The organism is Bacillus sp. MC1252, from assembly GCF_056838025.1.
Window position 1 is genome coordinate 747,371 of sequence record NZ_CM166369.1, and the last position, 115,068, is coordinate 862,438.

The following is a 115,068-nucleotide window of genomic DNA, read 5'->3' on the forward strand; positions in this document are numbered from 1 at the left end:
GAAGCCTCAGAAAAAGGTGAAATTATTCGAGGCTGTCGGAGCTTTGAAATATAAAGGACTTTTAACGATGGCATCTGCTGCTTTTTTATATAATTTCGGTTTCTTTGTTCTTCTAGCATATTCGCCATTTGTGCTCCATCTTGATGAGCATGGTCTTGGCTATGTCTTTTTTGGATGGGGATTATTTTTGGCTGTGACATCTGTCTTTTCAGCTCCGGTCATTCATCGCAAACTTGGTACATTGACTGCCCTTGTTGTTCTGTTTGCTTCGTTTGCAGTGATTTTATTCGGCATTGGGGTATGGACGTCACATGTTGTCGTAGTCATCTGCGGGATTGTCATGGCTGGGGGAATTCTCGGCATGATCAATACAGTGCTCACGACGGCTGTAATGGGTTCGGCACCTGTTGAGCGTTCGATTGCTTCATCTTCATACAGTGCCGTACGATTTATTGGTGGTGCGATTGCTCCTTGGGTTGCCGGAGTACTCGCTGAAGCCTTTACAGCAAGCACACCTTACTATGTAGGGGCGGCTGTTGTTCTGCTAGGAATGATCATCCTGCTCCTTGGCCGAAAGCATTTGGTGAATATTCAAGCAGGGCATTAATTAGAAAAAATCCTTATATCTGCATAAGATATAAGGATTTTTTGTCGTTATAATACTTTTGTCGTCCAAGATTCGCAATTCCATGTTTCGGTTGCAACATCTTGATAAAATTCAGGTTCGTGAGAAATCAATAAGACGCTGCCTTTATATTCTTTTAGAGCGCGTTTTAGTTCTTCTTTGGCATCGACATCCAAGTGGTTTGTCGGCTCATCGAGAACAAGTAAATTGGTTTCTTCGTTGATCAGCTTGCAAAGACGAACCTTTGCTTTCTCTCCTCCGCTTAAAACAGATACGCGGCTTTCAATATGTTTTGTCGTTAATCCGCATTTGGCAAGGGCAGCTCTTACTTCATATTGTGTGTAAGAAGGGAAGGTGCTCCACACCTCTTCAATACAGGTGTTGCTGTTTTGCTCTTTTACTTCCTGCTCAAAGTAGCCAATGTGCAGGAATTCTCCGCGTTCAACCTCACCAAAAATTGGCGTGATCTCTCCTAGAAGACTTCGCAGCAACGTCGTTTTTCCGATTCCATTTGCGCCGTATAACGCAATTTTTTGCCCGCGTTCCATTTTCAGATTCAAAGGGCGAGAGAGCGGCTCCTCATAACCGATCACTAAATCCTTCGTTTCAAAAATCAATTTCCCGGAAGTACGTGCAGGCTTAAAGTGAAATTCTGGTTTTGGTTTTTCTGCGGCCAATTCAATCATGTCCATCTTATCCAGCTTCTTTTGACGAGACATGGCCATATTTCTTGTGCTGACACGTGCTTTGTTTCTGGCGACAAAATCCTTTAATTCAGCGACTTCTTGCTGCTGCCTTTTATAGGCTGCTTCCAGCTGCTGCTTTTTGACTTCGTACACTTGTTTGAATTGATCATAATCACCGACGTAGCGTGTCAATTCTTGATTTTCGACATGATAAATCAAGTTAATGACACTGTTTAAAAACGGAATGTCATGTGAGATGAGGATAAACGCATTTTCATACTCCTGTAAATAGCGCTTCAGCCACTCAATATGCTGCTCATCCAAATAGTTGGTCGGCTCATCGAGAAGGAGAATTTCTGGCTTCTCTAACAGCAATTTCGCAAGCAGCACTTTCGTACGCTGACCACCGCTCAGCTCTGTCACATCACGGTCTAGCCCAAGATCCGTTAACCCAAGACCTCTTGCAATTTCTTCTACCTTGGAATCAATGATATAGAAATCATTGTTTGTCAGTGCATCCTGAATGATGCCAACTTCTTCTAGCAGCTTTTCTAGCTCATCAGGGTCAGCTTCACCCATTTTTCCATAAATGTCATTCATTTCTGCTTCCATGGAAAATAAATAATGGAAGGCATCCTGAAGGACCTCACGAATGGTTCTTCCCTTTTCTAGTACCGTATGCTGATCAAGGTAGCCGACGCGGACATTTTTAGCCCATTCGACTTTTCCTGCATCTGGCTCTAGCTTACCAGTAATAATATTCATAAACGTTGACTTTCCTTCACCGTTGGCGCCGATTAAGCCGACATGCTCGCCTTTTAATAAACGGAAGGAGACTTCGTGGAAAATGGCTCTGTCACCAAAGCCATGGCTTAAATCTTTAACAGATAATATCATTTTTTACACCTCAAATAGATTCAAAACGGCTAGTGCCTCTCATGATTATATCGAACTGTCCGGCTCGATAAAAGCATCAAAAGAAAAATTGCGTTTCAAAGCTGATTTTGAGATACTTAAGGATAGATTGAATGAGGATAAAGGAGATCGACATGACGGAAACTTGGGCATTTTTTAAAGAAGCAAAGCCATTTATTCAAGAGAACTTTGAAGCGGCTGGCTTCGGGCAACCAACAGCTATACAAGAAAAAACAGCAGAGTGGATTACGAAGAAGCGTGATGTGATTGCAGAATCACCAACTGGAACAGGGAAGACACTTGCGTATGTTCTGCCGCTCTTAAATAAAATTGATGTGAATATCAAACACCCGCAAGTCTTAATCTTGGCACCTTCAAGAGAGCTTGTGATGCAAATTTTTGATGTCGTGCAAGAGTTCAAACAAGGATCAGACATCAAAGCTGTCTCCTTGATTGGCGGAGCGAACATCAAGAAGCAGCAGGAAAAGCTAAAGAAACACCCGAACATCGTTGTGGCCACACCTGGCCGTGTACAAGAATTAATCAAAATCAAGAAACTGAAAATGCATGAAGTCAAAACGATCGTATTAGACGAAGCAGATCAGCTTCTTGTGCCAGAGCATATGAAAACGATCCAAGCGATCATTAAATCCACATTAAAAGAAAGACAAATCCTTTGTTTTTCTGCGACTTTGAAAAAGGAAACTATTCAACTAATCAAAGAAATGACATCTGAACCAGAGGTGTTGAAAATCGGCAGAAGCCAAGAAGAAGCGCAGAAGGTAGGTCACTATTATCTGTTATGTGATCAGCGGGATAAAGTGAAATTACTGCAAAAGCTATCGCGGCTTGAGGACATGCACGCGCTCGTCTTTGTCCGTGATATCACGAACTTAAGCATTTATGCAGAGAAATTAGCGTATCACCATGTGGACCTTGGTGTGCTTCATAGTGAAGCGAAAAAAGCGGAACGTGCTGTGATCTTGAAGTCATTCGAACAGCGTGAATTCCCACTTCTTTTAGCAACAGATATTGCAGCAAGAGGCATTGATATTGATGATTTGCCGTACGTGATTCATGCAGATCTGCCAAATGAAGAAGGCTATATCCACCGTTCAGGCAGAACAGGCCGTGCAGGCAAAGAAGGGGCTGTCATCAGCCTTGTCACACATCAAGAGCATGCGATGCTGAAAAAAATGGCGAAAAAGCTGAATATCTCGCTTGAGGAAATTGTGTATAAGCAAGGCCAGCTGCATCTTGCGCCTCAACAGGCATAAAAAAAGGACCCGCCAGAAGGCAGGGTCCTTTTCTTGTTATGAAATTTTGACAAGCTGTTTCCCGACATTTTCGCCTTTGAACAGTCCAATGAATGCATCAGGAATGTTGTCAAAGCCTTCGGTAATGGTTTCTTTGTAAGTGAGTTGATCTTCTTTCACCCATTGTGCAAGATCCTTTGCCGCCTCTTCAAAACGATCTGCGTAGTTGGCGACAATAAACCCTTGCATCAATGCGCTTGTTTTAATGAGCTTTGTTTGCACACGCGGTCCAATGTCCTCGCTTGCGCTAATGTTATAAGAAGAAATAGCCCCGCACACTGGAATGCGTGCAAAACGGTTCAAATGATTCATCACTGCGTCAGAAATCTCACCGCCTACATTGTCAAAATACACATCGACACCGTTTGGACAGGCTTTTGCAATAGCATCATCTAAATCATTTGTTGTTTTATAATTAATGGTTTCATCAAAGCCCAGCTCTTTTAAATAAGCAAGTTTATCATCAGATCCGGCAATTCCAACGACGTGTGCGCCTTTGATTTTAGCGATTTGTCCGACAACGGAACCAACGGCACCTGCGGCTCCTGAAATCACAACCGTCTCGCCTTCTTTTGGCTGACCAATTGAAAGAAGTCCAAAATAGGCTGTTTGCCCAGGCATGCCCAAAATCCCTAAGTAATAGGATAATGGCGCAATGGATGGATCAATTTTTGTCAGCGACTCAGCTTTGGCAGTCGAATATTCCTGCCAGCCGAGGAATCCAAGGACAAAATCACCTTTTTCAAATTGAGGAGATGTTGACTCGACGACTTCTCCGACAACACCACCTTGAATCACTTCATTTAGTTTGAACGGAGGTGTATAGGATTTTGTATCCTGCATTCGTCCTCTCATATAAGGATCTACAGAAACATATTTCGTTTGAATCAAGACTTCGCCATCTTGCGGCACGGGTATATCAACTGTTTCAAAACGAAAAACATCTTTTGTAGGTAATCCTTTTGGACGTTTTGCTAATTGAATTTGCTTTTGTTGACTCATGTCAAATCCTTCCTTTCACTTGCATCCTAGTTTTACATTAACATGATGCTTCTTTTCATTCAAAACATACGGTCTTTTCAAAACACATACAAAAAAGCAGCCACCATCCAAAAGAATGGGACTACTTTTTTTGAAAAGAGACAGAGAAGAGCGGCGGGAGACAACCAAACAGCTGATATACGTCCGCATCACGTTCTTTTAACAAATATTCATTTGCATTTTGCATGGAGGCTTTTATCATATCGCGCGTCACAAAAGGAAAAAGGATATTCAAGTATGAGGACAACAGGTCTTGTGGATCTTGATCAATCGACTCGATATCTCCAATGTTCATAATGATAGAAAAGAGATAATCAATGGAGATGTGAAAGTGCTGTTCAGCAAACAATGTAAGCGACTTTGCTTTTGCTTCTTCAGGATTCCACTTTTGAAAAAGCTGTTTCACCAAATCACTGACAACCCAAGCATTAAACTGCTGCTCCACTGAAAAATAATACATCAGCTCTACCTCATTTCTAGCCTCCAGTATAAGAATTGTACAACAAATCAACAGGAATGAACACGATATTTCAGAAAATTTAGTCACTTTCACAGGGTTTTTGTCAAAAATAAGTCAATAGGCACGGTAAATACATGCAGCAAAATGGATGTGCTCGTGGAAGGTTTAATGACAAAAGTGACGGGTAAAAGATTCGTAAGACGTTAAAGGAGGAATATAAAATGAAACCTGTTGTAAGAGAGTATTCAAATGATGAAACACTTCAACGAGATGTAGAGCAATTAAAAGAACTCGGTGTTGCAAGAGAGGACATTTATGTTCTGTCCCATGACGATGACCGAACAGAGCGTATTGCAAGTCATGCAGATGCCAATACGATAGGTCCAAGAGAAGTTGGACTTAAACATGCTGTTGGGAATATCTTTAGTAAAAAGGGCGATGAGCTCCGCAATAAAATTCAAGAGATTGGATTCACTAAAGAAGAAGCTGAAACATTTGAAGAACACTTAGACGAGGGAAAAGTCCTTCTATTTGTAACAGATCATGAAAAAGTGAAAACCTGGGCCTAAACGCAAACTTTAAAAAGCCTCTTGACAAAGGGCTGAAATTTTTATTTTAGCCCTTTGTCTTCTTTTGAAGTCAAGGAAGGACGAGCACTGGAACGAAGCGAATTTGACATTCGTGAGCACCAGAGCGCAGACCTGACAAAGAATGCGAGAGTTGTCTACACGCTAAGCCTCTTACTTTTGTAAGGGGCTTTTTTTCATGTCTTCATGTTTAGATCAGACATCCATCTTTTTTACTGTAATAAGAAAGTTGAATGGATTGGAATAAACAGTAAATCATCTAATTGAAAATGTAGAAATACCAAAGAAAATCATCAAAAAACAGAAAAAATAGTCGAAATATCACAAATAACCACTCGGGAAATAATTATGATATATTTCATTTTTGTCTCAAAATGAAATAAAAATCTTGTGTAATTTAGTAGATAAATTTCTTAGTTCTATAGATTTAAATTGTATTTTTGTGTAGAAATTAGTGTTTTAAGGTCAAGAAACCACGAAAAATACCTGTATTTTCAATTAGAAAATTCATTCTAATATTTAGGAAATAATCTATTGACAAAATAATCTAAAAACAATATATTGGGCTTAATCCAGTCGTTATGGAATTAGTTGTTAAAAAATCTGGTAGGTTTACTCGAAGCATATTCTAGTGAAAGGTGGTGCATGCAACCAAAGGACAAGTGATTCTGAGGGATATACATGTTCTACTAGACTAGAGAAAATGATTTTTTATTTGAAGAAGAAACGGAAGAATGATAGTCGTTTTAAACAATAGTTTGAACTTTCTACTACGATCAATTTGCAAGATGTATCAAAAAGATGTCAGTTCTTGTATAAGCCGATTAGAGGAATACAAAAGAGAAAGCGCTTTCAATTATACCTTGATCAAGCAGTGAAGGAGGTGAACTCATATGAAAAAAAGAGACAACAAGCTGAGGCGCCGTATCTTGCGAATGGCTGCATGTGAGGATGAGTGCTGAAAAAGAAGAATGAACATGTGGGATGCTTCTCTTTTTTTAGAAAACAGATTTTTCTAGAAAATCCATCTTTCATTCTATCATAAGGCTTTTTGCTTGAAGACCATCATTGTCAGAAAAGGTGATTGTGAATTGAAGGAGGTCCCGTGATGAAAAAGGCTTTGTACCATGAAGACAGTGGGTTGTATTTAGAAAAAATGCGCATGGCATTTCAAGAACACTATGAGCAAAGAACAGATATGTGGTCTACTGATCCGTCATTAACGGACGCAGCTGTGATGTCATTAAAGGCATGGCGTTCAAGGGAAAAGGATGCACTTGCTTCTGTGCTGGATATCGGGTGCGGGAACGGCCGGGCACTTGAACATTTAAGCGGGCTTTCAGCATATGTCGGCATTGATCTGTATGAGCATGAGGAGTGGGAAGGGTTAAAGAAAAAAGACACGATTCCTGTCCATTTCGTTCATCAGGATTTTATGTCATGGTCGAGTGATCAGGGGCGCGAGATGCAGTTTGATTTAATTTTAGATCATGGCTGTTTTCACCATCAACATCCTGATGATCACGAACGTTACTTAAAGCAGGTCTCTTCTTTACTTCATGAAGGTGGCGTCTTTTCACTTGTTGTATGGGGAGAAGAGTGGAAAACAGGATTAATCGGAGAAGATGGCCGATTTCATTTTTCGTTTTCAGATTCTCAGCTTGGAGAAAGAATTTGTACATCAGGTCTTGAGCTTGTATCGATTGCACCATTAAAAGCAAAGGCCGGAATCAGCCAGCATCATGTCATTGCCGTCAAAATCTAGTACAAAGGAGGATAAACACGATGTATGAAGTGATGGTTCTTGGTGCAGGTTCAAGTCCAAGTGGCTTAAGTGCTGCAATCATTATAGCTGAAAAGAAGTATCATCTATTCATCAATGGTGAGTGGCGAGCCCAGCTGATACGCACTTATGTGACCAATAGCATATAAAGAACCAGATCTTCTAGTAAAAGGTAGAAAGCAGCTCGAAGCTTACGGAGGTGTTCTTTTAAGAAAGGGCGTGCAATTACCGGATGGTGTCGCTGCTCTTACAGAGAATACAGCGTATGAAGCTCGATTTCTGCTCCTTTGTACTGGACAAAGGCCAGGTCGAAGAGTCGTCGTTCTTCAGGCATTTCTTTTACGAAAATAAAGGGACTTAAACGATGAGAGGCATCGCGCATCCATGGAGCGAATGTATGCACCCGGCATTTGTACAGGCATTTCCTCACAAGCCATGATTGCAGCTGGAAACGCGTGCCCAGGCTGAGGGAGTGTGCATATTCATCACTCCATCACTGCGCTGTCAAAATCGAATTGAGTGCAGTGATGAATAGGGGGGAGACAAATGAACAAGTTTGTAGCTGAATTACAATCAATGATTCATCATTTTTCATTTCAAGAAAAAAACTATTTGCTCGTGGGGCCAGTGAATCTGCCAATCTCTATTCAACATGAGGAGGTGCAGTTTAAATGGTATGCCTTTTCACCTGTTGAACCAGATACAAAGCCAACGATCGAATCCATTGTACAAATGAGTACCACGCAGCAAACATTTTCCTCTTGTCTCCTATTTGGCGACTTTGAAAATGAGGTACCTCCGCTTGTGCGAATTCATAGTGTCTGCCAAACAGGGGATGTGTTTGGGTCACTGAAATGTGATTGCGGTCCACAGCTTGCGTTATCGCTGAAGAAAATCACAGAACACGGAAAAGGCATGCTTGTGTATATGGCCAACCAAGAAGGGCGTTCCATTGGGCTGATGGCGAAAGCATTCACGTATAAATTACAGGAAATGAAACTGGATACGTTTGAGGCCAATCGCCTGATCGGCTGCGGAGATGATGATCGGCATTACGAGGAAGCTGCGGCTGTATTGCACTACTTAAACAAAGGGAAACCATTGCACCTGTTAACAAACAATCCAGATAAAGTCGACTCCATTGCTGCTTACGGGCTTCCAGTTTTACGATTTGATCATACGGTAGAAGCCTCTCTCTATAACGAAGCGTATTTAAAGGCAAAAGCAGCCTCAGGGCATATGGTCGATGAGAAGAAATTAATTAATCAGTAGATGAGTTTATTTAAAGAAGGCGGGAGAAAAGCGTGAAACCTGATATCAATTGGATTCAAATCCCAAGCGGCTATGCAACGATTGGAAGTAATGAAGAAGATATGAAAAAGGCATCAGAATTTTGGAAGGACAAGCTTCTCAATCCAGCCTATGGACGTGAGAAAAAATTTCAAAAATGGCTGTACAAAGAATTTCCATCCTATCAGCCGTATATCAATGAATTTTTTATCTCAGATACGGTCGTACCAAATGAATTGTATCAAAGCTATTGTGATGAAACAGGCCAGACTTATCCGGAAAGCTTAACGAACCCAGAGCTTGGCGGAGGAAAAGACCATCCAGCTTGGGGCATGGATATCGAGGAAGCCTTCTCGTTCTGTCAGTGGCTGAGCGGGAAGCTCGGATATGACGTTTCAATCCCTACTGAAGAAGAATGGGAGTATGCTGCCCGGGGTAACACGAGAAATCAATACCCGTGGGGAGATGAGTTCGATCCTTCTTGCTGCAATACGCACGAATCCAATATCGAAAAAACGACGCCTGTCCGTCATTACGAAAAGGGCAGATCCCTATTTGGACTTTATGATATGGGAGGCAATGTCGAGGAATGGGTCAACACCAAATATCACGTATATGAAGGCGGGATCGAGGTCGTAGATGATTTAACGGAAACAATCGGCAGCGATTACTACATTCTAAAAGGCGGCTCCTTCGCAAGAGGCGGAGATTTATGCAGAGTCGCAAGAAGACACGGGAAGCACCCAGACCCCGTTTTTCGATTTACTGGTTTTCGTCTAGTTACTCGTCAAAAAAACATATAAAGATAGGAGTGTAAAACCATGCATAGAGGACCAATTACATCTGTTTTATCTACTGAGCATGACCAAATTGTCTACACTGGCGGCTATGACCGCTGTATTTATAAGTGGGACCGGGAAACAGGAGAAGGAACGTTTATCGGGAGTCACGAGCATATCATTAACTCTTTATCTCTTTCTGAAAGTGGAAAGTATCTAGCGAGTGCATCGTCAGACTATACCATTCAATTGTATGATACAGGCACACAGACACGAATTCGTACGCTGTTTGGTCATGCGGATGATGTGGAAGCCGTCGCCTTTGCCAAGCAGGATACCTTGCTAGTATCGGTATCTAGAGATAGAAGATGCTTAGTATGGGATATCGAAACAGGAGCCATCTTACGAGAATTCCATGGACATAGCAAAGATGTATTAGCTGTATGGATACATGGGGATAAAGCTTATACAACAGGTGATGATGGCTATGTCCTTGTTTGGCTGTATGATACAGGAGAAATTGTGGGGGAAATTGGCCCATTTGATTATGAGCTGGACACAATCAGCGGCAGCAATCAAAAAGAAGTGTTTGCACTTGGCAGAGATGATGGCACCGTCATCATATATGATGCGAACACTTTACAGGAGAAAAAAATCATCAAAGCCCATTTACAGGGTGTAAAGCGTGTGAATTTTTCTCCGAGCGGAGATTACTTGCTGACAGCAGGCTATGACCATTTAATTAAGCTGTGGAATTATGAAACGGGAGATTTAATCGATACGCTGCTGCCTCATAAATATCAATGGGAGCGCTCGCTTGTCTGGACAGAGGATGAGAAGGCCATCCTAGGAGCCAGCTTTGGGAAAACGTATTGTGAATGGTCGATTGAAGAGGGAAAAGTCATATCTGATGAGATTGAACTGGCGACACCGTCTATTAATGATATTGCGTTGACTGATACGGGTGACATCATCACCGCATCAGATGACGGAAAATTCAGAAAAAACGGGATCGAAATCGCAAAATCGACAGGCGTTTTAACAAATGGGGTGGCTGTCGCACGGGATGGAAGCTATTATGCTTGGGGAGATCATGCAAGTCAAGTGCACATTGTACACGAATCATTACAGCAAATGGTCTCTTTTGATCTCAACACAGGCCCAGTCAACAGTGTGTATTTCCACGAGGAGGACCGACAATTCTATATTGGAACTTACGGCGGTTATGTGCATGTCATTTCGACGGAACACTTAAAGGAAATCGGCCGTTCCAAAGCACATGATTGTGCGGTCAAAGCATTAAAGGTAGAAGGAGATCATATCATCACCGCTGCGGTTGAAGGGACCATCTGTCTTCTAGATAAAAAGAGTTTGTCCTTAAAAGCGGAATATATCGGTGCGACAGAGCTATTAAATGATGTATTTATTGACAGCAAAAGAGACCGCATTGCCATTGTCAGCCGTGACAAGAATGTCAGATTGTTTGATTTGCATACAGGTAGAATTTTAGACCAGCACAATGAGCATCAATATTCCATTAAATCAGTCACTGTCACAGATTCTGGCTATATTGTGAGCGGAGATTATTGGGGATACATCGTTGTGTGGAATCCAGAGTTACATGTGAATACTGGTCCAATCAGAATTGCCAAGAATGGGATTAGTGCAATCAGACAATTAGGTAATGATGTATATGCAAGCTCATATGACGGCGGTATTTATCACATTAGAGAAGATGGTACGCATACGGAAGTACTGCGCTTATTTGAACAATTTCCGAAAGAAGTAATCTCTCATTAAGAAAAAGAATGTAAGCGGGGGATTCTCATGATAAGTGTTTGCAAGGAACATATGAAAAAGGGTCTGACTGTACTCAATTGTCCGCATGTGCTCCTCATTAATAAATATGAATTACGCAAATGCTGTTTCTGTAAACAACGAGCATCGTATAAACTGTTTTATTCCTTGCCTTACTATGATCGATCTGAAAAGAAACGGATGGAAAAAATTTAGCACATGAGAATAGAACTCCTTCATTTTCCTGAAGGAGTTCTTTCCCTTGAAAGAGAAGAAAGGAGCCACAGATGAAAGACGATGTTTTTTATATGAAGCTGGCCATTGCCAACGCAAAGGCAATGAAAGGACAAACCTCACCCAATCCGCTTGTCGGTGCAGTGATTGTTCTACGCGGGGAGATCGTTGGGATTGGTGCTCACTTGAAGGCAGGTGAGCCGCATGCTGAAATTCATGCGCTGCAAATGGCAGGAGAAAAGGCGAAGGGGGCTGACATGTATGTGACACTCGAACCTTGTACGCATCAAGGAAAAACGGGTCCTTGCACACAAGCCATCATCAAGAGCGGTGTGAAACGTGTGGTCATTGGCACTCAAGATCCGAATCCGCTTGTAGCAGGTAAAGGGATGACCATGTTGAAAGAAGCAGGGTTAGAAGTAGAAGAAGGAATATGTAAACAGGAAGCAGACCGCTTAAATTTGCCTTTTTTTCATTTGATTCAATCAGACCTTCCGTATGTCATATTAAAATCAGCTATTTCAATAGATGGGAAAATTGCAACGGCTTATCAAGAAAGCAAATGGATCACCGGAACAGAAGCGAGAACGGAAGTGCAGCTTTTACGTCAAGAAGCAGATGCGGTGATTACAGGAGTTGAAACGATTATTCAAGATGATGCAGGTTTAATTGTGAAGGATTCATTCATCACTCAGCCCATTCGTGTCATTTTAGATTCAACATTAAGGATCCCGCTTCATGCAAAATGTTTAACAGATCATATGGCAGAAACCATTATTTGTACCTCACGAATGTACGATCAAAAAAAGTATGATCAGCTTGTGCAAAAAGGGTATGAAGTATTTGTCACAAACGGGGAACGACGGACAGATCTTCAAGATGTGTTACACATGTTAAAGAAGCGCTCTGTGATGTCAGTACTTGTTGAGGCAGGAGGCAGTGTGAGTGCGTCATTTTTAGAAGCGTCACTTGTGAATGAAGCTGTTATTTATGTGGCACCTTTATTGATTGGCGGGAAAGATGCACCTACTATGTTTGAAGGAAAAGGAATAAAAAAACTAAAAGAGGCGATCCGTCCAGCGGATATTGACTATAGTATGGTAGGAAAGGATTTAAAAATGACGATGAGATTTCAATGAAGAAAAGACCTTGTGCATGGAGTGCAAGGTCTTTTCAATATTTCTAAATAAAATGAAAAGTGTACATACACCTTTCCCCATATGGATGAATACGATGGATTGGGGGGATTCTATGAGAAGATGTAGACAGTGCAGAAAAACATATCCAGCTCATTCGGCCGACCACTACCAAAATGGAAGCTGGTATGATGCGTATAAGGATAATGGATGGGTATGTGATAGTTGTAAGAGTGGAAAACCTGAAAAGTCAGTGGAAAATCTTTGTTGCGGACAGGATCCATGTGTTTGTGGAATACAAGGTTTGCCAGGAAGGGGGGATGGAAAAGGCTCAGCAGGCCCAGTAGATGTAGGGTTAACACGAATTGTGAATTTTGATCCAGCGGTAGCAGCGACCTATCCACTAGATCAAGTTGTGACATACAATGGCAGTACATATAAAGTGAATAAAGCTCTGCCATCAGGAACACCAAGTACATCGGCCGATTACACGTTATTAGCTGCTGCAGGTTCAGCGGGAGTAAAGGGAGACAAAGGTTCAACTGGTGCAACCGGAATAGGGTTAATTGGAATAGTGGATTTTGATCTAGAGACGGTTTCGACACATACATTAGGTCAAATTGTGACATACAAGGGTAGTACGTATATGGTGAATACAGCATCGCCAATGGGTACCCCAGATACATCTCCAGATTATACGTTATTAGCAGGCGCTGGCAACACGGGAGTAACGGGAGCGACAGGAGTAACGGGAGCGACAGGAGTAACGGGAGCGGCAGGAGATACCGGAGCGACAGGAGTAACGGGAGCGACAGGGGTAACTGGTGCGGCAGGAGATACCGGAGCGACAGGAGTAACGGGAGCGGCAGGAGATACCGGAGCGACAGGAGTAACGGGAGCGACAGGGGTAACTGGTGCGGCAGGAGATACCGGAGCGACAGGGATAACGGGTGCGGCAGGAGTAACGGGAGCGACAGGGATAACGGGAGCGGCAGGAGATACCGGAGCGACAGGGGTAACTGGTGCGACAGGAGATACCGGAGCGACAGGAGTAACGGGAGCGACAGGGGTAACGGGTGCGGCAGGAGATACCGGAGCGACAGGAGTAACGGGAGCGACAGGGGTAACGGGTGCGGCAGGAGATACCGGAGCGACAGGGATAACGGGTGCGGCAGGAGTAACGGGAGCGGCAGGAGTAACGGGAGCGACAGGGATAACGGGAGCGGCAGGAGATACCGGAGCGACAGGGGTAACTGGTGCGACAGGAGATACCGGAGCGACAGGGGTAACTGGTGCGGCAGGAGATACCGGAGCGACAGGAGTAACGGGAGCGGCAGGGGTAACGGGTGCGACAGGAGTAACGGGTGAAAGAGGAGTAACCGGCGCTACCGGAAAAACAGGAAAAGCAGGGAAAACAGGAGCCACCGGAGCCACTGGTTCAACAGGTGTCACAGGATCGAGTGCGATTATCCCATTTGCATCAGGAACTCCTGCTGTTTTGACGACAATCGGAGGCGGTCTAGTCGGGACATCTAGCTTGGTTGGATTTGGTAACTCAGCGACAGGTGTCAGCATTGTAGGTGGGATCATTGATTTAACAGGAGCCGCAGGAACTTTATTAAACATGGCATTTTCTGTACCGAGAGCTGGTACCATTACTTCATTTGCCGGCTATTTTAGTACGACAGCAGCACTTTCTTTAGTCGGCACAAACATCACAGTGACAGCTAGCTTATTTGCTTCACCGACACCAGATAACAGCTTCACTCAAGTAGCGAGCGTCACATTGGCTCCAGACTTAACAGGGATTTTATCGATAGGTGCTATTTCAAACGGCATCGCTACCGGCCTGAATGTGCCAGTTACACCGGAAACAAGATTACTGGTTGTATTCTCTGCGACTGCAACAGGCTTATCTTTAATTAACACCGTAGCAGGCTATGCGAGTGCTGGTTTATCCATCACGTAATCAACAAACAGGGATGACTTGATTTGAGTCGTCCTTTTTTGTTTGAATGAATTTTCTCTCAACTTCGTAAGAAAAAATGATATGATTTTCTTAGAGTTTATTCGATGAATCTATTTGAATTAGGGGTTGTGGCGGTGAGGATGGGCAAAAGGAAAGTCACTTTACAAACGAAAATATTGGGATTAATTATCGGGCTTTTGCTTGTTGTCATTGCTTTATTGACCATTTGTTTTGGTTTTTTGCAGACAGCAGAAAGGCAGGGACAAGCTGAACAGCTGGCAGTGCAAACCGCTAGAACGATATCATATATGCCGCCAATTAAAGCATCGGTAGCCGCATCAGCATCTCAGAATGAAGAACAGGCAGTGCTCGAGCAAATGAAGGAGCAAGTAAGAGCACATGCCATCTTAATCACCAATCAAAAAGGAAAGGTCCTTTTTCATACGAATCATGAGCATGTTGGAAAAACCATCAGTGTATCTGAAGGAAGGAGTACCCTGCTATTTGGAGGAACCTCCATATCGACTGGTGATTCTGCTGGTGAAATCGTTGTCAGGGGCAGTGCCCCGATTATGAAAGAAACAGGACAGCATGAAGAAATTATTGGGACAGTCACTGTTGAATTTTTAAAAAGAGAAATCGATCAAGCGACAGCCCATCAACTATTCAAATTGAGTTATATCGCCCTTCTTGTTTTGCTGCCTGGCATATTCGGTGCCATTTTTTTAACAAAGAGTATTCGCAAAGATACATTAGGGCTTGAACCGCATGAAATTGCTTCATTATATCGAGAAAGAGAAGCGATGCTGCATGCCATCAAAGAAGGAATCATTGCGTTTGACCGTAAAGGTGCGATTACGATGATGAATACGTCAGCTGAACACATGCTGCGTGCTTCTTCAGCGCTGCCGCATCATATTGACCAAGTCTTGCCAAATACCAATCTTCTTTCCTATTTAAAGGCAGAGACGATTGAACCTAACATCGAAACCGTCGTCAATGATAAAACCTTTGTGTTAAATGTGAAAAAAGTGGTGCAGGACCATAGAGTATTCGGGGGAATTGTGAGCTTTCGAGAGAAAACAGAGCTGACAAAGCTGCTGGATACATTGACAGAGGTAAGCCAATATTCAGAAGACCTTAGAGCACAAACACACGAGTTCTCAAATAAGCTGTACGCCATTTTAGGCTTGCTTGAGCTGAAACAAGTGGATGAAGCCATCGACTTAATTAAGGAAGAATATACGCTTCAAAATCGTCAGCACGATTTACTCATGAAGCAAATTCGCTCTCCGAAGATACAAGCCATTTTACTCGGAAAGTTAGGCAAGGCATCTGAGAAGAAGGTCCATTTCCATATTGATGAAAATAGTTCATTGGAGCCGCTTCCAGCTCATTTGAGTTTATCTCACTTTATCACCATTATTGGCAATCTCGTAGACAATGCCTTTGAGGCCGTATTGAATAAGGAAAAGCGAGAGGTAGGCCTGTTCATCACAGATATTGGATTTGATATTATCATAGAGGTTTCTGATTCAGGTGATGGGGTGAATGAAAAAGAACTGTCACATCTTTTCACAAGAGGTCATTCATCAAAGGGAGAAGGGCGAGGCTACGGACTAGCTAATGTGAAAGAAGTATTAGATGAACTTGGGGGCTGGATTGAAGTAACGAACCAAAAAGAAGGCGGTGCCATCTTCACTGTATACATACCGAAAGGCACAAAGGGGGAATAGATTGTGATAAAGGTACTCATTGCGGAGGATGATTTTCGAATCGCTGCCATTCATGAAACCTATATACAAAAGATACAAGGCTTTCAAGTCGCTGGAAAGGCAAAGAGTGCAAATGATATGTGGGAGGCACTCCAAAAAGAACAGGTCGATCTCATTTTGCTTGACGTGTATATGCCTGATGAGCTCGGCACAAACCTTTTGCCGCTTTTAAGAGAACGTTATCCTGAAGTAGATGTCATCATTATTACTGCTGCAACGGAAACAATGCTTCTAAGAGATGCCCTTCATTATGGAGTGGTTCATTATTTAATTAAACCGGTGACAGCCCAAAAATTCACGCAAGTCTTAACCGAATATAAAGAAAAGAAGGACTTGATCAATTCAAAGGATGAAGTCAATCAAACAATGATTGATCTGTTTTTTGGCCATATGCAGGAAGAACCAAAACAAAAGGGTGACCGAGACCTGCCAACAGGCATTAATTCACTGACCTTGGACAAAGTGAAAACACTGATGGCATCAGAGAATAGCGGGATTACAGCGGAAGAACTCGGAGAAAAAATGGGCGTATCACGTACAACAGCGAGACGTTACGTAGAATATCTCGTTACAACGGGAGAATGCCGGGCAGAGCTTGCGTACGGGATCATTGGCAGACCAGAACGAAGATATTATTCTGCCAAAAAGCAAGCGGAGTCATAAAAGATGAAAAAAGGAATACTTCTTGTCATCATGATCTGCCTTTGTATGTCGCTCACCTTTAATGAAAAAACAGCAGAACATTCTTTCCAGCAGCGCAGTCCATTATATATTGTGGTGTCAGGTGTGCCTGACGGTGGATTTGACCAAACGGCTCAGGTGATGAAATCAGTGCTTGAACAAGAGAAGCTGGTGAAACGGCCTGTGAATATCCTTTATCAAAGAGACGGGACGGTGGATAAAGGATGGACGTATATGATGGAGCAAGATGCCAATTATATTAGTTTAAATTCAAGCTTATTATTGAGCCGTAATTTGCTTGGCAGCAGTAACGTAACAATGAATGATGTAACACCACTCGCCATTCTTGCTGAAGAGTGGCAGGTCGTCGCAGTCCCTGTAAATTCTCCTTTCTCAAATGGAAAGGAACTGTTAAACACACTAAAGAAAAAACCAGATTCTTTAAAGATTGGTTTTGCCCCTGACTTTGGGAATGACGATCAAATCTCGTTCGCCCGGGCAGCAGAAATGGCAGGGATTGACCCTTACCGCATTCAATTTTTGAAATTTGACAGTGCAGATGATTTATTTCAGGCGCTCATTGACCATGAGGTGGATGCAGCAACGACTACTATTACAGAGGTTCGTCATGATTATGAAAAGAAGAGGCTAAAACTCATAGCGACCACAACCAATAAGCGATTAGAGGGCTTTGAAGATGTGCCTACATGGAAAGAGCAAGGAATCCCGCTCATCTTTTCTCATTGGCGCGGTGTCATGGGACCTAAGCAAATGAATCAGCACGAGATTCGTGAATGGGATCAGCTTCTTCAAAAAATGACGCAAACCGAGTCCTGGAAAAAGCAGTTAAAACAAAAAGGCTGGACAAGTCGTTATATGAACAGTAAAGAGGCAAAGGTCTTTATGGAAGATCAATTAAGGCGTTATGAGCAATTCATACAAGGAGAAAAAGCGGTCGAGTGAGGCCGCTTTTTTATATGGCATCAAAAAGAACAACGGTTGCACAAAATGAACAAAAAGCATTTATCGACCGAAAAAGAATTAAAATTCATAATATTTACTTCAATTTCAACGTCAGATATGATGACAGAAAGGGTTGGAAATGGGATACCAATAATTAATGAAAGCGTATACAACATAAGGGGTGAATAAAGTGTTAGCAATCTTAGGATTTCTTATGATGATTGTATTTATGGTTTTGATTATGACGAAACGTATGTCTGTTCTAACGGCATTGGTATTAACACCAATTGCATTTGCTCTTATTGCAGGTTTTCATTTTACTGAAATTTCAGACATGATTGTCAAAGGTGTGCAGCAAGTCGCTCCGACAGCTGTCATGATTATGTTTGCCATTTTGTACTTCGGCATTATGATTGATGCGGGTTTATTTGATCCGATGGTGGCGAAAATCTTAAAAATCGTCAAAGGCGACCCATTAAAAATTATTGTCGGAACAGCTGTCCTGACCATGCTTGTCGCACTTGATGGTGACGGGACAACGACGTACATGATTACAACAACAGCGATGCTTCCGTTATTTACGCTGCTTGGCATCCGGCCGATTATTTTAGCAGGTATTGCGGGTGTTGGCATGGGGATTATGAATACGATTCCATGGGGCGGTGCAACACCTAGAGCGGCAAGTGCACTTGGCGTTGATCCATCACTTTTATTTGGCCCGATGATTCCAGTCATTGGCGCAGGGGTTTTGAGTATGATGATTGTCTCTTATTTTCTTGGAAAAGCCGAAAGAAAACGCCTTGGTGTGATTGAACTTGACCAGCCGATCCATGCAAATGAAATGGCAGCGGCACTGCAAGATGACATCAAACGCCCGAAACTTTGGTGGTTTAACCTGGCGCTTACTTTGTTATTGGTGCTATTGCTTGTGTCAGGAAAAGTCAGCCTAACCGTTCTATTTGTTCTTGCTTTCTGTGTGGCGATTATCGTGAACTATCCAAATTTAGATCAGCAGCGTGAGCGGATTGCGGCTCATTCAACAAACGTGTTAGCGATTGCTTCTATGATTTTTGCGGCAGGTGTTTTTACAGGTATTTTAACTGGGACGAAAATGGTCGATGAAATGGCGATTTCGATTGTATCTGCTATTCCAGAGCAGCTTGGCGGATTTATTCCAGTCATTGTCGCGTTAACAAGCGGGATATTTACTTTCTTTATGCCGAATGATGCATACTTTTATGGGGTACTGCCGATCCTATCAGAAACAGCGGCAGCATACGGTGTCGATAAAATTGAGATTGCCAGAGCGTCTATTATTGGTCAGCCGATTCATATGTTAAGTCCACTTGTTCCATCGACTCATTTACTTGTTGGACTTGTTGGGGTATCACTGGATCGTCATCAGAAATTTGGGATGAAATGGGCTGTGCTTGCGGTCGTCGCCATGACCGTCATGGCGGTTCTCATTGGAGCCATTTCCATTTGGTGAATAAAAGAGTGTCCTGCTGTATAGAGCAGGCACTTTTTTTTAGGTCATATTGCCGAGCGAGCTCCATTCATTTGCCCTATACAAAGAAATGCCTGTTCCTCCAAAAGATATATTTTTGAAAAATACTGACACTTTGTCTGTTTTTTTCTTTATAATGCAAATCAACGAAGGGAGAGGATAGCATGTCCAAACGAAAAGGAACAATTCTTTTTGCTGCTGTATGCCTCATAACAGGCAGTTTGTCGATGATGACTCCAGCCTCAGCAAACGCAGACACCCCTTATTATGGAAAAAGTTATGAACAGCCAGCCTCAGTCAAAAAGCTATACCCTGAGCCTGACGAGACGTTCGACACACCTGCCTTTCAGAAAAAAGGAGACACATTTACGACTCAAGAAGAGCTTCAACATTTCTTACGTGACATTGTCCGCAAAAGTCCTTACGCCACGCAGAAACAGATTGGAACATCCATTGATGGCCGGTCTATTCCAGCTCTCTACTTTACAAAGGATCGTCACATCTCTCCACTTTCAAAAAAGCCAACGATCTGGCTTCAAGCACAAATACACGGAAATGAGCCAGCCTCCGGCGAATCTGCTCTTGTTATCGCGAAACGACTAGCAGGTGAAGAAGGAGAGCGTGTACTCAATCATGTCAATATCATCATCGTCCCAAGGATCAACCCAGATGGTTCATATGCCTTTGACCGCAGGCTTGCAAACGGAATGGACGGGAATCGTGATCATATGACATTAGAATCTCCAGAGCTCACAGCCTTGCATCAAGAATTTAATCGTTATGGGCCAGAGGTGGTCATTGATGCCCATGAATACGATGTAGGCCAAAAGCAGTTTGAAGATGTTGGCTCATCAGGCGCCCTCAAATATCATGATTTACTCATTTTATCGGGTAAGAATTTGAACATTCCTGAAAGCATTCGTCTGACATCAAATGAGTTGTATGTGAACGGAGTTCGGGAAACGCTGACGAACAAAGGATTTTCTAATGACCTATATTATACAAACACAAGAGGGAAGGATGGAAAGATCGATCTCTATGAAGGCGGAACGGATGCACGAATTGGCCGAAATGCCCTTGCACTCTCGCCAGCTATATCATTTCTTGTAGAAAGCAGGGGGATTGGAATTGGAAGGGAGGACTTTGCCCGCCGCGTCGCAGCACAAGTCACCACTCATGAAAAAATCATTGAGACAACGGTGAAGCATGCCAAACAAGTCAAGCAGCAAATGGTGACGGAGCGGCTGAAACTGGTGAAAAAGGGTCTTCAAACAAACGATGACGATCAAGTGGTCATTCAAGATGATTTCAAAGCACCTGTGAACGATTCACTCGAAATGGTGGATATTGAGAAAGGACAGACCATCGATGTCCCTGTGCGTTTTCATAGTGCGAGCGATGCAGTTCCCGTATTGACAAGAGAGCGACCGACAGCTTATCTCATTCTCCCAGGTCATGAAGGGGTAGAGAGGAAGCTCAGAACATTAGGATTAAAAAGTGTCACATTGCCTGTTGGCGTGAAAGTGCCAGTACAAGCCTATCAGGTGACACAGCGAGAGGAAAAGAGCAAAACAGACATTCAGCTTGAAACAAGACTCGTTGAAAAGAAACGTCAGCTGCCAAAAGGAACCAAGGTGTATTTGACAGCACAGCCACAAACCAATTTGCTGTCACTTGCCCTTGAACCAGAATCAAAAGATAGCTATATGTCATCAGGGTTTATTGCTTCGAAAGCAGGCGATGAACTGCCAGTCTATCGTTTCTTGCTTCATCAGAAGACGTTAGGGATCAAATAAAAAAGCGGCACGCATTGTGCCGCTTTCAGATTGTTGACAAAGGGCTAAAATGATTTTTATTTTAGCCCTTTGTCTTCTTTTCAGCGTGATAGAAAACCTTTGAAGTCTAGGAAGGACGAGCATCGGAGCGGAGCGAATTTGACATTCGTGAGCACCGGCGCGCAGACCTGACAACGAATGCGAGGGTTTGTCTACACGCTGAAGCGGCACGCATTGTGCCGCTTTTACTATTTTCGCCCAGCTCTTATTTCATCTGTCATGCCTTCGTACGGTGCTTCTGCGATAATCGTTTCGTCATTTACACCTGCATGGTTCATATACGTAATGTCAGCGAATTCTGGAACAACATATTTCGGATATGTTTCGTATTTTTCACGAGATTGTTTCATGAGATCGATGTAGTCATTTTGATAGCAAACCGTGATATCTGGACGTTCATGCACCCATTTTGGGAAGAAGATGACGCCATGCATACGTTTTTCCTCAGGCATAAAGTTCAGAGAAACGTCTGTCCCCGTTGGTTCTGTCCAGGAGACTTTGTAGACGCCTTTTGTCAGCTTCACAATATTCACTTCTTGATCACGGACCCAGCGGCCTCCGACCATTCCGCTATGAATGCGGTAATCAATGGTGTGATCGTTTTTAATGTAAATCTCATATTCCCAGCCATTTTCATACGTATAAATCATATGAAGTCCAACGAATTGTTCCATGTTTATTCCTTCTTTCATTAGAATGATGTTGTTTCAAACATGTCATGATTTACATGTTTATTTTAGAGTGTATGGTATACTATTGTCAAAGAATATGCGTTGGAGGCCCATCATGAGAGTACTGAAATATGCCATTCTTGGCTTACTAGATCAGCGTGAGCTGACGGGATATGATATCACAAAACACTTTAAGGATTCCCTTGGACAGTTTTGGAGTGCCAAGCACAGCCAAATCTACCCCGAGCTGAAGCGTTTAACGGAAGAAGGGTTTATTGAATTTGATATTCACATACAAGGAAAGAAGCTAGAGAAGAAGGTCTATCAAATCACAGAAGCAGGAAAAACGGACTTGCATAAGTGGCTAAGGACAAAAGACCCGATTCCAGAAACATCAAAGGATGAATTTATGCTAAAAACATTCTTTATCTCCTCCATGGATAAAAAGGAAGCGGCTGATCTGTTTTCATATCAACTACTAGAGCGGACCAAAAAAGTAGACATGCTTAAACAGAAGCTGAATGCTTTAACGGAGGAAGATCCTTCCGCCCAATCGCTGCATTCAGCGCAATTTGGGCATTACTTAGTGCTGACAAGGGCAATTGAAAGAGAAAAAGGGTATGTTCACTGGCTCCAAAAGACCCTTGAGCTCATTAATTCATCCACTGTCTAAGGACAATAGTCGGATGACATGATAAAAAATGGTTTGAAACAAGTGAATTTATTAATAGAAACCGCTACAATGGATATATTCGTATTAAAGTGAGGCGAGTATGTTTGAGTAACCAAGAAGCGTTGTGGAATGAAGCAGAAGCTTTTGTTTCTTTATGCTATGAAGAATTAAACAAATCAAATGAAGAGAAAGCAGCACGTCTGCATGAAATAAAAAAAGAAATAGAGTCTGAAGGTATATACACCCATACACCAGAAGAGCTAGCTCACGGGGCGAAAATGGCTTGGCGCAACAGCAACCGCTGCATTGGCCGTTTGTTTTGGTCAACGCTGCATGTTCATGACTGCCGGCATGTGAAGACAAAAGATGAGGTGAAAGAGGCGCTCTTTCATCATATTGAGTATGCAACAAATGGCGGGAAAATCAAACCGTCCATTACGATCTTTCCGCCAGAGCACGAGGGACAGAAGGAAGTGGTCATTTATAATCATCAGCTTGTTCGTTATGCAGGCTATGAAACGGAATATGGCATCATCGGCGACGAGGCATCCCTTGAATTAACAAAGTTGTGTGAAGCCTATGGCTGGAAAGGGGAGGGCACGCATTTTGATATTCTCCCTCTCATGTTTCAGCTGAAAGGTCAGCCGCCGGTTCTGTATGATCTTCCGAAAGAGATCGTCCAAGAAGTCGAGATTACCCATCCTGAATATGAAGGCTTTCATGATTTAGGGCTGAAATGGTACGCTGTTCCGATTATTGCGGATATGAAATTAGAGATTGGCGGTATACATTACAATGCAGCACCGTTCAATGGCTGGTATATGGGCACAGAAATTGGCGCACGTAATCTAGCCGATGAAAATCGCTACAATATGCTGAAAAAAGTCGCTTCGATTTTAGGACTGGACACGACAAAGAATGCGTCGCTTTGGAAGGACAAAGCCATTGTTGAGTTGAATGTGGCGGTTCTTCATTCTTACCGAGAAGCAGGGGTGACCATTGTTGATCACCATACAGCAGCACATCAATTCAAACAATTTGAAAAGCAGGAAGAAAAGGCTGACCGCAAGCTGACTGGGGACTGGACATGGCTGATTCCACCGGTATCACCAGCTGCTACCCACATCTTCCACAAGCATTACGACAATACCATTGTGAAGCCGAATTATTTTTATCAGGAAAAGCCCTATCATGGAACAGAAAAAGCCTAGCGAGAGCTAGGTTTTTTATGAAAAATTCATCCTTTGATGCGAAAATCCTTATAATGAGCTAATTCGGTGAGCGGCTCCATCTGCATATCTGTGACTTTTGAAAAAGGGCTTCCTTTTCGAACGGTCTTTAAGAAATCAAGCACTTCCTGCTGCTCACCTTCTACCTTTAACTCGACATGACCTTCATCTGTGTTGCGTACCCAGCCTTTCATCCCACGATTGACGGCTTCTCCTTGGACAAAATAACGAAATCCGACCCCTTGCACTCGTCCTTTTACAATGGCGTGATAATGAACCAATATCATCTCTCCTTTTTTCTCATCGTACCATAGCCAGCATCGTTCCTTCACACATCGACTTTGATTTGGCTGTCAAACGATGTAAAATAAAAGCAATGAGACAACCAAAGGAGATGGTCATCGCGGGACAGAAAAGGTACGACATAGAAGGAATTCAAGTAGGACAACCTATCACCACTAATGCAAATGGAAAAGAAATCAAAACAGCCATCAACAAAAGGCGTATTGATCATGTTAATTCTCTGCTAGTTGAGTTTGAATAAGTTAATAAGTAAGAATGATGATACAGTAGAGTAAAAATAGAGGAGGTGCAGTTTTGAAGTTAACTTTATCATTTTTATCATTTTTTATGTCAATAGTAATTTTGTCTTCCTGTGAAAAAGAGTATAGTAGTGATTATGTACGATGGGGAGAGAAAATTGACAGAGGAAATTCTATAGAGTTGCTAGAAAAGCATAACATTCCTTATAAGTTAAAAAAGGGGATAATTTACATTCCTGAAGATGCTGTGAATAAAGCTGTATATTGTTGTTCGTAAGTTTTAATTCTATATAGTACGGCTAGTTAAGAAACATTGTATTTCTTAACTAGCCGTAAATATTTATAGGATTTATTTACCTGTAACTCCATTTGTAGCAGTTAATTGACCTTTTACAATTCTCACCAAGGAACCTTGCTTAACCATAGTTCTAATTGATTTGCTAAATTGGGTATTGGTATTGTAATATTTTGTAACTCCTAATTGTCTTCCTTGCTCATTATTATATAAATCCATTTCTCTATCAGCACCTTTGCTGTTTTGCTCATGAGCAGTTGTCCATACTTTTGCTCTATTATAACCATGATTTGGGCCTTTCATTGTTCCTCCAAAATTAGGCACCAAGATAGCATTCCAATATGTGTGTCTAAAAGCATCTCCATTTCCTTGCCAAAGTTGAGATTTCCCAAAATATTTATTTGTTTCATCACTTGCATTCTTTGCTGTGGATGCGTAAGTAACAAATTCTACAGGGTGTTGCCTAGCTAACTCAACTTCTTTTTCTGTTAAATCACTAAAGCCAGGAATATAAGAATAACCTGTTTTCATCGTAGTCATTATAAATTCTCTTGTTTTATTTGTGAGGGTACTTTTTATTTCTTGTGTCGCAAATCTATTCATTTCTTCTTCAGTATATTCATTGTCTTTATTCTTTATATCTAATTTTTTTCTAATCTGATCCAGTTCAGCAAAGTCGATTTTGATAACTTCATCTTTTGTTAAAAAATTTGTTGCTTCTTCCTCATTACTTTCAATAGCAGATACAGAAGTGGGGATAAATACTAAACAAAATAGTGCAAATGAAAGTATCATAATTTTTTTCATGCCATATCATCCTTTTTAATTGTATTTTACTTAAATAATAGTACCATTTAATAGAGTGATTTAACCTTAAAATCACATTAAATATAATTCTAAGTATATTTTCTTTTTATTATTGCTTTTTGTATGTTTTACAGGAAATATCAAAAATTACTGAGAAATAAAGTATTTTGAAGCCTATTATGCTACTAAATTTATAAAATAGATGATTCATCTTTGTTTTTTAGAATTCGCTTGGTCCTTTTTTCTCATCGTACCATAGCCAGCATCGTTCCTTCACGCATCGACTTTGATTTGGCTGTCAAACGATGTAAAATAAAAGCAATGAGACAACCAAAGGAGATGGCCATAGTGGGACAGAAAAGCTACGACATAGAAGGGATTCAAGTAGGACAACCTATCACCACTAATGCAAATGGAAAAGAAATCAAAACAGCCATCAACAAAAGGCGTATTCATGAACCTGTGTATTTGAGCAAGCTCAATTTTGAGGGAGATGGCCAAGGTGATTTGGTTCATCACGGGGGCTATGATAAAGCGATCTGCGTCTTTCCATATGATCATTATGATTACTTTGAGCAATTTTTAGGTGTTTCGTTACAGGAGGCGGCCTTCGGCGAGAACTTGACAGTGCATCAACTTGTGGAGACAGAGGTGTGCATTGGAGATGTGTTTCAGCTTGGAGAAGCGCTTGTTGAGGTTAGTCAGCCAAGACAGCCATGTGTGAAGCTATCCCTTAAGCACGGCAACATGAAGCTTGTGAAGGAAGTGCAGCAAACTGGGTATACAGGCTTTTATTTGCGTGTGTTAAAAGAAGGAATGGTGTCGCCTGATGAACCTCTTGTGTTAGTAGAGAAAGCGTTCCATCAGATTACGGTTCATGAGGTCAACGAAGTAAAATACCATCAAGCAGATCCACAGAGGCTGAAAGCCGTTCTTGAAGTAGATGCCTTGGCAGATGCAGTGAGGAATTCTTTAGAAAAACGAATCCGGCATATTTAAAAAAAGCCGTACATCAGCACAAGATGTACGGCTTTTCAGCGTTTATGAGCTTGGTTTCTTTTGCTCAAGAAGATTTGCAAGGAAATAAGTTTTTAAGCTTTGAAGCTTTCTTCCTTCATGCTTGGTCACACCAAGCTTCTTTAATTCTTCGACATACCAGCCTTTGCTACCATAATGCATGATAGAAAACTCCTTTCAATTGGAACTGCCTGCATTGTAACATCTCAAAAAAGGACGTGAAAAGTGTGCAGGTGTTAAGAAATGAAAACTGATTCTATCTGCCTATGGTGCATGTATATGCTGGAAATGATGAATTATGAATTGGGTGGATTGAGGGTGACAATGATCATCCCGATCGTCATAATCATGATGACAACACCAAGATATGTCATCATGGATTGTTTTTTCTTGAGACCCACAACCGTTAAGATAATACTTTCGATGAAAAAGATGACACCAATGATGATGAACCACATATCAAATAAGACCCCTTTCGCATATCTTTGCCTATTTTACCACAGGCATTTTTGTTTAGTCGTGACAGATTCGTGAAAGGGATACGAAAAAAACCCCTCCATTGAAAGGAGAGGATGGATTGACTTACAGCTTTGTTAAAATAATCGGTTCATCTTTTGTGATCACAATGGTATGTTCAATCTGTGCCACCAGGCTTTTATCTGGCGTTTTAAATGTCCAGCCATCATCAGCCTGATAAATGGATTCAGCATTTGTTGAAATAAAAGGTTCAAAGGCAATGACTGTGCCATTCTTAAACAAAGCATTATCGAATGGATCATAATAATTCAAAATATGGTTTGGTGCTTCGTGTAGACTTTTCCCAATGCCGTGTCCTGTCAGGTTTTTAATCACTGTAAAACCTTGTTCTTTGGCGGTATTGTAAACCGCACGGCCAATTTGGTTTTGTCTTTTACCGGCTTTTGCATGCTTTAACCCTTCAAGGAATGCATCCTCCGCACACTGGCATAATGCTTTAAGCCGAGCATCACCTGTGCCTAGTACGAATGAAATTCCAGTATCGGAATAATATCCATCAAGCTCTGCTGAGATATCAATATTAATGAGGTCTCCCTCTTGTAAAATGGTTTTTTCACTTGGAATACCGTGTGCGACTTCATCGTTCACGCTAATACAAGTGGTACCAGGAAAGTCATATTCCTTTTCAGGCGCTGAATTGGCCCCATGCTCTTCTAATATTTTTTTCCCAATCAAATCTAATTCCTTTGTAGACATGCCTGGCTTCGCTTGGCTTTTCATTTCTTCTCTTGCCAAAGCGACAATTCGGCCGACTTTTTTTAAGGCTTCTAACTCATGATCATGTTTGACAATCACTGTTCATTCCCGCTTTCTATAACTTCATTCTATTCAATAGCTTACCACATTTTATGCTAAAAGAGTAAAGGGCGGGATTTCTAGTAGATATGGACAAATTGGTATAGATAACTAGACGTGCATATGATATATTTTTTATGAACATCATGAGTGATTTGGTCATGATGATGACAAAGGGGGGAAATTCAGATGGTGTTTCAGTTTTTTCAAAAGTTAGGAAAATCATTTATGCTTCCAATCGCTGTGCTTCCTGCAGCAGGCATTATTTTGGCCATTGGACGGGAGGATGTATTCAATATCCCGTTTATTCATGCGGCAGGGAATGCAATTTTTGCGAATTTGGCTTTGATTTTTGCAATAGGTATAGCGATCGGCATTTCAAAGGATGGTAACGGAGCAGCGGCGTTATCAGGGGCCATTTCTTATTTCATTTTGTCAGCTGGTACAACGTCGATTAACTCGACCAACAATATGGGGGTATTGGGCGGTATTTTATGCGGGCTCTTAGCAGGTTACGTTTACAATCAATTTAAGGATACGAAACTGCCGGAATACTTAGGTTTCTTTAGCGGAAGACGGCTTGTGCCAATTATGACAGCACTTTTCACCATTCTATTAGCAGCCGTTTTCGGTTATGTATGGCCTCCGATTCAAAGTGTGATCAATGATTTAGGGGAATGGATTTTAAGTCTTGGTGCCACGGGTGCGGGGCTGTTTGGTTTCTTTAACCGATTGCTCATTCCACTAGGACTTCACCATGTGCTTAATAACTTATTCTGGTTTCAATTTGGGGACTTCAACGGGGCAACAGGGGACTTAGCGCGATTCTTTAAAGGAGATCCAAGTGCAGGCGTCTTTATGACCGGGTTCTTCCCAGTGATGATGTTTGGTCTGCCAGCGGCATGTCTAGCCATGATTGTAACAGCAAAGCCAGAAAAGAGAAAAGCAACAGCTGGTCTGATGATTGGAATGGCGCTAACGTCATTTATTACAGGGATCACAGAACCAATTGAATTTTCATTTATGTTTTTATCTCCACTTTTATATGGTGTCCATGCTATATTAACTGGTCTGTCACTCTTTATCGTGAACACCCTGGGGATTCATAGCGGCTTCGCCTTTTCAGCAGGTGCGATTGATTACGTCTTAAGCTTTGGCATTGCTCAAAAACCAATCATGCTGCTTGTGGTTGGGGTGATTTATGGCGTTATCTACTTTGTTGTCTTCTATTTCCTCATTAAACTGTTAAAGCTGAAAACACCGGGCAGAGAAGATGATGACATTGAAGATATCCCATCAGATGATGCAAATACTGCCGGAGCGAGTATGCTCGTAGAGGGGCTTGGCGGCAAAGACAATATCACCACCATTGATCATTGTGCCACCCGCCTTCGCTTAACAGTAGAGGATACGAATTTATTGAACGAAGGCACATTGAAAAAAGCAGGTGCTAAAGGGGTACTGACTTCAGGGAAAACATCCGTACAAATCATCATTGGAACGAATGTGGAATTTGTCGCAGATGATCTCCGCAAGGAAGTCGATCGAGATTAAAAAAAGCGTTCAGCCAGGTCAAATGGGCTGAACGTTTTTTTGTTTGCGTTGTTCGATCACCAGAACAATACTGATGACAACAAGTAAAAACCATGAACTGATTTTCCCTAGATGTACGAGAGACCAAGCGTGCTGTTGATTTGGATATTGCCATGCCCCTAAAAAGGTAGTGACATTTTCAGCAATCCAAATGAAAAAACCAATCAAGAGAAATGAAACAACAAGCGGCATTCGATAGGCAGATGAACCGACCTGAAAGGAAACCGTCGTTTTTCGAAACACTACAACAAGGAGCAATGTCAGCCACCAGCGGAGATCATAGATCCAGTGATGAGTAAAGAAATTTAGATAAATACACATACTGATTCCAATCGAAAAAAACGGATGAGGCCAGGCCGTCACCTCTACGCGAAGTCGTGAAAGTGCCTGATAAATATAGCTTGCCACGCTCGCATACATAAAGCCGCTATAGAGAGGTACCCCAAAGATTTTCGTATAAGCATCCTCAGGATAGGACCAAGAACCCATATGTACTTTATAAATTTCTAAACCTATTCCAATGAGATGAAATAAACAAATGACCTTCAGTTCAGTCAACGTCTCTAGCCGAAGCGTCAGCATGAGAATCTGTGCCATGAGACAAAGCAGAAGAATGAAATCATAGCGATGAAGAAAAGGAATAGTTACCGTTTTCGATAGTGCAAGTGCTGCAAAGATCATGACAGGGAATAGACACGATATGGCCTGTAAATAAGCGAAATGGAATAATGTTTTCATACATGTTCAAACCCCTTTTATTTATCTGAAATGACTTAGACGGTTAAAGGAAGGGAAAAGTTTACCTCGACTAGATATTCATGAACAATTTGTGAATATATATGTGAAAAAGATCACAAATTAGATGTTACATAGTATAATAAGATCATAAAGAAAATGTGAAATATTTCACATAAATTAAAAGGGGGCATCATCATGTTTACAAAATTCTTACAAACGAATGTGTGGGCAGCCGTTATACTTTTGGCAGCAAGACTTTATATCGGATGGACTTGGCTGACATCTGGTATTGGAAAACTAACAGGCGGATTCGATGCATCAGGATATTTGCAATTTGCGATATCTGAACCCGTTGTCAAAGATGGCCATCTTGTTTATCCGTTCTATGTATGGTTTTTAGAAAATGTCGCCTTGCCAAATGCTGGACTATTCAGTGCGATGGTCATGTGGGGAGAAATCTTAGTTGGTCTAGGGTTAATTGTTGGATTGTTCACAACAACGGCAGCCTTTTTCGGTAGCGTGATGAATGTCTCTTTCTTACTTGCTGGTACCGTCTCTGTCAACCCACTCCTTCTTCTGATTGCTGTCATCATTATGGCAGCGAAAGGAAACGCAGGGAAATTTGGTCTTGATTATGTAGCAAGTCCAGTCTTCAAACGAACAATAAAAAGAAAGCCGCATTTAGAAGTGGCATCATCATAAAGAAAAGCATCCTCAGCTTATGCTCAGGATGCTTCAGCGTGTAGACAAACCCTCGCATTCGGTGTCAGTCCTGCGTGCCGGTGCTCATGAATGTCAAATTCACTCCGCTCCGGTACTCGTCCTTCCTAGACTGCAAAGGTTTTCTATCACGCTGACAAGAAGACAAAGGGCTAAAATAAAGATCATTTTAGCCCTTTGTCAACATTCTAAAGCATCCTCAGCTTATGCTCAGGATGCCTTTTTATTTAAGAATCGGCTTTGATGAGATTGATATGCAGGACAGTGAGCTCGTGCTGGCTGATATCTGGATCATGTCCGACGATAAATTCGAGCTCATAATCACCGGTTCGGTAAACGTATTTCTTCTCTTTTGTTTGTGGGATGGTGCTCACTGAATCGGCCGGTCCAAGCTGTTTCTTTAATAGGGAAGGGGTCATTCCGCCGATATTCGTTTCTTTTTCTACATTTGTTCCGAAATAACGTATTTCGTCAATTTTGCCTTTTTTGTCATAGTGAAAAGCAAATCCTGGATTCCCCATTTCAGCATGATACAAATCAAAGCTACTTTGACCTGTTTCTGGATAAGGCTGTCCGAGCTTATGATGAACGTCTTTTTTTGTTTGAACGCCTATTTTGAGCCCTTCTGCATAGTAGGGCATTTGTCCTTTATTCGCCAGCTTATAAATGCTGTTTAGTGAGGCTTGAGGACCTTGGGGAATGGATTGTTCTGCCGCCGTTTTGGTTATGGCGTGTGCTGTGATCGCAGGGCTGAAACCGAATAGGGCGGAAGAAGCAAGTGAGGCAGTCACGATAAAAGCTGCTGTTTTTTTCATGATAAATCCCTCCTTGATCTCCTATACCCGGTGCAATCAGGATCAAACGTCAAAAGAACCAGCTGATCAGGATCGGCTGGTTCTTTGATTGAGAAAGTTACTTTGAAGAAGTGCTGGATTCATCTTTGGCGGAAGAGGAATCTTCTTCATCCTGTACTTTCTTTGTATAGTCATACTCATTGCGGTCAATCGGTGTAAAGCCTTTAGGCTTGTAGAAACGGAGTAAATCTTCTGTGACGATCTTATCAGATGTCTCTAGCATCTTTTTCACCGTTTCATTTTCTTGCGATGCTTTTTCAGTTGGCTCGATTTTCTCGCCTGTTTTGTTGCTGTAATAGTTATTGCCTACTTTCGTGTAGTCCTTGGACACGAAGTCTCCATTTCTAAATGGCACAAGCTCTTTGAAGTTCTTCGATAAGATATCAGAACCAGACATTAAATAGTTCTTCGTATCATCGCCGAGCAGGTGCAGAAGGGTTGGAGCGATATCGACTTCACCAGAGTATTTATGAATCTGTCCGCCTTTTACGCCTGGCACATGAATAAAGAGCGGCACACGCATGAGCTGGGCATTTTCATAATCTCCAATTTTTTGTCCAGTCACTTTTTCCATCGCTTCATTATGATTTTCCGAAATGCCGTAATGGTCTCCGTACATAATGACCACTGTATTGTCATATAGACCTGATTTTTTCAAGTCTTTGAAGAACTGTTCAATGGCTTCATCTAAATAATGAGCAGATTGGAAGTAGTTATCGACGACAGAGTCTCCGAAATCACCAGGTTCGAAATCGGTATCACCTTCATCCATGCCAAATGGGAAGTGGTTCGATAACGTAATGAATTTCGAATAAAACGGCTGCTTCAGATTTTCAAGCATTGGCATTGATTCTTTGAAGAACGGTTTGTCTTTCAAACCATAGTTCTTCGTATCTTGCTCGTTCATATCGTAGTACTCAGAATCGTAAAATCTGTCATATCCAAAGGACTTAAACATTTCATTACGGTTCCAGAAGGTTTTCGTATTCCCGTGGAATTCTGCTGACGTGTATTGATCCTTCTTCAAAATGCCGGGAAGTGCCTGATACGTATTTTGCGCTTTGTTAATAAAAACAGAGCCTTGTGATAATGGGAATAGCCCAGTATCCATCATAAATTCGGCATCAGATGTCTTACCTTGTCCAGTTTGATGGAAGAAGTTATCAAAATAAAACGTTTTGTTGTCATGTGCCAATGAATTAAGGAATGGAGTGACTTCTTTTCCGTTCACCTTATAATCAATGACAAAGTTTTGCAGAGATTCAAGAGAAATCGTAATCACGTTCATGCCCTTCGCTTTCCCGTAATAAGCCGGGTTTGGATCAGCACTGTTCGCCTTTAAATAATTCTCTACATCTGTCACATCATTTGAATTTGCCAGTGCACGCTGGCTGTTTGATTTCACATTTTGAATGGCATCAAACACGGTAAAGTTATAAGCACCCAAATATTTGACTAAATAATTGCGGTCGAACGATCTTGACAAAAGCTCTGGACGATCAATCTCTGCAGCGACTAAGTTGAGAACAAAGATCACAACAGAGGACGCAAGAACGAGTCTAAACGATTTTGACTTTTGAACAGGTACAGTTGCTGTACTTGTTTGCTGCTGCCTTTTCATGCGGACTGCGAGTACGATCAAGATGATTGTATCGATAAAGTAAAACACATCAGTCCAACGCATGAGTGAAAATGCACTATCACCTAATTGTCCGCCATTCGTTCCTGCCTGCATTACAACAGGCAGCGTGATAAAGTCATTGAAGAATCGATAGTACACGATGTTTGCGTAAAGTAAAAAAGACATGAAAAAGTGAATCACAATGATAGCGGCAGGCTGCCATTTTTTCTTGAACAATAAAGCAAAGCCAAGAAAGAACAAGCTGGAGCTAATAGGATTCACGAAAAGCAAAATATGCTGAAGCATATTTGATATACCAAGTTTGAATTCGATTAAATAAGCTGTATACGTTTTGAGCCAAAGTAGGATGGCCGCAATCACAAAGAAACCGAGGCCTCTTTTTTGAATAAATGTTTTCATATAAACACTCCTTTTCTCCGTTATACGGAAGAGGCGGAACGAAAGAAAACGAACCATTAGAATATACCACGAAATCCGCAAATAGAAAAGTCATAACCGATGAACTACGTGTTCAGCCTGTCCGAGCAATATAAGGAAAGAAATCGAAAATATTCGATCTTCGAAAAACTTTTTGTGAAATTTATCCTAATATTAACAGAAAATTCAGTAATTTTCCTGTTGTTATATCAATAAAACAGGTAAAAAGACACAAGTCTAAAGAATTAATTTGATTTCTACAATGGTGATTTCGAGAGAATTTCCAGTGTTTATTAATGTTTATGCAAGTTAAGTAAAAAAAATGAGTCAATGAACAGTGAATGATGGTGGATAAAAATTCCTGCTAGATAATATATTGATATATTTTGTTGTTTCACAAAAAAATGGTTTTTATTTGTTTTGTAAGGGTTTTGTTAATTTTGATGAGTGAACAAATTATCTGAATATACTTAAGTGGACATTTTGAGACTATAAACTTTTCAATTGAAGTCGATATAGAGATTGACAGGAAATCTTCCATTGAAAGGATTGATAGTATATGACTGTACGAGCTGAGAACCTCGTTCAGAACTGGTTTCCGAGTGAGGACGGAAATGCAGAAGAGCGTAAAGAATTCATCAAATTAATGGAACAAATCATTTCAGGGGTCGATCACCTGAAGGATCCGAACCGTGCTCACCTAAAAGGTGAAAAGAATCGTGGGGAGGATTTTTATCAAAAGCTCACTGAAACAAGTCAAATTCCGGTGAACGGACAACAAGCGGAACTTGTGAATGAAGAATTACTTAAGCTTTTACATAACCATCCATACCACACAAAGTATTTCTTCACGAACATTTTGCCAATGGCAAGTACGCCAGGAATTCTAGGCATGCTGACGGCGATGCTGGTAAATGGAAACAACCTATGGGATGTTTATGGACCAGCAGGTGCGGAAGCTGAGGTCAGAGTGGTCTCAATGATGTCTAAGCTCATCGGATATGATCCAAATGTGAGCGGGGGATACACAACATGGGGAGGTCAGGGGGCTATTTTCTCAGGGCTTCGTTTAGCGATTGCGAAAGTCGCACCGGAGTCATTACGAAAAGGTGTCCCGCAAAATCTTTATGCGTTTTGTTCTGATGCAGCACATTACAGCCTATTTAAGTCAATGGAAGCAACCGGACTTGGCACAGACAATTTAATCAGAATTAAGACAAATAAAGATCATTCAATGGATATGGAAGATTTGCGTTGTCAAATGGAATGTGTTGCGCAAAATGGGGGAATTCCCGTTTATATTGTGGCAACAACCGGAACAACAGATGCCATCGCAATTGATGATGTAAAAGGGGTACGTGAAACAGCAGAAGCCATTGCTGAGAAGTATGGTCTAAAGGTGCCGCATATTCATGCAGATTCGGCGCTTGGCGGATTCTTTGCTTTCTTTAATGAGTATGATGTATCTAAAAACCCGCTGCAATTCTCAGACGGTGTTCTTCGTATGCTAAAAGAAATCAAAGTGAAATTCCAGCATCTCTCTCTTGCAGACACGATGTGCTTTGATTTTCAAAAGCTCGGTCAAACACCTTACACATCCAGTTTATTCTTAGTGAAAAACGCTGCTGACTTAAAGCGTTTGGACCTAGAAGAACAAGAGACACCATATGTTGGACATAGAGGCTACGGGGAATACCATACGGGTTATACACTTGAATGCTCAAGAATGGGAAGCTCTATCAGCATGCTGAGCGTGCTATTAACGTTTGGGATTGAAGGATACCAGCGCTTGCTCGGTCAATTTTTAGAGGTGAACCTTGCATTCAGAGAAGCACTCAGTCAGGAAATTCCGCAAGCAGAAGTCGTAAACGATGGCAACGTCGGAATGGCTACATTGTTTAGAATTTACCTAGACGGATCTCCGCGCTTTAAAGAAGAGATTTCCGGAGAGGCGACTTCAATGGAAATTGAGCGGAACAATCAATTGAACAAAATGCTGTTTGAAAAGCTTGGAGAGAAAAGAGACGAAATGTTCTTTGGCGATACAACAAAGTTTTTACTTGTGAATGCGAAAGAAGGTCAAGAATTTTATCTAAGTGTAAGTAAGTTTTTTGTGATCTCACCTTATACGTTACCGGAGCATATCCCTCATATCGTATCTTATTTAAAAGACGTGATTGCATCTGTTTGTGGACAATTTGAAAGTGTACATGCTTAAATCAAATCTGAGAGTGGAGATGTAGAAAAAAATGGCGAAACAAAGGAAATTTGGAGGACTCACGATATCCTCCAAAATCATGTCAGTCGTTGTCGGCACATTACTCGCAACCGTTGCACTATTCGTTCTAACATTTTATTTAGTCAGCCAGGATTTATCATCCCAGTTATTAAAGCAATTTGATTATCGGTTAACGACAGATATCGATACAGCTAAAAAAGAGATCGACAGTATCGATGGAAACGTCCTAAGCATTAGCGGGAAGGACGATCCTCTTTATATCGAGATTAAAAAGAAAATCACAGAGCTTCAAGAAGATCATACGCTTGAGAACTTATACGTATTATCAAATAAAGGCGGCAAGGAAAGAATCATTGTGTTAACTGGGGAAGACAATGATTTTGATCAAGATTATGTATTCTCAGATGAGATGAAACAAGCTCTTTCTGAAGATAAAATGGTCAAAAGTGATATTTACAAAGATTCATTTGGAACACATAAATCAGTCTTTTTACCAATCAAAGATTCAGGCGGTGAGCTTACTGGTATTCTAGGAATTGATTTAGATGCGTCTGTTGTGCCAGAAACAACGAAGAAGCTGACGATCTATATCACGATTGCATCTGCTATTGTGCTCATCGGCGGATTACTCTTCTCATTCTTCATGGGAAGAAGAATTGCGAAGCCAGCACGTTCATTGATGGAATCAGCGAACCGTATTGCAGATGGCGATTTAACTGGAATGGTAGAGGTTGAAAGTAAAGACGAGATCGGTCAATTAGCCGCTTCTTTCCAAAAGATGCAGGGACGGATCAAAGAGCTCATTGGGAAGATCTCAAACTCATCAAGCGAAGTATCGAAAATGTCTTCACAGCTTCGCACCGTGACGAACGAATCGAGTCAAAGTGCGCAGCAAGTGTCAGAAGCGATGACGAATATGAGTGAAGGAATTAATGATTCTGTAGCAAATATTACAGACTGTACGACCTCTGTTGCGGAAATCGATACTCAAATTGAAGGCGTAACGAAAGAAGTAGATGAAATGAAATCTGTTTCATCAGAAGTACAAAAGCAGTCAGAATCTGGTCAAAAACTGGTGCAGCATGTCCTTGAGCATCTCAATATGTTACACGACAAGATGACAAACTCAAAGCAGGCAGCAGAAGAATTACAATCACATTCAACTGAGATTGAAAGTGTCATCTCCATTATTACCGACATTTCAGCGCAAACGAATTTGCTTGCACTGAATGCTTCAATTGAAGCAGCGCGTGTTGGAGAAGAAGGAAAAGGGTTTGCTGTTGTGGCTGACGAGGTGCGTAAGTTAGCTGAGCAGTCAGCTGATGCGGCTAAAACCGTTTCAGATTTAGTCATCGGTACACAGGAAAACAGTCAGCGTGTTCTTGAAAGTGTAGAGGAAAGCAGTAAGGCAGTGGAAGAAGGACGTGAGCAAATGGAAGGCACGTCACAGAACTTCGCTGTTATTTATGATGGAGTGTCTCAGTTTGCAAGCAGAACGAACAATTTGCTTCAATCCATCAAGCAGGTAGAACGAGCATATCAAACGATTTCTACATCGATTGAACAAATTTCGGTTGTGTCAGAAGAACATGCTGCGAGCTCTCAAGAAGTAGCGGCAGCAACAGAACAGCAAAGTGCTGGCATGCAGCAAATTTCAAGTGCGATTGAACAGCTCTCTGATATGTCAGAGGACTTGGCCCAGATGGTATCCACCTTTAAAATCGACAAAAAATAAGCAGAAAGCTGGCTCTTGTGAGAGAGTCAGCTTTTTTGCTATGCTTAATCAAATACATGCGGCCGAAAGGAGAAGCGCCATGGATTTTGCGCAGAGATTGTCAGAAGAACGGATCAAAAAGGCGATGGACAATGGAGCTTTTGAAGGATTATCAGGCTTTGGGAAACCTCTGCCAAAGGATGACGCTGCTCATGTACCTGAAGAACTGAGGATGGGCTACCGCATCATGAAAAATGCCGGCTTTGCTGGGGAAGAAACGGCACTTAAAAAAGAACTCATGACCGTCAAAGAATTACTCAAAACCAGTATAGATGGAGAAGAAAGAAAAAAACTTTCTCTCATATGTGAAGAAAAACAAAAACGTCTGGATGAACTCACATCAAAGCGCCAAACGTTTGCCCGTCCAGCCTCCTCCTTTTATAAAAACAGGGTCTACGAAAAATTAACGGAGCATAAAAAAAGATGATGACACGTCGCTGCCTCTAGCACATTGAGGGAGCTTTTTTTATGAAAGCGCTACATTTTATTGTTGACTACATGTATATACAAATATAAAATATGAAGTAAACATGTATATACAAGTTTTTGATTCTTTTTTCTTATAAAAAAACGGTCTCGGAGGGGATAGCATGGCTGATTATCAGGCAGCAGCAGATCAGATTGTGAAAGCCATCGGCGGCAAAGAAAACATTGATCAAGCGACACATTGTGTGACAAGACTGCGCTTTGTGCTGAAAGACGAAGGAAAAGTTGATGAGAAAGCACTTGAACAAATTGAAGAAGTGAAGGGATCTTTCTCAGCGAATGGACAATACCAAGTCGTCATTGGCCAAGGGGTCGTGAATCGGGTATATGCTGAAATGGTCAAACAGACGGGAATTGGGGAAGCAACGAAAGAGGACGTCAAACGAGCCTCTGATCAGAAATTAAATCCATTGCAGCGTGCTGTGAAAACGCTTGCGGATATCTTTATTCCGATCCTTCCTGCTATCGTCACAGCCGGTTTATTAATGGGGATTCATAATATTTTAACAGCTCCTGATATTTTCTTTGATCAAAAATCGATTGTGGATGTGTATCCGGCATGGGCTGATTTAGCGAATATGATCAACCTGATTGCAGGAACTGCCTTTACCTTCTTGCCGGCATTAATTGGCTGGTCGGCTGTGAAGCGATTTGGAGGAAATCCGCTTTTAGGGATGGTTCTTGGACTGATGCTCGTACATCCTGACCTGTTAAATGCGTGGGGCTATGGAGCGGCTGAAAAGTCTGGAGACATTCCTGTCTGGAATTTGTTTGGACTTGAAGTGCAGAAGGTAGGATACCAGGGACAGGTTCTTCCGATACTCGTCGCCTCCTATTTACTTGCAAAGCTCGAATTATTTATGACAAAGCGGACACCTGAAAGTATTCAGCTGTTAGTCGTTGCACCGATTACGTTATTACTCATTGGGTTTTTATCGTTTATCGTCATTGGACCTATTACATTTGCGATCGGAAACGTTTTAACCTCTGGACTTGTGACCGTATTCCAGCAATTCGCAGCACTTGGCGGTCTTTTATACGGCGGATTGTATGCAGCGTTAGTTATTACAGGTATGCACCATACATTCCTAGCTGTCGATATTCAATTGATTAACTCAAAATTGCATGGCACGTTCCTATGGCCGATGCTCGCACTGTCCAATATCGCACAAGGATCAGCTGCGCTTGCGATGATGTTTGTCTTAAAAGATGAAAAGCAAAAAGGACTTTCGCTGACTTCAAGTATTTCCGCTTACTTAGGGATTACCGAGCCAGCGATGTTTGGGGTCAACCTGCGCTATCGATTCCCGTTTATTTTTGCACTGATCAGCTCAGGGTTAGCTGGTATGTTTATCGCCTCTCAAGGTGTACTGGCAAGCTCGGTCGGAGTTGGAGGCATTCCGGGGATCTTCTCGATCATTCCGAAATATTGGGGCGCATTTGCAATAGGCATGGTGATTGTGCTGATTGTTCCGTTCATTGGTACCCTTTTATATGCAAAATTAAAAAAGAAGAAGGATTTTTCACAAGAACTTAACTAGTGGTGGTGAAGGAATTTGAATCAACAAACAAACGAACCGTGGTGGAAAAAAGCGGTGGTCTATCAAATTTATCCGAAGAGTTTTTTAGATACAACAGGCTCTGGTACAGGTGATATCAATGGTGTGACGAAAAAGCTCGATTATATAAAAGAACTGGGGGCAGATTGTATTTGGCTGACCCCTATGTATGAGTCACCGCAGTATGACAATGGCTATGATATTAGTGATTATACAAAAATCCATGATATGTACGGCACAATGGCTGATTTTGAGCACATGCTGAAGGAAGCACATGAACGAGGAATTCGTGTCATCATGGATTTAGCAGTCAATCATACATCGATTTTCCATGAGTGGTTTCAAGCCTCGCGTGAGTCAAAGGATAACCCTTATCGAGATTATTATATCTGGAAGGAGCCAAAAGCGGACGGATCTCCGCCGAATGATTGGCAGTCAAAATTTGGCGGTCCAGCTTGGGAGCTAGATGAAGCGACAGGTGACTATTATCTTCATTTATACGATGTCACCCAAGCGGATCTCAATTGGGAAAATAATGAGGTGCGCAGGAAAGTATATGACATCATGCACTTTTGGTTTGAAAAAGGAATTGATGGATTCAGGCTGGATGTCATCAATAACATTTCAAAGGATCAACGTTTTCTGGATGATGCCGGACAATCTGTGCAGGGGGACGGCCGTATGTACTATACAGATGGTCCGAGAATTCATGAGTTCCTGCATGAAATGAACGAGGTGGTTTTTTCAAAATACGATAGCATGACAGTTGGAGAAATGTCTTCAACGAATATCGCAGACTGCATTCGGTATACAAGACCAGATCGGCAGGAGCTCGATATGACGTTTAACTTCCATCATTTAAAAGTAGATTATCCAAACGGTGAAAAATGGGCCATCGCGCCATTTGATTTTCAAAAATTGAAGTCGATTCTGGCTGAGTGGCAGACGAAAATGCATGAGGGAGGCGGATGGAATGCACTCTTCTGGTGCAATCATGATCAGCCGCGTATCGTCTCAAGATACGGTGATGATGGTACGTATCATCAGCAATCAGCGAAGATGCTGGCGACCACGATTCATCTGATGCAAGGAACTCCGTATATTTATCAAGGTGAGGAAATTGGCATGAAGAATCCTCGCTTTGAGAACATTTCGTCCTATCGAGATATTGAGTCTCTCAATATGTACGAAGCCATGCTTGAAAAAGGGAAATCAGAGGAAGAAGCACTGGCGATTTTACAGGTCAAATCAAGAGACAATGCCCGTACACCAATGCAATGGTCCACAGAAAAAAATGCAGGGTTCTCAAAAGGAACGCCTTGGATTGAGCCGGCCAATAACGACATTTCAGTGGAAGCTTCATTAAAAGACCGCACGTCTATTTTTTATCATTATCAGGCTCTTTGCAGACTGCGTAAAGAATATGATGTGATCACGTATGGCAGCTTCACTTTACTTTTGGAAGATGACCCAAAGGTTTTTGCTTATGTGAGAGAAAGAAAGGATGAGAAGCTCCTCGTGATCAACCACTTTTATGCAGGAGAAGCGGACTTTACGCTTCCTGATGAGCTATTAAAGGATGCAGATGAGATGGACGTTCAAGTCCTGCTATCCAATTATGAGGATGTTCCGGCAGAGATCAAGGGCTTTACGTTGCGTCCATACGAGTCAATCGTTTATCATTTAACCAAACGCTAATAAATGGGGCGGAAGGAAAATGAAAGAGAATAAATTTCGAGTGATTTATGATCAGCTCGCGCGACGAATTGAACAAGGTGAATGGCAGGATAAAGGCATCCTTCCATCAGAGCATGAGCTTTCCTTAATGTACGACACGTCCCGGGAGACGGTGAGAAAGGCATTAAACATCCTTGTGCAAAATGGCTATATCCAAAAAATCCGCGGGAAAGGCTCTGTATTGCTGAATCGGGAGAAAATGCAGTTCCCTGTTTCAGGTCTCGTCAGCTTTAAAGAGCTTTCCCAAACGCTTGGCCGGAAGACGGTCACAACTGTTCATGAATTTGGTTTAATCAAACCGGATCAGTATATTCAGTCTCAGCTGAAAATAAATGGGCAGGAAGACGTCTGGGAAGTTATTCGTTCTCGCAATATTAGCGGGGAAGAAGTCATTTTAGACAAGGATTACTTTTTGCAAAGGCATGTGCAGACACTGTCTAAGGACATATGCAACGGATCGATCTACGAGTATATTGAAGGAGAACTCGGTGTATCGATTAGCTATGCTCAGAAGGAATTTGTGGTGGAGCCATGTACAGAAGAGGATGCCAAGTATCTTGATTTGAATGGGTTTGACCATGTAGTAGTGGTGAAGAATTACGTGTTCTTAGAGGATACAAGTCTATTTCAATACACAGAAAGCCGTCACCGATTAGACCGCTTCAGATTCGTCGATTTTGCAAGAAGAGAAAAAATGGACAGAGCATAAGCTCTGTCTATTTCAGGTTTTGGGGGAGCAAGGGGATAAAAAACGACAAGAGCAATATCTCAGGAGGAAAAATGATTAGACTGAATAGACCACTAAAATTACGGGATTTAGAAATTTTTAGCGTGATGAAAGATCACATGATTTTATGTTACGTCATCATTGAAGATACGAGAAAACCATTTACGGAAGAAGACAGAAAACTAGATCCATTATGTTATATGGATGAAGAAGATATTCAAGCGATTTTAAATGTGTTTCATATTTCAATTATTAGTGATGAAACATTGAATGAAGAGGATTTAACTCTTGTCCAATCGTACTTTGCTTATTTTGTGAATAATACGAACTTAACGAATTTTATTACGAGAGAATATGTTCTAAAGGATTTATATGATGTCGATGATGAAGATGACGTCACTTTCTTTAATAGAATGTTACGTCATATAGGATCAGATGATGTGAAAGAATTTGACGATAGAAATTGGATTTATTTATCTCAAGATTGATGTGGAAATGAAAAAAGGACAAAGCCTATGCTCTATTTCAGCGTGTAGACAACCCCTCGCATTCTGTGTCAGCCCTGCGTTCCGGTGCTCACGAATGTCAAATTCGCTCCGGTACTCGTCCTTCCTAGACTTCAAGGGTTTTCAAAACAAGCTGAAAAGAAGACAAAGGGCTAAAATCATTTTAGCCCTTTGTCAATAATATGAGGACAGAGCATAGGCTCTGTCCATTTCTTTTAGGATGATATATTTTTTCTTGTTCGCTTGCGCTGGTAGTAATAAAGGATACCGCCTGAGGCGAGCATGAGCAAGCCAATCAATACAGCCGTATACATCATCGTTGCCGTATTCGGCAAAGTGCCGCCTGGTAGCCCGGTTCCATCTTGGCTTGGATCCGTTCCGCCTGGTGCCGATGTTCCGCCGTCTTCACCGGTTTGATCTGGGGCAGTTCCAGCTGCTTCACTTTGATTGAGCACTGTGTATTCACTAAAGTGTTTTGTTTCACCTGTTACGATCCCGTTTTCGAACGAACCGTTATTTGTTTTAGTGTAACGATTTTTCTCACGATCCACATAATAAACACCAGGTTTCTCCGCCTTTTGAGGCTCGTCTAATGTAAAGGAAAGTGTGACAGGATCTTTAAAGGTAGAAACTTTTTTCTGATCTTGTTTGATTTGGAAATCATACGATTCGGTTAATGCGTTTTTCACCTTATCTGTTTTCGCCATTCGTATATCTGCACTTTTATCTGACAAATTGGAAAGCGGTAATTTTAGTCCGACTTTGTCATGATAGATGGTGACGTTTGGATCTTGCTCTCTTTTCTTCAGCTCGGCTACTTGCGCTTTTGAAAGGGACAATTGAACGTTTTTCGCTTCGGTTGCTTTGTCTAGATAGAGCAATGCTTTGTTTGTATGCTGCACATACGTTTGGAATTTCTCATTATCTTGAATGTCATAAGCACCTTTTCCTGTCATGCGAGGAAGGAACACTTCTTTCACTCGATGATCGATGACAGGAGAAATTTGACCGTCTGCCTTTTCAATTTGCTCTTTGAAGATTTCATAGTCAACATAGCCTAAATCTTCGCCGTGAGAAGCTTCTGTAAAGACACTGTAGCCGTCGCCGCCTGTACCGACAAATGCATTTGTGGCTACGCGGTATGTTTTCTCATCATTAAGGTCCGTCAGTTGACCTTTTTGATCTTTCAGTTTCACATCAATCAATCTGCTGCCAGCTGGTTTACTCAGTGTAAACGTATATTCAATGCCAGCTACATGAGGGAATGCGCCTCCGCCTTCCTCGATGCCTGACAGTCCTTGTTCGAGCGCTTTTTTAATTTGACTGCCTTTTAAATCTGCGACATAAAGTGTGTTTCCGAAAGGCATCACCGTTAAAATATCACCTAATGTGATATCACCTTTTTCGATGCTTCCTCGAATCCCGCCGCCGTTTGTGAGTGCAAGGTCAGCACCGGCAGATTCTTGCGCTTTCTGAAGCATGCCGTCAGCAATAAAGTTTCCAAGATTCGTTTCCTTTGCACGAACGTGCTCACGCTGCCCGTCTAAAAGGACATCGGTCGTCCCGACTTTTTCCGTTTTTATATCTTGAATATCTGCCTTGTATTGATCAAGGATCGCTTTTGCATCCGCATCTTCTTTGACAGAGTCATCGATGGGGATCAGGTCAAAAGAAGATTCTTTTGGCTGTACAACTCCTTTTTTGTCAAAGGCCATGTCTACTTTCCCTAAAAATTGTCCGTAGTCTTTCACTTGAGCGACGATCGTAGGTTCTTTTTTATTGACGACCTTTAATTTTTCAACAAGGGTGTGTGTGTGACCGCCAATGATTAAATCAATGCCGTCTATTTTTTGAGCAAGCTCAAGATCACGGTTATAGCCGAGGTGTGTTAAAGCAATGATTTTATTGATTTTTTCTTCTGTTTGAATGGTGTTGACGGTTTCTTTTGCTTTCTTGTATGCATCTTTAAATTGAATGTTTGGACCACTGCTGGATGTAATGGCCGTGTCTTCAGTGGTTAAGCCAAATACAGCCACCTTTTCGCCGTTTACATCAAGCAGGATGTACGGGTAAATCCCGGCTTCTTTTTTCTCACCAGCTTTAAACATGGCTGGTTTTTTCACTAGGTCTCTTAACTGTTTTTCCTTAGAAACATCAACGTTTGATGACACAATTGGGAAGTGAGGCTTTTCAAATTGATGACGGTTGTTAGCATCTACGTCTGATGCATCTCCTGTCAGGAATTGACGAAGGACAGTTGGGCCTTTGTCAAATTCATGATTCCCAAACGTCATGGCATCGTATTTCATCAAGTTCATCAGCTTCAGATCGGCAAGTCCTTGCCATTTTGTGAAGTATAGGTCACCAGAGAACACATCACCAGCGTCTAATAAAATATTGTTCTCACTTTGAGCACGAACTTCTTTGATCTTTGTCGCACGTCTTGCAGCATCGTCTAGGTGTGCATGTGTATCGTTCGTATGCATCACCGTTAAATTCCAGTTGTCTGAGGCAGGCGGTTCTGTTGTGCCGTCCTCTTTGAAGGCTAGCTTGTATACGCCAAGGCCATCTGTGCTTGCGTTGCGGACAAAGTCTACGCTGTTTGATTTCTCTGCAAAAGGCTTTGCCAGAAGAGAAGACTCAAACGTTAAAGTAGCGCCTTTGACCGGTGCAATGGACCAGTTTTGATCCGCAGTTGGGTTAATGTTTTTTTGCTCGATAATATAATCCATCAGCACTTGACGGTTCTCATCCGCTGAGGCAAGCACGACTTTATCTTGCGTGAGGTGCGGGAAGCTTCCACCGCCCGAAGCACGGTAGTTGTTCGTTACGACTAAAAATTCTTGATTGTCAGAGACAGGCTTTCCATTGTAAGACAGATTTTTGATACGGTGCGCATTGGCATTTACTAGTGTGCCTGTTGTGCTATATTTAGCAGGCTGAGACACATCGACTTGGTACGTCACACCATCGATCACATCAAAGTTATATGAGCGGTATTCTTCGTTTAAAATAGGCTGTTCTTTTGAATCGTTTGGATTGATTTGGTTAAATTGCCCAGCAGACATCTCTAACCAGTCTTTCACTTCACTGCCTTTGAGTTTCACAATCTGTACGGTGTTATCGTAAAGGTAGAGATCGCCGATATTCTTAATCGCTAAATCTCCTTTTGCGATATTTGTATAATAATTTACGCCATTTCGGCCGCCGGCCTTAAATGGCGCACCCGCAGATAAAATCGGTAAATTTTTATACGCCGTGTCCTTCATTTTTTCTTGTGCATACCATTTTTGTGCATCTGTCACAATTTGAATAGACGGGTCATCCACCACTTGAGCAAAAAAGCTATTAATGTCTGCTTCTGTTTTACCAACAGGTTTTCTGACATAATCAAGTGTGTTTTGATGTGTCGTTTGAATGGCATCTTTCACTGTACTGTTTTGAGATGACACCCCAGCAACAGCTTCAATTTTTCCTGTTCCGTCTGTGACCTTCCAGCTGCTGCCGTCAGGCTCTAGTGTCAAATCAATAACTCCGAGGTAGCTTCCCCAGTTTTTTGACATGACGACTGGAATGCCGTTGATGGTTCCTTTTGAGACATCGAATTTGTCTACGCCGCTATATTCAGAGCTTGGGAATGTGCCGTGCTGATGACCAGACACAATCGCATCGATACCCTTCGTTTTAGTGGCAAGGTCAAAGATCATATTTTCTGACCCTTTAGGCGAAGCGGTTTTTTCAATTCCTGTATGGGCAAGAGCGACGATGACATCTGCGCCTTTCGCCTTCATTTCAGGAATGGTTTCATTGGCAGATTCGACGATATCCTGCACTTGAACTTGTCCATCTAAATGCTTCTTATCCCACGTCATAATTTGTGGTGGGACGAATCCTATGTAACCGACTTTCACTTTTTGTGATACTCCGTTTGCATCTTGAAAGGTTTTATCTTGGATCACATAAGGAGTAAAGCGATGTTCTCCATTTAACTTTTTGACGTTCGCATTGACAATCGGGAAGTTGGCGCCCGCAATGGTACCGTCAAGGAAGGATAATCCGTAGTTAAATTCATGATTGCCAAGTGTTCCTGCATCGTATTTTAGTTTGTTGAGTGTATGAATAATGGGATGAACCTTTGTTTGATTGATGATGCTGTCTTTTTCATTTTTGTAAACGTATTCTCCAAGAGGGGTTCCTTGAATCAGGTCTCCGTTATCAACAAGGAGTGTATTAGGATGTTGTGAACGGTGTTTTTCAATCAGTTCGGCTGTTCTCGCCAAACCGAATTCATTTGTTTCTTTGTCGCTGTAGTAATCGTAATTCATCATGTTCGCATGAACATCGGTTGTGGCTAAGATGCTGATCTTCACGGCATTGCCGCTTTCTATTTCTGCATGAGTAGGTACTACTGGGAGAATGAGACTAATCATCATAATGGAAGTGAGCAGAATAGACAGGTTTTTTTTTCGTTTAGACCTATGCGTATGCTTCTTCACCTGATCTCCGCCTTTCTAATTTTTTTGACCACAATACCTATTGTAGAAATGTTTCGTTAACTTTTGTAGTTATTTTTTGCAGATTATTGTAAAGATAACATAAATCATACGAATTACCTTGTTAAGGGAAAGAGAATGAGTCCAAATGCTTATTTTTGTCATAAGGGGTTTTCTGATAGGGATAGGATGTTTGATTTCACCATGCCCGGGTATAGTGTGTAGTGTAAACGATAATCAAGCAGGAGGGTTTCTACATGGGTAAGAAAATTGCAGTTGTATTAACAGATTACTTTGAGGATGTTGAATTCACCGAGCCTGCAAAAGCTTTTAAAGACGCAGGCCATGACATCACAGTGATTGAAAACGAAAAAGGAAAAACAGTCAAAGGGAAGCAAGGAGAGGCTGAAGTGAGAGTGGATGCGTCCATTGATAACGTGAAGCCAGAAGACTTCGATGCACTTCTCATTCCTGGCGGTTTCTCACCAGACATTCTGCGTGCAGATGAGCGTTACGTCCAAATCACTAAAGCATTTATGGACGAGAAAAAACCTGTGTTTGCGATCTGCCACGGGCCGCAATTGCTTATTACAGCGAAGACGCTGGAAGGAAGAGGCGCAACTGGCTATACATCCATTCAAGTCGATATGGAAAACGCAGGCGCTAAATTTAAAGACGAAGAAGTTGTCGTTTGTCAGGATCAGCTTGTGACAAGCCGTACACCAGACGACATTCCAGCATTTAACCGTGAATCATTAAAACTGCTTGCGAAATAAACAGCAGTTGTTACAGCATAAAAAATCCAGCACTTCATAAAGTGCTGGATTTTCTGCGTGTTGATCAAGAAAAACTGCACGAAGACCACAGGGCAGTTCCCTTTGCACAATTATTTTCGTAAGCTTTTCAGCTCGCTTGCGATGGCTTGCATTTCACTTGGGCTGAATGAAGATTTTTTCATCACCATTTGGTGAAGAAATTCAATATCTTCGTACTTGTCTGGACTGAAGTCCTCGGCTTTGATGACTCCAATGTTCAGCATATTTAGCTTTTGCGAAATGTCTTCAATCAGCTGATTGACTTCAGCCGCTTTTTGCTCTGACAAGGGCGGCACGTCCTTTCCTGCATGTGTGTTGAATAATATGTCTATTTTAACAGAAATGCAAAAGAATAAAAGGGCTATTAAGACAACAAGGAGGTGTTTTTCTCCTTTTTCTCTTCCTTGATCTTATCAATGATTCGTTTTGATTCAAATACCACAACCCCTGATAAACCGATGAGCCCAATTAAGTTTGGAATGGCCATAAGCCCATTTAGCATATCTGCAAAACCCCATACGAAGTCATTCTTAAACACGGCTCCGAAGAAGACAGCAATGACAAACACGATGCGATAATACATGACGTACGAATCTTTCGCCAAATATGTAAAGCATTTCTCTCCATAATACGACCAGCCAATGATCGTTGAATAAGCAAACAAAAGTAACCCGATTGCTACGATAGTTGAGCCAATTGGTCCAAGGAAATGGGCAAAGGATAAAGAGGTCAGTGCATCACTTTTTTCTGTTAAATACATATCTGCCATCACAATGGTAATGCCAGTAATGGAACAAACAATGATTGTATCAATAAATACTTGTGTCATAGACACGAGAGCCTGACGGGCAGGCATATCCGTTTTGGCAGCAGCAGCTGCGATCGGTGCGGAGCCAAGACCAGCTTCATTTGAAAATACTCCACGTGCCACACCCCAGCGAATGACAGTTCCAATCGCACCTCCTGCAACGGCTTGACCAGTAAAGGCATCAGATAAAATGAGCCCAACTGCGCCTGGGACAAGATCAGCATTCATAATAAGAATGATTAATCCACAAATGACGTAAAATAAAGCCATGACTGGTACAAAAATAGAGGTTACACGGCCAATGCTTTTAATTCCGCCTAAAATGACAAGTGCCGTAAAGGCAGTAATAATGATACCTGTCACCCATGTTGGAATTTGAAAGGTAGAATTCATTACCCCTGAGATTGAATTAGACTGCACAAGGTTCCCGATCCCAAAGGCAGCACAGGCACCAAAAATAGCAAATAGCACCCCTAGCCATTTTTGCTTCAAGCCATGCTCTAAATAGTACATAGGTCCGCCAGACATTTCGCCTTTTTCGTTTTTGACCCTGTATTTAACAGCAAGAACGGCTTCTGCAAATTTTGTTGCCATCCCAAAAAATGCGGCAAACCACATCCAGAATACAGCACCAGGACCACCAGCTATAACTGCCGAAGCAACACCTACGATATTCCCTGTGCCGACAGTTGCAGCCAGAGCCGTCATTAATGCTTGGAAATGGGAGATATCCCCTTCTGATGTTTTGTCTTGTTTCGAAAATGCGAGCTTTAAAGAATAAGGAAGTAATCTAATTTGAATGAAGAGAACGCGAAAGGTGAGGTATATTCCAGTACCAACAATTAAAATCAACAGGGGAGGTCCCCACAAAAAATTGTTCATCGTCGTGACAAACTGCTCAATTATTCCCATCAAATATCCCCCTTTGTTTGTGTAATTCTCCTAAAGTTTCTCCTGTTTTTGTGTAATTTGTCAATGCCGATGAGAGTTTTTCTTGCAAAGTTTTCAAGAGAAAATGGTCTTGATATGATAGGGGAAAGGTTTTTGAAAGGGACTCTTAGGGAAAAGATAGGAGGAGAATGAAGGATGATTCATGTATTATTTGTGTGCCTTGGTAATATTTGCAGGTCACCGATGGCAGAGGCCATGTTTAGAAAACGAGTAGAAGATGAAGGCCTTAGCGAGCACTTTGTCATTGATTCAGCAGGCATTGGCGGCTGGCATCAAGGCAGTCCGCCCCATGAAGGAACAAGAAAGCTGCTTGAAGAAAAAGGAATCAGCTATGAAGGAATGACCGCAAGACAAATTATCGATGAGGATATCACAACATACGACTATATCATTGCGATGGATGCTGAAAATGCAGGGGCACTCCGCAGTATAGCCGGCTATGGGAAACATCACTTTATTGGCCGTCTTCTTGACTTTGTTGAAGACGACGATCGAGATGATGTGCCAGATCCTTATTACACAGGGAACTTTGAGGAAGTACATGATTTAATTGAAACAGGAATTGACCGTTTTTTGACGTATGTAAAGAAAGAGAAACACCTTTAACTGAAAGGAGATCAGATGAGATGGAAGAGAAAAATCAAATCGTGCTTCAAGGAGCTGTCATAGGAGCAGCCTGCGGTGTATTGCTGACATTATTTCATCGGCCAACAAGACTTGCACTAAAAGACAAATGGAATGACTGCCAGCAAAAGCTGGATGAGTACCGCCAGGAGCCGGGCAGGATGTCTGCTTGCATGAAAGAAAAAATGGAAGAAACGAAGCAGCTAATGCGAACGGTCTCAGATGATTTATCATTTTTAAATGAACAGGTGAATCAGTTAAAGGAAACAACCCCAAAGGTATTAGAGATTATTGAAGAAACAAAGGATCACTTTCGAACGAAACAGAAAGGTTGATCATTGGAGATGAGGCGTATGGGTTTTGTTAAAGCGTTAATTGAACGCTTTTTACTGCATGAAGGACCGGCTAAATCTGCTGAGCTTGCGTACTTCTTTTTACTTTCATTATTTCCGTTTCTCATCTTCGTGCTGACGCTGGTTGGGTATTTGCCGCTGACGTCAAAGGATGTTCTGAGCGTCATTTCTGGTTATGCGCCAGAGGGAGCGCTTTCGATGATTGAATCCATTGCCGAACAGACGCTGAATAACCGTAACGGCGGGTTATTGTCGTTCGGGATTATTGCCGCCCTTTGGTCTGCATCCAACGGCATTAATGCGGTCGTCAGAGCGTTTAACCACGCTTACGAAGTTGAGGAAAATCGTTCCTTCATTCTCGTACGTTTAACATCAATCATCTTAACCATTGCGATGGTTCTTACGATTATTTTCGCCTTGATGCTGCCTGTCTTTGGCAAAGAGCTTGGTTTATTTGTTGCCAAATTAGTTGGGCAGTCAGATGCCTTCCTCACCATGTGGACAGCCATGAGGTGGATCATTAGTCCGTTGATTTTACTGATTGTTTTTACATCCTTGTATTATTTTGCCCCAAACATCAGGCTGAAATTGAAATTTGTTCTGCCAGGCGCCATTTTTGCGTCTATCGGCTGGATTCTGGTGAGCATGCTGTTCTCATTTTACGTAGGCGAGTTTGCCAACTACAGTGCGATGTACGGTAGCATTGGGGGGATCATTATTTTAATGATCTGGTTTTATTTAACCGGCATCATGATTATCCTCGGAGGCGAGCTCAATGCGCTTTTACATAAGCGTAAAATCGTACCAGACAAGCTGTAAAGAAAACAGGGCATCCTAAAGAAGAACGAACGAGTTCAATCTTGAAAGATGGGGGAATCACATATGTCCAAACAATCGAAAAAAGGCGGAAGCAACACAAAACAAAACAAAGGCCATCAGCCAAAGCACAAAACAAGCGGCAGTGCGAACGGGCAAAATGGATATCATTAGATGAAAACAACCTCCTCTGCACAGGTGCAGGGGAGGTTTTATTGATTCAACATTCGTATATACCGCCTAAGGACAAAATCTGTATCAGGTTTGGGCTGATAGTGAGGATCGAGCTGGAACCCAGCCTTAATCGCTACACGTTCACTTCGAACATGACCAACAGGACAAAAGATTTCAAATCCATCGACTTTATGAGCAAATGTTCCTGTCATATATTTCACTGTTTTCGTCACGATACCTTGACCTTGTGCACCTTGACCAATCCAATAACCGATATTGCCTATTCTATTATGAAACGTCAGACGGAACACACCGATCAATTGCTCGTTCAGCATGATGCCAGCTTCCATTCCTTTTTGTTCGGCATAGGAGGTGCGAGTCGATTGAATAAATGTTTTGACATCTTCTATGCTCTTGCAGTGATGAACCCAAGGCAGCCACTCTCCTAAGTGAGTCTTATTCTCTTGAATGAGAGTAAATAATGGTTCGGCATCAGCTAATTGTAAAATCTCCAATTTCAATTCATTTGTGATGTCTAGTGTAAACAAGAAATTGATCCTCCATTTTAATTAGTTTCAACCATTGCCGTCGTTCTCCCAAATCGAACGCAGCAAAACACGAATAGAATCACGATGCTGACAAGGTAAAGTAAATTCATCCCCTCAAACGTTTGAACAAAGATTCCTCCAAGAACCGGTCCAAGAATACTGCCTGCACTAAACGCCATCCCGCACATTAAATTACCGGCAGGAAGCAGATGCTTTGGCAATAAGTCGGTCATATAACTGATGCCAAGTGAGAATGTAGAGCCTACAGCCATTCCGGCAATAAAGAAACAAATCGCAACAGCCAAAACGGATTGAATGAAAATACCTGCCAAAAGGAAAAAGAAGGATCCAGCGAGTGTGACACATAAAATGATTCGGCGTCTGCCAAACCGGTCGCTGAGCATGCCGAGAGGAAGCTGAAAGACAATGCTTCCAATGGCAAAAGCAGGTAAAATAAATGCAACAGCATCTACTGTCACCCCGCTTCTTAGTGCATACACAGGGAAGTTACTATTGAGCGTCGTTTCTAAAAAGCCGTAGCAAAAAGGCATCATAAAGGCCACCCAGCCAAATTGAAAGGCTTTTTTGAAGCGCTTCAAACTGTTTGTTTGCTCTGACGTCTGCATTTCGTCTGTATCTGGATATGTATTTTTTAAAACAAACACAAGCAGCCAAATACATAAACTAACGGCACCAGAAACGATAAAAGGCAATGATGGATTAATTTCAATCAGTGGAGTTAAAAAAGGCCCAGCGGCAAAACCGAGTCCAAAGGATAACCCGTACAATGAAATATTCCGCCCGCGATTTCTAGATGACGAAGCATAGGTCACCCACGTCTGTGTGGAGAAATGCAGCATATGGTCACCAATGCCAATCATGAGCCGCAGGAAGAACCAGACGACATAAGATTCAAAAAAGACAAAGCTGAACAAGCTTAAAAAGACAGCAGCGCCTCCAATGACGATTAACGGCTTAAAACCAAAACGGCGAAGCGGCGCTTCCATAAAAGGAGATGCAAGCAGCACGCCGAGATATAAGCCAGTGGCATGCAGTCCGTTTAACGTAGGGGAAGTGCCCGCATGTTCGAAAATAATGGATATAACAGGAAGTAACGCTCCCTGTGAAAAGCCAGATACGGATACAAGTAAAATTAAAATCATAAAGTGAATTCTCGGCATAAGAAGCTCCTTACAAGTTCATGCTTTCATCGTACAATGGAACCATAGGGGTTTCAATAGAAAGGTGGAAAAGGAATGAAGCTGACATACGAAAATGATCGGTGGGTGGCACATACTGATGATGGACAGCTGTATATTTCAGGAAAAGAAGAAGCTGGATACCGGCCATATCAATTGTTCACCTCAGCTATTGCAGGTTGTTTTGGAGAAATGCTTATTCATGTATGCGGGAAAAAACGAATATTCTATGAAGGGCTGACCATCACACCTAAAACGACAAGAGAAGGAGCGGCAAACAAAATCTCCCGCATCCACTTACATATGATCTTTGAAAGCATCAGTACCTCTGATGAACAAATAGAAAAAGTGATGAAGCTTGCGATGAAGCATTGTTCCATGGTGCAATCCGTTAAAGGAAGTATCGACATCACCATGTCACACGAGCGAATCTAAATGTATACGATGCCGGCACTCACGAAAGAATAACAGTCAGACATATGTAAAGGAGAATGGCTGTATGAATCGTTTGTTTCTTGTGATTGTCGCAATCGGTGTTCCACTATCTGTCATTGGCAGTTTTTTTCACTTCCCGCAGGTTGTCATGTTCGCTGTTTATTGTATCGCCATTATTGGTCTTGCTAGTTTTATGGGAAGAGCCACAGAAAGTCTTGCCATCATTGCGGGGCCAAGAATCGGTGGACTATTAAACGCTACATTTGGAAATGCAGTGGAGTTAATCATTTCGTTTTTTGCCTTAAAGCAAGGGCTGACTGCCATTGTACTTGCTTCATTAACTGGATCGGTCATCGGGAATTTACTGCTCGTGGCAGGGCTGTCTTTTTTCGTTGGCGGATTAAAATATAAGCGCCAAGAGTTCAATGTCCACGATGCAAGGCACAACTCTGGCTTGCTCATGTTTGCCATCATTGTGGCGTTTGTCATTCCAGAAGTGTTTTCGATGGAAATGGCTGAGGAGAAGCAATTTGTTTTAAGCATTGGCATTAGCATTGTGATGATTTTGCTTTATGTTGCAGCACTCTATTTCAAACTGGTCAGCCACCGAGGTGTTTATGTTGCCAAGCAGGAGAGCATGGACGGAGAGGCGGAGACGGAAGAAGAAATACCTGAATGGTCTGGTAAGTTTGCCACTTTGATTTTGCTGCTTGCAACGATGGCCGTTGCGTACATTTCAGAGCGCCTCGTCCATACATTTGATACAGTGGGAGAACAATTTGGCTGGAGTGAGCTGTTTATCGGGGTCATTATTGTCGCTATCGTCGGCAATGCAGCGGAACACGCCTCTGCTATCATCATGGCGTATAAAAACAAAATGGATGTGGCGGTGGAAATTGCCTTCGGCTCAACGCTTCAGGTCGCCATGATGGTGGCGCCTATCCTTGTCATCAGCTCTCTTTTTTTCGAAAAGCAGATGCCGCTGATTTTTTCCTTACCAGAACTCATTGCAATGGCATCCGCTGTCTTACTGACGGTCATTCTATCAAATGATGGTGATACGAACTGGTTTGAAGGGGCCACATTACTCGCTGCCTATTTTATTATGGCGATTGGATTTTTCCTTTTATAATCTTTTGTGGATAAGGGACGTCTTTGCGGAAAATACTATGGAAAAATGAATGAGAAAGAGTGATGATATGAAAAAGATGCCCCGCATCATGTTTGTTGTTCTCTTATCCTTAAGTTTTCTATACAGCTTTCCAGCCGAGGCGGCTAAGCCGTTTAAGGTACCATCGTCTGTCGCCAGTATCTCAAAGGAAAATACGTATCCAAACGCGTCACAAGATCAGCCGCTGCTTCAGCCGAGCGAGCTGACGGCCGAATTATTTAAAACAACGAATGTACCGATTGAAAATACCCATTTGATTAAAATGCTGAATGAATCCAGCATCTCAGGAACGCCGTTAGCTGTTGGATATCGTGCGACCATTTTCCTCGGAAGATGGGCACTGAGCTACGATTCAAATGAAACCGTCGCCAACTGGGAATACAAAAAAGTGAACACCAATCACATTGATAACAGAGGCGGAAACAAAACAGCCATTGGCAAATATGTTCAAAAGCAGCAAGTGAAAGTAAGCGGAGGGCTCACAGCAAAAGTACCAAACCCAGAAGATGTGAAAACATTGATGATGCAAAAAGCCATCCAAAAAACAAAGCTGCCGCTCGCCTTCGACACGGTGATTGGCGCAGGAACAAAACGAGATCAGTCATACCATGTTTCTCCGAAAAAAGCAGCATCCTTGCATGCCTATGCTCCAGCCATTAACGAAAAAGGAAAGGTCACATACGGAGAAGTGTACCTTGTGCTAAAAGGAAATAAACGCAAACTCGTCGTAAAAAACGTGACCTCACAAGGAATCGGCGCATGGATTCCTGTTCAGGATCATCTGACGTTTGGGTTTCAAGGGATGAATTAAAACAGTCAACTCCTCTATTGATAAGAGGAGTTGACTGTTTTTTGCTAATAGGTTTTATCTTTTTTCTTTTTCATTTCACTTATGTAAAAGTCAAAGGCGTTATAGAATAACCATCCAATGAACAGAAATAAGAAGACCTTAGTAAACGTCGTCAGGTTGTTGAAAATCAAGCATAGGGAAACAAAAGGTATGATCATAAAGCCGTAATACGAAAACCACCATGTTTTAAAAATGAAACTCAGCCCCTTGAACATGTGTATTATTTAACAATTTATTCATATGTTACTATTTTATAGGTGGGTAGTAAACCTTTTAAAAAAATAAAAAAGCCGTTGTAGAAGCTCAATCAATCGAGCGACTACAATGGCTTCTATTTTTCCTTATTCCCCTAAATCCACATTATGATAAACCTGCTGCACGTCTTCAAGCTCTTCTAATACATCGATTAGTTTCTCAAATTGTGCTTTAGATTCATCATCTAATGTCACTTCGTTTTGTGGAAGCATCGTGATTTCGGCGACAGTGAATTCTTCGACACCGGCTTGTTTGAATGCTTCTTGTACGTGATGGAATTGATCTGGCTCAGCGTAGACGATGACCGTTTGATCTTCTTCCATGATGTCACGTACATCAATGTCTGCTTCCATTAAGAGCTCAAGCGTTTCTTCTTCGCTTTTCCCTTCGACACCGATGACCGCAGTTTGGTCAAACATGTAAGCAACAGATCCACTGACGCCCATGTTTCCGCCGTTTTTTCCAAAAGCCGCACGAACATCCGAAGCTGTACGGTTCACGTTATTGGTGAGGGCATCGACGATCACCATCGATCCGTTTGGACCAAATCCTTCATAGCGCAGCTCATCGAAGTTCTCTTCTGAACCACCTTTGGCTTTTTCAATCGCACGGTCCACAATGTGTTTTGGGACACTATATGTTTTTGCACGTTCTAGGACAAAGCGAAGTGCTTGGTTTGATTCTGGGTTTGGCTCACCTTGTTTGGCAGCCACATAGATTTCACGCCCGAATTTTGCGTAAATACGACTTGTATTGGCATCCTTTGATGCTTTCTTTTCTTTAATGTTGTTCCACTTACGACCCATCTTATTCACTCTCTTTCACTTAGTAAATACACAGTATGAGGGTCCCCATGCTGCATGAAATCATTCTGCCCTCTATTATACATGAATCAGTCAAGGGGATAGAAGCAAGAGGGCCGAAATGAAGAAATTCCTTAGCTGATGTGTCCAAGCTGTTCAAGCGTCTCATGTTTCTCATGAGGTCTAGTCAGCTCGTCACATTGAATGATCCTGCCGTCTAATAAAGTAAATAAAGCCATTACATCTATAAGACCACGATCTCCGCTGGTCAGCTCGACATGTACAGTGTAACGAAAACATCCTTGCTGCGTCTCTTCATCAAATAACACATCATGAAAGGCGGGGATCTTGAGCTGTTTTGTCATTTCTTTTAATGTGAATAGATGCTTTTTAAATTCATCAAGCGTGGAAACCTTTCCATCGGTCACTTGCTGATAGTCAGGAGAAAAATAAGTCTCCACCTTTTGTACATCTAATTCAGTTAATACATCCTGATACATTTGCTTGATGAAAAAAATCGCTTCTGCCTTTGTCATCTATAAACATCCTCTCTTTTTATTAACTGACTAACTAAATAACATTATAATTAACTGGTTAACAAAAAACAATGACAAAAAATAACCTCACAAAGAATGAGGTTATTTTGCAGGCTGAGGATAAACGAGCTCTTCAAGCAATTTGACATCGTGCTTATGAAGCTGCTTGATGATTTCTTTACGTACAGCGAGGGCGGCTTCGAAGTATTTTTCATCTTCGACCATCCCTTTCACAGTGATTTCTATCCCGCGATTAAGCTTATTGAGACCCATAATTCCATGAACCTGAAAGGGTTCAATGGCGTTTTGGAATTCATCTTTTTTGAGAAAATCATGATGCATTTGATTCAGCTGGTCACAAGCTGATTCAAGCGCTTGAAAGGCGATGTCTGGGTTCTGATTGGCACTAATTAACACCGACTCCGTGATACGCATGTAATGTATGTTGTAGTTTTGAATTTGCCGGATGTCTCCGTTAGAAATGGTTAACAGCTTGCCGCTCCATTCTCTAATTTGCAGAGAACGGAGACCAATTTCTTCAATGGTTCCATTAAAGAGATTATTCACCGTCACGTAGTCACCTTTATGAATCTGCCGTTCATAGATCAGGAAGATGCCTGCTAAAATATCACGAATCAGTGTCTGGGCGCCAAAACCGATGACGATTCCGGCAACACCAGCACCAGCAAGAATTTTTCCAAAGTCATGAAAGAAGAGAGAAATGACATAGAACACAAAGCAAATCGAAGCTGTGTACTTCGTCACAGATTTGACCAAGCTCTCGATCGTTTTCTTCTTCTTATCTTCAATAAACTCCGTTCGTTTAAAGAAAATTTGAAGGGCTTTGTTGATGATAAAGACGGCAAACCAAAGAACAAGCCCAACAATTAGAATTTCAATGTATTTGTTCTTGACCACTGTCAGAAATGTATCGTCCATTTATCGGTTACCCCCTGGCTGTACGAGAAGTAAAATCAACATCTTGATAATAGCTGTTTTTCACAAGAACATTCGGACCAAGGCATTGCACACTTGGACAATGACAATTCAGTTCTTTCGCTAATTTCGTGTCCATCCAGCGTGTATATGCAGATTGCAATGTATCGGTTTCAATATTTCCAAGCGGCGGCGTATCGCCAAAGTCTGTCACAATAATATTCCCATCAAAAATATTCACATTCAACCTTGAGCGGCCGTCAGGATCATTTCGTACAGTGATATTTTTCTCCAGGCGCAATCGCTTTAGGAGGCGATGGTCTTCTTCATTTGTGCTGCATGAATAAAATGGCAAGGTGCCAAACAGCATCCATGTGTTCTCATCACGAATATCAAGCAGCTGATGAATCGCATCACGCATTTGCGGAAGCGTTAATGACTCAAGTGCACTAGCGAAATCGCTTGGGTACATCGGGTGAACTTCGTGACGCTGACATTTCATCTCCTCCACGATTTGACGATGGATGTGTTCAATGTAAGGAAGCGTGCGCTTATTGAGCATGGTTTCAGCGGATACTGTGACACCCGCTTTCACAAGTGCCTGACTATTTTCGATCATGCGGTTAAATAATTTTTCGCGCTGCTGCAAGGTTGGTTTTCTATCCATCATCGCAAAGCCGACCGTTGCAAACTCTTCGACAGTGCCCCAGTTATGTGAAATGTGCAGAACATCTAAGTATGGAATAATCTCTTCATAACGCGCCAAATCAAGTGTTAAGTTTGAATTGATTTGTGTGCGGACGCCGCGTTCATGGGCATACTTTAATATAGGTACGACATATTCCCGCACAGACTTGAGAGAAAGCATTGGCTCTCCGCCTGTAATACTTAGTGAGCGCAAAAGCGGAACTTCCTCTAAACGGCGAAGCAGCAAATCAAGTGGCAGTGCATGCGGGTCCTTTGGCTGCAAGGTATAGCCAACCGCACAGTGCTCACATCTCATGTTACATAAAGTCGTTGTCGTCAGTTCAATATTTGTCAGCTTCATTTCTCCGTAATCCTGCACATCGAGATAGGCTTCCCAAGGGTCGTATGCAGGTGTGATCGGACGAAGTGCTGTTTTTTGATTCATGGTATCTATCTCCTTTTCATTCGGGCAAACGCAGACCCGCCAACAGTTAATTTTAAGCCCCATGCCCGTTATACGCAAGGGGGGGAGACAATTGATTTATAAGAGAAAGAAAGATAAGCTATAAACAAATGCTAAAGGGAGTGTATCTATGGGCAAGGCAGCAGACAGCAAAGAGCAGCAGGTTGATTATTTAAAGAACCGATTAGATATGTTTATGAATGTGATTGATTCATTAGATCCCGAATCAACAGACGTTGAGGATATAGACAGACTGATCCAGATGATTGACGATCTAGAAGCGAAATATGAACGGTTTAAAAAAGATTGGAAGGAAGAATAGCTCGCGCGGATGCGGGCTTTTTTCTTTAAATTGGCAGGTGAATGGACGTATGAGTCTCGGTCATATTCTGCACAATAAAAGAAAAACTGGGAAGTGACGTAGATGAAAAAATATATGCTGATCTGTTTATGTGTGCTTTTTGTTTCAATGCCTCTGTCAGAAGCAGCAGCCGAGTCTAATAAGCCCATCCACTGGGGATTCGCTAAAAGCAAAGAGCACAAACCAGCAGATGCTGGAAAGGAAATGACGACACTCCTAAAAAAATATGATGCCTTTTATTTAGGAAACACGAAAAAGAAAGAGATTTACTTCACATTCGACAATGGCTATGAAAATGGGTACACACCGAAAATTTTAGACGTGCTGAAAAAACACCAAGTACCAGGCGCCTTTTTTGTGACAGGGCACTTCGTGAAGGATCAGCCGCAGCTTGTGAAACGTATGGCAGAGGAAGGACATATCATTGGCAACCACTCCTATCACCATCCAGACTTAACGAAAAAGAGTGCGAAAGAAATTAAAGAAGAGCTAGACAGTGTAAATGAAGCGGTGTACAAAATTACGGGAAAACAAGATAACCTCTATCTACGTCCGCCGCGCGGGGTATTTAGCGAAAGAGTATTAAAGGAAACAAAGAGGCTTGGCTACCAAACCGTTTTCTGGTCAGTTGCCTTTGTGGATTGGCATATCCATCATCAAAAAGGAAAACAATATGCCTATGATGAAATGATGAAGCAGGCACATCCAGGTGCGATTTATTTACTTCACACCGTCTCACGAGACAATGCCGAGGCACTGGATGAGGCCATCACAGCTCTTAAAAAACAGGGGTATTCCTTTAAAAGCCTAGACGATCTCATGCTTGAAAAAGTATGGCATCTGCCGCAGCTATAGAAAAAAGCTTGCAGAGGAACTGCAGGCTTTTTGGTTATTTAAAAATCCGGAACCACCCTTTATGCTTAAACCATAAAAGCATACCCGAGACGAGCAGACCCATGAAAATAAGCACGCCAAAATAGCCGTATTTCCAGTGCAATTCAGGCATGTTATCAAAGTTCATCCCGTAAACCCCAACAATAAAGGTCAGTGGGATAAAAATAGTCGACACAATCGTCAGTGTCATCATAATCGCATTCATCCGATTGGAATTCAGCGTCTGATAGCTGTCTCTTAAATCTGCTGTCATGTCTCTGTTCGACTCGACAATCTCTGTCAATTTTAGAAGGTGATCATAGATGTCATTGAAATAGGCTTGGCGATTTTTGTCGTTTTTCATCATGTTCATGTTCACGATACGGTATAAAAGGTCTCTCATCGGAATAATTGTCCTTCTTAGCTTTAACAAGTCTGACCGAATCCCGAATACTTCGTTCATTAAAGTGCCATACGTTTTATGACCTTCTTCATCTTCAATCTCATTTAGCCTGTCTTCAATTTGATAAATAATCGGGAAATAATCGTCAACCAGATCATCAATCAGCATGTAGGCAAGATGCTCAGGTCCACTATTTCGTGCGTGTTCAGATGCTTTTAGCTTTCGAATCACACGATCAATGTATGGTGCTTCCTTTAAGTGAAAGGTGACAATATAACTTTCACCAACAAACAGATCCACTTCCTCTGAACGAAGTGTTTTTTGATTGAGCGCATGAAGAACGAAAAATAAATACTCTTCATAAAAATCAAGCTTAGGCCGCTGTAAATAATGGAAGCAATCTTCAATTGAAAGCGGATGAAACTGAAAGAATTCCTTCAGCAGCGCTGCTTCTTTTTCCGTTGGCGCATGAAAGTCAATCCAATACCAGGCGGTATCGGGGCTTGAAAGCTGCTGCAATGTTGCATGTTCAATCAAGTCTCCGTTTTTTGTCACTGCAAGTTTTTTCAGCATATACACCCCTCCAGACTTGCATTATATCATGAAGCAGCGTGCACAAACTTATTCATCTTATCCACAAAAAAAGCCGATCTCATGATTGAGATCGGTCCATGTGCGTGTATGATTGATGGATAAAGGCGAGAATTAAGGACGACGGAAGTTGACGAAACCACCGTTACGGTCAAACCATCCTCTAAATGCCCAGTTGATGTAACCGCCGTCACCTTTATTTGTGAAAGATCCATTTTCAAATACCCAAACTCCATAAGTGATGCTTCCGTATTTCACAGTAGCGAACGTTTTGACTCCGCTAAAACGAGTCTCGTAGCCTTGGCTTAAGTTAAATACCATGACATTGTATTTAGCGCCAGCAGCATAGAAAGCAGACTCCATTAAACCTTTGACAAAGCCTTCACGGTTTGTGTTTGCATTTGCAGCATTGATCAGTGCATTTGCAATTCCAAGAACGTCAAAGTTAATGTTTACGTTTGTCGCATTTGTCGATGCTTTACCTTCAGCAACTTTGTTTAAAACAGTTTGCTGAACAGTTGTTGAAACTGGAGCAGCTTTTTGCTCAGCAGCATCAGCGAATACTGGTAGTGTTGAAGAAACAGCAGTGGCAAGGGCAACAGAAAGAATAGTTTTTTTCATTGGTCGGATCTCCTTTGTTTTTGAATTTTTTGGGTCTTCTTTTTCGTAAAACGTGAAACTAGGTGAAGCCGGTAATCAATGAGGTAAATATGTTCCTGCAAGATGAAACAAATGATTGCCTAATCCGCTAATTCCTTTGTTCACCTCCTTGATATGTCATAATTATACAAATATTTTTGAAATAGAAGATATCACCCAGAGGTTCTATTTCTAATTTAAGGAAAATGATCCTAAAATGTTGAATAATCGTGTCGAATATTAGCTAAATTCGACTAAAACTTTCATCAATCCAAAAGGAAAATGACCAAGAATAAGGAAGATATAACTGATAAATTCTTGTACTCTTTATATTTAAAAGTATTCAATATAGAGAATGATTCACGCAAAATGAAACAATCACATCCGCGTGTGTTTACAGAAAGGAAGAGGAAAAACATGTGGGAAAAACAGCTGGTGGTTGAGCCGCCATATCACTTTGATCAAGTGCTCAGACGCTTATCAAGTGATCCATTAAAGGCAGTCGATTTAAACAAAAGAGAAATCAAAGTGCCGATGAGGTTGGATCAAAAGCCGTACGTGGCAGTCGTTCAAGCCACAGGAACAAAAGAAACGCCTACGTTCCGGGTGCAATCAAACGGCCCTGAGAAACCCATCATTTCTGAAGTGAAGCGGATTTTTGGCATGGAGCATCAATTACACGTTGTTCATAACCATTTTTCTCAAACGAATCTAGCGTCTATTTTTGAACGTCACATCGGAACACCGCTCATGCTGGACTTTCATTTATATCATTGTTTGATGAAATGCATCATTCATCAGCAGCTCAATCTAGCGTTTGCTTATGAGCTCACGAAACGGTTTGTTCATTCGTACGGTGAGCAAATAGAAGGCGTTTGGTTTGACCCTTTACCGGAAACCATCGCATCGCTTGAAACAGACGATCTGAGAAAGCTCCAATTCAGTCAGCGGAAGGCAGAATACGTTATTGATGTATCAAAGCGAATTGTGAGCGGCTCTCTTTGTTTAGAGGAATTACACGATTTGCCGGATATAGAAATTGAGGAACGTCTGCTTCCGATTAGAGGCATTGGACCTTGGACGGTTCAAAATGTCCTGATGAATGGACTTGGAAGACCAAATCTCTTTCCGGTAGCAGATATTGGTATTCAAAATGCCATCAAACGGCACTTTGACCTGCCTGAAAAACCGACAAAAGAGGAGATGGCAGCCTTAAGCAAGGAGTGGACGCCTTATTTAAGCTACGCTTCCCTTTATTTATGGAGAAGCATTGAGACAGATAAATAAATGAAAGGCATTTTCTCTCTTTGTCCAAGTCGTGATATACTAATGAGATGGAATAAAATGAGGACAACCTATAACGGTTCAAATAGAACGGAGAGAATGAAATTGAAAGAAAAACAGCAAGGGGCCCTTCTGCAAAAGGGGCAGCAGTTCCCGCTTACCATTAAACGCCTTGGTATTAATGGTGAAGGGGTCGGTTATTTTAAAAAGCAAGTGGTCTTTGTCCCGGGTGCGCTTCCAGGTGAGGAAGTGGTCGTTGAAGCAACAAATGTACAGGCAAAATATGCAGAAGGTACGGTCAGAAAAGTGCGAAAACGCTCGGAGCATCGAGTGAAGCCGCCATGTCCAGTATACGAGCAGTGCGGCGGCTGTCAGCTTCAGCATTTGGCGTACGAACAGCAGCTAAAGGAAAAACGTGATATTGTCATTCAATCAATGGAACGACACACGAAGCTATCGGTTGAAACGCTAGACATTCGACCAACGATCGGCATGGAAGATCCGTGGCACTACCGGAACAAAAGTCAGTTCCAAGTAGGGCGGTCTCATAGCGGCGACATCATCGCTGGGCTTTACGGACTGAATTCTCATAAGCTTGTGCCGATTAAGGAATGTATTGTGCAGCATCCGAAAACGAACAAAACAACAGGCGTTGTCCGCAAAATTTTAGAGAAATTCGGCGTATCGGTTTACAATGAACGGACAAGAAAAGGTGACGTGCGGTCGATTGTCGTGCGAGTCGGCTTTGAAACAGGTGAAGTGCAGGTCGTCCTTGTCACATCAAAACCTGAATTTCCAAAGAAAAAAGAAATTGCCGAAGCCATTCAAAAACGTCTGCCAGAAGTGACGTCCATTATGCACAATATCAATGGCGAAAAAACGTCGGTCATCTTCGGGCATAAAACATCTCATCTAGCAGGCAACATGGTCATCCAAGAATTTTTAGGAGACGTCTCATTTGAACTAAGTGCACGTGCGTTCTTCCAATTGAATCCGAAGCAGACATTAAAGCTTTACGATGAAGCGAAAAAAGCGGCCAAACTGACAGGAAAAGAAAAGCTCGTCGATGCCTATTGCGGCGTTGGCACCATCGGCATGTGGCTCTCAGATGGCGCAAAAGAAGTCAGAGGAATGGATGTCATCAAAGAATCGATCGATGATGCCAAAAAAAATGCCAAAAAACACGGCATGAAACACGCGACCTATGTGACAGGAACAGCTGAACATTGGCTGCCAAAATGGGTCAAAGAAGGCTTCCACCCTGACGTCATCGTCGTGGACCCGCCAAGAACAGGCTGCGAAAGCACCTTCTTAGACACCGTCAAACATGTCAAACCAAAACGCTTCGTATACGTCTCTTGCAACCCATCCACACTAGCAAAAGACCTGCAATACATGTCAAAAGACTACAAGATCGAATACATGCAGCCAGTCGACATGTTTCCGCATACGGCGCATGTGGAGTGTGTGGTGTCTTTATCCCTTAAATAATAAGGAATTGACGGCTATGATGAACCAAAAACAGCAAATGCGGTCAAACGATTCCAATCATGCATGGACACAGCAGAATTGATGGACCGAAAACGAAAACAGCAATAGAAAAGGCACATTATCTAAATGAATAAAAGACCCTTCCAACAGGAGGGGTTTTACTTTAACTAACAATCTATTTTATTTTTTTCCTAAGCGCTCATTTCGTATTCTCTTCTATCATTGTACTTAGTACTCTATAATGAGACATCCATCAGGAGCCCTCGATTCTCAAACAAATCATTTTTTATTGTCTCACTCAAATATCAGCTGTATGAATATAAAATAAATTTTAAAAACCCAAAAAGGCATATAATAGCCAATCAGGGTCTTTGGCAAGGTACTCTTTAAACACAACTTTTACAGGGAGTTATTAAATATGAGACTGAAAGAACATGAAATATAACAACTTTATACATTCGTAAGAGGCCCACCAAATATTTAATCATTAAAACTGCAAAATGATTATTGGAGGGATTATGATGAATGACAAACAGTTTTCTTCATTTATAAAACAAGCAGATGAACCTTTTGTTGGGTGGGATTTCTCATTCATATCTGAAACTGGAAGAATGAAAAGTGAGTTGCTTTCATGGTCATATGGTAGTATAGCTATTTCTCTTGTTCAAAGTGCAAAATCAATACTAGATATGGGTACAGGTGGTGGAGAGTTTTTATCAAAATTAAGACCTTTTCCAACATCAGTTTATGCTACAGAAGGTTACATGCCTAATGTACCTATCGCAAAAGAACGATTAACACCTTTAGGAGTTAAGGTAGTTCAAATTGATAATGATGGAATTCTTCCGTTTGAGACTGGAAAATTTGATCTTATCATCAATCAACATGAGTCATTTTCATCTAAAGAGGTGAGAAGAATTATCTCGAAAGAAGGTATTTTTCTAACACAACAAGTCGGTGGACTCGATTGCATAGAGATTAATGAACATCTAAGGGAACCAATAAATGAGGAATTTATTGATTGGAACTTAAAGCTAGCTTTAAAAGAAATACAGGAGAATCATTTTGAGGTTTTGAAAAGTGCCGAAGAGTTCCCCATTCTAAGATTTTATGATATTGGAGCATTGGTGTATTATCTTAAAGCAATTCCTTGGCAAGTGCCAGTTTTTGAAATAAGTAATTTCAAGGATGAATTATACACCATTCATAAAACCATTGAACAAAAGGGTTATTTTGACGCAAAACAACACCGATTTATTATTTTAGCTAAAGCAATATAGTTGGAAATGGGGCCTACGATATATTTGAAGGCTCCATTCTAATTCTGAACTAATACCACTCCTGTCAGCACTATCAAATCATAGGGCTTTTACTGGTCATGGATTGACTACATTCGGGAGAGTTTTTTAACTGCTGCCTTCAAGATAATCACTAATTAAATGCTAGGCTGCTTTTTTCTCCATAACCTTTTATTTATTTTCATGGATCCAAACGGAATCCTTTATTATATGTAACTAATTGTTGGGCTTAAAAGCATTCCAAAAAAATATAGGAGGATAACGATGAGCCAATTCGAGATCCTGACAAAATACAAACCGATGCTTCAGGAGGATCGTATCGGAGAATGGGAAATCGATCAAGCAAATGATGGAACAGCTGAACACTCAATCCAGATGCCCTTTGTGAATGATTCTGAAACGGTCCGTCACTTTATCGAAGATGTCTATACCTTTGCAGAACAACATCAAGAGATGGAGCTTACCCGCTACAGAGAAATCCTCAAAGAAAATGGCATTGAAGGTGGAACGAACGATTTGGGGAATGTGGATGTATCAGATTTAAATGCGCAGTGTGTACTGGCTCTCATCATGGGGATTGTGATGGCTGAGTGGTTTTGCGATGGTGCCATCTTCAATTTCTTTAAAAGCGGAGCCATATTAAAGTGCCTTGAAAGATTGGATTGTTTGGAGTAAGGGATGTGTACGTTTGATAAAAACTGAACATGAATGGATTGAAACAATGAAAAACCTAGATGATATGAAATCTAGGTTTTTTTGGAACATTTCTTCTGTTTCCGAACAAGGTCACGAGCATGTTAACTTCTCAGCTTTTTGACGAAATAGATCAAGCAAGAGCTGCTTGGTGTTTTTCAGAAATAGATGAGGTTCCTTATGAGATAAGATTCCTATAGGAATAAAAGGGTCCTCCATTTCGATTGGAACTTTCACAAACTCGTCTGACAATGGTGTAGAGGAAAGTACGACTCCGACGGAGGGGAATTCCTTTAGAAATGGCGGAATTGCTGAAATCTGGCTGATAGTATAAGTGAACGGCTCAATATTTATTCTTGAGAGTTCCTTTTGTAACTTCATGTGATATAAACAACTTTCCCCACCTATGATCAGTGGTTGTTGATAAAGATCCTTGATCAATGAAATCGTTCCAACTTGATCTGCCTGCTTTTTTGCGATAATAAAAGACATTTCCTCTTTGTACAATTCCTCAAACGGAAGTGGGTTCATCGCCGGTTCTCCTGCAATAGCAAAATCGATCTCCCCCTTGAGTAGCTGTTTGTGAAGGGAATCTGTATTACCGATGATAAAGTGGCATGTGATATTCGGTTTTTGCTTTTTGAAGGTTTGAAGGACTGAAGGAAGAATAGAGATAGCAATTGGTTCTATGACACCTATATTCAAGGTTCCGACTTCTTCTTTTTGGAGTTTTTGAGATTGATCTAATACAAAATTCCAGTGGAGAATCAGCTGATCAATCTCTTTGGCAAACAATTGCCCTGAAGGGGTTAATTCAGCCTCCCATCCTCTCACAAACAATTGAAACCCTAACTCCTTTTCTAATCGTTTGATTTGATTCGTTATCGTCGACTGTGCATAATTCAATTTTTGAGCGGCTTTTGAAAATGTCCCTTCTTGAATCACGGCTTGAAAAGCTTTTAATTCTTTTAAATCCATTTCTAATAATCTCCATTCGTTTTATGAATAATATTTTATATATTATTCAATTATACAAAACGAGTGTTGAGACGTAAAATGAAGTAAGACAGAAAGAGGAGTTGACATACATGCCATTTGTAAAAGTCAGTTATATGGAAGATGAGTACGATAAAGAAAGCTTAGCCTCAGTTAGCCAAACGATCATGAAGGCTCTGATGAAAGAATTTCATGTTCCTGAAAAAGACTACTTTCAGGTGTTCCATTCACATAAGAAAGAAGAATTTTATTATGACCCCAATTATCTTCTTCGTCATGATAGGGATCATCGTCTCTTATATATCCATATTACATGTGGTTCAGGAAGAACTTACGAACAGAAGCAGTCTTTATATAAGGAAATAGCTGACCAGTTATATAGCCAACTCCATATACCGAAAGAAAATGTATTCATTATGCTGGTTGAGACGGGCTTGGAGAATTGGTCCTTTGGAGAAGGACTTGCTCAAATGATCAAGTAACGAAATGAATGGAAGGGGAAATAGATATGCATCAACCAATTAAGTCAACTGTGAATTTAACCCTCGGAGATTTTGCTCCAGCATTTGTTGAGTACTCCGAAAAAGTTCTCTTTGGGGATTTGTGGCGAAGAGAGGAACTTTCGCTAAGAGATCGAAGTATGATTACAGTTTCAGCCTTAGTAAGTGCAGGCAGCCTAAATCAGCTGGAATACCATTTACATCTAGCCAAAGAAAATGGTGTAACGAAGAACGAATTGATTGAAGTCATCACACACCTTAGTTTTTATATCGGATGGCCTAAAGCAGCTTCAGCATTAGAAGCAGCTAAACACATGTTGGAGGAAAAATAAAACAATCAAATCAACGAGCCCTTATTTGAGTTAGGGCTTTTTTCTATGCGAATAAATTGGATTTTAAAATCTTCTATGTCATACTTTTGAATGAAATTGACTCAATAGAATTGACGCAAGAACCATGAATAGGTCAAGATGAAATAAACTGTAAGATAAATGGAGACGAATGATGATACATATCGTATTTGGGGCAGCACCTGCTGGTAGTTTAAAACAAGCATTAAGCAAAGTGAAGCAAGATCAGGCTGATGATATTATCGCCTTTGATGACATTTATTCGATTGGACCTCTTCTGCATTTGCATGAACATGAAGGACAGGAGAAGCGTAAAGAGTGGCTGCGTAAGGTGATATCAAATGAATTTGGACATATTGACGACATGGTCAACGATCAGCACAGAATGCTTCAGCAAATAAAAGATATAAAAGATGGCAGTCGTATACTCATCTGGACAGGCAGTAATGCACATGAGCAAATTGGTTTACGTTATGCCATCTATTTATTAAAAGAGAAAAGGATAGAATTGTCTTTAATCAATACAACGACTGCTTTTGACCAGCTGTTCAATACAAATACAAGAATAATGATCCTTCGACATGCCGGGGAGATCACATCTGAAAAATTTAAAATTTTGTACGAGAGTAAAGAGCATATTCACACAATGACAAAAGAAGAAAGAGAAAGATTACAAAACGAATGGCTTTCATTTGCTAAAGAAAATCATACGCTGCGGATATGGCAAAAAGGACAAACGATCAGCGTACCAGAAGATGAATTTGATGCTTATTTAGTGAAAATGGCTAAGCGAGTTCAGCAGTCCGAGTCAGAAGGGGAGTACATCAAAACTCCACGCTTAATTGGAGAAGTCATCGGTCATTTAGATCAGTATATCGGTGATGACTTTATTGAGTATCGTCTAAAGACATTAATTGATCAAGGTATTTTTGACATGATAGGAAAACGATCTTCAATGCGTTTTTATTCGATTAAGTTGACAGAATTCGGTCAGCACTTCAAAAAATGGGTGTGCTGTCGCGAGTTTGAGGATCACCCTTATGTGAAAATAGAAGGGACCTACGGTGGTGAACCTTTTCAATGTGGACACTGTCAATCCCATTTAGAAAGAGATGATGTACCTCTAAGCGATGCGCTCTTCTCGAAAATCTGGAATTGGGCCATACAGTATGGCCGCTGGTTTGATGAAGAGACAGAAGACTTGCTGCCAGATGGGGTAGAAATGGAAAAGAAGTTCAATCAAGAAGGAGAGCGCATGACGGAAGAAGTAAAACGTGCATTATCTCCTACGTATCAAGTCGAGTATAGCCCAAGTGAAATCACTCAACATTTTATTTAAAGAATGAATTTCAATCGCTCTGCACAAAATAAAGCTTTACATGATTAGTCATCATCATGTAAGATATGAAGAAATTAAAAGCGAAGAAAAGGACATGAGCAATTTGTACTGGTTACCAGAGAGGGAAGTCACGCTGAAATCTTCCTAACGCAGGAAAGTTGTCTTACCACCTTTGAGCTGTATTGGGGAAAATCGCAGTATCCAATACCGTCTACGCCACGTTACGGCACCAGAGCCATAAAGCGAATACGCATTATGGGAATTTGGGTGGAACCACGGATCACACATTCGTCCCTCTATGAGGGATGGGTGTGTTTTTTTGTTCACTCCTACATCATCATTACTTTGAAAAGGACATGAGCAGCTTTTAACGGTTACCAGAGAGGGAAGTAAAGCTGAAATCTTCCTAACGCAGAAAAGTTGTCTTACCACCTTTGAGTTGTATTGGGGAAAATTGCAGTATCCAATACCGTCTTTGCCACGTTACGGCACCAGAGCCATAAAGCGAATATGCATTATGGGAATTTGGGTGGAACCACGGATTACACATTCGTCCCTCTATGAGGGAAGGGTGTGTTTTTTTATTTCAAAAAAATGAAAGGTGTGTCAGTCATGAGAGAAAACATGGTGAAGATTCAATTTCCGGATGGAAAGGCGAAGGAGTTTTCCACAGGTACGACTGTCGCAGAAATTGCCTCCTATATTAGTCCGAGTTTAAGAAAGAAAGCAGTGGCGGGAAAGGTAAATGATCAAACAGTTGATTTAAGTTATGAGCTAAACAGCGATGCAGTGCTGTCTATTTTGACACTCGATTCGGAAGAAGGGCTTGAAGTGTTACGTCATACATCTGCACACGTATTAGCCCAAGCCGTGAAAAGGTTGTATGATGATGTAACACTTGGGATCGGACCTGTCGTCGAAAATGGATTTTACTATGATATGAAACTAAATCGAACTTTACGTTTAGAAGATCTGGCAGCGATTGAAAAAGAGATGGAAAACATCATGAACGAAAATCATCTGATCCAAAGAATCGAAGTGTCTTACAAAGAAGCTGAAGCGTTGTTTGCGAATGACCCATATAAGCTGGATATTTTAAAAGGTCTCCCTAAACAAGAGACAATCACGGTTTATCAGCAAGGAGAATTTATAGATTTATGCCGTGGTCCTCATCTGCCATCTACAGGATATATGAAGGCATTTAAATTAACACGTGTTGCAGGGGCTTATTGGCGAGGGGATCGCAATCACGATGTATTGCAGCGGGTGTATGGTGTTGCGTTTCAACATTCAAAACATCTAGCTGATTATCTTCGTTTCATAGAAGAAGCAAACAAGCGAGATCACCGAAAATTAGGCAAACAATTATCTCTATTTATGTTCTCTGAAGAAGCTCCAGGTATGCCATTTTATTTACCAAAAGGGCAAATTGTCAGAAATGAATTAATGGTTTTTTCAAGAGAAGTGCGAGGTAAAGCACAATATGAAGAAGTGAGTACGCCATTTATGATGAACCAAGAACTTTGGGAACAGTCAGGCCATTGGGATCATTATCATGAAAATATGTATTTCTCAGAAGTAGACCATACAAGCTTTGCTTTAAAGCCGATGAACTGTCCAGGGCATATGCTCATGTTTAAAAACAACTTATATTCATACAGGGATCTTCCAATCAGGATGGCCGAATTTGGTCAGGTGCATCGTCATGAATATAGCGGTGCATTAAATGGATTGTTCAGGGTCAGGACATTTTGCCAAGATGATGCCCATATTTTTTTGAGAGAAGATCAAATTGAGTCTGAAATCAAACAGATTTTCCAATTAGTTGATCACGTATATCGAACTTTTGGATTTGAGTATTCAGTTGAACTTTCGACTCGTCCAGAAAAAGCATTAGGGGATGATGCAATTTGGCATCTATCTGAAACAGCCCTAAAGAATGTGCTTGACCAGCTAAAGGTCGACTACCAGCTAAATGAAGGAGATGGGGCCTTTTATGGTCCAAAGATCGATTTTCATATTAAAGATGCACTAGAGCGGAGCCATCAGTGCGCCACAATTCAACTTGATTTCCAAATGCCTGAAAAATTTGACTTAACATATATCAATGAAAAAAACGAAAAGGTCCGGCCGGTTGTCATTCACAGTGCCATTTTTGGTTCTCTTGATCGTTTCCTTGGCATCTTAATCGAGCACTTTGCAGGAGCCTTTCCATTATGGCTAGCACCAGTACAAGTACAAATCATACCTGTCTCAAGCGTTCACCTCAATCACTGCTTGGAGGTTCAGCAGTACTTAAAAAGTGTAGGGATAAGAGTCACAATTGATGAACGGGATGAAAAACTCGGCTATAAAATGAGAGAAGCACAAATGCAAAAAACGCCTTATATCGCTGTGATTGGCGATAAAGAAATGCAAGAAAAAACGCTAAATATTAGGCGGCATGGAGAAAAGGCTTCAGAGCATATGTCTATGGAGGATTTTAAAGGCTCGATAGCTCAACAAATAAAACAAAGAAAGATTGCTCAAGAATTAGTGTGATGTTTTTCACCATTGATAAGGAAGATCGAAGGGTTAAGCGTTCATTGAAATGATGGGCGTTTAACCCTTATTTTCATTTGTTAAAAAACCGAATAAACGGATGAAAGGGAAAATATTGAAACATTTACTCAATAAAATCGTAATATAGATAGAGCGCTCATCAGAAACATTTGAAACGGAGAGGAGCATTACATGGAACAAGCAACGCTAAAAAAAATGAGAATAAAACAAATAGCCGCCTCTAATTTAATAGCCGGTATCATGATCGTCGCTTTTTTTATCTTGATTCAAATTTCTGAAATTCGATTTACACATTTCTTTTTTTGTTTAGGGATTTTAATGCTCCTTCAAAGCATTTTTGGTTTTATCAAAAAAGGATCGACGAAGTCTTTTATTCCACTTTTTGAACAGGTAGCCATTTATGAAAAGACGAAATTGGGGAAAGAGTGGGAAAAAGAACAGAGAACAGAAAATATTTGGAAATTGATATTGAGTGGGCTTTTGTTCTTTCAGGCATTTAGCTTCCAAAATGTCACGAATCCATTCTTTGATATAGAACCTATATTTCTAATTTTTTTATTGGTTATTGCTCTAGCCCTTATCAATGTAAGCATGCTTTTTCGCTTTAGAAAAATTGACCGATCAACTGAAGAGCATGAATTAAAAGGGTATACAAAGGAATCAAACATGATGGCAATAGCTTTAGGTTTCTTGACAGTTATCGTTATATTTTTCTTTATCATCGTCTTTGTCCTTCCATAAGACTGATTACTTAACATTTTGAGGTGAAATAAATGAATGCAAACATTCAACAACTGATAGATCAGACAAGGATGAAATTTGGCTTAGATCATTACCATTTAAAAAGACACGGTTTTTATCGATATGTCAACATGTTCAATGAAACCATTTATAAATTGAATATGGAGTGGTTTCCTCCTTATGAAACGGAACCTGAGGATGACGATTTAAACCCTGATGGCACAGCCGTGATTGAAGTGAATTTGAATACGGGACAGGTTGAGAGTGCGGTTTTTGTTATGGGCAAGACATATGCAAAGAAAGGGGTTCAGTTTGATAACGCCCATCCAAATGAAGTCATCAAATGGATTGAACAAGAAACAAATTTGATCTATGGAGAGCATTTTCACTTACATAAGGAGAAAGAAGGGGAACTTCTTTTCGAAGAAAAAATGGATGATGTACCAGTGACTCCTTCAGGCATGATAGAGGTGAAATGGGATGAACATGGACAACTCATTTACTTTATTCATCACGGGCCATTTCTAGCTAAAAAAATGCTGAGAGCTGAAAAATATTCGCTTTTCATTGAGATGATCGAGAGCTTAGCACAGCAGCAAGTGCAAAGGGTAGAATGGCCTTCCTTTGAGCAGAATAAAATTCGACCTGTTTATGCGTTAGAAGAAGTGTATGTTAAGAATGATGGAACAGGAACGATTCCGTTTGAAGATACGAGTCAGGAACATCACTGTTTCAATATTAATAAAATCATAGAATGGGAGGACCCGATAAGTGAACCTTTTGTAGGAAAGGAATTGAATATTCAAGAAGATATCTCAGCTGATCAAGCCTTTTCATGTGAACCTTCACCAGATACAATGCCAATTTCAGAAGAAGAAAAAGATAGGTGTTTGAAAGCAGTTCAAATCTTTTTGCGGCAGGAATATCCTAACGACACCGGAAAATGGATCTTACTTTCTCTCCACCGTGATCATGGTTACATTCATGCAACAGTAAAAGCAAATACACAAGAGAAAAGCGTGCTTACAGGTAAAATCATGATATTCATTGATGCCTATACATTTGAAGCAGTCAATTACATAGATAGACAACAAATGTTCAAGATGTGTGGGATGTTGGATGAACTCCAATCTCCAGATAAAATCACCCTATCAAAGGAAGAAGCCTTTGAAAAATTGAGAGAGTACCTGGAGCTTACACCCATCTATGTCTTTGACTTTGCGCAAAAACAATATGTTTTATGCGGAAAACTGGATTGTCATTATGGGGTAGATGCAGCCAGTGGTGAAGTCATTCCATTACAGGACATTTGAAGTAATGAAGACAAGGCACTTTACGACTTTTTAAAGAACAGTGAGGAGCTGTTCTTTTTTCTGTCTATTTAACCTATTTTTTGAAGAAAAATGGAATTTTGTAGCAGGAAGTTGTCGTTTCATCACGAAAGAAAACAGATAAGAATATGATCATAGGTCCATCGTTTGGATTCGTGGTTGAGTTAATGAGAAGATATAGTAAACGTCATATATACTAAACAGTCGTGACAGTACAGTTGATCTACAATTGATCTCTAGAATAGAGAAATTGTGTCTCAAGTAGTATGCGAAAATACGTGTGCCGAGATCATATGATGAGTTGATTACGTTTATGTTTAGGTGAGTTTGAAGTCAAGATAGAAGAAAGTGAGGATATCTACCTTGAGTACATTGGAAGTGTTTCGTCAGTTTTTGGTTGACCATTATCCTGCGTTACAAGATGAGCTTTGGCTGAAAGATGTTGATACCCTTCGAACCTCTCCTATTCTTCATCCTTTTCTGAAAAGCAAGCTGCCAGAGGGGATCGAAAAATTCACTTGTGTGCTATTCACGCAGCAGACAGATCAAACAGCTGCCCCGCTCAAAGTATATCTTCTGTTAGATGAATATGAGCAGTTAATTTACGCCATTGATTTGATGAATGAACAGATCGTACTTCATTAAAAAGAAAGGGAGGAGAGCATCTCCTGCCTCAGCTTGTAGAGAAACCTATGTTTTTCTACAAGCTTTTTTGTTTTAATAATGTGTTTTTCATCTTTATGAAAGAAACAAAAAAAGGACTCCCACACCCCTGACCTAGCTTCGCTAGTGTGTGGCAATCTTCTTCATATTCTGGCAAGCGGCTGTGAGGAGAACTTGTTCTTCGTTCACATTTCGTTCCCCTCAATCGGCAGCAGCGAAGCCCATGCAGCTGTTTTGAATCTGCAAAGCAGCGCTCTATTTTTTTGTAGAGGATTTTTCCCGAGTCAGGATTTTGTCTACAAGCTGAAACAACCCGTTTTCAAAAGAAAATGGGTTGTTTTTAGTGTGAAGAGAAGGCTTTATTGTGTCAGTTTGATCGCTTGGTCCAGAACTTTTGCTCCGTTCATCATTCCATATGCCATTTGGTCAATGATATCGACCGGTGTCTGGTATTGTTCCGCTCGTTCTGCAATTTGTGTTTTTAAATAGCGGACTTGCGGTCCGATCAATATGACATCAATATCATTCATATGGCTTTGTAAATCCGCTTCAGCATAAGCGTTGATTTCAACGACTATTTTACGGCTTTCCGCTTCTTCTCTCATTTTTTTCATCAGCATGCTGGTCGACATGCCGGCAGAACATACAAGTGCTATCTTCATTTTGGTTTTCCACTCCTCAGCTCTTGATATAATTGAATCATTTCTTTCGCTACATCTTTTACAGTCATTGACGTCATCAAATGGTCTTGTGCATGGATTAACAATAGATTGGGTGAAAGGCCTTCACCTTGTGCTTCTTTTTGCAATAAGCGGGTTTGTGCCTGATGCGCTTGAAGCAGTTCCGCTTCTGCTTCTTGGATCTTTTGATTCCCTGAATCGTACTCGTTATTTTTCACATGCTGTAATGCTTCCATTGCAGATGAACGCGCATTTCCAGCATGCAAGATGATTTCAAAAGAGACCTGTTCTAAATGTAGTGTGTCCGCCATGATATTCCCCACCTTGTTTAGTTATTTTGTTGCCTGATGCAGAGAGGCTCGTTCTGCTGCTTTAATGAATGGCAGGTAAAGCAAGACAGCCAGCACCAAGTTGAAGATTTGCAGAAGGACTCCCCGGATTGATCCTCCGGTTACGAGATAACCGCTGACAATCGGCGGCGTCGTCCACGGAAGAATAGCTACAGTTTTCGGAACGAGTCCACAGGCTAAAGCGATGTACGACGTCACCGTTAAAACTAATGGAATCAATAAAAATGGAATGAACATAATCGGATTTAATACGATAGGAAGGCCGAACAGAATAGGTTCATTAATGTTAAAAAGGCCGGGTGCGAAGGATACCTTTCCGATTGTTTTGTAGTGCTTCGATTTCACGCCGATGAAAATAGCAGCGAGCAAAGCCAATGTTGTCCCCGATCCTCCCATAAACACATAAGAATCAAAAAAGGGCTTCGTCACGATATAAGGCACTTCAAACGCGCTCATTCCTTGCGAGAATAAATGCTGATTTTCCTGAATGAGCGGAAGATAGATGGATTCCATGATCGGTCCTAGAATATTTGTTCCGTGCAATCCGAAAAACCAAAGCAAATGATTCAAAAAAGTAAAAATCAAAGCTGATCCAATCGTGTTGGAAAGGCCTTGCAACGGTTCCTGGATCGAGCTGAAGACTAGCTCGTGGATGCTTTGACCGAAAAAATACACGATCAGAGTGTTAAATAATCCTGCTGCCGCCAATATCACAGCAGCCGGCAATAAAGCGTTCAAGGATTTTGTAACGCCATCAGGTACACCATCAGGCATTTTGATTTTAAGTTTCTCATTTTGAGAGAAGAGCCTAAATGCTTCCGTTGATAGCAAAGCCACGATTAATCCAACGAAAAGACCTTGAGCCCCCAGCCAAGTCATTGAAAAACCAAAGTCTTCTGTCGTCGGTGTAAGTACGGCAAATGCCCCGACCCCGATTAATGCGGCAGAAAGACCATCAGTCTTATAAGACTCTGCAAGCTTGAAACTGATAGCTGCAACGGCCAGCAGACTTAAAATAGCAAATGATCCATTCCATATAGCTCCGCCGGCAGCCGTCCATCCTTCTCCAAAAAGACTCGTCATGAAATCTTGAAATGCCGGTATAGGGAAATGATTGATCAGTATGGCAAGAGAGCCGATGATGATTAAAGGCATAATGGCAATGAATCCATCGCGTATGGCAATTAAGTGCCTTTGGGAGCCGATTCTTCCAGCGATCGGCATGATTTTAGATTCGATGAACGCCATGGTTTTATTTTGTTTCATATTGTACAGCCTCCTCAAAGAACTGGGGAAGATAACGTTTATGAGCCTCAAGCATTTCATTCATCACCGTTTGGGCTTTATGATCAGATGAAATTAGCGGATTCATGATCATAGCGGAATACAATATGTTGTCATCACCCGTGATCGCTGCTTCGATAACTAATTGTTCGAATTTTTTCATAGAGATCACTGCCCCGCTGATTGAATCTGGCAGTTTTCCGACTGTCAGCGGTATAGGGCCGCTTTTTGTGATGACACTGTTGACTTCAATCACTGCATCATGTGGAAGATCTGGTATGCTTCCTTTATTCAATGTGTTGACGGTCTGAATATCCATCGAATGATGATAAAGCGAGTTCATTAATGAACAGGCTGCTTCACTATAATAAGCCCCGCCGCGTTCTTCCAATTCTTTAGGCTTTTCATGGAGGTCTGCGTCTTTGTATTTTTCAAACAGCTGCTTTTCTACGTTCAAGACAGCTTCTGCGCGTGTCCCTTTGTTTTTGTATGCTTCGATATCTTTTGCAAGTACATCTTCATACTGATAATAATACTGATGATACGGATTCGGAAGCATGCGCAAAGAACGTAAAAATTGGCGATTCCAAGGCAGCATCGCAATATTGGAAGGAGAATAGTCTATGGTGTCATTCAATAGAAGACCTATTGCCTCTTCTGTGCGGTCAACCCCGTCAATCCACACCTTTTGTCCGAAGACAAAATGGTTAAGCCCTGCGAATTCAATCATGACACGGTTCACATTCACGTCAAAAATTTCTGCAATGCTGTTTTTCATGTTATAAGGGATATTGCAAACCCCGATGACTTTTTGATGGGATCCATGTTTCAATAAAGCTTCAGTCACGATGCCTGCTGGATTTGTAAAATTGATCAGCCACGCTTCTGGACAAATCTCGTTTATATCGCGAGCGATATCCAGCATGACGGGAATGGTCCGCAAAGCTTTAAAAATACCGCCGGCGCCATTTGTTTCTTGGCCGATAAGACCATGGCTGAGCGGGATTCTTTCATCCATCGCTCTGGCCTTCAATCCTCCGACTCTTATTTGAACCGTGACGAAATCCGCATGTTTCAGCGCTTTCGCACGATCTTTTGTATAGCTCAATTCAATCGGAACATCCGCATGTTTGATCATTCGCTTCGCGAGTTCTGAAGTGATGCGTACTTTTTCTTCCCCTTCCTCAATGTCGACGAGGACAATCTCTTTCACTGGAAAATGCTGATACCGTTTGATGATACCTTCAATGATTTCTGGTGTGTAGCTTGATCCCCCGCCTATAATGACTAACTTCAACGCCATAATCCCCCTCCTCAAATCTCTATTTTTGAAAGCGCTTTACACAATTGGAATTTAACATGTAGTAACAAATTTGTCCATACATATTTGTTATGATAAATTATTTTTTTTGAGAACTTTTTGTGCTATTCTATAGTTAATAATGTCACTCTAAAGGAGAAAATAAATGGCAAAGCAACCACAACTCCACAGTCGAATTAAACAAGATATTGTAGATAAAATAGAGAGCGGTTATTACCCGTCTGGCAGCCTGCTTCCGACGGAGTCCGAATTTTGCAAAATGTACGATGTCAGCCGAACAACGCTGCGGACTGCCTTGAACCATTTGCTTATGGAAGGAGCTATTTACCGCAAACAGGGGAAAGGGACATTTGTCGCCAAAGGAAAAGTAAAGCAGATCTTAAGTTCCAGCAATCTTCGCTATGCAGATCAATTAAAAGCGCAAGGTATTAAACCGAAAATCAAAGTTGTCGATTTGCAAAAATTAAAACCAGCCAAAAAGATCCAAAATTGCCTTGGGATTGATGATGAACAAATGGTCTATCAGGTGAAGCGGATTCGGTATGCGGATGAGGAAGAAATCCAGTTCGAAATGGCCTTTATCAGAGCCGATCTCGTGCCGGAGATAACGGAAGAAATGGCCAATATTTCTCTGTACCAGTGTATTAACAGTCAAGGAAATACGATTAAAAGAACCGAGGAGCAAATCAAAATCTTTATTTCGGATGAAGAAATTGCACAGCATTTGAATATCACAAAAGGCACGCCCTGCTTCCAGATTGCAACACAAACATTTTTGGCGTCTGAAGAAGTCGTGGAGTTTTCTCTGGCTTATTTCCGCGGAGACCGCGTTGAATTCTTCATAGAACGCGACTATGAAGAAAGAGGGGATGAAGGATGAAAGCTTTGATCATAAACGCCGATGATTTTGGATTTTCACGGGGAGTCAACCTCGGCATCATTGATGCGTTCCAGCGAGGGGTGCTCACATCGACTACGCTCATGACCAATATGCTAGAAATGGAACATGCCGTCTTACTTGCAAGGGAAAATCATGAACTTGGGGTCGGCGTTCACTTAACATTGACAGCAGGACGTCCGCTTCTCAGCGGCCTGCAAACGGTTACGGAGGAAGATGGGAATTTTCGCAAGCTTTCATACTATCAAGGTTTTTTCGACATCGATCTTGATGAAGTGTATCAGGAATGGAGAGCACAGATAGAAAAAGCCCTCTCCTGCGGCTTGCATCCGACGCATATCGACAGCCATCATCATATCCATACATACGGAAATCTTCCCGAGGTGTTTGTGAAACTGGCAAAAGAGTATGATCTTCCCTGCAGAAAGGTGAACGATCATCATCCTTCCTTGTGGAAGAATGTGAGATCGAATGATGCCTTTGAGTTGAAAGTGGACAGATTGAAAGACTTATCATCCTTCCTTGATCTTCATCAAGACGCAGAAGTCATTGAAGTCATGTGCCATCCGGCTTATGTTGATAAATTACTGCTCGAAAAATCTTCATTCCATTATCCTCGGGTTTATGAGCTTTCATTACTGACTGATCCTTTGTTGAAAGCGGCTTTAATACAATGTTCGGATATTCGCCTTATTTCTTATGCCGGTCTTTAAATCTACAATTCTTGTAAAAATATGAAAAGGGCTCATGAGAACGTCGGCTTGCCGTTCTCCAAGTCTTGATGCTGGAAATGTCTCAGGCATTTTCAGCATTTAATGCAAAAATAGCATTGACAATTCAGAATATTCTAATTATCATGAATTTGTCATAACAAATTTTTGTATCATTAAGTTTTTGCTTGAAGCTATTCTTGCCAAATAAGGTCTAGACATCCATACCTGTTATTCAAAATGCCATTCTAATGTTTACTCTCCACTCACATATACGGTTTGAAAAAGCATATGAAAACTAGAAATGTAAGCGTTTTCTCGTTGTTGTCTTCAGTGCCATCAGCTGCTATGTCATGACAAGGTGAATATAAACCTATTGAAAAGGGGGTGAACAAAATAGCGTTTCAGTGATGAACAGCCAAAAAAATTAATGAAAAGGGGATGAAAAAATTGTTTTTAAACAAAAAGTTTCTCGTTTTTTCTTTCATTTTTGTGATGCTTTTAAGTCTGTCCTTTTTTAATGGGGAAAGTGCAAAAGCCAGTTCTGACAAAAGTTATAAAATGATCGGCTACTATCCGTCCTGGGGCGCTTATGGAAGGGATTTTCAAGTATGGGATATGGATGCTTCTAAAGTCAGCCATATTAATTATGCATTTGCTGATATTTGCTGGGAGGGGCGGCATGGAAACCCTGATCCGACAGGCCCGAATTCCCAGACATGGTCTTGCCAGGATGAAAACGGAGTGATTGATGTTCCTAATGGATCAATCGTGATGGGGGACCCATGGATCGATGTGCAAAAGTCAAATCCCGGAGATACTTGGGATGAGCCGATTCGGGGCAACTTTAAACAACTATTGAAGCTGAAAAAGAACCATCCTCATTTGAAAACATTCATATCAGTTGGCGGTTGGACCTGGTCAAATCGCTTTTCAGATGTTGCGGCAGATCCTGCGGCCAGAGAGAATTTTGCTGCTTCAGCAGTAGATTTTTTAAGAAAATATGGGTTTGATGGAGTCGACCTTGACTGGGAATATCCGGTAAGCGGAGGGCTGCCGGGAAACAGCACCCGTCCGGAGGATCAGAGAAACTACACGCTACTCTTGCAGGATGTGCGCGAAAAGCTTGACGCCGCAGAAGCGAAGGATGGCAAGAAATACTTGCTGACAATCGCCTCCGGTGCCAGCCCTGAATATGTAAGCAACACTGAATTAGATAAAATTGCTGAAACCGTTGATTGGATTAACATTATGACCTATGACTTTAATGGCGGATGGCAAAGTATAAGCGCCCATAACGCCCCATTATTCTATGATCCAAAAGCGAAAGAAGCCGGCGTTCCAAACGCTGAGACATTTAACATTGAAAGCACCGTGAAGCGCTACAAGGAAGCCGGTGTCAAAGCGGACAAATTAGTGCTTGGCACACCGTTCTATGGCAGAGGCTGGAGCGATTGTGAATCTGCAGACAATGGAGAATATCAAAAATGCGGACCGGCTAAAGAAGGGACGTGGGAAAAGGGGGTATTTGATTTTTCAGATCTTGAAAAGAACTACATCAATAAAAACGGCTATAAAAGATATTGGAATGATCGAGCAAAAGTGCCGTTTTTGTATAATGCAGAAAATGGAAACTTCATTACCTACGATGATGAAGAATCGTATGGATACAAAACCGATTTTATTCAATCAAACGGATTAAGCGGGGCTATGTTTTGGGATTTCAGCGGTGATTCAAATCAGACTTTGCTCAACAAATTAGCAGCCGATTTAGGGTTCGCTCCAGGTGGGAGTAATCCAGAACCGCCTTCATCTGCACCGGATAATTTGCGTGTGACCGAAAAAACCGCAACCAGTATCAGTCTGGCGTGGGATGCACCGAGCGACGGAGCAAACATCTCAGAGTATGTGCTGTCATATGAAGGCGGGTCCGTATCGGTCAAGGAAACATCGGCGACAATCGGGAAATTAAAGCCGAATACGACATACTCATTTACAGTATCGGCAAAGGATGCGGACGGAAAACTCCATACCGGGCCAACGATAGAAGCAGCAACAAACTCTGATCAAACATGTGGGTATAACGAATGGAAAGATACAGTCGTCTACACAGGCGGAGACCGAGTTGTCTTTAACGGCAAAGTGTATGAAGCGAAATGGTGGACGAAAGGAGAGCAGCCGGATCAGGCTGGTGAGTCGGGTGTATGGAAATTAATCGGTGATTGCAAATAATCAGTTTAATAGAAAACGATAAAGAGAGAGTGGGCTCCCCATCTCTCTTTATGAGAAAGGAGGATGAATGAAGTGAAAAGAACCGCTTTATTTACTTTGTCATCGATGCTGCTCCTGTCACTCTTGACCCCGTTCCAGAACATTTCCGCAGAGTCTCCAAGCAAAAAACAGACTTGCCGTCCAGAAGGGTTATGGGATTCGGGTGTTGCCAACATTCCATATTGTGATGTGTACGATCTGGAGGGGCGCGAAAAGCTGGCCAATAATTTAGACCGCAGAATGATCGGCTATTTTACGGGCTGGCGTACGGGAAAAGGCAATCAAGATCGTTATTTAGTAAACGATATCCCATGGAAGTACTTAAGCCACATTAATTATGCATTTGCTCATATCGGGGAGGATCATCGGGTTTCAATCGGGAGCGAGACGGATGCGAACAACCCGTCCCTAGGGATGACCTGGCCGGAGTATCCGGATGTAAAGATGGATCAAACATTGACGTATAAAGGCCATTTTAACCTTCTTCACCAGTTTAAAAAGAAATACCCCGATGTCAAAGTGTTGGCAGCAGTCGGCGGCTGGGCTGAAACCGGCGGTTATGTCGATAAGGATGGGAACCGAATACCAAGCGGAGGCTTTTACTCTATGACAACGAATGGTGATGGATCTGTGAACCACAAGGCAATCAGCACCTTTGCTGAATCTGTCGTAGCGTTTCTCAGAAAATATGAATTGGATGGAATTGATATTGACTACGAATATCCCACAACCATGCAAGATGCCGGCAATCCGTTAGATTGGAGCATTTCCAACCCGAGACGCAAGGGATTAAATCAAAGCTTTGATGTATTGATGAAAACATTAAGAGAAAAACTTGATCAAGCATCTGCTGAAGATGAACAATATTACATGCTCACCATTGCAGCGCCATCATCAGCCTATTTGCTGAGGGGCATGGAAACCTTTAAACCGCTCCGTTATGTCGATTATGTCAACATCATGTCCTATGATCTCCATGGAGCCTGGAATGAGTTTGTCGGTCCTAACGCTTCCTTATATGATAACGGCGAGGATGCGGAGTTAAAGCAGTCCAACATTTACAGCACGCCGCAATATGGGGGGATCGGATATTTAAATACAGACTGGGCTTACCATTATTTTAGGGGAGCGATGGAGGCAGGCAGAATCAATATCGGCGTTCCTTACTATACGAGAGGCTGGAAAAATGTGAGCGGAGGAGTAAATGGTTTGTGGGGAAGCGCTAAAAGTTCAAATTGTCCTCAAGGCCTTACCAAATGCGGCGACGGGGCAGTCGGGATCGATAATATTTGGCATGATCAAGATGAGCAGGGAAATGAACTGGGAGCAGGAGCAAATCCGATGTGGCATGCCAAAAATCTCGAAAAAGGCATTGCCGGTTCTTATCTAGAAAGGTATGGACTAAGCAAAGCCGATTTAAAAGGTGCTTACACTAGATATTATGACGCAGCGCTTGCGGCACCTTGGCTATGGAATGACGAAAAGAAAGTATTTCTATCTACTGAAGACGAGGAATCAATAGAAACAAAGGCCGATTATGTCATTGAAAAAGGAATCGGTGGTGTGATGTTTTGGGACTTAAGCGGTGACTATGACTGGTATCCCGACAGAAATGACAACAATGGAGAGTACGGTATCGGCAGGACATTAACGAGAACCTTATATCATAAATTTGCGGACGCGACACCATACGATAATCGGCTCAGCACGTCACCTTTACCTCGCGAATCACTAGATATCAATATAGAGTTTACCGATTATCCGTTAGGAGATCAAAATTACCCGATCCATCCGAAAATGAGGCTGACGAATAACAGTGATGTCACCATAACAGGAGGATCTGTGATTGAATTTGATGTGCCTACCTCTACTTCACCCCTATTTGGAAGCTGGAGCGGTGACCAGGTTGAAGTCATTTCTAAAGGGCATACAGGCCCGAACATTGGCGGGCTGACAGGAGATTTCCACCGCATCGGTGTGACCCTATCAAATTGGAAGTCAATTAAACCAGGTGAGACAGAGGAGTTTCAGCTTGTCTATTACTTGCCTATCAGCGGACCATCTCATTTCACCATCACCATTGATGATGAAAAGTACAGTTTGAAAGGCCAGTGAGGGCGAGTCCTATTCCCGCAAGCACAGCTGTAGCAAAAAACGAAGACCAGCCCGTTCCCGAGGGAAGCGGGCTGTCTTCATGTCCTTATTGTTTTATTGTGCGCTGTCTTTCAGTTTGTGAAATGAAAAGACTTCTTTTGTGATGGGGGTGCCTCTATTGTATGAAGAACCTCCGTATACTCCATTCGTATGAACCGCAAGAGAGCATGGCCGCTGCAATTTATCTGTGAACTGCTTTGTTCAAATACAGGTGAACCGCTTTGTCCTCCGTAAGTGTCCATCGCATATTGCAGTTTGTAAGTTTCTGATACGGCGATCGATCCCGAATGCTGCCACTGGGTGCCCGATGGTGTGTCACCTGGATATCCACTGACGGTCAAGCTTGTCCCAACGAGGGATGAAGTGGTGTATGATTATCTAAAGTAACCGGCGGTGTTGCCAATTGGCTCACTGTGTTCGAGGCTCAATTTTCTCGGTAGCCTGAGGCAGAAAGAGCATCTCCTGCCTGTTTGTTTGGAATCACGCAAACAACTTCAGCCCAACAACACCAATCACAATCAGCAGCAGGCTGAGCATGCGAATTATGTTTTTCGGCTCTTTAAATAGAATCATATTAAACAAGACAGAGCCCGCAGTTCCAAGTCCAATCCAGACCGTATAAGCGACGGATACTTGAACGGAAGAGAACGAGGCGTATAAAAACAAAAAGGATAAGGCAAAACCGCCGACAAATAGGATGCCTGTCGTGATTTGTTTTTTCTTACTAAACATATTCAAGCCAATGGTTCCGCCGATTTCAAAGGCAGAGGCTAACAACACAAAAAACCAGCCCATATTATACCGCTTCTCCTTTCTGCTCATGTGTCTCTCCATCAGACACTTTTAGTCCAATAATGCCAAGGACCAATATTCCCATAAATAATAGCTTCTCGAATGAAAACGAACCGCCGAACAGCGCATAATCCATTATAGACGTACCGATTGTTCCAACTCCGGCAAATACGGCGTATACCGTTCCAGTCGGCAGCTTCTCACAGGCTTTCATTAAAAAATAAAAATCAATTGGGATGAGGCAGATAATGACCGCCCATTCCCATACAGCATCTGCTTTATTTAAACCAAACACCCAAAGTAATTCGAATAAACAGGTGAGGGCGACATACATCCAGCTTTTCTTCATGATATTTCCTCCTAAAACTGACGATTCGTCATTTTGTAGCCAAAAAAGAGCGTACAGCAAGTGCTGTACTATGTTAAGGTGTCTCTATGCCAAGTGCGTAAAGGAGAAATTGCTTGACCTCTCGTTTTTGAATCAGAACCTCTTCTGTATCTGTTTCTGTAAATAAATACATTTGCTCAGCTGACGATTCAAGTAAACCGATAATGAACTTCGCCGCGTAATGACAATTTAAATTGGCACGGACTCTTTTGTCCTGCTTTGCTTTTTCTAAAAAAGCAGCGACCCATTTGTAAATCGGCTCATAAATATCTTCCCATTCCTTTAAATGCTCAGTGGCAGCTAAACCTGAATAGGTCAGGGCAAGGACATCACGGTATTGTCTTGTAAAAGAAAATATAAATTCAACAAGCGCATCTGCTTGATCGAGTACATCCGCATGCTGAGTTAATTCCTTTTCAATTGCAGGAACCATCTCCGAGATCAGATGCTCTGCGATAGCAGGCATGACAGACAGCTTTGAAGGGAAATATAAATAATACGTTCCTTGCGCCACCCCTGCTGCTTTCACAATATCCGAAATGGTCGTCTTTTCAATTCCTTTTTCTTTAAACGCGTCAATGGCAGCAAGCATAATCTTTTCTCGTTTTGACATATCATCACCGACCTTAAATGACTGAATGTCAGTCAGTTTAGCGGAAAACTGACAATTTGTCAATATGATATTTCCTTCATTGATTGAGAGAATAAGTGATGAATAGATGCGGGCAGGTCTGAATAAGCTGTAATATGGTCAAGCATTATGTGAGAAAGGGGCAGCTCTCCGTATGACATCGAGCGCTATGTTTTCAATGGCTTATTTCCTCCTGCTCGTCCCGCTATATATACATATGAGATACAGACAGGCAAAAAGGCACAAACGCTTTATCTATTTGCGAACAGAAATGGTCCTTGCCTGTCTGTTTGTTTATACGAATGTTTTATTATATTTGACGGTCTTTCCGAATCGTTTCTCTGCACCAAGGGATCAGGTGAGTGTCAATCTCATTCCTTTACAATCTATTTATCAAAATCTTCACGCCTACCATCACGGTTATCCAAATCTCGTCTTTTTGAATTTGGCAGGGAACATTTTATTATTTGTGCCACTCGGTTTTTTTCTTTATCAAGCCTTTCGGACAATGCGCTGGCAAAAGGCGATTTTAGCCGGCTTGATCTTGTCAGCAATGATCGAAGTACTTCAATGGATGTTCTCGCAATCTGGTATGATTACAAGAAGCAGCGATATTGATGATATCCTCTTAAATACACTTGGCACAGCGCTAGGCTGCACTTTGTATCAGATGTATCGACGAAGGAAGGAGAAAATCAGGTGAAGCGAGTATGTATCATTCCATGTGGCGCTAAGAAAATATGGGACGTGAATCCAGAGGCAGGAAGCCAGCCGGCGAACCTTGTATACTTAAGCCCGCTGCATCAGCGTACGAAAAGCTACGCTCAAACATTTTTTGCAGACTGGCTGATTTTATCAGCAAAGCACGGATTCTTAAAGGCAGATGATTTCGTTCATGAAAATTACGATGTGGCATTTGGCACGCCGCATGCTGAACAGGTGACACGAGAAGAACTGAGTCATCAATTTCATGAGAAAAATCTGTCCGCCTATGATGAGTTTGTGATACTAGGTGGAAAGAAATATCGAAAAGTGATCGACCCTTTATTACATCCTCATCAAAAAGCGAATTATCCGCTGGCTCCATATAAAGGAATTGGTTATATGCTTCAGGCGTTAAAGAGAGCCGTTGAGACAAAAATAGAACTTCCGCCGCATATTTAACTCATTCACATCTCCCAGTAAGCAGGGTTTTCATCATCAAAAAGAGAATGATTGAAGTAGCGATGCTGATTGTTTCTTATCTTTTCAGCAGCCACCAGGATGTCTGCATCGCTCATAAGAGGTGGTTCAATGACAAAGGGGGCGTATGAACATGACAACCATCTATTTAGCTGGTGATTCAACCGTTTCATCTTACCCAGATCGTCCTGTTCAAGGAGGATGGGGAGAGTTTTTACACCGCTATACCGCGCATGATGTCAAAGTCGAGAACCGGGCAATCGGTGGAAGAAGCTCAAAAACATTCATTGAAGAAGGACGCCTTGATGCCATATTGGCTGAGATTCAGCCGGGAGACTGGCTTTTCACACAAATGGGGCACAATGATGCTTCAAAGGATAAGCCAGAGCGGCATACAGAGCCTTTTACAACGTATAAAAGCTACTTGTCTCAATATATTCACGGAGCAAGAGCGAAAGGGGCAACCCCGCTTTTATTAACCCCTGTCGGCCGTTTTCATGAAAAAGACGGAGAATATATCAATGATTTCCCTGATTACTGTGCCGCTATGAAAGAACTAGCCGATGAAGAAGAGGTTCTTCTCGTGGATTTAAATACCGCAAGTCTTCAGTTTTATCAAATTTCCGGCATTGAGAAAACGACTTCTTTCTTTATGCTGTCAACTGAAGATCGCACGCATTTTACAAAAGAAGGAGCAGATGCGATTGCAAGACTTGTTTCTCTTGAACTAAAGGACCTTGGTTTAACCATTGTATGATGGACGGCAGGACGAGCGAGCGCTCGTCCTGTTCTTTTTTTGCAGAAAGCTATTGATTCCCGTAACCAGAGTAGACTACAATAGATACATATGATAATGAGAATCAATATCACTTATAAATAGATCGAACGATGAAAAACAACTGGAGGGACTCAAATGACAGATCAGCTTGAATTGTTTGACGTCACAATTATTGGCGGCGGTCCAGCAGGAATGTACACCGCCTTTTATAGTGGGATGCGGGACTTAAAGACGAAGGTACTTGAGTACAACGAAAGCCTTGGCGGAAAAATCCTTCTGTATCCTGAAAAAGTCATTTGGGATGTGGGCGGTTTGCCGCCAACAAGAGGAGAACAGCTGATTCAGCAGCTCGAGACGCAGGCGAAAACATTTGAACCCGAGATTGCGCTGAATCAAAAAATGACGAAATTCGAGCGCGTAGAGAATGATCACATCTTGCTGACGGCTGAAAATGGCGACCGTCATTTGACAAAGACCCTCATATTAGCCATGGGTCATGGGATCCCAGTCCAGCGGAAACTTGAAATCGAGCATGCAGACCGTTATGAGGTGACAAACCTGTATTACACAGTGCAGGAGCTCAAGACATTTGCAGGGAAGCGAGTAGTCATCTCTGGAGGAGGCGACTCAGCTGTTGATTGGGCAAATGCCCTTGTTTCAATTGCTGAAAGTGTCACCGTTGTGCATCGCCGTGACATGTTTGGCGGACATGAGAAAAACGTCGCCAACATGAAGGCATCTTGTGCACGAATTTTAACACCGCATGAACTGACAGAGCTTCACGGTCAAGGTGACAAAATTGATGCTGTCACGATTCAGCATTTAGAGACAGGTGACATCGAGCGAATTGAAACAGACGCTGTCATCGTCAATCATGGCATGAAAGGTGATTTAAGTGTTCTATCAGAATGGGGCTTAAAGCAAGGTGAATGGGGATTGATCGAGGTCAATGAAAATATGGAAACCAATTTACCCGGCGTATATGCGGTAGGCGATTTATGTACACACAAAAGCAAAGTTCGTTTAATTGCTGGTACGTTTGTTGACGGAGTAAATGCGTTGAATAGCGCAAAGCTTTACATCGAACCAGAAGCCGAAAAAGTGGCGTACGTCTCTTCCCATAATGAACGCTTTAAAGAGAAAAACAAAGAACTGCAAACGGCTGGAGCTCGTTAAATCATTCAAATAACATCATAAAAGTGCTGCCCGCATGTGGCAGCACTTTTTATATGGGGCTATTAACTGCGGGGCGCAAATAACATCACACTGACTCCTGCCAAACAGATCAAAGCACCTATCCAGTCGTAGAAATCAGGTGTTTTACGATCGACCCACCAGCCCCAAAACACAGCAAGAACAACAAACACACCGCCATAGGCCGCATAAACTCGTCCAAAGGTCGGGAACTGCTGGAAGGTAGGGATGACCCCATAAGCGACGAGGATGAGGCTGCCGGCGATTCCATAGCTGACAGGTTTTGCTTCACGCAGCCAAAGCCAGACAAGATAGCCGCCGCCAATTTCAGCTAAACCAGCTAATAGAAAAAGGACAATCGTTACAATCATTTACGGACACTCCAGTTCTCCTATTTTACGTTCTATTATGACATGATCAAAGAATGCGTTCTATCCAATTTGAATTGAGAGACTGGCGAGAGTTTGCTAAAATCAACTGAACAGTGAACGGTAACACATGGATTCTTGACTCTTTTGGCATAAGTGATCCAAATGGTCTATCAGTTCGTAAAGTAAGTACATTCTCATGAGGAGCACACTTCCTTTTTCAGCGCTCTTTTTTTCTCCTTAAAAAAAGAGTAAAGTACAAAGTAGGCTTATCACTGTAATCTCGTGATATAGCAATACGTGAAGGATTTCATGATGAATGCAGCATGCTCTTTCTCATGAAAAAGGAAGGAGAGGACCATGGACACACTGAAGGACTTTGAGCTGTATCACAAGATCAAATATGATCGTCACAAGCCTTCGCTTGAAATGTTGTACGATCGTTATGAACGTGTATTATATTCGTTTATTTATAAAATGACTGGAAACCGTGAGCTGGCCGAGGAAGTGCTTCAAGAAGTCTTTATCAAGCTTTGGCGCGGCATAGGAGAATACAATATGGATAAAGGGAAATTCTCCTCGTGGTTATTCATGATGTCACGCAACACAGCCATTGATCTCCTAAGAAAACACCGGAACGAAACAGCACTGGAAGATGAACATATCGAATACTTAGCAGATCATCAAGAAGATGTGTCAAAAGAAGTAGAATGGAACGAGGAAAAACAAATCATACGTGAAGCAGTATCTACATTGTCAAAAGAACAGCAAACCATCATAGAAGATGTCTATTTTAAAGGACTGACACAAAAGAGCATTGCAGAAAAGCTAGGCATTCCCATTGGAACGGTGAAGGGAAGGGTTCGATTGTCATTGAAGCATTTACGAACGAGACTGTCTCGCGGAGGAAAGGAGGAAGAGGCATGACTCAGTGTAAACATCAAGTCATTGATTATTTCAACGGGCATTTACAAGGAGAAGAGAAGGCGCAATTTGAAGAGCACATCAAGCACTGCTCGGCTTGCAAAGAAGAGCTTGAAGAACTGACATCTCTCATGTCTGACATTCCGTTTCTAGCTGGTGACCAAACACCTCCGGCGGGGATGAAAGATCGCATTTTATCCCAAGTGTTTGAAGATGAGACGTCAGAGACAGTCGCAGAAAAGACCGACAAGAAAAAAGAGCTCGGGGTCGTATCTGAACGAAACGAGATCAAACCGCCGCAAAAGAAGCGAAACCAATGGCTATTGCCACTCGTTGCCGCACTGTTTCTCATGTCTGCAGCTGGAAACGTGTATTTCCTGACGAATGGAAAAGAACAAGCGGAAGAACCTGTAAGCGTTGTTGCGACAAAGTCACTGGCATCTGCCGCATCACCAAAAACAACGGGTGCTTTTTCAGTGATCGAGCATAACGGCAAAAAAGAGCTTGTTGTGAGTGCAGACGGGTTAAAAGGTCAGCTTGATTCATCTGCTGTTTATCAAGTATGGCTCATTAAAGGAGATCAGCCGGTTCCAGCCGGAGCTTTTAAAACAGACAGCAAAGGGGAAGGCACGGTCACCTATGCGTTATCTGAAAAAGAAGCAAGCGAATCATGGGATACAGTGGCTGTCACCCTTGAACCCAAAAAGGATAACCAGCTTCCGCAAGGTCCTGTCGTACTAAGTGCCGCATTTTAAAGTTTGTTATTGAAAGGATGCCTTTTGAAGGGCGTCCTTTTTTAATAGGCCAAGGGAACCTTTTAAAAAAGGAGACGTAGTACAGTAGAGGTGAAACACATGCAACCATACACAGAAAAACAACTATTTCTCTTATCATTCAGATACGCATTTATCGCTTTGTACTCTTTGGTGATTCCATTCATGGTAAAAGCCCTTTTTGTGCCATCCCCTTTATTTATTGTTTTGATCGCTCTTTTTATAACTCATAATCTAGTAGGAAGTATCGTGTGGTTTTACAAATCGAGACACATCCGAAAGCGTCAGTCAGGCGACCTATCCAAGCGGGGACATGTCTTTGTCCAGATCGTGCAAAGGCTCGAACAGCTCATGATAATCGGTTTTGTCATTCTCTGGATCAGCGAATGGATACAGGGAGGGGCAGATAACTTTACCCTCTCATTCACTATTTTTCTATTGATCATCTTTTCCCTGCATCACATTCAGTTTTATTACGTCCAACTATTCTTTAAGTCCAACAGCTGGTTCACTTATGTTCCTTCTTTGAAAAAGGCTCGTCCTTCTTATATTGTGAGGGAGCGAAAGGCTTTGAAGAGGTCATAAATGTGCAATCGCTCCGTTGATCCACCTATAAACATCAGAAAATTATGATAAAATGTGGAAAAGAAGCATGGAGAAAGGGAGTGCGAGCGAGTGAAAGCAGTTGGACTATTTGAGTACTTGCCGATTGAGCATGAGCAAAGCCTGATTGATCAGGAGGTAGCAAAGCCTCAAGCAGCTGGCAGAGATATACTGGTGAAGGTAGAGGCTGTGTCGGTGAATCCAGTTGATACAAAGGTGAGGTCACCGAAGGATCAGAAGGAAGAAGAACTGAAAATTCTTGGCTACGATGCAAGCGGAACGGTTGTTGAAGTAGGCGAAGATTGTACGTTGTTTCAGCCTGGTGACCACGTGTACTACGCAGGAGATATCACGCGTCAAGGCTCAAATAGTGAGTACCAGCTTGTGGATGAGCGCATTGTGGCGAAAAAGCCTGCAAATCTCTCTTTTGCAGAAGCAGCAGCGATTCCTCTTACAACGATTACGGCATATGAGGCTTTATTTGACCGGATGCATGTCAAGCGAAATGCAGAAGGCTCGACACTGCTTATCATCGGTGGTGCAGGCGGGGTGGGCTCGATTGCCATTCAGCTGGCCAAATTGGCGAAGGCAACCGTGATCGCCACCGCATCAAGACCAGAAACAAAAGAATGGTGTCTGTCATTAGGGGCCGATCATATCATTGACCATCATGAGCCGCTCTTCACGCAGCTTCAGGAAAAAGGGATTGGCGAAGTGGATTTCGTTTTATGCTTAAATGATACAGACGGGCATTTTAAAGGCATGACAGAAGCCATTAAACCTCAAGGCACGATCTGTACCATTGTTGAAAATCAACACCATCTAGACATTCAATTGCTCAAAAACAAAAGTGCTGCATTTGTGTGGGAATTCATGTTCACACGGCCTATGTACGAAACAGCGGATATGATCAAGCAGCACGAGCTTTTAACTGAAGCGAGCAAGTTATTTGAACAGGGAAAATTAACGCATACTTTAACAAAGGTACTCAGCCCGATCAATGCCGCCAATTTGAAACAGGCACATCAAACGCTTGAGCAAGGGAAGATGATTGGTAAATTTGTGCTAGAAGGGTTTGAGAGAGGGGACAGCATATGACGTCATTACAATATCCGATTGGCTTATATGAACCGGTTGAAACACAAACGAAAGAACAACTTGAGGCATGGATCGATCAGTTGGCTGCGATTCCTCAACGGTATGAAGAGGTGACTGCACAGTTGGCAGATGCTCAGCTGGATACACCGTATCGGCCGGGAGGATGGACCGTCCGTCAGCTCATTCATCACGTAGCGGACAGCCATCTGAATGCTTACTTGCGATTCAAACTCGCTCTCACAGAAGTTACACCGCACATACGTCCATATGATCAGGAGGGATTTGCCTCCCTTCCAGATAGTAAGGCACCCATCAGCCTATCACTGTCCTTGATCAGCAGTCTGCATCGCAGGTGGGTCACCCTGCTTCGCGGGATGACAGAGGAAGACTTTAGCGCTGCTTATTATCATCCAGCCGATCAACAAACGGTGTCTTTATATGATGCAACAGGAATGTACGTCTGGCATTCACAGCACCACCTTGCCCATGTGACGGAATTAATCAAAAGAAATCAGTGGAATTAAAGGAGTAGACACATGTCTGGTAGAAGAATTTTCGGCGCCATGTTTATCTGTATGGCGGCATTGTTTTAAATAGCAAAATACGTTTTGTTTGAGATACGCTATAGTAACAGCTTAGGCTCAGAAAGAACGATTGAGGAACTTGAACATCTGCTGCCTGGTGGGACATGGATCAGCATCATTTTTCTCATCATCGGTGTAGGTTATCTCTTATGGGATGACAGGGAAGTCATTCGTCAATATCTCTTCACCCCAGATCGACAAGTAGAAGAAATAAAAAAGACGGACCTCAAGTGACCGTCTTTTTTCCTTTTCATTTTTAGCCTCGTTCAGGACGTAGTGCCTTTTCTAAAATGGCTAGACCTTCATTGACTTTTTCTTTTTCCTCATCATTGAGCCGTTGCAGGGAATTTTTAATTTTTTCGTGTCCTTTTTGATAAATACTTCTGAAAATATTTTTGGCTTCCTCTGTCAGTTCTACAACAATGATTCGCCGGTCACGCTCAGAATGCTTTCGCTCGACAAAGTTAGACTGTTCTAAACGGTCAAGCAGGCCAGTCATATTGGACAAAGAAGCCCCCATTTTTTCAGCAATTTCGGATACCTTGAGAGAGCCATGGTTATTGAGCAGCATGAGCACCTTCATTTGAGGCATACTCATATCAAGCTTCATCCATTCAGAAACATCTCCAAGTCCTGCAGCAGTGAGCACTTTCATATAGAGCACCCATGTCTTTTTTTCCTCAGGAGATAGAATTTCTTCTTTTAGTACGGTGGTGTCATGAATATTATATTCCACGCTTGTTCACTTCCTTTAAGCGGCTCTTTTCTTTATATTACTGATTTTCCCTTCTAATTGAAAGTATCATCAAGCTTTTGAATGTTAAACTGCATGAATCAAGTGGTATTTGTTGTATAATAATGTTCAGTTGAAATAAATGAAGCAACCTAGAAAGTTGGGAAAAACATGTGGAACAAAAAAACGGGTATGACGATCTTAAAAATGCTCTTTCCGATCGTGATCATCCTTGTCTTAATTTTTGTCGCCAAGCAGGAGCTGAGCGGCCTTTCCATTAAAAAGACTTTTTATATTATTGACAGCTTGAATCGAATGGACTTGTTTATTCTTGTCTTTCTTGGACTTGTCGCGGTTTTATCGATGTCCTTATATGATTTTATTTTAAGAAGAAGCCTTAACATGCCAATCAGCGGCTGGAAAACGATTCGCATTTCTTGGATTGCGAACTCCTTTAACAGTGTACTTGGTTTCGGCGGCTTATCGGGAGCAGGGCTCAGAACGCTTCTATACAAAGAGTACATAACAGATACGAAAAAACTGCTGAAAGGCATTGCCCTTTTGACATCGTCTGTCCTTTTGGGCTTATCTATTTTCAGTGATTTGATCTTGGTCAGGGTTCTGCCTGTTGAAAGTATTATTAGTCAGGAGCCGTGGTTATGGGCATTTGTCATTATCTTTGCCTGTATTGTGCCAATTTACATCATCATGGCCTCGGTTCGAAAAAGCTCGATTGAGAGCGGTGAAAATGGACTGAAGCACCCGATCTACGCTTATATCGGCGCATCGTTTTTAGAATGGCTGGCAGCAGGTCTTGTCATGTACATGGCTGTCGTCTCAATGGGGATGAACGTCGATGTCCGTATTGTATTAGGCGTGTTTGCGATTGCATCAATCGGTGGTTTAATCAGTATGGTTCCGGGCGGATTTGGTTCATTTGATTTGATCTTTTTACTCAGCATGCAATACATTGGTTTTGACAAAGAGATGGTGCTGACGGCGCTAGTATTGTACCGCTTCGTGTACTCGATTTTCCCGTTTATCCTTGGACTATGTCTGGCTGCATATGATTTAACGGGAACGACGCTTAGACGTCTTGAAGGCAATCCGAGGATGGCACCTGCCATTGAAACAACGAACGTCTTAATTGTCTTACACCGCGCCCTATTAATCCGCTTGTTGTACGGATCTTTATCCATTTTAACGTTAGGAAGCGGCCTGCTCATTATGGCTTCCGTTGTGCTTCCTGTTGATCGGTTAGGCGTGATTACCAGCATTCCACGCTTTCTGTTATCGGGATTTAATGGTCTTTCTTTAATGTTTGGGATCATTCTGATGATTTTGTCCATAGAAGTGTATAAACGGACAAAAAGATCTTACGTGCTGACGATGATTGCCTTAGCTGGCGGCTTTGTGTTTACTTTGTTAAAAGGGTTTAACCTGAGTCTAATCTTTATTTTGCCAGTCATCATGGCGGTGTTTTTCTCTCTTCGACATCAATTTGTGAAGCAGCAGGCGCCGTATTCCTTGTATCAGTTTGTGGCGGCTGCCGCCGGATATTTACTCGTTTTGTTTAACTATAATGTCATTGGCAACTTTATTTGGACAAAAATCGGGCATTTCTTGAGCAAGGACTATTTGGTTCATAATGAACGGCATATCACGATGACAAGCGTGATTGCTTTAATCGGTGTACCGCTTTTCTTTTTCATTAGTAAATTGATTTTTAATAAAAAGGCATTTCCAATTGGAGAAGAGGCAGATGAAGAAAAATTAAACGCGTTTTTAGAAGAAAAGGGAGGAAATGCCCTCAGTCATCTTGGCTTTTTAGGAGACAAAAAGCTGTTTTTCTCAAGTGATGGAGAGGCGATGCTACAGTTTGGCCGAATTGGCCGCTGCGTCATTGTGCTCGGAGATCCATCTGGACGTAAAGCGTCTTATCCACTTGTACTTGAAGAGTTTTTGCAGCAGACCGAAAAAGCAGGCTATCGTGTCGCTTTTTACCAAGTAGAACGAGAAGGGATGGCTCTCTATCATGACTTAGGTTTTCACTTTTTTAAGCTTGGAGAAGAAGCCATGGTCGACTTAGAAACGTTTTCTCTATCAGGTAAGAAAAAATCAAATTTACGAGCTGTCGCTAATAAGTTTGAACGAGAAGGCTATACCTTTGAGATGGTGGAACCACCCTTTTCAAATGAATTTATTTCTACCTTAAAACAGATCTCTGACAGCTGGCTTGGAAAGAAAAAAGAAAAAGGATTTTCTCTCGGCTACTTTCATGAAGACTATCTTCAAAAAGCACCGATTGCGATCTTAAAGGATGAAAAGGGACAGATCATTTCCTTTGTGTCATTAATGCCGATGTACCAAGAAGGAGAAATATCCATCGACTTAATGCGTCATATGCATGATGCACCGAACGGAATGATGGATGCGCTGTTCATCCACCTTTTTCAATGGGGGAAAGAAAAAGGCTACAAATCCTTTAACATGGGAATGGCGCCTTTATCAAATGTAGGGACGTTCCATCAGTCGTTCCTCACAGAACGTTTGGCGAGTGTCATCTACAATAACGTCAGATATATGTATAGTTTCAGCGGATTACGGTCGTTTAAACAGAAATATAAACCCGAATGGCACGGGAAATATTTAGCGTATAAAAAGAATACGTCACTAGCTGTCACCATGGTGCTTGTCACTAAACTGATTGGGATGGACCCAAATCGGAAACGGCGTCAATAAATCAAAAACCTTTACCTTTCACTAGGTGAAGGTTTTTTTTAGACAAAAGAATAGCAAAAGTGGTAAAGTTGAAGGGTAAGGGGGATGTTAAAATGACGACATTGAATGAATGGTTTATAAAGGGATTAGCTGAACGTACATATGTACACAACATGGAGAAAAACCGTGAAAATCTGCTCACGGTGTACAACCAGTACACAATTCATCAAAAAGAAAAAGAGCTGCTTCAACGGCTGCAAAAGAAAAAGCTAAGAGCGCTTGTCATCACAGCGGATTGGTGCGGGGATGCGATGGTCAATGTACCGATTTTCATGCGTATCGCGAGTGAAGCACTCATTGATGCGCGCTATTTCATTCGGGACGAGCATCTAGACCTGATGGATCAGTATTTAACGAACGGGACCGCAAGATCTATTCCGATTATCGTCATCATTGATCAGGATGGGAATGAAGTGGGGAAATGGGGACCTCGCTCAGCAGAAGCGCAGCGCTTTGTCGACGAGAAAAAACCGGACAAGGATGCACCTGACTTTGAAGAAGCATTTAAAGTTTTTGCGAAAGAAGCCGCTCATCACTATACGACAGATCGTTACTTATGGAAAGATATTGAGAAAGAAATAGTAGAAGTTTTGGCAAAAATATAAACCAAAAGACTACTTCGCCGCAATGGGAAGTAGTCTTTTTTTATCTTGTTTTTGCGTTTCACCTACAAAACACCGAATAAAGTTGTAGAAAAACCGCAGATTTCTATCAAATACCGCAGAAAACCGCAAAGCACCACGATTTTCCCAACCACTTTTAGTTGAAAAACCTCATATATGCCATGAAATCATCAATTTTGCCCTTATCTAAAGGCTCATATAACGCACGTTGGTTTGCTTTTTCCCAATACAAGAGGCCCAGCAACTATAGTAATCTAATTGTAATCTCCTTTGAACGAACTAAAAAAACAAATGACGGAAAAGGGCTGGCGATCAATCTATGAAAAAAATCATTTATCTCGACCAAGAAAAGAAAAAGCTCGCTGAATCAAAAAAAAGAGAACAGCGTTCCATCAAATCACTCAGGCTGCTTGTGTTTTATGATGGACAAAGTCCTACATGTGCAAAAGCGATTGACCTGTTAAAATCACTTGATTGGAAGAACCGTATACACTTTGAATCATTTAGACATTCACAGCTGCTGAGGCTGAATAAAATAAGTGAAGAGAAGGCAGAAAAACGAATCGTCTCTATTTCCTTAGCCAAAAATCAGAAAAATTCAGGGATCTATACTTTGCTGCGTATTGCTTATAACATCCCTGCATTATGGGGAACGGTCCCATTCATTATGCTCAGCATTTGGCTAGGATTTGGACAGCATGCGTATGATTATTTTGCGAGAAAACGATATATTCATTCTGTCGAACAAGTCACCCGTCCTGATACAGATCAGCAAAAAACCATTTAATGAATAGAAAAAGCATGACCTTCGATCGGCAGAAGGTCATGCTTTTTTGTAATAGGGCACATATGACGCTAAGTGATCAAGCAGCTTCCCCGTGTAGGACATATACGCACGTTCGTCAAGCTCAGAAGCTGCATAGGAAAGCAAGGTTCTAAGAGCAAACAAGTACTCACTGTGCAGCTGATTGTGTTCAAAATAAGGAATGGCTGCTTCGGCTAAATATGTTTTCAAATCATGAGGATTCTCCTCAATCATCAATTTATATATTTTAATCATATATAAACAGTTTGGCTGAATACGAGGCTGTTTTAACAGCTCGTGTATGTAAGGAAGCGCCTTTTTACGATCATATTCAGCATACAATGTCGCAATTTCATATAGCGTTTCACAGTAACGATCTTCTATCTGTTCTTGATTAAAGTAATTGAGTGAATCTAGTAAATAAGGCACAGCTGAAGAGAAATCACCTTCACGTTTTAAGAGCACCCCATAATAAAAATAAGCCGTCATTTTAATATAGGCATCAGGGTGAAGGGAAGTGTGCAAAATCACTTCTTTTAAATATTTCTTAGCTGTTTGAAAAGCTTTTAGTTCCAGTGAGATCACGCCATGAATGAGTGTACAGTGAATGATCCGCTTGAAATTGTTCTTTTGTCTATATAAATCCATCGCTTGATGTGTGGCTTCAAGCGCATCACCAAGATGTCCCATATTTCCAAGTGCTTTTGCATAGTGATAATACAGGTCACTTTGTTCAACAGACGCGTAGGAAAAGCAGCTTTCAAGTTTTTTCAGCCCTTCTTCAAGTTGACCATTTTTAATCTGATGGATGCCATCTAGATATTCAAAAATTTCTTTTTCCGTTTCAATAAAGGTTTTTTCAAACTTTTTGAGCACGCGGTGTGTTTTTAAGGCAAGCGGCTGTTTTTCCGTTAATAAATAAAATTGAAATAAGGACAAATGATACTGAATTCCTAAATCTAGCGAAAAGAACTGTTCCTCGTGTTGAATGATCATTTCTGCATTTTGTTCAGCCTGATCGAGTGCATAGAAATACATATTCATTTGAAACTCATCCAAGAGTGACAGCAGGTGACGCGCCTTTTGCGACAGCGTTTCTTGGCTGATACCAAGCCGTTCAAGCAGCAGATTAATCGTATCTTGATTGGCCTCCTTTGAGCCATTTTCAATTTTACTTAAATGAGAGACAGAACAAATCCCTTCTGCCAATTCAGATTGGGTCATATTTTGTTTATAACGATAGAGTTTAATGATTTGCCCAATATTGATTTTCATTCCATCCAGAAGCCTCCCTTCCAATCATGGGTTGAAAGCCTTTTGAAAAAATGACCGAATCAGACGAAATGGGAATACATGAAATCATTTCATCATCTTGGCTTTTTTCTCAAAATTTGTTTAAAACGTAATATGATTGTAACATTACTTGAAAAACTCAAACAACTTTTTAGCAGATGGGGAGGGACACTCTATTTGCAACAGCACGTGATGATGTTTATAATGTGAATGAGAATCAATTTCAATTAAAATTGATTGAAAGGATGACATATATGCCAAACATGAAACAACAAACAGAAGCGTTAACGGTTCGAGACGCTGTCAGATATAGACGATCGATTCGAAAATTCAAAGAAACGACAGTAACCATTGAGCAGCTTCAGCCATTATTAGAGGATGCGGTCTATGCACCAAATCATAAAATCACTGAGCCATGGCGCTTTCTATATGCGACAACTGCTGAAGCAAAAGCGACATTTGTTGAGCGCTTCATTGCTTTCTTTAAACGCAACAACCCAGATGCAAAGGAAGAAAAGATTACTCAATACAGAGACTACTTTACAAAAGTCCCAGCGCTATTATTTGTCGTATTAAAGGAAGACGAGAACCCAGTGGTGAGAAATGATGATTTTGCTGCAGTGAGCGCTTTGATTCAAAACTTCCAGCTGCTTGCTTGGGATCAAGGGATCGGTATGGTATGGAAGAGCGGCCGCATTTTATACGACAAAGGCTTTCAACAGGAGATGGGATTAAAGGAAAACGAGCGTTTTGCAGCCATCCTTCACATCGGTTATCCAGAAGAAGTCCCTGAAGAAAAATCACGTCAGAAGGCATCAAGCCTGCTTACTGAAATTAAATAAAAGCAGCCCTTTTTGAAAGGGACTGCTTTTTTACTTATTGTTTTTTGGCGCGCTGATCGGCTGCTTTCATACGAGCCATTGCTTTTACGTCATTTGGATCTGCAAGTTCTTTGGAAAATTCAACAAATTCGCCATCCGTCTCTTGAGCTGCGATTTCTTGGACAGATTTTTTGTGTTGGTCTTTTTTCAAAGCCTTCTCCTCCTTTACAAGATCACTATAGTTATGTGCTTGTTGGAGTGGAATATCCGTCTTATTTGCTTCTTTTTTCTGCTGCTCTTTCCGCTTTTTTGAATTCCTGCTGATACAGGACTTCCTGGGTCTTCTTCAGCTTCGAAGTTGGCTGGTGGTCTTTTTTCTTCATCAAATTGCCCCCTCATATCGTTTCTTCATAGGGTGGGTGTTTTTGACAAACTTTATTCCTCTGAATGTAAAATCGCTTCTTTTAGCTCAGGGTGCAAAAATTCATAAGAAGAAAGCTGGGCCTTTTTCGGCAGGGCACGCTGGCCCTTTAAAACAAGTAATGACATTTCGCCAAGTGCCGTTTTGATAACAAAGGATGGCACCTTCAGCCAGTGGGGGCGGTGAAGGGCGGATGCGATGGTTTGTCCGAGCCGCTGCATTTGAACAGGATTTGGAGAAGTGACATTGAGTGGACCCGATACCGCGTCATGACGGATGGCAAAGGCAATGAGATGTGCCACATCTTCCACGTGAACCCACGATACCCATTGTGACCCCGAGCCGATGGTTCCACCGGCAAACAGTTTGTATGGCATGGTCATCAGAGGCAGTGTCCCTTTTTCTCCTAACACAACCCCAAAGCGTGTATAGACAGTACGGATGCCGAGAGCTTCAATTTTTTGAGCCTCAGCTTCCCAAAGCTTTGACGTATGACTTAAGAAGTCTGTATCGGCTGGAGGGGCTTCCTCCGTAAAATCCTCTGTCTTAGAAGTGCCATAAATACCGACAGCACTGGCTTGAATGAGCACAGACGGTTTTGATTCCTGCGCTTCGATGATGCGTCTCACTTCTTGCGTTGATTGTAGACGGCTAGAGAGAATGCCTTCTTTCGCCTTGTCTGTCCAGCGTGTGAAAATGGATTTTCCAGCAAGGTTAATCCATACATCGATGGCAGGCAATTCATGTTCAGGCGTAGCACCTTCTGTCAGCCACTGCACGTAATGTAAATGATTTTGTTCGGATTCCTTTGGATTTCTTGTTAAAATATATAGATGATGTCCTTCGTCTGCGAGCACCTTTGTGACGTGCTGGCCGATAAAACCGGTTCCTCCGGTGATGGCGATATTCAATTGACATCTCTCCTCTCATATACATACCTATATCTTTCACAATTTTGAATCCGAAGAAACATCCTGACTGTTTTAGAAAAGGAGTGATTACAGGATGCCTTATATTACAAAAATTTCTGCTCAGAAAAACAATACAGAGCGCGTGAACATCTTTCTTGATGAAAAGTACGCCTTTAGCGTTGATCTAGATGTGCTCGTTCAGCACGATTTGAAAAAGGGGAAAGAGCTGGACGAAGCAGAGATCATTGAGATTCAATTCGGTGATTCTGTCAAAAAAGGATTTCAGCAGGCTGTCGATTATTTATCTTACCGCATGAGATCAGTGAAAGAAGTCACCGATTATTTAACGAAAAAAGAAATACCAGCACCTGCTATTAGTGAAATTATACACAAATTAAAGCATTATAAGTATGTAAATGATCTTGAATTTGCAGAAGCATATGTGAGCACCCACCGGAAAACGAACAGCAAAGGGCCTTCCGTCCTGAAAAAAGAATTAAAGCTGAAAGGCATAGACGATGACACCATTGAACAATCGCTATCGCAATATCCTGATGACTTACAGCTGGAGGAAGCCGTCAATCAGGTTCTCAAGCTGGTGAGAAAAGAAAAGAATCGTTCTGCAAAAGAGATCGAGCAGCGCATCAAGCTTCAGCTTCAGCGAAAGGGATTTTCGTTTGCGATCATTGATAAAGCCCTTCAAGAAGCCTATGATGGACAAGAAGAGGAAAAAGAAGAAGAAGCCCTCCTGTATATGCTAGAGAAGGCAAAGCGCAAGGTAGGATATGACGGATCTTTTGAAAAGAAGATGAAAGTGAAGCAATTTTTATACCGAAAAGGCTTTGATCTCGATACTATTGATCACGTGTTAGACAAAGGGGAATGACAAATGGAAAAACGCTATAGTGAGATGACAGAATATGAATTAAAGCAGGAGATTGCAGCCCTTTCTGAAAAAGCTAGAAAGGCTGAGCAGCTAGGCATTGTGAATGAATACGCCGTCTTAGAGCGAAAAATTGATATGGCCAAAGCCTATTTATTAGATCCAGCATTGATTCAGACCAAGACGACCTATCAAATCAAAGACACAGACGAGCAATTTTACGTGGAATATCTAAACGGGGTGTTTGCTTGGGGGTACAGAGTGTCGGCTCCAAATAAAGAAGATGCCCTGCCGATTTCAATGCTTACGCAAAAGGACTGATCTGATGATCAGTCCTTTTCTTTACTTCGAACGCTGTTTACGGACGTTGTTCTGAAGTACGATGTCGTGCTGCGTTTGCTGCGTTTCTCCGTTGACCTGAGAGGCAGAATGCTTTGCATTCGCCCATGGTTGAGGGTAAGCGGTTGTCCTTAGTTGAACAAAGTCTGCCATATACGATTTCCCATTTGAACTCATATCTCAAGCACTCCCTTTGGAAAAATTAGCGTTTCCCTGATGCCCTCATACGTTCCTGTGGACGTGTATTCGTCTCACCATTCGGCCTTTTAGACGCATAAGCATCTGTGGCGCCTGGTTCGCCTTCAAACTTGTGATTCACTTGATTTGGAAAGCCTTTTGCTTTATTGCGCATATCGATTCCCTCCAAACAATACAAATCATTTGCGTCTTTTGAAGACGTAAGGGTAGTATATGAAAAAAGAGGTTTTTTTAAAAAGGCACTTTCTGCTAGATGAAGGAGGAACCGACATGGAACAATACTTTGAGCGATTAACAGAACAACTCATGGAAAAAAACAATATGCTGACATATGAAGAAGCACGTACATGGGTAGAGCTGCTTTGGAGTGATTTTGAAACGACCTATGCAAAGGCAGGCCGCAAGTATAAAGGACAGGAAACGACAGAACGGATTGTCCAAGAATGGATTGAGAGCTACGGTGCTCAGCTGCATTTATTTCAAAATAAACAATCAAAGGCAAACGAGCATCTGCAACAAAACCACAAAGGGCTTCTGCACTAAAAGAGTTGTCCTTTTCACTTCTACTCATCTTTTTTAAAAAACAGGAAAATATATTAAAGTAAAAACAATTTTATGAAACAATACCCAGTCTGTGATAGGAATTACAGGCTTTTTACAATGTTTAAACTTAAAATTACATTAAATTCATCTTGCTGAAAATCACTGGAAATAAAACTCTGATATAATGAAACGATTAAAGAGACATGTAATTTATGGATAATAAAAAAGGGTTTCGTTTTCTGACAAAAAAGGAATAATGAACATAACAGACTATGTGAAAAAAGTGAAGAGAAGGTGCGATATGGAACGGGAATTGCTCTCTGTTATAATTCCTTCTTACAATGAAGGTGAAAACATCAGACGAATCTTTGAGGCACTCGAGGAAGAGTTTCGCGATTTTCATTATGACTTTGAAATCATCTTTATTAATGATGGAAGCAAAGACAATACGCTTCAATACATGAGAGAGCTCTCTCGCAAAAGTGCAAAGGTCAAATATATTTCCTTTTCGCGTAACTTCGGGAAGGAAGCCGCTATTTTGGCAGGGCTTGAACATGCAAAGGGAGTAGCTGCGATCATTATGGACGCCGACCTGCAGCACCCGACGTATTTGATTCAGGATTTTGTCAGAGGGTATGAAGAAGGCTACCATCAAGTCATTGCCAAACGGAACCGTAAAGGAGACAGCAAGCTTCGCTCTTACTTATCATCGATGTACTATAAAATCATGAACAAGGTGGTTGAAGTAGACTTGCGTGATGGTGTAGGAGATTTCCGTTTAATTTCACGCCAAGCAATCGACGCATTGCTGAAGCTGAAAGAGGGAAATCGTTTTTCGAAAGGGCTTTTTTGCTGGATTGGGTTTGAAGAAAAGGTCATCTATTATGAAAATGTCGAAAGACAGCATGGTGATACAAAATGGTCATTGAAGAAATTATTTAACTATGGCATTGATGGTGTGATTTCCTTTAACAACCGCCCGCTGCGTATTTGTTTTTATACTGGCATACTGATCTTATTCCTCTCTTTGATTTACATCGTGGCCACCTTTATTCAAATCGTCAGAACGGGCATTATGGTACCGGGTTATTTCACACTAATATCGGCTGTGCTTTTCCTCGGAGGTGTCCAGCTTTTGAGTCTAGGCGTGATTGGAGAATATATTGGCCGGATCTACTATGAAACGAAAAAGAGGCCGCATTATTTGATCCAAGAATCAAATGTCATGGAACAAGAGACAAGCTCAAAAGAACAAGACCGAGTGTTAACGCAGTTATTTAAATAACGTGGAGTCAAATAACCGGCAAGCACGATTCGCTTGCTGGATTGTTTTGTTTCAAAGAACAGTGGATCTTTTGTGGAAAGGATTTAGATGATGAAACGTAGATGGATAATCATTGGAATGTGCCTCATTCTCGCTCTATTAGGACACTCCTTTTTCTTATATGAATATACGCAAGGCCGATATATGACGGGAGATGGGGATGGCATTTCGCAAATGCTCCCATTTAAAAAGCTGCTTTATGACGAATACGTCAAAGGAAACTTCTTTTATTCCTATCAATTTGGTCTAGGCGGCGGTACATACACACAATTAGGCTATTATTTTACAACGTCGACTGTCTTTATGGTCACAGTGCTTGTTGTCTGGATAATGAATGCGCTTCATCTCATTCAGTCAACGGACATTCATTTCTGGGCAAATGCGGTGATTTGGATCAGCGTGATCAAGCTGACGTTGATTCTTTTCATTGCCTATCGCGTTCTATTTTCGCTCGTTCAAAATAGACTTGGCGCACTGACTGGTGCCGGGATCTATGGGCTGTCTATTGTGTATTTTCGACACGAAACGTTTTGGGAATTTTTCACCGACAGCATGATGTGGCTCCCGCTGCTTGTGCTTGGGATTGAACGTATTTTCAAAACAGGCAAGCCGGCTTGGTTTATTGTGGCTTGCAGCCTCATGCTGATCAACAATTTTTACTTTGCTTATATTCACTTTATCTTTTTAGCGATTTATCTCGTATTCAGATATATGATCAAGCTTCGGAGCGAGGAGCGCGGCTGGAAGGTTTTCTGGACCCTTGCGATTTCAACGCTTTTATCCTTTGGGATCAGTGCCGCCTTTTTTATCCCATCTGTTTACGGCTTTCTCAATAATATAAGACCGCCTTATGAACAGTCGATTCCTTGGTTCGAGCTGCATGATCATCTGCTGTTTACAAGCAGGGTGTATTTATTACCGGTGATCTTTCTCATTTGTTTGTTCCTCGTTCCGCTTTATCGGAACAGGTGGTTTTTCATGTTTACATCGATTAGCGTTCTGCTTATTATTTTTCACTACAGTCCAAAGATGGCGAGCGTGTTTAATGGTTTTTCGGCACCGCAGTACCGGTTTGAATACATTCTTGCCTTTACAGTTGGAGCGGTCGTCGCCATTACCATCAAGCATTTTGCGCAAATCGAGTGGAAGTGGAAAAAGCGTGCGGTATTAGGCGCCTGGATCGTTTTTCTCCTCGCTATCGTCTTGTCAGAACGAGCGATGGGGAATATGGATGTCGTTGTATTTACAGGCATAGGACTGCTTGTGATTAGCTTGTTCTTCCTTTGGATACATGCTGAGAAACGTCAGCACCTTCGTCTCTTTTCAGCTGTGCTCATTGTCGTTAGCCTACTGACAGCAGGCATTTATCAACAGGTTTATTTATCTGAAAGCAGCAATATCAAGGAAGTATCAGATACGTATATGAAGAGTGAGGCGTATGCTGGCCCTGAGCAAATGAAGCTCATTCAGCAAATTCAAAGCCGCTCAAAAGACCCGCTCGCCCGAATTGATTGGATGAATGGTGTGCGAAACAATACCCCGTTATTTGAAGGCTTTCAAGGGATGAGTGTGTATTCGAGTATATTGAATAAGCATTTGCTCAATTTCTACTGGAATGACCTGCAAATTGATATGGGACGAGAAAGTGTCAGCCGTTATGCAACAATGGGGGACAGGGCGAATTTATACAGCCTGACCTACGGCAAGTATTATATGAGAGACAAAGCGATGTCTTACTCACCGCCAGCTTATTTTAAGCCGATGTTGGAAAGCGAGCATTATGAGGTGTATGAAAATACAAGGCCGCTGCCATTTGCAAGAACAACAAGCAACGTCTATTCAGAAGCATCCCTAGAGCATTCGTCAGCACTTGATAGAGAGCACGCGATGCTGCAAGGCGTGATTTTAGACAAAAAAGGGAACGCTGAAATCGAGCACTCACCCGATCGAGTAAAGGATACAAACATTCATACTGAACAAGCGGTGTATGAAAATGGTGTGCTTGATGTATACGGAAAAACGGGCGGGCTGAATATCACGCTTCCAGATGATATGGCCCGTGCCGGGGATGTGTATGTGAGCTTTTATGTCAAGCGGACAGACCGTAACGAAGGGTTTCAGTTGTCTCTTGATGACTACGTCACATCACGAAAAAGCAATACATCGATCTACAAAACAGGCGTCAATGAAGTGACCATTCGGGTCCCTGCTGAAAAGATCCTCTCTATTCGAGTGCCAAAAGGGACGTATGAACTGAGTCAATTAAAGCTGTATCACGAACCATATCGCATCTTAGAGCAAGCATATGAAAAAGAAAAACAGGATGACGGCAGCCAGAAAGTAAAGCTCCAAAACAACCGCTTTACGATTTCATATAATAACAAGCGCGGCGATGATTATATGGTCCTGCCTGTTCCATATGAAAAAGGCTGGGAGCTCACTGTGAACGGACATCAAACCGATATTGAACAAGCCAACTACGCTTTTATCGGTTTTCCAATAGAGAAAGGCGAAAACGAGATTGTGCTAACCTATTATCCGCCTTATATCAGAATTCTCGCGTTGATTTCATTGATCAGTCTGATAGCTGCAATCCTTTATGCACGTAGAAAACACAAGAAACACCACTTTTCGTCATAAGTGGTGTTTTTTTATCTTTCTTATCACCTAATTGATACAATCTATATAAAGCATGTATGGGGGAGAGCCATTTGACGTTAAACAAAGAATCTATTATTGATCATTATGAACACACCCTTGAATGGGTACAGTCGCTCACAGAAGTAACAGACCAAGAATGGCGCAGCGCTATCGCTGATGGAAAGTGGAGCATTGCTGAGATCATCTCACATTTCGTTCCGTGGGATGAATTTATTTTACACGATCGCCTAAAGGAATTTTGGAACAATCGACCGTTACCGCAGGCACCTGATGTGCATGAAATGAATCCGATGTCAGCTGAAAGGGCGAGAAAGGAAGAGAGAAGCGAGACGATTGAACGATTTATTGCTGTCAGAACAGAATTACTTCAAGAAATGAAGAAAATCGAAGCATCTCGCTGGAATACATCCTTTTTTATCGGTCAAACCGAGCTGACGTTATCAAGTTATTTTCAAGGGCTGATTGAGCATGATATTCATCATATGAAGCAGATCAAAGACGCACTCTCTCCAGAAAGACAATAGAGAGTCACGAAGCTTCTTTCTCAAACGGAAACGTAGCATAATCAAACAAAAAATGAAACAAACAAAGGCTTAGAGCAAAGAGAATTTCCTCAGAGGTAGAAAGCCAAATGCCGCCCACCAATTCGTCTGATAAATAGACGGCTCCCCAAATAAACAAAAGATGAAGTGAAATGGCATAAAAAACGATCGATCGTTTTTTGGACCGGCACTTTTTGACAAACCGCACGAGCACATGTTCCACATGTTCAAAAGATATCCCAAGCACGACATAGATGCCCATAAACAGCAGCATCGATAAAATCGATTGATAAAAAGCACCCGTCAAATGAAAGAACAGCACACAAAACAACAAAAATATGTAACAGACAGCAGAGGCTGCCATGAGCCATTTCAGCCCTTGCCATAAAGCGTGAACAGATTGCTGCATATGTAAACAATCACTCCTTTACATGAAATACCTGCAAAAAGGACAGGCCTTTTTGCAGGAAGTATGCGTTAATCCTCTTTTTTAGGTGCAGCGATGACAGGATGTTTTTCTGTAGAAAGCAATGTTAAGAAGTCTTCGCCTTGATCTAAATGGTCTAGCACCAGCTGTTTCGGTGTGACCGCAAGCCACTGATTGAGTGAAATGTCTGCATAATGATCGCTCTTGAAGATTTCTAAGAAATAAAGCGGTTCGTCCCCAGTATTTTCTACATAATGCCCCATCGCAAATGGTACATATCCCACGTCTCCCGCCTGATAGTTGAAGGTTCTTGCATGTCCGTCAGAAGCAAATACCGTCATTCGTGCTTTTCCAGAAATGAAATATTGCCATTCATCCGTATTTGGATGCCAGTGCAGCTCACGAATGGCACCAGGATCGACTTTGACAAGAGCGGACGCAATCGTTTTAGATGCTTTGAAATTGGTTGAGTCTGCGATCCAGACCTGTCCGCCGCTTGAAGTAATCGGCTCTTGTTTTAACAGCTCATATTTAAAGGAATGAGGGACTTCTCCTTGCTCTGTTTTCACCTTGTCACTTTCAAGGGAGCCAGGCAGACCTTTTTGGAATATATACTTCTCTTTCTCTGGCAGCTTGTTAAACTGTTCCTTTGTCAGTCCGAAGTTCTTGAGCACGACTTCTTCTGGCGTATGAGCAAGCCAATCGGTCACTTGGAAGGTACTATTTTCTGAGAAAGACCCGTCATCAAACACAAGCAAAAATTCAGCTCCCGGTTCAAGTGCTTGGATAGAGTGCGGCAGGCCAGAAGGGAAGTACCACAAATCACCCTCTGTTACATCCTCTGTAAAATTGCGCCCCTCTGCATCAACCGATGTAATCCGGGCTTCCCCATAAATCATGTACGCCCATTCCGCTTCCTTATGCCAGTGCAGCTCGCGAATCGCACCAGGCTTTAGCCGCATATTGACAGATGCAAGGCTTTTAGAGATCGGTAGTTCGCGGACTGTTACCTCGCGGGCATAGCCGCCTTTTTCTAAACGGTTGTGCGTATCAGAAAAAGAATATTTCATGTTGGAGACCGTTCCATGATCTGTTTCCGGCGGCGTGAGCATATCTGGGTTTTGTCTGTCCCGCTCGAGATTACGTGGAATTTTGACCGTTGCTCCTTTTTCTCCTCGGATCGGCTGTGGTACACCATTTTGCTTTTCACTCATGATAAAATCTCCTTTCAACATCGTATTGTGTGAGGTGACAAAAGGCCTTTCATTTCGCCCTCGTTTTCATAAGGTGAAACCAATCAAGCAGATGTCAATCTGATTCATCATTTTTTTGAGCAGCGACTAATCGTTGGATGAGCTTGCTTAATTCATCAAACTTTCGTTCAAAGCGTGTCAGCAAGTAAACCGTCAAAATGGCGGGGAAGCCAGCCTGACCGAGCTGCTTCAGCCATTCCTCTGAAAAAAGGTTCTCCATTTGTCTCACCTCCCAGCTGATGCTCGTCTCTTATATAGGTGGTCTGAAAGAAGAAAAAGGAAAGCAAAGCGGGAGAAAATGAACCATTAGACCCGTTTCATGAAGTTTACTTTTTTTAACTTTTGTCCACTTAATTCAAATAGAGGAAACAAAGGGGAGGATGCACATGGATTATCGGCTGTTATTGAAAGCGAAATGGAAGGAAATCATTGATCACCCGCTTATTCAGCAGTTTTTAAGCAATCCTAAAAATCAGCAGCTGCTCAGGCAAGTCATGGAAGAGCCAAACGAGGAGAATGCGAAAAAGCTAGATTCCGAGTTCAAGCAGTTTTATCAAAAAATCCGCATCATCAAGTATATTTCCACAATGATCCGCATCTTTTCAGTCGACTTTGACAAACGAGTCAAAAAAAAGCAGCAGCGTTTTCCGCTCATACTCGATCATCCTGATCAGCAAGAAGTGAAAGACCCTGTTCAAACAGATACGTATGAAGCTGTGCTCTTCAACCAACAAGACTTAGGGGAGCACCTGCAAGATCAAGCGTTGTACAAGGCCTACCAGAAGCTCACAGACAAACAAAAAATGGTCTTAACCCATATTTATGTTGAAGGTCAAACGATGAAGGAAATAGCCGACCGGCTGGGCGAATCAAGACAAAATATCTCAAACATCCACAAAAAAGCACTGAACAAACTAAAAGAAGAAACAGGGGGAGATGTCCGTGCACGAAGACAAAATGACCAAAGGAGAAATGGAAGAACTCATTGAAACCTTCACACCCATGATCAAAAAGAAACTACAAAACACGGCATATCAAGAAAGAGAAGACCTCGAACAAGAACTCTATATCAAACTCATCGAAAAAATAGACCGGCTGATTTACCAAGAGGGACCTGGATTTTGGGAGTTTATTGTGGAATATATGACGAAGTTATAAGAGGAACTGATGGTGCGAATGTGAGGTGAACATAAAATCCCCGGGGCATTCGCACCTTTTTATTCGACAAAAATGAGAAAAATGTATATTTCATGAAAGAGAAAACAAAATTCTATATTGAAGTTTGAGGATTTTTACAATCATTCCCTAAAAAATGTTACAATTAGGGCGGAAATCGCAGTCGCACTCTATGTGAGTGCGTGTATTGAAATCTTAATCTTTCCAAGCTCTGCTTGGTCAATTATGGTCGTACTCTATGTGAGTGCGTGTATTGAAATAATAGTTAATTGCAACTTTTCAACATCACCAATAAAGTCGCATTCTATATGAGTGCGTGTATTGAAATTTCTTGTAGCTGCTCAATTGCGTTTTGAAACCTGCCGCACTCCACCTGAATCATTAATCAAAAACACTTTACTTTTTCCTCCCGTACAACACCCCTTCACAATCACAACACAAAAAAAGACTCGCTCACACAGAGCCGAGTCTTAATTTTTTTTGCAGTTTTTCTTCACTGAAAATCCAGCCGGTATAGGAGTTTTTGATTTGATGATCCATGTCGATATGGCAGATCGCGACAAAAGGATAGTGACCTTTGCTGCGGTAGCGCAAATCAATGAACCGCACTTCATAATGATCCTTGTATTTATCCACTTCCCACCTGTAGACAGGGGAGAAGGAGAGAAAGGCTGAAATGTTTTCATCTTGCTTAGCAATTTTCATAATTTCTGTATCAGGGACCGGCACACGGTTAAAGGTGTCTAAAATGACAATCTCTCCATTCATGCTTCGACCGACATGGAAAGAGGATTTGCATTTGACTGCAATGCGCCATTGTCTGAACTTCATTGTAGGCGAGATGATAATTTCTTCAATTTCATCAAATCGTGCACGCAGCTGACGTTTAATCTGAAGCTGCATGATGACCCTAACGATATAGTAACAGAAAATCACGGCATACAGCGTGATGAACGTATAGCCGGGATGTCCGCCAATGGCCCAGATGACAATGGCGACAAGGTGTGTAAAAAAGATAAACGGATCAAAGGTGTTAATGATCCCAAGTGCTACCCACTTCTTCGAAAATGGACGAATGGCCTGCGTGCCGTATGCATTGAAAATATCGACAAACACATGTAGCACGACGGCTAACAGAGTCCATAACCAAAGGTGAAGTAAATTCGCCCCCGGCACAAATGGGAAAAGCACAGCCGGAATCAGCAACGACCAGAACAGTACAGCCGGAATGGAGTGAGTAAATCCTCGGTGATTTCTTATATAAACCGCATTATTTTTTAGTTTTAGCACAGTATCAATGTCTGGTGCTTGGGAGCCGGCAATGGTCGCGATCATCACGGCATGTGCCATTTGTGGATCTGCGCTGACGGCTGGATCTAAAAGTGCAAGTCCCCCAAGAGAAATGCCCATTACTACATGAGTACCAGTATCCAATTGATTACCTCCTAGTTGTCATGCTTAGGAACAATCATACAAAGTATACGTCTTCATTCAAGACTATGTGCAAAATCACTTTTGCTTTGTCCTAATTTAATGTAACATGTTAACGTATCTACAAACAGTATACAACAAATAAGGTTCTTTTCAGAACGTTAGCCCTTGGTTCAATGAGAAGGAGTATAAAGATGAAAGACATTCAAGAAAAGCTGGACCGCAAAGATATTGCGGGTTTTCAGCATGATTTAATTGATTGGTATGAAAAAGAACAACGGACACTGCCATGGCGTGAAAATCAAGATCCATACCGGGTCTGGGTATCAGAAGTGATGCTCCAGCAAACGAGAGTGGATACGGTCATTCCGTACTTCAACCGGTTTATGGAGCAATTTCCGACTGTCAAAGATCTCGCTTTAGCCGATGAAGAAAAGGTCATGAAAGCATGGGAAGGTCTTGGCTACTACTCAAGAGTTCGTAATTTGCAGGCAGCTGTGAAAGAAGTATATGAATCCTACGGTGGTGTCGTCCCTGATACGAAAGAGCAATTTTCAAAGCTCAAAGGTGTAGGCCCATATACGAGCGGCGCAGTACTGAGTATCGCCTATAACAAGCCGTACCCTGCTGTAGATGGCAACGTCATGAGGGTCATTTCCCGGATCTTATCGATATGGGATGACATTGCAAAACCAAAAACGAGAAACACGTTCGAATTTGCTGTCGATCAGCTCATTTCCCGGGAAAAGCCGTCTGAATTCAATCAAGGGCTGATGGAGCTAGGTGCGCTCATTTGCACCCCAACATCCCCTGCATGTCTCATTTGCCCTGTGAACATGCATTGCTCGGCACTCGAGGAAGGTGTTCAGCATGAGCTCCCAGTGAAAAGCAAAAAGAAAAAGCCCACTGCCAAATCAATGGCAGCAGCGGTTTTATTTGATGATGCAGGTC

117 protein-coding genes, 4 pseudogenes and 2 other annotated features (2 of these 123 only partly in view) are annotated in these 115,068 nt (G+C 41.7%); of the genes and pseudogenes, 76 read left to right on the forward strand and 45 right to left on the reverse strand.

The window, feature by feature from the left end; translation table 11 throughout:
• Positions 1-607, forward strand: partial view of an MFS transporter gene (locus tag ACYH0L_RS03610; RefSeq protein ID WP_099727317.1) — the 3' portion only. Its footprint begins 584 nt before the window's first position; only the last 607 of its 1,191 coding nucleotides appear in the window; its start codon lies off the left edge, out of view; it ends in the stop codon at positions 605-607.
• A 47-nt stretch (positions 608-654) separates the two neighbouring features.
• Here ACYH0L_RS03610 and ACYH0L_RS03615 read toward each other — a convergent pair whose 3' ends face one another.
• On the reverse strand, positions 655-2,208 hold the full coding sequence (locus ACYH0L_RS03615; RefSeq protein WP_482354367.1) for an ABC-F family ATP-binding cassette domain-containing protein: 1,554 nt from the start codon (positions 2,206-2,208) through the stop codon (positions 655-657).
• Between the two features lie 152 nt (positions 2,209-2,360).
• Between ACYH0L_RS03615 and ACYH0L_RS03620 the strand changes: the two genes are divergently transcribed.
• Entirely contained in the window at positions 2,361-3,503 is a 1,143-nt protein-coding gene (locus ACYH0L_RS03620) for a DEAD/DEAH box helicase (RefSeq protein WP_482354368.1), read from the forward strand.
• 36 nt (positions 3,504-3,539) lie between these two features.
• On the opposite strand, the gene ACYH0L_RS03625 is transcribed toward ACYH0L_RS03620, so the two are convergent.
• Together ACYH0L_RS03625 and ACYH0L_RS03630 are read right to left on the reverse strand one after the other, a co-directional pair.
• Entirely contained in the window at positions 3,540-4,544 is a 1,005-nt protein-coding gene (locus ACYH0L_RS03625; protein WP_099727701.1) for an NADP-dependent oxidoreductase, read from the reverse strand.
• Positions 4,545-4,665: 121 nt separating this feature from the next.
• Positions 4,666-5,043 carry a YfmB family protein gene (locus tag ACYH0L_RS03630; protein WP_099727700.1) on the reverse strand — a complete coding sequence of 126 codons (378 nt, stop codon included), beginning with the start codon at positions 5,041-5,043 and terminating at the stop codon, positions 4,666-4,668.
• Positions 5,044-5,264: 221 nt separating this feature from the next.
• On the opposite strand from ACYH0L_RS03630, the gene ACYH0L_RS03635 reads away from it, so the two are divergent.
• The 13 genes from ACYH0L_RS03635 to ACYH0L_RS03695 all read left to right on the forward strand — a co-directional run bounded on the left by ACYH0L_RS03635 (position 5,265) and on the right by ACYH0L_RS03695 (position 21,340).
• The gene (locus tag ACYH0L_RS03635; protein WP_230031713.1) at positions 5,265-5,612 is read left to right on the forward strand and encodes a YflT domain-containing protein; all 348 of its coding nucleotides are present in this window, start codon (positions 5,265-5,267) and stop codon (positions 5,610-5,612) included.
• Positions 5,613-6,738: 1,126 nt separating this feature from the next.
• A complete protein-coding gene (locus tag ACYH0L_RS03640) occupies positions 6,739-7,395 on the forward strand; it encodes a class I SAM-dependent methyltransferase (RefSeq protein ID WP_249705276.1) in 657 nt (218 codons plus the stop codon).
• A gap of 20 nt (positions 7,396-7,415) precedes the next feature.
• The gene (locus tag ACYH0L_RS03645; protein ID WP_180275520.1) at positions 7,416-7,562 is read left to right on the forward strand and encodes a hypothetical protein; all 147 of its coding nucleotides are present in this window, start codon (positions 7,416-7,418) and stop codon (positions 7,560-7,562) included.
• Between the two features lie 397 nt (positions 7,563-7,959).
• Positions 7,960-8,685 (forward strand): GTP cyclohydrolase II, encoded by a 726-nt coding sequence (locus ACYH0L_RS03650; protein WP_099727697.1) that lies wholly within the window; start codon positions 7,960-7,962, stop codon positions 8,683-8,685.
• Between the two features lie 32 nt (positions 8,686-8,717).
• Entirely contained in the window at positions 8,718-9,506 is a 789-nt protein-coding gene (locus ACYH0L_RS03655; RefSeq protein WP_249705277.1) for a formylglycine-generating enzyme family protein, read from the forward strand.
• 18 nt (positions 9,507-9,524) lie between these two features.
• Positions 9,525-11,282 carry a WD40 repeat domain-containing protein gene (locus ACYH0L_RS03660; RefSeq protein WP_249705278.1) on the forward strand — a complete coding sequence of 586 codons (1,758 nt, stop codon included), beginning with the start codon at positions 9,525-9,527 and terminating at the stop codon, positions 11,280-11,282.
• Positions 11,283-11,566: 284 nt separating this feature from the next.
• Positions 11,567-12,652, forward strand: coding sequence for a bifunctional diaminohydroxyphosphoribosylaminopyrimidine deaminase/5-amino-6-(5-phosphoribosylamino)uracil reductase RibD (ribD, locus tag ACYH0L_RS03665; protein WP_249705279.1), 1,086 nt, complete (start codon positions 11,567-11,569; stop codon positions 12,650-12,652).
• A 301-nt stretch (positions 12,653-12,953) separates the two neighbouring features.
• Complete coding sequence (locus ACYH0L_RS03670; protein ID WP_482354369.1) at positions 12,954-14,618, forward strand: exosporium glycoprotein BclB-related protein; 1,665 nt, start codon at positions 12,954-12,956, stop codon at positions 14,616-14,618.
• A 140-nt stretch (positions 14,619-14,758) separates the two neighbouring features.
• Entirely contained in the window at positions 14,759-16,354 is a 1,596-nt protein-coding gene (locus tag ACYH0L_RS03675) for a sensor histidine kinase (RefSeq protein WP_249705319.1), read from the forward strand.
• 3 nt (positions 16,355-16,357) lie between these two features.
• Positions 16,358-17,056, forward strand: coding sequence for a response regulator (locus tag ACYH0L_RS03680; RefSeq protein ID WP_230031717.1), 699 nt, complete (start codon positions 16,358-16,360; stop codon positions 17,054-17,056).
• Positions 17,057-17,059: 3 nt separating this feature from the next.
• A complete protein-coding gene (locus ACYH0L_RS03685; protein WP_099727692.1) occupies positions 17,060-18,037 on the forward strand; it encodes a tripartite tricarboxylate transporter substrate-binding protein in 978 nt (325 codons plus the stop codon).
• 190 nt (positions 18,038-18,227) lie between these two features.
• Complete coding sequence (gene citM, locus ACYH0L_RS03690) at positions 18,228-19,526, forward strand: Mg(2+)/citrate complex secondary transporter CitM (protein ID WP_099727691.1); 1,299 nt, start codon at positions 18,228-18,230, stop codon at positions 19,524-19,526.
• Positions 19,527-19,708: 182 nt separating this feature from the next.
• Positions 19,709-21,340 carry a M14 family metallopeptidase gene (locus ACYH0L_RS03695; RefSeq protein ID WP_482354370.1) on the forward strand — a complete coding sequence of 544 codons (1,632 nt, stop codon included), beginning with the start codon at positions 19,709-19,711 and terminating at the stop codon, positions 21,338-21,340.
• Between the two features lie 227 nt (positions 21,341-21,567).
• On the opposite strand, the gene ACYH0L_RS03700 is transcribed toward ACYH0L_RS03695, so the two are convergent.
• On the reverse strand, positions 21,568-22,053 hold the full coding sequence (locus tag ACYH0L_RS03700; RefSeq protein WP_099727689.1) for a phenolic acid decarboxylase: 486 nt from the start codon (positions 22,051-22,053) through the stop codon (positions 21,568-21,570).
• 112 nt (positions 22,054-22,165) lie between these two features.
• Between ACYH0L_RS03700 and ACYH0L_RS03705 the strand changes: the two genes are divergently transcribed.
• Together ACYH0L_RS03705 and ACYH0L_RS03710 are read left to right on the forward strand one after the other, a co-directional pair.
• The gene (locus tag ACYH0L_RS03705) at positions 22,166-22,723 is read left to right on the forward strand and encodes a PadR family transcriptional regulator (protein ID WP_482354371.1); all 558 of its coding nucleotides are present in this window, start codon (positions 22,166-22,168) and stop codon (positions 22,721-22,723) included.
• Between the two features lie 104 nt (positions 22,724-22,827).
• Positions 22,828-23,934 carry a nitric oxide synthase oxygenase gene (locus tag ACYH0L_RS03710; RefSeq protein ID WP_482354372.1) on the forward strand — a complete coding sequence of 369 codons (1,107 nt, stop codon included), beginning with the start codon at positions 22,828-22,830 and terminating at the stop codon, positions 23,932-23,934.
• 26 nt (positions 23,935-23,960) lie between these two features.
• On the opposite strand, the gene ACYH0L_RS03715 is transcribed toward ACYH0L_RS03710, so the two are convergent.
• Complete coding sequence (locus tag ACYH0L_RS03715; RefSeq protein WP_099727686.1) at positions 23,961-24,233, reverse strand: acylphosphatase; 273 nt, start codon at positions 24,231-24,233, stop codon at positions 23,961-23,963.
• A gap of 113 nt (positions 24,234-24,346) precedes the next feature.
• On the opposite strand from ACYH0L_RS03715, the pseudogene ACYH0L_RS03720 reads away from it, so the two are divergent.
• Together ACYH0L_RS03720 and ACYH0L_RS03725 are read left to right on the forward strand one after the other, a co-directional pair.
• A pseudogene (locus tag ACYH0L_RS03720) lies at positions 24,347-24,460 on the forward strand (MOSC domain-containing protein); the annotation flags it as partial.
• 89 nt (positions 24,461-24,549) lie between these two features.
• On the forward strand, positions 24,550-24,771 hold the full coding sequence (locus ACYH0L_RS03725; RefSeq protein ID WP_230031805.1) for a hypothetical protein: 222 nt from the start codon (positions 24,550-24,552) through the stop codon (positions 24,769-24,771).
• Between the two features lie 72 nt (positions 24,772-24,843).
• Here the strand turns inward: ACYH0L_RS03725 and ACYH0L_RS03730 are convergent, their stop codons facing one another.
• Positions 24,844-25,596 carry a DUF6973 domain-containing protein gene (locus ACYH0L_RS03730; RefSeq protein ID WP_256499386.1) on the reverse strand — a complete coding sequence of 251 codons (753 nt, stop codon included), beginning with the start codon at positions 25,594-25,596 and terminating at the stop codon, positions 24,844-24,846.
• A gap of 348 nt (positions 25,597-25,944) precedes the next feature.
• Between ACYH0L_RS03730 and ACYH0L_RS03735 the strand changes: the two genes are divergently transcribed.
• Complete coding sequence (locus ACYH0L_RS03735) at positions 25,945-26,595, forward strand: MOSC domain-containing protein (RefSeq protein WP_230031587.1); 651 nt, start codon at positions 25,945-25,947, stop codon at positions 26,593-26,595.
• Positions 26,596-26,637: 42 nt separating this feature from the next.
• Here the strand turns inward: ACYH0L_RS03735 and ACYH0L_RS03740 are convergent, their stop codons facing one another.
• The 3 genes from ACYH0L_RS03740 to map form a co-directional block, all read right to left on the reverse strand.
• Positions 26,638-26,775 carry a YflJ family protein gene (locus ACYH0L_RS03740; protein WP_003214303.1) on the reverse strand — a complete coding sequence of 46 codons (138 nt, stop codon included), beginning with the start codon at positions 26,773-26,775 and terminating at the stop codon, positions 26,638-26,640.
• A gap of 134 nt (positions 26,776-26,909) precedes the next feature.
• Entirely contained in the window at positions 26,910-27,071 is a 162-nt protein-coding gene (locus ACYH0L_RS03745; protein WP_099727680.1) for a hypothetical protein, read from the reverse strand.
• A 124-nt stretch (positions 27,072-27,195) separates the two neighbouring features.
• On the reverse strand, positions 27,196-27,945 hold the full coding sequence (map, locus tag ACYH0L_RS03750; RefSeq protein ID WP_099727679.1) for a type I methionyl aminopeptidase: 750 nt from the start codon (positions 27,943-27,945) through the stop codon (positions 27,196-27,198).
• 189 nt (positions 27,946-28,134) lie between these two features.
• Here map and nagE point away from each other — a divergent pair, with 189 nt between their 5' ends.
• The gene (gene nagE / locus ACYH0L_RS03755) at positions 28,135-29,499 is read left to right on the forward strand and encodes an N-acetylglucosamine-specific PTS transporter subunit IIBC (RefSeq protein ID WP_099727678.1); all 1,365 of its coding nucleotides are present in this window, start codon (positions 28,135-28,137) and stop codon (positions 29,497-29,499) included.
• Positions 29,500-29,517: 18 nt separating this feature from the next.
• On the opposite strand, the gene ACYH0L_RS03760 is transcribed toward nagE, so the two are convergent.
• A complete protein-coding gene (locus ACYH0L_RS03760; protein WP_367308304.1) occupies positions 29,518-30,276 on the reverse strand; it encodes a DUF817 domain-containing protein in 759 nt (252 codons plus the stop codon).
• A 195-nt stretch (positions 30,277-30,471) separates the two neighbouring features.
• On the opposite strand from ACYH0L_RS03760, the gene ACYH0L_RS03765 reads away from it, so the two are divergent.
• Positions 30,472-30,978 (forward strand): DoxX family protein, encoded by a 507-nt coding sequence (locus ACYH0L_RS03765; protein ID WP_230031546.1) that lies wholly within the window; start codon positions 30,472-30,474, stop codon positions 30,976-30,978.
• Positions 30,979-31,223: 245 nt separating this feature from the next.
• On the opposite strand, the gene ACYH0L_RS03770 is transcribed toward ACYH0L_RS03765, so the two are convergent.
• Positions 31,224-31,811: a YjgB family protein gene (locus ACYH0L_RS03770; RefSeq protein WP_249705284.1), complete on the reverse strand. Its 588-nt coding sequence runs from the start codon at positions 31,809-31,811 to the stop codon at positions 31,224-31,226.
• A 97-nt stretch (positions 31,812-31,908) separates the two neighbouring features.
• Positions 31,909-33,891, reverse strand: a complete 1,983-nt coding sequence (gene ltaS, locus ACYH0L_RS03775; protein ID WP_230031548.1) for a lipoteichoic acid synthase — start codon at positions 33,889-33,891, stop codon at positions 31,909-31,911.
• Between the two features lie 577 nt (positions 33,892-34,468).
• Here ltaS and ACYH0L_RS03780 point away from each other — a divergent pair.
• From ACYH0L_RS03780 to ACYH0L_RS03810, 7 genes are all read left to right on the forward strand, one after another.
• Positions 34,469-36,127 carry a pyridoxal phosphate-dependent decarboxylase family protein gene (locus ACYH0L_RS03780; RefSeq protein ID WP_099727673.1) on the forward strand — a complete coding sequence of 553 codons (1,659 nt, stop codon included), beginning with the start codon at positions 34,469-34,471 and terminating at the stop codon, positions 36,125-36,127.
• 31 nt (positions 36,128-36,158) lie between these two features.
• The gene (locus ACYH0L_RS03785; RefSeq protein ID WP_327925350.1) at positions 36,159-37,883 is read left to right on the forward strand and encodes a methyl-accepting chemotaxis protein; all 1,725 of its coding nucleotides are present in this window, start codon (positions 36,159-36,161) and stop codon (positions 37,881-37,883) included.
• A gap of 79 nt (positions 37,884-37,962) precedes the next feature.
• On the forward strand, positions 37,963-38,349 hold the full coding sequence (locus ACYH0L_RS03790; RefSeq protein ID WP_099727671.1) for a DnaJ family domain-containing protein: 387 nt from the start codon (positions 37,963-37,965) through the stop codon (positions 38,347-38,349).
• 163 nt (positions 38,350-38,512) lie between these two features.
• Positions 38,513-39,949, forward strand: a complete 1,437-nt coding sequence (treP, locus tag ACYH0L_RS03795; RefSeq protein ID WP_327925351.1) for a PTS system trehalose-specific EIIBC component — start codon at positions 38,513-38,515, stop codon at positions 39,947-39,949.
• 15 nt (positions 39,950-39,964) lie between these two features.
• Positions 39,965-41,665, forward strand: coding sequence for an alpha,alpha-phosphotrehalase (gene treC / locus ACYH0L_RS03800; RefSeq protein ID WP_327925352.1), 1,701 nt, complete (start codon positions 39,965-39,967; stop codon positions 41,663-41,665).
• Positions 41,666-41,684: 19 nt separating this feature from the next.
• Positions 41,685-42,413 carry a trehalose operon repressor gene (treR, locus tag ACYH0L_RS03805; RefSeq protein WP_099727668.1) on the forward strand — a complete coding sequence of 243 codons (729 nt, stop codon included), beginning with the start codon at positions 41,685-41,687 and terminating at the stop codon, positions 42,411-42,413.
• 71 nt (positions 42,414-42,484) lie between these two features.
• On the forward strand, positions 42,485-42,919 hold the full coding sequence (locus ACYH0L_RS03810; RefSeq protein ID WP_482354373.1) for a terpene synthase: 435 nt from the start codon (positions 42,485-42,487) through the stop codon (positions 42,917-42,919).
• Between the two features lie 233 nt (positions 42,920-43,152).
• On the opposite strand, the gene ACYH0L_RS03815 is transcribed toward ACYH0L_RS03810, so the two are convergent.
• Entirely contained in the window at positions 43,153-47,433 is a 4,281-nt protein-coding gene (locus ACYH0L_RS03815; RefSeq protein ID WP_482354374.1) for a multifunctional 2',3'-cyclic-nucleotide 2'-phosphodiesterase/3'-nucleotidase/5'-nucleotidase, read from the reverse strand.
• A gap of 254 nt (positions 47,434-47,687) precedes the next feature.
• Here ACYH0L_RS03815 and ACYH0L_RS03820 point away from each other — a divergent pair, with 254 nt between their 5' ends.
• On the forward strand, positions 47,688-48,206 hold the full coding sequence (locus tag ACYH0L_RS03820; RefSeq protein WP_099727665.1) for a type 1 glutamine amidotransferase domain-containing protein: 519 nt from the start codon (positions 47,688-47,690) through the stop codon (positions 48,204-48,206).
• A gap of 110 nt (positions 48,207-48,316) precedes the next feature.
• On the opposite strand, the gene ACYH0L_RS03825 is transcribed toward ACYH0L_RS03820, so the two are convergent.
• Both ACYH0L_RS03825 and ACYH0L_RS03830 read right to left on the reverse strand, forming a co-directional pair.
• Complete coding sequence (locus ACYH0L_RS03825) at positions 48,317-48,532, reverse strand: DUF1128 domain-containing protein (RefSeq protein ID WP_034323493.1); 216 nt, start codon at positions 48,530-48,532, stop codon at positions 48,317-48,319.
• 77 nt (positions 48,533-48,609) lie between these two features.
• A complete protein-coding gene (locus tag ACYH0L_RS03830; protein WP_099727664.1) occupies positions 48,610-49,965 on the reverse strand; it encodes an alanine/glycine:cation symporter family protein in 1,356 nt (451 codons plus the stop codon).
• A 174-nt stretch (positions 49,966-50,139) separates the two neighbouring features.
• Here ACYH0L_RS03830 and ACYH0L_RS03835 point away from each other — a divergent pair, with 174 nt between their 5' ends.
• Genes ACYH0L_RS03835 through ACYH0L_RS03845 form a run of 3 tightly spaced genes read left to right on the forward strand, consistent with a single transcriptional unit; the run spans position 50,140 to position 51,800 of the window.
• Positions 50,140-50,610: a low molecular weight protein-tyrosine-phosphatase gene (locus tag ACYH0L_RS03835; protein ID WP_230031554.1), complete on the forward strand. Its 471-nt coding sequence runs from the start codon at positions 50,140-50,142 to the stop codon at positions 50,608-50,610.
• Positions 50,611-50,630: 20 nt separating this feature from the next.
• Positions 50,631-50,963 carry a hypothetical protein gene (locus ACYH0L_RS03840; RefSeq protein WP_230031555.1) on the forward strand — a complete coding sequence of 111 codons (333 nt, stop codon included), beginning with the start codon at positions 50,631-50,633 and terminating at the stop codon, positions 50,961-50,963.
• A gap of 18 nt (positions 50,964-50,981) precedes the next feature.
• Positions 50,982-51,800, forward strand: a complete 819-nt coding sequence (locus ACYH0L_RS03845; RefSeq protein ID WP_482354375.1) for a YihY/virulence factor BrkB family protein — start codon at positions 50,982-50,984, stop codon at positions 51,798-51,800.
• A 209-nt stretch (positions 51,801-52,009) separates the two neighbouring features.
• Here the strand turns inward: ACYH0L_RS03845 and ACYH0L_RS03850 are convergent, their stop codons facing one another.
• Together ACYH0L_RS03850 and ACYH0L_RS03855 are read right to left on the reverse strand one after the other, a co-directional pair.
• Positions 52,010-52,519: a GNAT family N-acetyltransferase gene (locus ACYH0L_RS03850; RefSeq protein ID WP_249705290.1), complete on the reverse strand. Its 510-nt coding sequence runs from the start codon at positions 52,517-52,519 to the stop codon at positions 52,010-52,012.
• A gap of 17 nt (positions 52,520-52,536) precedes the next feature.
• Complete coding sequence (locus ACYH0L_RS03855; RefSeq protein WP_230031557.1) at positions 52,537-53,700, reverse strand: MFS transporter; 1,164 nt, start codon at positions 53,698-53,700, stop codon at positions 52,537-52,539.
• Between the two features lie 75 nt (positions 53,701-53,775).
• Between ACYH0L_RS03855 and ACYH0L_RS03860 the strand changes: the two genes are divergently transcribed.
• The 3 genes from ACYH0L_RS03860 (at position 53,776) to ACYH0L_RS03870 (ending at position 56,135) form a co-directional block, all read left to right on the forward strand.
• A complete protein-coding gene (locus tag ACYH0L_RS03860) occupies positions 53,776-54,153 on the forward strand; it encodes an OsmC family protein (RefSeq protein WP_482354376.1) in 378 nt (125 codons plus the stop codon).
• 64 nt (positions 54,154-54,217) lie between these two features.
• Positions 54,218-55,285 carry a calcium/proton exchanger gene (gene cax, locus ACYH0L_RS03865; RefSeq protein WP_482354377.1) on the forward strand — a complete coding sequence of 356 codons (1,068 nt, stop codon included), beginning with the start codon at positions 54,218-54,220 and terminating at the stop codon, positions 55,283-55,285.
• A gap of 67 nt (positions 55,286-55,352) precedes the next feature.
• The gene (locus tag ACYH0L_RS03870; RefSeq protein ID WP_050944786.1) at positions 55,353-56,135 is read left to right on the forward strand and encodes a YfkD famly protein; all 783 of its coding nucleotides are present in this window, start codon (positions 55,353-55,355) and stop codon (positions 56,133-56,135) included.
• A 380-nt stretch (positions 56,136-56,515) separates the two neighbouring features.
• Here ACYH0L_RS03870 and ACYH0L_RS03875 read toward each other — a convergent pair whose 3' ends face one another.
• The 4 genes from ACYH0L_RS03875 to yfkAB form a co-directional block, all read right to left on the reverse strand.
• Complete coding sequence (locus ACYH0L_RS03875) at positions 56,516-57,235, reverse strand: YebC/PmpR family DNA-binding transcriptional regulator (RefSeq protein WP_099727656.1); 720 nt, start codon at positions 57,233-57,235, stop codon at positions 56,516-56,518.
• A gap of 131 nt (positions 57,236-57,366) precedes the next feature.
• Positions 57,367-57,768, reverse strand: a complete 402-nt coding sequence (locus tag ACYH0L_RS03880) for a nuclear transport factor 2 family protein (RefSeq protein ID WP_099727655.1) — start codon at positions 57,766-57,768, stop codon at positions 57,367-57,369.
• A 102-nt stretch (positions 57,769-57,870) separates the two neighbouring features.
• The gene (locus tag ACYH0L_RS03885) at positions 57,871-58,707 is read right to left on the reverse strand and encodes a mechanosensitive ion channel family protein (protein ID WP_099727654.1); all 837 of its coding nucleotides are present in this window, start codon (positions 58,705-58,707) and stop codon (positions 57,871-57,873) included.
• A 7-nt stretch (positions 58,708-58,714) separates the two neighbouring features.
• Positions 58,715-59,836, reverse strand: coding sequence for a radical SAM/CxCxxxxC motif protein YfkAB (gene yfkAB, locus ACYH0L_RS03890; RefSeq protein ID WP_230031558.1), 1,122 nt, complete (start codon positions 59,834-59,836; stop codon positions 58,715-58,717).
• Between the two features lie 148 nt (positions 59,837-59,984).
• Between yfkAB and ACYH0L_RS03895 the strand changes: the two genes are divergently transcribed.
• On the forward strand, positions 59,985-60,176 hold the full coding sequence (locus tag ACYH0L_RS03895; protein ID WP_034323464.1) for an SE1561 family protein: 192 nt from the start codon (positions 59,985-59,987) through the stop codon (positions 60,174-60,176).
• A gap of 114 nt (positions 60,177-60,290) precedes the next feature.
• Positions 60,291-61,070 carry a delta-lactam-biosynthetic de-N-acetylase gene (gene pdaA / locus ACYH0L_RS03900; RefSeq protein WP_371930236.1) on the forward strand — a complete coding sequence of 260 codons (780 nt, stop codon included), beginning with the start codon at positions 60,291-60,293 and terminating at the stop codon, positions 61,068-61,070.
• 34 nt (positions 61,071-61,104) lie between these two features.
• On the opposite strand, the gene corA is transcribed toward pdaA, so the two are convergent.
• Positions 61,105-62,064 carry a magnesium/cobalt transporter CorA gene (gene corA, locus ACYH0L_RS03905; protein WP_482354378.1) on the reverse strand — a complete coding sequence of 320 codons (960 nt, stop codon included), beginning with the start codon at positions 62,062-62,064 and terminating at the stop codon, positions 61,105-61,107.
• 132 nt (positions 62,065-62,196) lie between these two features.
• Positions 62,197-62,703: a stress protein gene (locus ACYH0L_RS03910; protein WP_482354379.1), complete on the reverse strand. Its 507-nt coding sequence runs from the start codon at positions 62,701-62,703 to the stop codon at positions 62,197-62,199.
• 435 nt (positions 62,704-63,138) lie between these two features.
• Between ACYH0L_RS03910 and ACYH0L_RS03915 the strand changes: the two genes are divergently transcribed.
• The 5 genes and pseudogenes from ACYH0L_RS03915 (at position 63,139) to ACYH0L_RS03935 (ending at position 67,469) form a co-directional block, all read left to right on the forward strand.
• Positions 63,139-64,008, forward strand: a complete 870-nt coding sequence (locus ACYH0L_RS03915) for a DNA-3-methyladenine glycosylase family protein (protein WP_482354380.1) — start codon at positions 63,139-63,141, stop codon at positions 64,006-64,008.
• A gap of 96 nt (positions 64,009-64,104) precedes the next feature.
• Positions 64,105-65,496 (forward strand): 23S rRNA (uracil(1939)-C(5))-methyltransferase RlmD, encoded by a 1,392-nt coding sequence (gene rlmD / locus ACYH0L_RS03920; RefSeq protein ID WP_482354478.1) that lies wholly within the window; start codon positions 64,105-64,107, stop codon positions 65,494-65,496.
• Positions 65,497-65,499: 3 nt separating this feature from the next.
• Positions 65,500-65,630: pseudogene (locus tag ACYH0L_RS03925) on the forward strand (peptidoglycan-binding domain-containing protein); the annotation flags it as partial.
• 384 nt (positions 65,631-66,014) lie between these two features.
• Positions 66,015-66,776 (forward strand): class I SAM-dependent methyltransferase, encoded by a 762-nt coding sequence (locus ACYH0L_RS03930; protein ID WP_482354381.1) that lies wholly within the window; start codon positions 66,015-66,017, stop codon positions 66,774-66,776.
• A 282-nt stretch (positions 66,777-67,058) separates the two neighbouring features.
• Positions 67,059-67,469 (forward strand): DUF6508 domain-containing protein, encoded by a 411-nt coding sequence (locus ACYH0L_RS03935; RefSeq protein ID WP_482354382.1) that lies wholly within the window; start codon positions 67,059-67,061, stop codon positions 67,467-67,469.
• 111 nt (positions 67,470-67,580) lie between these two features.
• Here the strand turns inward: ACYH0L_RS03935 and ACYH0L_RS03940 are convergent, their stop codons facing one another.
• Positions 67,581-68,465, reverse strand: coding sequence for a LysR family transcriptional regulator (locus ACYH0L_RS03940; protein ID WP_482354383.1), 885 nt, complete (start codon positions 68,463-68,465; stop codon positions 67,581-67,583).
• Between the two features lie 110 nt (positions 68,466-68,575).
• On the opposite strand from ACYH0L_RS03940, the gene ACYH0L_RS03945 reads away from it, so the two are divergent.
• The 7 genes from ACYH0L_RS03945 to ACYH0L_RS03975 all read left to right on the forward strand — a co-directional run bounded on the left by ACYH0L_RS03945 (position 68,576) and on the right by ACYH0L_RS03975 (position 75,951).
• Positions 68,576-68,965, forward strand: coding sequence for a tautomerase family protein (locus tag ACYH0L_RS03945; protein WP_482354384.1), 390 nt, complete (start codon positions 68,576-68,578; stop codon positions 68,963-68,965).
• A gap of 26 nt (positions 68,966-68,991) precedes the next feature.
• Positions 68,992-69,315: a carboxymuconolactone decarboxylase family protein gene (locus ACYH0L_RS03950; protein WP_099727643.1), complete on the forward strand. Its 324-nt coding sequence runs from the start codon at positions 68,992-68,994 to the stop codon at positions 69,313-69,315.
• 169 nt (positions 69,316-69,484) lie between these two features.
• Positions 69,485-70,672 (forward strand): DUF1835 domain-containing protein, encoded by a 1,188-nt coding sequence (locus ACYH0L_RS03955; RefSeq protein ID WP_482354385.1) that lies wholly within the window; start codon positions 69,485-69,487, stop codon positions 70,670-70,672.
• Between the two features lie 74 nt (positions 70,673-70,746).
• Positions 70,747-70,971 (forward strand) — a binding site (T-box leader).
• A 37-nt stretch (positions 70,972-71,008) separates the two neighbouring features.
• Positions 71,009-71,233 (forward strand) — a binding site (T-box leader).
• 51 nt (positions 71,234-71,284) lie between these two features.
• Positions 71,285-73,213 (forward strand): threonine--tRNA ligase, encoded by a 1,929-nt coding sequence (gene thrS, locus ACYH0L_RS03960; protein WP_482354386.1) that lies wholly within the window; start codon positions 71,285-71,287, stop codon positions 73,211-73,213.
• 192 nt (positions 73,214-73,405) lie between these two features.
• Entirely contained in the window at positions 73,406-73,975 is a 570-nt protein-coding gene (locus ACYH0L_RS03965; protein WP_327925365.1) for a hypothetical protein, read from the forward strand.
• A 32-nt stretch (positions 73,976-74,007) separates the two neighbouring features.
• Positions 74,008-75,288, forward strand: coding sequence for a hypothetical protein (locus ACYH0L_RS03970; protein WP_327925366.1), 1,281 nt, complete (start codon positions 74,008-74,010; stop codon positions 75,286-75,288).
• Positions 75,289-75,669: 381 nt separating this feature from the next.
• Entirely contained in the window at positions 75,670-75,951 is a 282-nt protein-coding gene (locus ACYH0L_RS03975) for a hypothetical protein (protein WP_099727639.1), read from the forward strand.
• A gap of 141 nt (positions 75,952-76,092) precedes the next feature.
• Here ACYH0L_RS03975 and ACYH0L_RS03980 read toward each other — a convergent pair.
• The 5 genes and pseudogenes from ACYH0L_RS03980 to ACYH0L_RS04000 form a co-directional block, all read right to left on the reverse strand.
• Positions 76,093-76,234 (reverse strand): annotated as a pseudogene (locus ACYH0L_RS03980) (transposase); the annotation flags it as partial.
• Positions 76,235-76,328: 94 nt separating this feature from the next.
• On the reverse strand, positions 76,329-76,631 hold the full coding sequence (locus ACYH0L_RS03985) for a PTS sugar transporter subunit IIB (RefSeq protein ID WP_230031564.1): 303 nt from the start codon (positions 76,629-76,631) through the stop codon (positions 76,329-76,331).
• Positions 76,628-76,960, reverse strand: a complete 333-nt coding sequence (locus ACYH0L_RS03990) for a PTS sugar transporter subunit IIA (RefSeq protein ID WP_249705298.1) — start codon at positions 76,958-76,960, stop codon at positions 76,628-76,630. Before ACYH0L_RS03990 ends, ACYH0L_RS03985 begins: the two co-directional genes overlap by 4 nt.
• 21 nt (positions 76,961-76,981) lie before the next feature.
• Positions 76,982-78,265, reverse strand: a complete 1,284-nt coding sequence (gene celB, locus ACYH0L_RS03995) for a PTS cellobiose transporter subunit IIC (RefSeq protein WP_482354387.1) — start codon at positions 78,263-78,265, stop codon at positions 76,982-76,984.
• Entirely contained in the window at positions 78,252-79,586 is a 1,335-nt protein-coding gene (locus tag ACYH0L_RS04000) for a 6-phospho-beta-glucosidase (protein WP_482354388.1), read from the reverse strand. The genes celB and ACYH0L_RS04000 overlap by 14 nt, the downstream gene beginning before the upstream one ends.
• A 163-nt stretch (positions 79,587-79,749) precedes the next feature.
• Here ACYH0L_RS04000 and ACYH0L_RS04005 point away from each other — a divergent pair, with 163 nt between their 5' ends.
• From ACYH0L_RS04005 to ACYH0L_RS04020, 4 genes are all read left to right on the forward strand, one after another.
• Positions 79,750-80,484 (forward strand): GntR family transcriptional regulator, encoded by a 735-nt coding sequence (locus ACYH0L_RS04005; protein ID WP_482354389.1) that lies wholly within the window; start codon positions 79,750-79,752, stop codon positions 80,482-80,484.
• The gene (gene chbG, locus ACYH0L_RS04010; RefSeq protein ID WP_410611297.1) at positions 80,481-81,215 is read left to right on the forward strand and encodes a chitin disaccharide deacetylase; all 735 of its coding nucleotides are present in this window, start codon (positions 80,481-80,483) and stop codon (positions 81,213-81,215) included. The genes ACYH0L_RS04005 and chbG overlap by 4 nt, the downstream gene beginning before the upstream one ends.
• A gap of 438 nt (positions 81,216-81,653) precedes the next feature.
• Positions 81,654-83,444: a glycosyl hydrolase family 18 protein gene (locus ACYH0L_RS04015; protein WP_370461143.1), complete on the forward strand. Its 1,791-nt coding sequence runs from the start codon at positions 81,654-81,656 to the stop codon at positions 83,442-83,444.
• Positions 83,445-83,507: 63 nt separating this feature from the next.
• Positions 83,508-85,598 carry a glycosyl hydrolase family 18 protein gene (locus tag ACYH0L_RS04020; protein WP_249705300.1) on the forward strand — a complete coding sequence of 697 codons (2,091 nt, stop codon included), beginning with the start codon at positions 83,508-83,510 and terminating at the stop codon, positions 85,596-85,598.
• 93 nt (positions 85,599-85,691) lie between these two features.
• On the opposite strand, the pseudogene ACYH0L_RS04025 reads toward ACYH0L_RS04020, so the two are convergent.
• The 4 genes and pseudogenes from ACYH0L_RS04025 to ACYH0L_RS04040 all read right to left on the reverse strand — a co-directional run.
• Positions 85,692-86,062, reverse strand: a pseudogene (locus ACYH0L_RS04025) (trypsin-like serine peptidase); the annotation flags it as partial.
• 55 nt (positions 86,063-86,117) lie between these two features.
• Positions 86,118-86,432 (reverse strand): DMT family transporter, encoded by a 315-nt coding sequence (locus ACYH0L_RS04030; RefSeq protein WP_099727630.1) that lies wholly within the window; start codon positions 86,430-86,432, stop codon positions 86,118-86,120.
• Between the two features lies 1 nt (position 86,433).
• Entirely contained in the window at positions 86,434-86,778 is a 345-nt protein-coding gene (locus ACYH0L_RS04035) for a DMT family transporter (RefSeq protein ID WP_099727629.1), read from the reverse strand.
• Positions 86,779-86,851: 73 nt separating this feature from the next.
• Positions 86,852-87,430 carry a TetR/AcrR family transcriptional regulator gene (locus tag ACYH0L_RS04040; RefSeq protein ID WP_099727681.1) on the reverse strand — a complete coding sequence of 193 codons (579 nt, stop codon included), beginning with the start codon at positions 87,428-87,430 and terminating at the stop codon, positions 86,852-86,854.
• A gap of 172 nt (positions 87,431-87,602) precedes the next feature.
• On the opposite strand from ACYH0L_RS04040, the gene ACYH0L_RS04045 reads away from it, so the two are divergent.
• The 4 genes from ACYH0L_RS04045 to ACYH0L_RS04060 all read left to right on the forward strand — a co-directional run bounded on the left by ACYH0L_RS04045 (position 87,603) and on the right by ACYH0L_RS04060 (position 90,584).
• The gene (locus ACYH0L_RS04045) at positions 87,603-88,151 is read left to right on the forward strand and encodes a VanZ family protein (RefSeq protein WP_099727628.1); all 549 of its coding nucleotides are present in this window, start codon (positions 87,603-87,605) and stop codon (positions 88,149-88,151) included.
• Positions 88,148-88,612 (forward strand): DUF6884 domain-containing protein, encoded by a 465-nt coding sequence (locus ACYH0L_RS04050; protein ID WP_099727627.1) that lies wholly within the window; start codon positions 88,148-88,150, stop codon positions 88,610-88,612. Before ACYH0L_RS04045 ends, ACYH0L_RS04050 begins: the two co-directional genes overlap by 4 nt.
• A 151-nt stretch (positions 88,613-88,763) precedes the next feature.
• Positions 88,764-89,387, forward strand: a complete 624-nt coding sequence (locus ACYH0L_RS04055) for a rhamnogalacturonan acetylesterase (RefSeq protein WP_482354390.1) — start codon at positions 88,764-88,766, stop codon at positions 89,385-89,387.
• A 156-nt stretch (positions 89,388-89,543) separates the two neighbouring features.
• Complete coding sequence (locus tag ACYH0L_RS04060; RefSeq protein WP_099727625.1) at positions 89,544-90,584, forward strand: NAD(P)/FAD-dependent oxidoreductase; 1,041 nt, start codon at positions 89,544-89,546, stop codon at positions 90,582-90,584.
• A 62-nt stretch (positions 90,585-90,646) separates the two neighbouring features.
• Here the strand turns inward: ACYH0L_RS04060 and ACYH0L_RS04065 are convergent, their stop codons facing one another.
• Positions 90,647-90,973, reverse strand: coding sequence for a YnfA family protein (locus ACYH0L_RS04065; RefSeq protein ID WP_099727624.1), 327 nt, complete (start codon positions 90,971-90,973; stop codon positions 90,647-90,649).
• Positions 90,974-91,330: 357 nt separating this feature from the next.
• On the opposite strand from ACYH0L_RS04065, the gene ACYH0L_RS04070 reads away from it, so the two are divergent.
• The 5 genes from ACYH0L_RS04070 to ACYH0L_RS04090 all read left to right on the forward strand — a co-directional run bounded on the left by ACYH0L_RS04070 (position 91,331) and on the right by ACYH0L_RS04090 (position 95,186).
• Positions 91,331-91,897: an RNA polymerase sigma factor gene (locus ACYH0L_RS04070; RefSeq protein WP_256499415.1), complete on the forward strand. Its 567-nt coding sequence runs from the start codon at positions 91,331-91,333 to the stop codon at positions 91,895-91,897.
• Positions 91,894-92,649, forward strand: a complete 756-nt coding sequence (locus ACYH0L_RS04075; protein ID WP_256499416.1) for an anti-sigma factor — start codon at positions 91,894-91,896, stop codon at positions 92,647-92,649. The genes ACYH0L_RS04070 and ACYH0L_RS04075 overlap by 4 nt, the downstream gene beginning before the upstream one ends.
• 693 nt (positions 92,650-93,342) lie before the next feature.
• On the forward strand, positions 93,343-94,368 hold the full coding sequence (locus ACYH0L_RS04080; protein WP_482354391.1) for a zinc-binding alcohol dehydrogenase family protein: 1,026 nt from the start codon (positions 93,343-93,345) through the stop codon (positions 94,366-94,368).
• Entirely contained in the window at positions 94,365-94,892 is a 528-nt protein-coding gene (locus tag ACYH0L_RS04085) for a YfiT family bacillithiol transferase (protein WP_230031575.1), read from the forward strand. The genes ACYH0L_RS04080 and ACYH0L_RS04085 overlap by 4 nt, the downstream gene beginning before the upstream one ends.
• An 84-nt stretch (positions 94,893-94,976) precedes the next feature.
• Complete coding sequence (locus ACYH0L_RS04090; protein WP_482354392.1) at positions 94,977-95,186, forward strand: hypothetical protein; 210 nt, start codon at positions 94,977-94,979, stop codon at positions 95,184-95,186.
• Between the two features lie 22 nt (positions 95,187-95,208).
• On the opposite strand, the gene ACYH0L_RS04095 is transcribed toward ACYH0L_RS04090, so the two are convergent.
• Positions 95,209-95,688, reverse strand: coding sequence for a MarR family transcriptional regulator (locus tag ACYH0L_RS04095; protein WP_008341672.1), 480 nt, complete (start codon positions 95,686-95,688; stop codon positions 95,209-95,211).
• A gap of 168 nt (positions 95,689-95,856) precedes the next feature.
• Here ACYH0L_RS04095 and mprF point away from each other — a divergent pair, with 168 nt between their 5' ends.
• From mprF to ACYH0L_RS04110, 3 genes are all read left to right on the forward strand, one after another.
• Positions 95,857-98,427, forward strand: a complete 2,571-nt coding sequence (gene mprF / locus ACYH0L_RS04100) for a bifunctional lysylphosphatidylglycerol flippase/synthetase MprF (protein WP_099727617.1) — start codon at positions 95,857-95,859, stop codon at positions 98,425-98,427.
• A 92-nt stretch (positions 98,428-98,519) separates the two neighbouring features.
• On the forward strand, positions 98,520-99,071 hold the full coding sequence (locus ACYH0L_RS04105) for a thioredoxin family protein (protein WP_099727616.1): 552 nt from the start codon (positions 98,520-98,522) through the stop codon (positions 99,069-99,071).
• A 337-nt stretch (positions 99,072-99,408) separates the two neighbouring features.
• Positions 99,409-99,876 (forward strand): thiol-disulfide oxidoreductase DCC family protein, encoded by a 468-nt coding sequence (locus ACYH0L_RS04110; protein ID WP_099727615.1) that lies wholly within the window; start codon positions 99,409-99,411, stop codon positions 99,874-99,876.
• A gap of 36 nt (positions 99,877-99,912) precedes the next feature.
• Here the strand turns inward: ACYH0L_RS04110 and ACYH0L_RS04115 are convergent, their stop codons facing one another.
• Positions 99,913-101,169, reverse strand: a complete 1,257-nt coding sequence (locus ACYH0L_RS04115) for a transcriptional regulator (protein WP_099727614.1) — start codon at positions 101,167-101,169, stop codon at positions 99,913-99,915.
• Between the two features lie 272 nt (positions 101,170-101,441).
• On the opposite strand from ACYH0L_RS04115, the gene ACYH0L_RS04120 reads away from it, so the two are divergent.
• On the forward strand, positions 101,442-102,029 hold the full coding sequence (locus tag ACYH0L_RS04120; RefSeq protein ID WP_230031576.1) for a nitroreductase family protein: 588 nt from the start codon (positions 101,442-101,444) through the stop codon (positions 102,027-102,029).
• A gap of 34 nt (positions 102,030-102,063) precedes the next feature.
• On the opposite strand, the gene ACYH0L_RS04125 is transcribed toward ACYH0L_RS04120, so the two are convergent.
• The 3 genes from ACYH0L_RS04125 to ACYH0L_RS04135 form a co-directional block, all read right to left on the reverse strand.
• Positions 102,064-102,219 carry a YfhD family protein gene (locus tag ACYH0L_RS04125; RefSeq protein ID WP_099727612.1) on the reverse strand — a complete coding sequence of 52 codons (156 nt, stop codon included), beginning with the start codon at positions 102,217-102,219 and terminating at the stop codon, positions 102,064-102,066.
• Between the two features lie 61 nt (positions 102,220-102,280).
• Positions 102,281-102,391 carry a YfhE family protein gene (locus ACYH0L_RS04130; RefSeq protein ID WP_099727611.1) on the reverse strand — a complete coding sequence of 37 codons (111 nt, stop codon included), beginning with the start codon at positions 102,389-102,391 and terminating at the stop codon, positions 102,281-102,283.
• 52 nt (positions 102,392-102,443) lie between these two features.
• Positions 102,444-103,340 carry a TIGR01777 family oxidoreductase gene (locus ACYH0L_RS04135; protein WP_099727610.1) on the reverse strand — a complete coding sequence of 299 codons (897 nt, stop codon included), beginning with the start codon at positions 103,338-103,340 and terminating at the stop codon, positions 102,444-102,446.
• 94 nt (positions 103,341-103,434) lie between these two features.
• Between ACYH0L_RS04135 and recX the strand changes: the two genes are divergently transcribed.
• Positions 103,435-104,226, forward strand: coding sequence for a recombination regulator RecX (recX, locus tag ACYH0L_RS04140; protein WP_099727609.1), 792 nt, complete (start codon positions 103,435-103,437; stop codon positions 104,224-104,226).
• Between the two features lie 3 nt (positions 104,227-104,229).
• Positions 104,230-104,544 (forward strand): YfhH family protein, encoded by a 315-nt coding sequence (locus ACYH0L_RS04145; protein ID WP_105928239.1) that lies wholly within the window; start codon positions 104,230-104,232, stop codon positions 104,542-104,544.
• 21 nt (positions 104,545-104,565) lie between these two features.
• On the opposite strand, the gene ACYH0L_RS04150 is transcribed toward ACYH0L_RS04145, so the two are convergent.
• Both ACYH0L_RS04150 and ACYH0L_RS04155 read right to left on the reverse strand, forming a co-directional pair.
• A complete protein-coding gene (locus ACYH0L_RS04150) occupies positions 104,566-104,739 on the reverse strand; it encodes a YpzG family protein (RefSeq protein ID WP_008360604.1) in 174 nt (57 codons plus the stop codon).
• A 25-nt stretch (positions 104,740-104,764) separates the two neighbouring features.
• Complete coding sequence (locus ACYH0L_RS04155) at positions 104,765-104,914, reverse strand: small, acid-soluble spore protein K (protein ID WP_003217849.1); 150 nt, start codon at positions 104,912-104,914, stop codon at positions 104,765-104,767.
• Between the two features lie 116 nt (positions 104,915-105,030).
• Here ACYH0L_RS04155 and ACYH0L_RS04160 point away from each other — a divergent pair, with 116 nt between their 5' ends.
• The 4 genes from ACYH0L_RS04160 (at position 105,031) to ACYH0L_RS04175 (ending at position 109,812) form a co-directional block, all read left to right on the forward strand.
• On the forward strand, positions 105,031-105,303 hold the full coding sequence (locus ACYH0L_RS04160; protein WP_099727607.1) for a YfhJ family protein: 273 nt from the start codon (positions 105,031-105,033) through the stop codon (positions 105,301-105,303).
• 301 nt (positions 105,304-105,604) lie between these two features.
• Complete coding sequence (locus tag ACYH0L_RS04165; RefSeq protein ID WP_099727606.1) at positions 105,605-106,588, forward strand: glycosyltransferase family 2 protein; 984 nt, start codon at positions 105,605-105,607, stop codon at positions 106,586-106,588.
• Positions 106,589-106,675: 87 nt separating this feature from the next.
• A complete protein-coding gene (locus tag ACYH0L_RS04170) occupies positions 106,676-109,267 on the forward strand; it encodes a YfhO family protein (protein WP_230031577.1) in 2,592 nt (863 codons plus the stop codon).
• A 71-nt stretch (positions 109,268-109,338) separates the two neighbouring features.
• Entirely contained in the window at positions 109,339-109,812 is a 474-nt protein-coding gene (locus ACYH0L_RS04175; protein WP_230031578.1) for a DinB family protein, read from the forward strand.
• A 4-nt stretch (positions 109,813-109,816) separates the two neighbouring features.
• Here ACYH0L_RS04175 and ACYH0L_RS04180 read toward each other — a convergent pair whose 3' ends face one another.
• The 3 genes from ACYH0L_RS04180 to ACYH0L_RS04190 all read right to left on the reverse strand — a co-directional run bounded on the left by ACYH0L_RS04180 (position 109,817) and on the right by ACYH0L_RS04190 (position 111,730).
• Positions 109,817-110,239, reverse strand: coding sequence for a regulatory YrvL family protein (locus ACYH0L_RS04180; RefSeq protein ID WP_099727603.1), 423 nt, complete (start codon positions 110,237-110,239; stop codon positions 109,817-109,819).
• Between the two features lie 68 nt (positions 110,240-110,307).
• Complete coding sequence (locus ACYH0L_RS04185) at positions 110,308-111,471, reverse strand: oxalate decarboxylase family bicupin (protein WP_256499421.1); 1,164 nt, start codon at positions 111,469-111,471, stop codon at positions 110,308-110,310.
• Between the two features lie 94 nt (positions 111,472-111,565).
• Positions 111,566-111,730, reverse strand: coding sequence for a YvrJ family protein (locus tag ACYH0L_RS04190; RefSeq protein WP_230031580.1), 165 nt, complete (start codon positions 111,728-111,730; stop codon positions 111,566-111,568).
• Between the two features lie 166 nt (positions 111,731-111,896).
• Here ACYH0L_RS04190 and ACYH0L_RS04195 point away from each other — a divergent pair, with 166 nt between their 5' ends.
• Both ACYH0L_RS04195 and rsoA read left to right on the forward strand, forming a co-directional pair.
• The gene (locus ACYH0L_RS04195) at positions 111,897-112,499 is read left to right on the forward strand and encodes a sigma-70 family RNA polymerase sigma factor (protein WP_327925367.1); all 603 of its coding nucleotides are present in this window, start codon (positions 111,897-111,899) and stop codon (positions 112,497-112,499) included.
• Positions 112,447-112,668 (forward strand): sigma-O factor regulator RsoA, encoded by a 222-nt coding sequence (rsoA, locus tag ACYH0L_RS04200; RefSeq protein ID WP_249705311.1) that lies wholly within the window; start codon positions 112,447-112,449, stop codon positions 112,666-112,668. Before ACYH0L_RS04195 ends, rsoA begins: the two co-directional genes overlap by 53 nt.
• Positions 112,669-113,139: 471 nt before the next feature.
• Here the strand turns inward: rsoA and ACYH0L_RS04205 are convergent, their stop codons facing one another.
• Positions 113,140-114,120, reverse strand: a complete 981-nt coding sequence (locus ACYH0L_RS04205; RefSeq protein WP_099727599.1) for a metal-dependent hydrolase — start codon at positions 114,118-114,120, stop codon at positions 113,140-113,142.
• A gap of 191 nt (positions 114,121-114,311) precedes the next feature.
• Between ACYH0L_RS04205 and mutY the strand changes: the two genes are divergently transcribed.
• Positions 114,312-115,068, forward strand: the 5' portion of a protein-coding gene (mutY, locus tag ACYH0L_RS04210) for an A/G-specific adenine glycosylase (RefSeq protein WP_099727598.1). It continues 344 nt past the right edge of the window; only the first 757 of its 1,101 coding nucleotides appear in the window; it begins with the start codon at positions 114,312-114,314; the stop codon falls past the right edge of the window.

Excerpts from the sequence above, each read along its gene's own strand:
- ACYH0L_RS03615 (WP_482354367.1), bottom strand. The coding sequence starts at position 2,208 with ATGATATTATCTGTTAAAGATTTAAGCCATGGCTTTGGTGACAGAGCC.
- ACYH0L_RS03620 (WP_482354368.1), top strand. The coding sequence starts at position 2,361 with ATGACGGAAACTTGGGCATTTTTTAAAGAAGCAAAGCCATTTATTCAA.
- ACYH0L_RS03625 (WP_099727701.1), bottom strand. The coding sequence starts at position 4,544 with ATGAGTCAACAAAAGCAAATTCAATTAGCAAAACGTCCAAAAGGATTA.
- ACYH0L_RS03630 (WP_099727700.1), bottom strand. The coding sequence starts at position 5,043 with ATGTATTATTTTTCAGTGGAGCAGCAGTTTAATGCTTGGGTTGTCAGT.
- ACYH0L_RS03635 (WP_230031713.1), top strand. The coding sequence starts at position 5,265 with ATGAAACCTGTTGTAAGAGAGTATTCAAATGATGAAACACTTCAACGA.
- ACYH0L_RS03640 (WP_249705276.1), top strand. The coding sequence starts at position 6,739 with ATGAAAAAGGCTTTGTACCATGAAGACAGTGGGTTGTATTTAGAAAAA.
- ACYH0L_RS03645 (WP_180275520.1), top strand. The coding sequence starts at position 7,416 with ATGTATGAAGTGATGGTTCTTGGTGCAGGTTCAAGTCCAAGTGGCTTA.
- ACYH0L_RS03650 (WP_099727697.1), top strand. The coding sequence starts at position 7,960 with ATGAACAAGTTTGTAGCTGAATTACAATCAATGATTCATCATTTTTCA.
- ACYH0L_RS03660 (WP_249705278.1), top strand. The coding sequence starts at position 9,525 with ATGCATAGAGGACCAATTACATCTGTTTTATCTACTGAGCATGACCAA.
- ribD (WP_249705279.1), top strand. The coding sequence starts at position 11,567 with ATGAAAGACGATGTTTTTTATATGAAGCTGGCCATTGCCAACGCAAAG.
- ACYH0L_RS03675 (WP_249705319.1), top strand. The coding sequence starts at position 14,759 with ATGGGCAAAAGGAAAGTCACTTTACAAACGAAAATATTGGGATTAATT.
- ACYH0L_RS03685 (WP_099727692.1), top strand. The coding sequence starts at position 17,060 with ATGAAAAAAGGAATACTTCTTGTCATCATGATCTGCCTTTGTATGTCG.
- ACYH0L_RS03695 (WP_482354370.1), top strand. The coding sequence starts at position 19,709 with ATGTCCAAACGAAAAGGAACAATTCTTTTTGCTGCTGTATGCCTCATA.
- ACYH0L_RS03700 (WP_099727689.1), bottom strand. The coding sequence starts at position 22,053 with ATGGAACAATTCGTTGGACTTCATATGATTTATACGTATGAAAATGGC.
- ACYH0L_RS03705 (WP_482354371.1), top strand. The coding sequence starts at position 22,166 with ATGAGAGTACTGAAATATGCCATTCTTGGCTTACTAGATCAGCGTGAG.
- ACYH0L_RS03730 (WP_256499386.1), bottom strand. The coding sequence starts at position 25,596 with ATGAAAAAAATTATGATACTTTCATTTGCACTATTTTGTTTAGTATTT.
- ACYH0L_RS03740 (WP_003214303.1), bottom strand. The coding sequence starts at position 26,775 with ATGCATTATGGTAGCAAAGGCTGGTATGTCGAAGAATTAAAGAAGCTT.
- ACYH0L_RS03745 (WP_099727680.1), bottom strand. The coding sequence starts at position 27,071 with ATGTGGTTCATCATCATTGGTGTCATCTTTTTCATCGAAAGTATTATC.
- nagE (WP_099727678.1), top strand. The coding sequence starts at position 28,135 with ATGGTGTTTCAGTTTTTTCAAAAGTTAGGAAAATCATTTATGCTTCCA.
- ACYH0L_RS03760 (WP_367308304.1), bottom strand. The coding sequence starts at position 30,276 with ATGAAAACATTATTCCATTTCGCTTATTTACAGGCCATATCGTGTCTA.
- ACYH0L_RS03765 (WP_230031546.1), top strand. The coding sequence starts at position 30,472 with ATGTTTACAAAATTCTTACAAACGAATGTGTGGGCAGCCGTTATACTT.
- ACYH0L_RS03770 (WP_249705284.1), bottom strand. The coding sequence starts at position 31,811 with ATGAAAAAAACAGCAGCTTTTATCGTGACTGCCTCACTTGCTTCTTCC.
- ltaS (WP_230031548.1), bottom strand. The coding sequence starts at position 33,891 with ATGAAAACATTTATTCAAAAAAGAGGCCTCGGTTTCTTTGTGATTGCG.
- ACYH0L_RS03780 (WP_099727673.1), top strand. The coding sequence starts at position 34,469 with ATGACTGTACGAGCTGAGAACCTCGTTCAGAACTGGTTTCCGAGTGAG.
- ACYH0L_RS03785 (WP_327925350.1), top strand. The coding sequence starts at position 36,159 with ATGGCGAAACAAAGGAAATTTGGAGGACTCACGATATCCTCCAAAATC.
- ACYH0L_RS03790 (WP_099727671.1), top strand. The coding sequence starts at position 37,963 with ATGGATTTTGCGCAGAGATTGTCAGAAGAACGGATCAAAAAGGCGATG.
- treP (WP_327925351.1), top strand. The coding sequence starts at position 38,513 with ATGGCTGATTATCAGGCAGCAGCAGATCAGATTGTGAAAGCCATCGGC.
- treR (WP_099727668.1), top strand. The coding sequence starts at position 41,685 with ATGAAAGAGAATAAATTTCGAGTGATTTATGATCAGCTCGCGCGACGA.
- ACYH0L_RS03810 (WP_482354373.1), top strand. The coding sequence starts at position 42,485 with ATGATTAGACTGAATAGACCACTAAAATTACGGGATTTAGAAATTTTT.
- ACYH0L_RS03820 (WP_099727665.1), top strand. The coding sequence starts at position 47,688 with ATGGGTAAGAAAATTGCAGTTGTATTAACAGATTACTTTGAGGATGTT.
- ACYH0L_RS03830 (WP_099727664.1), bottom strand. The coding sequence starts at position 49,965 with ATGGGAATAATTGAGCAGTTTGTCACGACGATGAACAATTTTTTGTGG.
- ACYH0L_RS03835 (WP_230031554.1), top strand. The coding sequence starts at position 50,140 with ATGATTCATGTATTATTTGTGTGCCTTGGTAATATTTGCAGGTCACCG.
- ACYH0L_RS03840 (WP_230031555.1), top strand. The coding sequence starts at position 50,631 with ATGGAAGAGAAAAATCAAATCGTGCTTCAAGGAGCTGTCATAGGAGCA.
- ACYH0L_RS03845 (WP_482354375.1), top strand. The coding sequence starts at position 50,982 with ATGGGTTTTGTTAAAGCGTTAATTGAACGCTTTTTACTGCATGAAGGA.
- ACYH0L_RS03855 (WP_230031557.1), bottom strand. The coding sequence starts at position 53,700 with ATGCCGAGAATTCACTTTATGATTTTAATTTTACTTGTATCCGTATCT.
- ACYH0L_RS03860 (WP_482354376.1), top strand. The coding sequence starts at position 53,776 with ATGAAGCTGACATACGAAAATGATCGGTGGGTGGCACATACTGATGAT.
- cax (WP_482354377.1), top strand. The coding sequence starts at position 54,218 with ATGAATCGTTTGTTTCTTGTGATTGTCGCAATCGGTGTTCCACTATCT.
- ACYH0L_RS03870 (WP_050944786.1), top strand. The coding sequence starts at position 55,353 with ATGAAAAAGATGCCCCGCATCATGTTTGTTGTTCTCTTATCCTTAAGT.
- ACYH0L_RS03875 (WP_099727656.1), bottom strand. The coding sequence starts at position 57,235 with ATGGGTCGTAAGTGGAACAACATTAAAGAAAAGAAAGCATCAAAGGAT.
- ACYH0L_RS03880 (WP_099727655.1), bottom strand. The coding sequence starts at position 57,768 with ATGACAAAGGCAGAAGCGATTTTTTTCATCAAGCAAATGTATCAGGAT.
- ACYH0L_RS03885 (WP_099727654.1), bottom strand. The coding sequence starts at position 58,707 with ATGGACGATACATTTCTGACAGTGGTCAAGAACAAATACATTGAAATT.
- yfkAB (WP_230031558.1), bottom strand. The coding sequence starts at position 59,836 with ATGAATCAAAAAACAGCACTTCGTCCGATCACACCTGCATACGACCCT.
- ACYH0L_RS03895 (WP_034323464.1), top strand. The coding sequence starts at position 59,985 with ATGGGCAAGGCAGCAGACAGCAAAGAGCAGCAGGTTGATTATTTAAAG.
- pdaA (WP_371930236.1), top strand. The coding sequence starts at position 60,291 with ATGCTGATCTGTTTATGTGTGCTTTTTGTTTCAATGCCTCTGTCAGAA.
- corA (WP_482354378.1), bottom strand. The coding sequence starts at position 62,064 with ATGCTGAAAAAACTTGCAGTGACAAAAAACGGAGACTTGATTGAACAT.
- ACYH0L_RS03910 (WP_482354379.1), bottom strand. The coding sequence starts at position 62,703 with ATGAAAAAAACTATTCTTTCTGTTGCCCTTGCCACTGCTGTTTCTTCA.
- ACYH0L_RS03915 (WP_482354380.1), top strand. The coding sequence starts at position 63,139 with ATGTGGGAAAAACAGCTGGTGGTTGAGCCGCCATATCACTTTGATCAA.
- rlmD (WP_482354478.1), top strand. The coding sequence starts at position 64,105 with ATGAAATTGAAAGAAAAACAGCAAGGGGCCCTTCTGCAAAAGGGGCAG.
- ACYH0L_RS03930 (WP_482354381.1), top strand. The coding sequence starts at position 66,015 with ATGATGAATGACAAACAGTTTTCTTCATTTATAAAACAAGCAGATGAA.
- ACYH0L_RS03935 (WP_482354382.1), top strand. The coding sequence starts at position 67,059 with ATGAGCCAATTCGAGATCCTGACAAAATACAAACCGATGCTTCAGGAG.
- ACYH0L_RS03940 (WP_482354383.1), bottom strand. The coding sequence starts at position 68,465 with ATGGATTTAAAAGAATTAAAAGCTTTTCAAGCCGTGATTCAAGAAGGG.
- ACYH0L_RS03945 (WP_482354384.1), top strand. The coding sequence starts at position 68,576 with ATGCCATTTGTAAAAGTCAGTTATATGGAAGATGAGTACGATAAAGAA.
- ACYH0L_RS03950 (WP_099727643.1), top strand. The coding sequence starts at position 68,992 with ATGCATCAACCAATTAAGTCAACTGTGAATTTAACCCTCGGAGATTTT.
- ACYH0L_RS03955 (WP_482354385.1), top strand. The coding sequence starts at position 69,485 with ATGATGATACATATCGTATTTGGGGCAGCACCTGCTGGTAGTTTAAAA.
- thrS (WP_482354386.1), top strand. The coding sequence starts at position 71,285 with ATGAGAGAAAACATGGTGAAGATTCAATTTCCGGATGGAAAGGCGAAG.
- ACYH0L_RS03965 (WP_327925365.1), top strand. The coding sequence starts at position 73,406 with ATGGAACAAGCAACGCTAAAAAAAATGAGAATAAAACAAATAGCCGCC.
- ACYH0L_RS03970 (WP_327925366.1), top strand. The coding sequence starts at position 74,008 with ATGAATGCAAACATTCAACAACTGATAGATCAGACAAGGATGAAATTT.
- ACYH0L_RS03985 (WP_230031564.1), bottom strand. The coding sequence starts at position 76,631 with ATGAAGATAGCACTTGTATGTTCTGCCGGCATGTCGACCAGCATGCTG.
- ACYH0L_RS03990 (WP_249705298.1), bottom strand. The coding sequence starts at position 76,960 with ATGGCGGACACACTACATTTAGAACAGGTCTCTTTTGAAATCATCTTG.
- celB (WP_482354387.1), bottom strand. The coding sequence starts at position 78,265 with ATGAAACAAAATAAAACCATGGCGTTCATCGAATCTAAAATCATGCCG.
- ACYH0L_RS04000 (WP_482354388.1), bottom strand. The coding sequence starts at position 79,586 with ATGGCGTTGAAGTTAGTCATTATAGGCGGGGGATCAAGCTACACACCA.
- ACYH0L_RS04005 (WP_482354389.1), top strand. The coding sequence starts at position 79,750 with ATGGCAAAGCAACCACAACTCCACAGTCGAATTAAACAAGATATTGTA.
- chbG (WP_410611297.1), top strand. The coding sequence starts at position 80,481 with ATGAAAGCTTTGATCATAAACGCCGATGATTTTGGATTTTCACGGGGA.
- ACYH0L_RS04015 (WP_370461143.1), top strand. The coding sequence starts at position 81,654 with ATGAAAAAATTGTTTTTAAACAAAAAGTTTCTCGTTTTTTCTTTCATT.
- ACYH0L_RS04020 (WP_249705300.1), top strand. The coding sequence starts at position 83,508 with ATGAATGAAGTGAAAAGAACCGCTTTATTTACTTTGTCATCGATGCTG.
- ACYH0L_RS04030 (WP_099727630.1), bottom strand. The coding sequence starts at position 86,432 with ATGGGCTGGTTTTTTGTGTTGTTAGCCTCTGCCTTTGAAATCGGCGGA.
- ACYH0L_RS04035 (WP_099727629.1), bottom strand. The coding sequence starts at position 86,778 with ATGAAGAAAAGCTGGATGTATGTCGCCCTCACCTGTTTATTCGAATTA.
- ACYH0L_RS04040 (WP_099727681.1), bottom strand. The coding sequence starts at position 87,430 with ATGTCAAAACGAGAAAAGATTATGCTTGCTGCCATTGACGCGTTTAAA.
- ACYH0L_RS04045 (WP_099727628.1), top strand. The coding sequence starts at position 87,603 with ATGACATCGAGCGCTATGTTTTCAATGGCTTATTTCCTCCTGCTCGTC.
- ACYH0L_RS04055 (WP_482354390.1), top strand. The coding sequence starts at position 88,764 with ATGACAACCATCTATTTAGCTGGTGATTCAACCGTTTCATCTTACCCA.
- ACYH0L_RS04060 (WP_099727625.1), top strand. The coding sequence starts at position 89,544 with ATGACAGATCAGCTTGAATTGTTTGACGTCACAATTATTGGCGGCGGT.
- ACYH0L_RS04065 (WP_099727624.1), bottom strand. The coding sequence starts at position 90,973 with ATGATTGTAACGATTGTCCTTTTTCTATTAGCTGGTTTAGCTGAAATT.
- ACYH0L_RS04070 (WP_256499415.1), top strand. The coding sequence starts at position 91,331 with ATGGACACACTGAAGGACTTTGAGCTGTATCACAAGATCAAATATGAT.
- ACYH0L_RS04075 (WP_256499416.1), top strand. The coding sequence starts at position 91,894 with ATGACTCAGTGTAAACATCAAGTCATTGATTATTTCAACGGGCATTTA.
- ACYH0L_RS04085 (WP_230031575.1), top strand. The coding sequence starts at position 94,365 with ATGACGTCATTACAATATCCGATTGGCTTATATGAACCGGTTGAAACA.
- mprF (WP_099727617.1), top strand. The coding sequence starts at position 95,857 with ATGTGGAACAAAAAAACGGGTATGACGATCTTAAAAATGCTCTTTCCG.
- ACYH0L_RS04105 (WP_099727616.1), top strand. The coding sequence starts at position 98,520 with ATGACGACATTGAATGAATGGTTTATAAAGGGATTAGCTGAACGTACA.
- ACYH0L_RS04110 (WP_099727615.1), top strand. The coding sequence starts at position 99,409 with ATGAAAAAAATCATTTATCTCGACCAAGAAAAGAAAAAGCTCGCTGAA.
- ACYH0L_RS04115 (WP_099727614.1), bottom strand. The coding sequence starts at position 101,169 with ATGAAAATCAATATTGGGCAAATCATTAAACTCTATCGTTATAAACAA.
- ACYH0L_RS04120 (WP_230031576.1), top strand. The coding sequence starts at position 101,442 with ATGCCAAACATGAAACAACAAACAGAAGCGTTAACGGTTCGAGACGCT.
- ACYH0L_RS04130 (WP_099727611.1), bottom strand. The coding sequence starts at position 102,391 with ATGAAGAAAAAAGACCACCAGCCAACTTCGAAGCTGAAGAAGACCCAG.
- recX (WP_099727609.1), top strand. The coding sequence starts at position 103,435 with ATGCCTTATATTACAAAAATTTCTGCTCAGAAAAACAATACAGAGCGC.
- ACYH0L_RS04145 (WP_105928239.1), top strand. The coding sequence starts at position 104,230 with ATGGAAAAACGCTATAGTGAGATGACAGAATATGAATTAAAGCAGGAG.
- ACYH0L_RS04150 (WP_008360604.1), bottom strand. The coding sequence starts at position 104,739 with ATGAGTTCAAATGGGAAATCGTATATGGCAGACTTTGTTCAACTAAGG.
- ACYH0L_RS04155 (WP_003217849.1), bottom strand. The coding sequence starts at position 104,914 with ATGCGCAATAAAGCAAAAGGCTTTCCAAATCAAGTGAATCACAAGTTT.
- ACYH0L_RS04160 (WP_099727607.1), top strand. The coding sequence starts at position 105,031 with ATGGAACAATACTTTGAGCGATTAACAGAACAACTCATGGAAAAAAAC.
- ACYH0L_RS04165 (WP_099727606.1), top strand. The coding sequence starts at position 105,605 with ATGGAACGGGAATTGCTCTCTGTTATAATTCCTTCTTACAATGAAGGT.
- ACYH0L_RS04170 (WP_230031577.1), top strand. The coding sequence starts at position 106,676 with ATGATGAAACGTAGATGGATAATCATTGGAATGTGCCTCATTCTCGCT.
- ACYH0L_RS04180 (WP_099727603.1), bottom strand. The coding sequence starts at position 110,239 with ATGCAGCAATCTGTTCACGCTTTATGGCAAGGGCTGAAATGGCTCATG.
- ACYH0L_RS04185 (WP_256499421.1), bottom strand. The coding sequence starts at position 111,471 with ATGAGTGAAAAGCAAAATGGTGTACCACAGCCGATCCGAGGAGAAAAA.
- ACYH0L_RS04190 (WP_230031580.1), bottom strand. The coding sequence starts at position 111,730 with ATGGAGAACCTTTTTTCAGAGGAATGGCTGAAGCAGCTCGGTCAGGCT.
- ACYH0L_RS04195 (WP_327925367.1), top strand. The coding sequence starts at position 111,897 with ATGGATTATCGGCTGTTATTGAAAGCGAAATGGAAGGAAATCATTGAT.
- rsoA (WP_249705311.1), top strand. The coding sequence starts at position 112,447 with ATGTCCGTGCACGAAGACAAAATGACCAAAGGAGAAATGGAAGAACTC.